This is a genomic window from Dongia sp. P2_B8, from assembly GCF_056404715.1.
Genome location: NZ_JBFUDM010000004.1, coordinates 1 through 112,527 on the forward strand (window position 1 = coordinate 1; position 112,527 = coordinate 112,527).

Below are 112,527 nucleotides of genomic sequence, written 5' to 3' on the forward strand. Positions count from 1 at the left end.
ACGGCTTCGACAACCGCGAGGGCGTCAACCCCACGGTCAATGTCGGCGACATCCTCAAGGAACTCGGCTTCTCCTACACCGTCGAAGACGGCGACCACACCCAGGCCAGCGGCGGCCTCACCGTCAAAGTCGTCGATGACGGGCCGATCCTGTGCCTCGACACCAGCCATCATGGCTCTGTCGAGATCGACGAATCGCCCAGCAACCAGCGTGACGATCAGAACAACAACAGCGCTCCCGCTGCTCTCGTCAACGTGGTCGGCGCCGGTGCGATCATCGAGTATGCCAAGGATGGTGACTCGGTCATTGATGTCGGTGTCGACTTCGGCGCCGATGGTGCCGCACCGGGCGGCGGTCTCGTGGTGGCGCTCAGCGCGTCGGGCGAAGGCGTCGACTCCGGTCTCGATTTCAAGGACAGCGGCGGTGCCACCCGTGACATCGTCCTGACCACGGAAAATGGCGTTGTCGTCGGCCGCGTCTCCGGCGGCCCGGACGATGGCAAGCCGGTCTTCGCGGTGACCATCGACCAGAATGGTGAATTGTCGGTCGCGCAGTATCTGCCGATCAAGCACGCCAACCCGAACAATCCGGACGATTCCGACAGCATCGACACCTCAGCGCTGGTCGTCACCGTGACGGCGACCGATGCCGATGGCGACGGCGTTGCCAAGTCCGTCAACGTCGGCAACAAGGTCACCTTCTATGATGACGGGCCGAGCGCCAGTGGCAACAACATCGTCCTCAAGGATGATGATGCGCTGCCTGGCGGCAATCCGAATGGCAATGGCGACGATGCCAACTCTGCCAATTCCGTGGGTACGCTTTCGCACGGCTACGGTACGGACGGTGCTGGTTCGACACTGCTGACGAGTGCCAACCTGCCGGGCGGCATGGGCTTCACCCAGGCCCTCACGGACGGCGGCAAGACGTTGACGATCTCGCAGAACGGTACGCCGGTTCTCAAGATCGCTCTCGCGGACGACACCAGCGGCAACTACACAGTGACCCAGCTGGCAGCCATCAAGCACGCTGACGGCAACAACGAAAACAACGTCGAATTCACCGTCAACTATCAGGTGAAGGATAACGATGGCGATACCGTCAACAGCACGGTCAAGATCAACGTCGACGACGATACGCCGACCCTCTCGCTCAACGACTATGTCGACCAGCATACCGGCCAGGGTGAGGGCACGGCTCATCACGGTGGTGAGTACGGTTATCTCGACGAAGATTGGCTGTCGCCGGAAGGCAACAACGATCTGGGCAACAGCTCGGGCGATGCTATCGGTGGCGTGAAGTCGATCGCGCTGCTCAATGTCTCGCCGGGTGCGGATGGCGGCAAGTCGCCGTTCCCGCTCACGCTCAACGCAAACGATGTTGACGTCCATGGCGACATCGACAGCGGCTTGCGCCGTTCGAGCGATGGCGCGCCGATCACCATGGTGACCTCGGCCGATGGTCAGACCATCACCGGCTATGCCAACAACATCCACGATGCCGCCCATACGGTCTTCACGATCAAGATCGTCGGCAACACGGTGGAATATGAGTTGCTCCAGCCCCTGATGCAGGACAGCACCAACGCCAACCCGGATTACAACAGCGGCGACAACAACACCGAAGGCCAGGTGAAGTTCGATGTTACGGTCACCTTGACCGACGGTGACAACGACAAGACCACGACGATCGTCAAGTTCCTGGTCGATGACGACCAGGTGGATGCGGTCAATGACGGTACGCTGAGCATCGGCAGCTTCGGCTCGGCGATCGCCGGCACCAACCTTCTGTTGAACGATTACACCGGTGCCGACGCGGTGACTAAGCTCACCCAGGTCAACATCGGCGGTAGCTGGCAGAATGTGGCTGGCGGCGGCTCCGACTTCTACGTGAAGGCGGACGGCACGCTCGGCAACGCCGGCAACAGCGTCGGTATCCTGCATATCGAGCAGGATGGCGATTGGTCGTTCAAGCAGACCACCAGCTCGAACGCCCCCAACCTCAACTTCACCTACAAGATCGTCGATGCCGATAACGACAGCGACACGGCGACCTTCAGCGTCGATCTGAAGAATGCCCCGCCGCCCTCCCTTGGCACGCAGGGCCAGGTTCTGGTCGATGAAGACGGTCTCGCCGGTGGCATCGTCAACGACCCGACTGCGCCGAACAGCGACACGGCCCCCGGCGACGATATCGGTGGCAAGAACTCGCAGTCCGAAGCGATCTGGAACGACACCCTTGCGGGTCTCAACTGGAACGGCAATGTCGGTACGCTGACTTTGTCGACCACCCTGGCGGACGTCAGCGCGTTCAAGAACCTGAGCGGGCAGTCCATCGACAACATCACCGGCAACGGTACCGGGACCTTGATCCTCTCGGCTGGCGGTACCCAGCTGGTGAAGATCGAGATTACCAACAGCACCACGGGCGCCTACACGGTGACGCTGCTCAACCCGGTCCAGCACAGCAACAGCGCCAGCGAGGACAATGTCCTCGGCGGCGTCAAAGTGACGGCGACCAATATTGGCGGCTCGATCGATACGAGTCTGCCGATCAACATCGATGACGACCGTCCGTCGCTGTCGCTCTCGACGCAGCCTGCGCCAAGCCTGACCGTCGACGAAACCGGCATCTATGGTCCGCCGGCTGTGGCGGGCGTTGCCGGCCTCTTCACCGGCGTCAACTTCGGTGCCGACGGCGCCGCGGCTGGCGGTGGCCTGACCTATAAGCTGACCGGCGCTGGCGGTGTTGCCGTCGCCGACGGCACGGGCACGGGCTTGACCGACCTTAATGGCAACGCGATCCAGCTGTTCAATGTTGGCGGCGCGATCCAGGGCAAGGTCGTCGGTGGTCCGAACAACGGTGTCATCGTCTTCCAGGTCTCGATCTCCGGCAGCAATGTCACGCTGCAGCAGGTCTGGCCGATCAAGCACGTGGCCGGCAACCCGGACGACGCGCTCTCGGCGACTGCGAACCTGATCTATGTAACTGCGACCGCGACCGACAAGGATGGCGACACCCAGTCGCTCACCTCGTCGAGCGCGCTCACCCTGACCTTCAAGGATGACGGTCCGGATGCGGTGGATGACAACAATGCTGTGGTGACCATCGGTACGCCGATCACCGGCAATGTGACGAATAACGACAGCTCGGGCGCCGACGTGAAGACCGGCTTCGCGAAGGGCGAAGTGACCAAGTTCACCATCGACGGCAACGACTACAACGCTGACGGCGTGCCCCATAATATCCCGGGCCACGGCACGATGACCATGGACAGCCACGGCAACTACTCCTTCACCCAGACAGATGGCGCTGCGGGCACGATGAACGTGACCTACACGCTGCAAGATGGTGACGGCGATACGGATACCGCGGTGCTGCACATTGCAACCGTGGCCGACATCGCGCCGATCAACTTCAACGACGCCAATGCGGGCAATGAGAACGTGACTCAGGACACCAACATCATGGTGATCCTCGACATCTCGGGCTCGATGGGTGACGACGCAGATGCCAACACGGCGGGGACGCAGTCGCGTCTCAACTTCTGCAAGGCGGCGCTCATTCAGCTGCTCAATGCCTATGACGCCCTGGGCGAGGTCAAGGTCACCATCGTGTCGTTCACGACCGGCGCCGAGATCCAGCTCGCCTGGAGCAGCGTCGCGGCGGCGATCGCCGAGATCAACACCTTCACCCCGCAGGATCTCACCAACTATCAGGCGGCAGTGGAAACGGCGGATGACGCCTGGGTCGCAGCCGGCAAGATCCCGGGTGCCCAGAATGTCGTCTACTTCCTCTCGGATGGTGATCCCACCACCGGTGGCGGCAGCGGCAACCATCTCACCCAGAGCCAGAAGGATACCTGGGACGCGTTCCTCGAGAACCCGGCCAACGATATCGATCATGTCTATGCGGTTGCGGTCGGTGACGGGATCAACGGCGACAACAACAACCCGGACAGCGACCTCAAGGACGTTGCCGATCCCGATGGCAATGACTCGCCGGACGGCCAGGTGATCTATGTCCATAACGCTTCCGACCTCGCCACCCAGTTGGTCGGCACCATCGCCAATCAGCCGATCGCCGGCAACGTGTTGACCGGTGTCGATACATCGGGTGTTGGTGATACGGGTGTACTGCACACCACGCCGGATGTGGCTGGCAACGGCACGACCTTCGTCGACAGCTTCGTCTACGACAGCGCCAACAACGCTTTCGACGTCACCTTCTCGTGGGATGGCGTGGCGGCGAATGTTACGGCGATCGGTGGTACCAATGTGGTCGTCAACGGCCATCTGGTGAGCTTCGATACCGGCTTCGGCAAGATGACCTTCAACTTCGACACCGGCGCCTACAGCCTGGCACCGGGGTCGGTCGCTGCCGACACCGATGTGAAGTTCCACTACACGACCAAGGACGCCGATGGCGACCATGACGCCGCGGGTGGCACCGATAGCGACAATGCCAACACCATTCCGGGCGGTGCGGATCTGGTCATCACGATCCACAATGTTGTAGCACCGCCTGCCATCACCTCGATCGACGACAATGTCGGCTCGATCCAGGGCGTGGTGCCGGATAACGGTTCGACCGACGACACGGTCCTCGTGCTGCATGGCACGTCTGATGCCGGGTCGCTGGTTAAAGTCTATGACGGCGCCTCCTATCTCGGCGATGCCATCTCGGACGGTCTCGGCAACTGGACCTTCACCACGGCGGCACTGCCGAACGGGTCGGATCATCACTTCAACGCCACGGCGACCTTGGGCACCACCTCGGCACCGTCGTCCAACTACGACGTCTCGATCGACACGACAGCCCCCACGGTTGCCGTCAATATCGTCGACGCCTCGCAGAGCGACAGCAACAACAGCTCGGTCGTGACCTTCATCTTCTCTGAAGTCCCGGTTGGCTTCTCTGCGGTGGATGTCGCGGCGGTTGGCGGCACGGTGACGGGCCTCACCCAGGATCTGGGCAGCGATCCCAGCGGCAAGACCTGGACCGCAACCTTCAACGCTGCCGACAATTTCGAAGGCAACGCCACGGTATCGGTGCTCAACGGCAGCTATACCGATGCCGTTGGCAATGCCGGCAACTTCAACTTTGATGCGGTCCCGGTGGACCGCGTCAATCCGACGGTCGCGGTCAACATCGTCGATGCGTCGCTCAACGATGCCGACACTAGCTCGGTCGTGAAATTCGTCTTCAGCGAAGTCCCGAGTGGCTTCGCGGCGGGTGATATCACCACTGTGGGTGGCAGCATCTCTGGACTCGCCGTCGACGTGGGCGATCCCAGCGGCAAGACCTACACGGCGACCTTCACTAAGACCGCCGGGTTTAACGGCGTGGGTTCTGCGTCGATCACCGCTGGCAGCTACACCGACGCAGCCGGCAATACCGGCGGCAGCGGCAGCGACTCTGTGAACCTTGCCAGCAACCATGCGCCGGCGATTGGCCAGGATTACATCATCACCAATCAAACTGGCGTGGTGACGGTGCATGACTCCTGGCTGCTGAAGAATGACACCGACGCTGATGGCAACCCCCTGACCATCACCGGGGCAAGCACCAGTGACTCGGCCAACTTCGATGTCAGCCCGAACCACAGTGGATCGTCGATCACATTCACACTCGACACCTCACAGGGCCAAGGTACGGAACTGAGCGACGGTGAGTCGACGGTCATGACTTACACCTTGTCGGATGGGTCGCTGACCGATACGACACCGGATGTAACCATCACCTACGAATCGTCGAGCACCCTGACAGGTGGCAACAACCATGAGATCCTTATCGGGACCTCCGGGATTGAAACACTGCTCGGCAACGGCGGCGACGACATGCTCGTCGGTGGTGGTGGCGATGACACCTTCAACGGTGGGACCGGTACCGACACGGTTGTGTTGCGTTCCAGCGTGACCACCATCGGCACGAACTTCGATGATGCCCATTTCGAGAACATCGAAGTGATCGACCTCGGTGTTGGCCATGACAACGTCCAGTTGGGCAACAGCGGCAACAGTGGTAATAATCGCCTCAATGCTGACGACGTGCTCAACATCACTGACTCGAACGCCGTTCCGCTGTTCATCAAGGGCGATGCGAGCGACAGCGTGTTTATCGACAATAACGGCGGAAACGCGTTGACGGTTTCTGGTACGCAGGATCAGGCGGGTTATACCCACTATACCGGCACCAGCGGCGGGAACACGGTTCACCTCTATGTCGATAGCGATATCATCGTGAATGCCGGTAGCAACTAAGCTGCTTGGCCAAACTGAATGATGGGGGCGGCCTTCGGGCCGCCCTTTTCTTTTGGGTCGGGCGCTGGATTGAACTTTTTCTTACCCTGGAGACACTAAGCCTATAATCTGGCGCCGAAACAGTCGGGTAGGGGGCTCAGCTATCGATGTCTATCGGCGCGATTTCGGCGAACTGGTCGGAGGGTTATGTCACCGACACGCTCTATACCGACAATGTCTATCGGGAGCAGTCGCCGGTATGGATCAATTATGTGGCGGGGCTGCAGGGCTGCGTGCCGCGGCCGCTCGACCAGCCATTCTCCTATCTTGAGCTCGGTTGTGGGCTCGGCCATTCCATCACGGTCTTTGCCGCCGCCTTTCCCAACGGGCGTTTTGTCGGCGTTGATTTCAACCCGGCCCATATCGACTTCGCCCGGCGCCGGGCCCAGGCGCTGGGGCTCGACAATCTAAGCTTCGTCGAGGCGAGCTTTCAGGACCTCGCCGCAGATGCAGCAGGACAGGGCATTGCGCGTTCGTTCGGCATGTTCGATTTCGCGGCACTGCACGGCATCTACAGCTGGATATCGGCCGATGCGCGCGTGGCGGTCCAGCATATTCTCTTTGATCGCATGCAACCGGGCGGCCTGGTTTACAACAGCTATAATTGCCAACCCGGCTGGTCGATGGAGGCGCCGCTGCAGCGCCTGCTGAAGGAATTCTCGGCGACGGGTACGGGCGACACTTTGAAGCGATTGCGGTCGGCGCTGGATCGCATGAAGAGCCTGGGTGCGATCAAAGCCGGCTATTTCGGGGCCACGCCACAGGCTGTCGCTGCGCTCAACGCCCTGGCGCAAAAGCCGGACAGGTATCTGGCGCACGAATTTCTGAATGGCGACTGGAACGCCTTCTATGGCGCCGACGTGGCGGACGAGATGGCGGCTGCCAAGCTCGAATTCGTTGGCTCGGCGACGCTGATGGAAAATCACACCGACTGGCTGCTGACGGAGGAAGGTCAAGCCCAGTACAGCCAGCAGCCGGACCAGCGGCGCGCCCAATTGGTCCAGGATTTTCTCATCAGCCAGAAGTTTCGCCGCGACGTCTTCGTGCGCGGCCATGGTCGCCTGGCACCGGCCGAGATCGCGGCGCAACGCGCGCGCCAATGCCTGGTGGCGTCAAAATCGCTCGACAAGATCAGCCCGACGATCAAGGTACGTCGTGGCACCATCACAATCGATCCCGCAAGGTTCAAGCCTCTCATCGAGGCGGTCAACGGTTGGGCAGGCACCGAAGGTGATTTCGTTGCAGCCATCACCAAAGCAAGTGGTTCTGCCGGAGACATTTCCCGCCTTCTGGCTCTCTTGACGGCAGCTCAGCATCTGACGCCCGCAGCAACAGTGCCGCCGCGGCCGCAGGAACTGGCGACCATCACCGATGGCAAAGTGGGTCGGTACACAATTCCGCTCAAGGCCAATATTATTGAACTTGCCATGGCGCTCGCCGGTAGACGCAGTGCACTCATGGTCAGTCCCGTCACCGGCAGCACCGTCGCCTGTGGCTTGAATGGCGTTCTTTTCCTGAACGAGTTCCAGACTGCGGGGGGCAGCATCGGCGATTTCGCGGCGCGCGTTCAAGCGCAGATGGATGCTCGTGGCCTGCGACCGGCCAAGAATGGCAAGTCGATCACGGATCCGGCGGAAATTCGCAACCATCTCCTTGAGCAGCTCACGCAATTTGCCAGCGAAGACCTGTCGGCCTTGGTGAGGATGGGAGTTTTGCGCCCCGCCTGAAGGTCGCGCGTCCGATGGACCGGTGATTTTGGTCAAATCGCCCGAAGAATCGGATGGATCGCAACCGCAGCTGAAACCTCCGGTTAACCAAATCGGCCTAAGCTCTTGACCGTGCGTCCAGGCGGCGAGGGGAGAGGCTTGGTTTGTCGGTCAATGGAAATGGCGGAAATGCTCGCTTTGGTGCGCTGCAGCATGCGCACCGTCGGGCCATGTCACGCTGCTTTCACTTTTCCTCAGATACGTATCATCGATCACACTACACGGCCTTACGGACACCCGAAAATATGATAAAAGGCGCCCGGAACGGCCTGAAAGAATTGGACTTCACCTGATGTCATCAAGCCCCACCGCCGGTCAGCCCGGTGCGACCCCCTCCAGCAATACCGCCTCTTCCACCGCTCCCGGTGTGAAGCCTACGACCGTCAGTGCGGCAAATACGAGCGCCCCGAATACGGGTCCTGCCAATGCCAGCCCAACGGGTGCAGGCCCAGTGAATGCGGGCGCGCCTGCCGGCAGCGCAGCGCAGCCGGGTGCGGCTGGCCCCGGCGGCCCCAAAGGCCCCGTTCCGCCCACTGGTGGCATTCCAGCTGGCGCGATACCGCCGGGTGGCCTGCCCGCGGGCATGAAGATGAATATGAATCAGGTGGCACCTGCTGTGCCCGCGGGACCGCCGGTGGAATATTCCGGCCCGGCAATGCGCGATGATCCATTGCTCTCCTGCCTGGTCATCCTGACGCGTATCTTTTCCAATCCGCGCTCGCCGGCGGCCATTGCCCATGGCTTGCCGATCTCGGATGAAGGCCTGACGCCTGACCTGTTCCTGCGTGCGGCCGACCGCGTGGGCCTCTCTGCCAACAAGGTCCGGAAGAAGCTCGATAAGGTCGACGCCATGACCTTGCCTGCGGTTCTGCTGCTGAAGGATCGCAAAGCCTGTGTGATGTTGTCCGTGCCGCGTGATGGCAAGGTCGAGGTGGCAACACCCGACACGATGGATGGATCGCACACGGTCGCTCTGACGACGTTGACCGAACTTTATACCGGCCAGATGCTGGTGGTGCGGCCGAAGATCCGCCTCGACAACCGCAGCGCCGATATGACCGAAGCCAAGGGCCGCAATTGGTTCTGGGCCAATGTCATGCGCTATACCCCGGTCTATATCGAGGTCGTCATCGCGGCATTGCTGATCAATTTCTTCACCATCGGTACTTCGCTCTTCTCGATGCAGGTCTATGACCGCGTCGTCCCCAACAAGGCCGAAGAAACGCTGATGATGCTGGCGGCCGGCGTGCTGCTGGTGTTCGGCTTTGACTTCATTCTGCGCACGCTGCGGGCCTATTTCCTCGACATGGCTGGCAAGTCGCTCGACCGCAAAGTGTCCTCAGCATTGTTCCAGCAGATGCTGTCGATCCGCATGGCGGCTGGACCGCAATCGGCCGGCGCCTTTGCCAGCAACATCCAATCTTATGAAAGCCTGCGCGACTTCTTCACCTCGGCAACGCTGTCGGCGATCATCGATCTGCCGTTTGTCTTCATCTTCCTGATCATCGTCTATGTGATCGCGGGTGAAGTGGCGATCGTGCCGGCAGTGCTGATCCCGATCGTGATCGCAGTCAGCGTCCTGGTGCAGATCCCGATGAAGCGGGCGGTCGAGCGGTCGTACCGCGAAAGTGCCCAGAAGCATGCGACGCTGGTCGAGGCGATCAACGGCCTCGATATGATCAAGGCGAGCTCGGCCGAAGGGCAGATGCAGCGCGATTGGGACGGCTATGTCGCAGCGTCATCCGAATCCGCCAAGACCTCGCGCTTCTGGTCGACGATCGCGGTCAATTTCGTGATGATGTCTTCGAACCTGGCGTTTGCCGGCGTCATCATCGTCGCCTGCTACAAGATCTTCACCCACGATCCAGCCTCGAATACGCCGGCACTCACAACCGGTGCGATGGTGGCTGCCTCGATGCTGACCAGCCGTGCCATGGCGCCGTTGGGCCAGATCGCCGGCCTGATCGTGCGTTTCCATCAGTCCTGGACATCGCTCAAGGGCCTCAACCGGATGATGGCTTTGCCGGTCGAACGGCCGCAAGGCAAGGTCTTCCTGCGCCGGCCGATCATCGAAGGCGCCATTGAATTCCGCAATGTGCAGTTCAAATATCCGAACTCGCAGGTGGCGGCGCTGGATGGTGTCTCGTTCCGCATCCAGCCGGGCGAACGCGTCGGCATTGTCGGGCGCATCGGATCCGGCAAAACCACGATCGAACGTCTTGTGCTGGGCCTCTTTGAGCCTTCCGAAGGCGCCGTGCTAGTCGACGGCGTCGACATTCGGCAGCTCGACCCCACCGATCTGCGCCAGAGCGTTGGTTGCGTGCTGCAGGACCCGCATCTCTTCTTCGGTTCCGTGAAAGATAACATCACGCTGGGTGCGCCCTACGTGGACGAGGATTCGGTCATTCGCGCTGCGACCTTGGCCGGTGTCGATCAGTTCGTGCGCCAGCATCCGTCGGGCTACGACATGCCGGTCGGCGAGAATGGCCGCTATCTGTCCGGCGGTCAGCGGCAGTCGGTGGCGGTGGCGCGCGCGATGCTGCTCAATCCGCCAATCCTGTTGCTCGACGAGCCGACCAGCTCGATGGACAACTCGACCGAGAACTCTTTCAAGAGTCGCCTGGGCGAGATCGCGCACGGGAAGACCATGATGCTGGTGACACATCGCAATTCGATGCTGTCACTGGTTGATCGCCTCATCGTGCTCGACCGCGGCAAAGTCGTGGCGGACGGCCCGAAGGCCGGTGTGCTCGATGCGCTCATGAAAGGGCGCATCCGCGCCAATGAAGGCTGACGCCGAATATTCCAGATGGCCAAATAACTGCATGGGCCGACCCCAGTAGGAACTAAATATGTCGATTACCAACAAAGATCTCTGGATCGATCCGGCTGCCTCTGAAAAGGAAGGCACCCGCCTGTTCGGCCATTTGCTGCTGGGCGCCATCTTCATCATCGCAGTCGTTTTCCTCGTCTGGTCGAATTACGCCGTCCTCGACGTCATCACCCGCGGTGAAGCCAAGGTCGTGCCGTCGAGCCAAACCCAGGTCATCCAGAGCCTTGACGGTGGTATCCTGGAGGAAATGAAGGTTCGGGACGGCCAGACGGTCGAAAAGGGGCAGCCGATCCTCATCATCCGCAATGATACGGCGGTGGCGAGCCTTGCCGAGCTCACCCAGCGTTTCTACATCGCGACGGCGGCCATCGCCCGCCTGCAGGCAGAAATCGATGGTGTCAAAACCGCTGACGACATCAAGTTTCCACAGGATCTGGTCGACAAATATCCGGACAAGGTTAACGCCGAGAAGGGCCAGTTCACAGTGCGCGCGGCCCAGCTCCGGTCACAGCAGGCGACCCTTAACGACGAAGTGGCGCAACGGCAGCAGGAAGTGCGTGCTATCGATACGAAGATCAAATCGGCCCGCAGCCTGATCGGCACCGCGCAGAAGCGCCTCGACAATCTGATCAAGCTGCGTGCCGCTGGCGGCGCCGGTGAAAACGAAGTGCTGGAAGGCCAGCAACAAGTCCAGCAATTCCAAGCAGATATCGAAAACGCCCAGGCCGAACGGCCAGCTGCGACCGCCGCCTTGCAGGCGGCGCAATCGAAGATGGCCGAAGCCGTCCAGACCTATCGTGCCCAGGCTGCGCAGGAAATTTCGAAGCACCAGACAGATCTATCAACGGTTACGGAATCGATGAAGGATGCCGGCGCAAAAGTCCGCCGGACTGAAGTCCTATCTCCGGTCAAGGGTACCGTTAAGGACATCAAGATTCGGACCATCGGGGGTGTCATTCAGCCCGCCCAGGACATCATGGAAATCGTCCCGATCGAGGACAATCTGCTGATCGAGGCAAATATCCGCCCCCAGGATCGCGGCTTCATCGCCCCTGGTCAGCCGGCCAAAGTGAAGATCACAGCTTATGATTTTTCGATCTATGGCGGGCTTGACGGACAGGTCGAAGACATCAGCGCCGATGCCATTGAGAATGAGAAGAAAGAGTTGTATTTCCGGGTGCGGCTGCGTACCGATAGAAACTTCCTGATCGGCAAAGAAGGCCAGGATCTGCCTATCATTCCGGGTATGACTGCCTCGGTGGATATCCTGACAGGCAAGAAAACAGTCCTAGAGTATTTGCTGAAGCCAATCCTGAAAGCACGCGAGCAAGCGCTGACGGAAAGATGAGAAAAAGTTGCTGCATCAAAAGGCTAAATCAGGTAGAAGCTTTGAGTGGAATTGCCTTAAAATATGATTAACGGGTAAACATGTTGTCTTCCTGGACGCGAATCGGCAAGATTCGTAAACCGGGGTCAGCTTTGGGGGTAGCGAACATGAGTGAAGTAACGCGGACGCGCATCACGAAAGCGCTTCTGTTGGGCGCCGTAGTCGGAACAACTTTCGGTGTCGGCCTGAATGGCGCGCAAGCCATGTCGCTCAAGGAAGCGATTCAGCTGGTGGTCACAACCAACCCGACGGTGGGCGAGCAGGTGAAGAACCGCCGTTCCATCGATCATGAATTGCGCCAGGCGCGCGGCCTCTATTTGCCGCAGATCGATGCCCAGTTCAACATGGGCCCGGAATTCTCGGAAAATGGTGGCGTCGACCATCCGGATGCAACCTTGAACCAGGGGCCGCATGACCATGGCCGCGTGCTGTTTAAGCAGGACGCCCAGATCAGCTTGCAGCAGCGCATCTTTGATGGCGGCTTCACGGATAGTGAAGTCGAACGTCAGATCGGCCGCATCAAGTCGCAGGCCGAGCGCATTCAGGATGAAGCTCAGGTTCAGTCGCTCGACGCTACGGAAGTTTACCTCGACGTGATGCGTCACACTGAGCGCGTGACCAATGCGGAAGACAATGTCCGCGCCCACGAAGAAATCCTTGGCCTGGTCCAGAAGCGTGCCGAACTTGGTGGTGGCAACATCGCCGACGTCCGTCAGGCGGAAGCCCGCCTTGCCACGGCTCGTTCGAGCCTGATCCAGGTGCAGGGCGATCTGCGTAACTCGCAGGCGACCTTCCTGCGCGTGATCGGCCAGCCGGCCCAGGATCTCGAGCCGGTCGCCACCGCCACCGAGTTGCCGATCCCGGCAGATGTCGAACAGTCGGTTGCGCGCGGCATGCAGGTCAATCCGAAGATCCTGCTTGAGAAGCACGACGTCGAAGTCGCCGAGTCCGAATTGGACAAGGAAGATTCGGTGTTCTGGCCGCAGGTCAATCTCGAGCTGACCGGCAACACCAACCAGCATGACAACGGCCGCGAAGACAACACCTACAACGCCGCTGCCCAGCTGTTCGTGCGCTACAATCTCTATCGCGGCGGCGCCGATATTGCCCGCTCGAAGGAGTTCAAGGAGCACATCAACGAGCAGCTCGAACAGCTCCGCCAGCGCGAGCGTTCGGTTGAAGAAGATGTCCGTACCTCCTGGGCCGATCGTCAGACCCAGCAGGAAAGCATCGCCAACCTTGAAAAGCAGGTTGATGCCAACCAGCAGACCAAGGACGTCTATCAGCAGCAGTTCGATATCGGCCAGCGCGGCCTGCTCGATCTGCTCGACGCCGCCAATGATCTCTTCCTCTCGAAGGACGATCTGATTTCGGCGCGTGTGTTCGAGACCTTTGCCAACTACCGCATCATTGCCGCCCAGGGCGAACTGGTGCAGTTCGTCGGCGCCACGATGCCGGTTGAAGCGACCCCGGACGAGGTTTCTTACGCCGAGTAACGATCAGCGCTGAGGCGCTTGATGAGAAAACCCCGCAGCGCAAGCTGCGGGGTTTTTGTTTGCCTGCGGGCATCAGCTCCAGAATCAGCCGCCGCCGCACAGAGACGTTTCGAATGAGGAGGGGCGGGTTATTGAGGCAAAAGCCTTTAAGACCTTAGGGGCAATTGGAGGCCCGGGCCGGAATCGAACCGACGTACGAGGATTTGCAGTCCTCTGCATGGCCACTCTGCCACCGGGCCTGCGGGCGCAGTCGCGGTCCCAGAGGGCCCGGCGCGCCGAAAGGCGAGCGCACGTATAGAGCCTCGACCGGGGCAGGGTCAAGAGCGCGAAATGCCGTCAATATGGTTAGTCATCCCGATGATTTAAGGAGAATTTCGGGGTGGGTGCGCGCCCGGACATCTCCCCGGCCGCATCCATCGCCGGAGGCGGCTTGGCTTGTCGCAATGCGGCAATGCGGCTATAAAATTGACCATATGGTCGGCGGCAAGAGTCGGCCAACAGATATGCTTGCTCTGGACCGATCGCGGCGGGTCGTCGGTGCAATAACTGGCAAGCGAGTGCAGCAAACGCCAAGAGGGTGCAAATGGTGACGGCAGCAACGATGAATGCGGGAACGGGCCAAGGCGGAGGCAGCAAGGATTACGCAGCCGCTCGGCGCTTCATGGTCGACGGCCAGATCCGGACCAACAAAGTCACCGACGAGCGCCTGATCGAGGCCTTGGCCGATCTGCCGCGCGAAAAATTCGCCCGTGGTGCCGCGCAAGCGCGTGCCTATATCGATGATGATTTGCCGCTCGGTGGCGGTCGCTACATGATGGAACCGATGGTGCTGGCGCGTCTCGTGCAGACGGCGCATCTGCAGGACGGTGATAAGGTCCTTGTGGTGGGCGCCAACACCGGCTACGGCGCTGCGCTCGCTGCCCGCATGGGCGGCGTGGTGACGGCGCTGGAAAGCGATGCCGCCCTCGCCGAGGGTGCTCGCGCGGCGCTGGCCGGCCTTTCGTTGCCGGTGCAGGTGGTGGTTGGCGCCTTGGGCGAAGGCCACAGCGCCAGTGGCCCGTTCAAGGTGATCATCGTCGAAGGGGCTGTTGAAGAAATTCCATCGCGGCTCATTCAACAGCTGGCCGAGGGTGGCAGGCTGGTGACCGTATTGCGCGATGTCGAGGGTGGGGTTGGGCGCGCGGTATTGCTGACCCGCGCTGGTTCCGGGGACACAGTTGCCGCGCAGCGCGTCCTCTTTGATGCCAATACCGCCATGCTGCCGGGCTTTGAGCGTGCGCGGACTTTCGCGTTCTGACGGTAGGTCATGGCTGAGTTCGAGGAAGTTCAGATCGGCGTAGGCAAGCTGCGCGATCTCATCGCACAAGGTGCTACGGTCGACATGCTCGACGTGCGCGAACCTTGGGAACATAAGATTTGCCTGATTGCCGAGAGCCAGACGATCCCAATGGGGGAGCTGCAACAGCGGACCAAAGAATTGACGAATGAGAAGCCCCTGGTGGTGATCTGTCATCATGGCATGCGGAGTTTCCATGCTACCCTTTGGTTGCGCAGCCAAGGGTTCGACAATGCGGTCAATCTCGAAGGCGGCATCGACGCCTGGGCGCGCGAGATCGATCCAAGCATGCAGCGCTATTAAGACGGACTATTTGCCAGGCTTCCTGGTGGGATTTTCGAGTTGAGAAGGGACGGTTGACGATCATGAAGCGGCGATATCTGGGGAATACGGCGACGGCAGTTTTTGCAGTCATGCTGTGCAGCGCGTTCGTGACGCCGGCACTGGCGGTCGATCTCAATGAAGCCCTGGCACAGGCCTATGCCGGCAACCCGACATTGGAGGCTGCGCGCGCACAATTGCGGGCGACGGATGAAAAGGTACCGGAAGCGTTGAGCGGCTGGCGCCCGACCGTGGTGGGAAATGTTCAGGGTGGCAAGACTTGGATCGAACAGAACACACCGTTGCTGCTGGATCAAAATCTCAACTCGCGCAGCTTCGGCGTCACAGTTTCGCAACCGGTCTTCAGCGGCTTTGAAACCGTGTCGGCGACCTCGGCTGCCGAGAACCGCGTGCTGTCGGGTCGTGCCAACCTTCTGAACTCCGAACAGCAGGTGCTGTTGCAGGCGGTGCAGGCCTATATGCAGGTCGTCCGTGACCGCGCGGTTCTCGACCTCAACCGCAACAACGAAAATGTCATTGCCCAGCAGTTGCAGGCGACCCGCGACCGGTTCGATGCTGGTGAAGTCACCCGGACCGACGTGGCGCAGGCGGAATCGCGCCTCCAAGGCGCCATTGCCGACCGCATTGCCGCGGAAGGCAATGTCACCGCTTCGATGGCCGTCTATCGCCAAGTCATCGGCGAAGAGCCGACCGACCTCAAGATGCCGGAAAGCCAACTGGATCTGCCGGCCAACAAGGATGAAGCGGTAGCGCAGTCGATGAACGCGCCCAGCATCATCTTTGCGAAGTATCAGGCTGATGCAGCCAAGGACGATATTGACACCGCTTTCTCCGAATTGTTGCCGACGGTTTCGATCGAAGGCTCATGGCAGCGGGTCGAAGAGCAGAGCTCGAAGGAGCAGTCGCAGGATGAAGGGCAGATCCTCGGCGTGCTGCGTGTGCCGCTCTATCAGGGTGGTGCGCCAGATGCGCGCGTGCGCCAGTCCAAGCAACTCTACCAGCAGAGCCGCAGGCAGATTGACGAAGCTGTCCGTGCAGGCGAACAGACGGCGGTCGATTCCTGGCAATCCTATGAGACTGCATTGGCCCAGATCGATTCCTTCAAAGAGCAGGTCCGTGCCACTGAGGTAGCATTGGATGGCGTGAAGCAGGAACAGCAGGTTGGTGCCCGTACCGTGCTCGATGTGCTCGATGCCGAACTCGAAGCACTCAATGCCAAGGTCAGCCTGGTGCAGGCGCAGACCGACCTCGTCGTAGCCCGCTATCAGGTTCTGGCGTCGGTTGGTCGGCTCACGGCTGGCAGTCTGGCCCTTAATGTGGGCGTCTATGACCCCCAGAAGCACTATGACGACGTGCGGAACAAGTTCATCGGCACCGGTCCGTCGGTCGAATAGGGATGGAACCCGCCCCAGGGATGGGGCGGGTTCCCCTGGCTCCCCGCAATGGTCATATCTGCGGCCATATCTGCGGCCATATCTAGTGCAGCGTGCGTGGCAATTTCCCATTTCTTGAGAAATGCCAATAAAGACGTTACGATAGCCGACATAGCTGGGAGCGACTCGGTTCGGCATGGAGATTGCTTAAAGGCAGTGTCATATGCAGCGCCGGGCAAGAGTGACCCGGTCAGGGATTGGTGAATGTCGGACGCCAAGGGCAATCAAGAACCGTCGATGGAGGAGATTCTCGCCTCCATCAGGCGCATCATCTCCGAGGACGGCGAGCCGAAGGAAGAAACCGCGGCTCCCGCAGTCAATGGTCATGCGGCCGCGGAGGAAGAGGATGACGACGCGCTTGTCCTCACCGACATGGTGGTTGGCGAAAGCAATGTTGTCGAACTAAAGGAAGAGCCAGCGCCGGTTGCGCCAGCCGCCCCGCCGCCACCGGCACCTGCAGCCACCGCAAAACCCGCACCTGCTCCGGAGCCCGTGCAGGTTGTGGCGCCAGAGCCCGCGCCGCAGGCCGATCTGCCGGAACCGGAAGCAGCGCTTCCTGATGCCATGCCCGATATCGAGCTTGACGAGGGAGCCAGCGACAGCGCCTCCGCCGATGACGGCATGCCAGTGGAGCCGCTTCAAGTTGATCCGGCTGCGGCCGCTGCCGCCGACATCCCGATGGATAGCGAGCTGATATCGCCCGACGTGGCAGCCGCCAGTGCTGCGACCATGGCGCAGCTTATGGCTCGGAAACCCCAGGTGAACTCCGGTCGGGCCACCTCGCTTGACGGGCTATTGGTCGAAACCTTGGTTCGGCAGGCGATTGAGCCCATGCTCAAGGACTGGCTCGACGAGCACCTTCAGGAAATCGTCGAGCGGCTGGTCCGCCGCGAGGTCGAGCGGCTCTCGCGCAAGGCAGAGCTGAGCTAAATCGCTGATTTCCTGCCCGTTTCCCTAGATCAGACCCCGGTTTGACGCCTGTTCGCCCCCCGTTTGACTGGGGCGTCGGGATCGTTATAACTCCCGGCAACGCTTACCATATTCCTTAAATGAAGGTGTCCCAGCGATGCTGGAAAAGACGTTTCAACCCGCCGAGGTTGAGAAGAAGCATTACGATGCCTGGGAGCAGGTCGGGGCCTTTGCCGCCAATCCGACCTCCAACAAGGCGCCCTATACGATCATGATGCCGCCGCCCAACGTGACGGGCAGCTTGCATATGGGGCACGCGCTGACCTTCACGCTGCAGGACATCCTCATCCGCTACCAGCGCATGAAGGGCCGGGACGCGTTATGGCAGCCGGGCACTGATCATGCCGGTATCGCGACACAGATGGTGGTCGAGCGGCAATTGAGCGAACAGGGCATCAAGCGCACCGATCTGGGGCGTGAAAAGTTCCTGGAAAAGGTCTGGCAGTGGAAGGCCGAATCCGGCGGCACGATCACGCGCCAGCTGCGTCGCCTCGGCGCGAGCCCGGACTGGCCGCGAGAGCGCTTCACCATGGATGAAGGGCTCAGCGACGCCGTCCGCAAAGTGTTTGTCGAGCTTTATCGGCAGGGCCTTATCTATCGCGATAAGCGACTGGTGAATTGGGACCCGAAGCTGCACACCGCCATCTCGGATCTTGAGGTGGTGCAGAAGGAGCATAAGGGCCATCTCTGGCACTTCAAATATCCGGTCGAGGGTGAGGAAGGGCGCTTTCTCACCGTGGCGACGACGCGTCCGGAAACCATGCTGGGCGACACCGCCGTTGCGGTAAATCCGGAAGATGAGCGCTACAAAGACCTGATCGGCAAATTCCTGATCCTACCGCTGGTGGGCCGCCGCATCCCGGTCGTGGCTGACGACTATGCCGATCCGGAAACCGGCAGCGGGGCCGTGAAGATCACGCCAGCCCACGATTTCAACGATTTTGAAGTGGGCAAGCGGCACAAGCTTGAGATGATCAACATTCTCGACCGCGATGCCAAGCTGAACGAGAATGTGCCAGAGGCCTATCGCGGCCTCGACCGCGACGTCGCCCGCAAGAAGGTGGTGGCTGATATCGAGGCCTTGGGCCTTCTCGAGAAGATCGACGATCACCTCATGATGCGCCCGGAAGGTGACCGTTCCGGCGTCGTCATTGAGCCGTGGCTGACCGACCAATGGTACTGCGATGCGCACACGATGGCGCAGCCGGCCATCAAGGCGGTGGAAGAGGGCAGGACCGTCTTCGTGCCGAAGCAATGGGAAAACACCTATTTCGAATGGATGCGCAACATTCAGCCTTGGTGCATTTCGCGCCAGCTGTGGTGGGGGCATCAGATTCCGGCCTGGTTCGGGCCCGACGGTGAAATCTTCGTGGCCTATGATGAAGCGGAGGCCAAAGCCGCCGCGCATAAGCATTACGGCAAGGATGCCGAACTGACCCGCGATCCGGACGTGCTCGACACCTGGTTCTCGTCGGCTTTGTGGCCATTCTCGACGCTCGGTTGGCCGGAACAGACGCCGGAACTTGCGCGCTATTATCCAGGTGACGTGCTGGTCACCGGCTTTGACATCATCTTCTTCTGGGTCGCCCGCATGATGATGATGGGCCTCCACTTCATGGGCGATGTGCCGTTCAGGACGGTCTACATCCATGCCCTGGTGCGTGACGAGCATGGACAGAAAATGTCGAAGTCGAAGGGGAATGTCATCGACCCGCTCGACCTCATCGACAAATATGGCTGCGATGCTTTGCGCTTTACCCTGACGGCGTTGGCTGCACAGGGCCGCGATATCAAGATGTCGGAGCAGCGTGTCGAAGGTTATCGCAATTTCGCGACCAAGCTGTGGAACGCGACGCGCTTCTGTCTGATGAATGAGTGCAAGGCCGATCCCAGTTTCGATCCCGCCAAAGTCTCGGCTGCCGTCAACCGCTGGATGATCGGGCAGCTGGCTGCCTGCGCCCAAGCGATCGATCAGGCAATGGCGCAATATCGCTATAACGATGCCGCCTCTGCGCTCTATCGATGCATCTGGAATGAATTTTGCGATTGGTATGTCGAGTTCACGAAGCCGATCATCCAGGGCGATGATGAGAAGCTGAAGGCCGAGACGCGCGCCTGCACCGCCTGGGTGCTGGGGCAATTGCTGCACCTGTTGCATCCCTTCATGCCCTTCATTACCGAGGAATTGTGGCCGCAGCTGGGAGAGGGCAACACCCGCCAGCTGATCGGCGAAGCTTGGCCGGATTTTTCCAACCTGCCGGTCGATCACGAGGCCGGTGCTGATTTTGATTGGGTGATCCGGCTTGTCTCCGAAATCCGCACCCTGCGTGCCGAGATGAATGTGCCGCCGGGTGCCCAGGTACCAATCCTGCTGCGTGACGCCAACGCGCGCACCCAGGCACGGCTCCAGAATTACGGCGATCTCATCCGGCGGCTTGCCCGGATCGACCGGATGGACCTTCTGACAGGCGATGGCCCCAAGGGGGCTGCGCAGATCGTCCTCGACGAGGCCACCGTGCTGCTGCCTCTGGCAGGCGTCATCGACGTCGAAAAGGAGCGGGCGCGGCTCAAAAAAGACCTGGATAAGGCCGCATCGGAGGCCGAAAAGATCAGTCGTAAGCTTGGCAATGAGCAATTCGTGGCCAAGGCCGATCCGGAAGTTGTTGCAGAGCAGCGCGAAAAGTTGGCGGAAATCCAGCAAACACGGGATAAACTGGCCCAGGCCATGGAGCGCCTGGCCGCCATCTGAGGGGCAAGACCGGGGACTTGCGGGGAGATAGCGACCCGCCATAATGGGGTCATGCGTCGCTGTCGTCTCGTCCTGGGCCTTGCGGCCCTTGCCGGTCAGTTGCTGGGCGTTCCGGCAATGAGCGTGGCTGCGCCGATTTCTCATCAGGGCCTGGTCTTCTCGGACGAGTTGGGCGGGTTCGACTTGGTATCCGTCAGCGGGACCGGGACGCTCGAAGACCCGATCACGGTGGTTGAACGAGTGACCGGTGATCGCGCGATAATGCTTACCATTCGCAATTTCGGACGCGACTTCGGGAACCGTATCGGCTCGCAGCATGTTGCCGCTTTTGCGATGCGGAAGATCGTCATCAATCAAACCGACCGGGTCTGGCGCAATTACCAGATGGAGCTGCGCGAAGTGACGACGCGCCATTCGCCCTATGGCGATGGGCTGAGCTTCGGGCAGAACTCATATATCGGCACGCATTACACCAAAAGTAACTTCACCAACGTGCAGCGTTTTGATGAGCCTGAAGACACGCTGGGATTCAGCGGTGCCGAGATTGCGCCGGGCGGGCAGGCCGAATTCAACTTCATCATCAGCGACATGTCGCCGGTCTCGGTTTTCTATCTGGTTCAGATACCCTTGCAACCGCTGTCGCAGATCGATCCAGCAGCTGCGACACCTATTGAATGGGCATCGTCAATTCCATGACTGACATTCCCGCAAGCTGTCTCGACACGCTGCAGGATCAGCGCCTGATCCGGTTGCTGGAATATTGGCGCGGCAAGATCACAGATGGCGCCATGCCAGCGCCGTCCGCCATCGAGCCCACGGAGTTCAAGTTCATCCTAGGCTACGTCACGCTGGTCGATGTCGAAGCAACTCCACGGCGCTACCTGTTCCGGCTGGATGGGTCTATCCTCGCAGCTCTCTCAGGCATGGATTATACTGGTAAGTATCTCGACCAATTGGGCATGCCGGAATATTGCGACTTTGTCGCCGCCACCTATGACCGGGTGGTGGATGGGCTGGCGCCCTATGCTTATCGCAAGCGCGGTGCCTTCGACAAATTGAGCTTTTCCGAGGAGACCGTGATCCTGCCGCTGGGGCAGGGCACCGTCGTGCAACGGCTGATGGTGGCCGTTATTCCCGGGGGTCGCCCTGGTGCCGACAACAAGATGCTGATCTGACGAATTACTCTGGCGCCGGCCGACTGGGCTCCTGCGCAAAAAGGGATGGCCGAAGCGGGCTCACGCCACTATCTTGACGGCGATTGCAGCCATACAGCCAGCCTGATCACGAGGATTCCATGACTGCCGCCCGCTTCGACAAATCGAAACTGCCCAGCCGCTATGTCTCCATCGGAGCCCAATCCGCCCCGCATCGCTCCTATTACTATGCCATGGGCATGACGGAGAAGGAGATCGGCCAGCCCTTCGTTGGCGTGGCGACAACCTGGAACGAGGCCGCTCCCTGCAACATCTCACTGATGCGCCAGGCGCAGGCGGTGAAAAAAGGAGTGAAAGCCGCGGGCGGAACACCGCGTGAGTTCTGCACCATCACGGTCACGGATGGCATCGCCATGGGCCATGCCGGCATGAAGTCATCGCTGGTCAGCCGCGAGGTCATCGCCGATTCCGTCGAGCTTACGATGCGTGGTCATTGCTATGACGCGATCGTTGGCCTTGCTGGTTGCGACAAATCGCTGCCGGGCCTGATGATGGCGATGGTGCGGCTCAACGTGCCATCCGTATTCATGTATGGCGGATCGATCCTGCCTGGTCGCTACAAAGGCAAAGACATCACAGTGCAGGATGTGTTCGAGGCGGTGGGCAAGCATTCTGCCGGCACCATGTCCGACGAAGATCTGCACGATATCGAATGCGTCGCGTGTCCGTCGGCTGGTTCCTGTGGTGGCCAGTTTACCGCCAATACGATGGCCTGCGTCTCTGAAGCAATCGGCCTTGCCATTCCAGGATCGGCCGGGGCGCCAGCCCCCTATGAAAGCCGCGATGCCTATGCCGAAGCCTCCGGCCAGCAAGTGATGGACCTCATTGCCAACAATATTCGCCCGCGCGATATCGTGACACGGAAGTCGCTCGAAAATGCGGCGCGCGTGGTGGCGGCATCGGGTGGCTCGACCAACGCCGGCCTGCATCTGCCGGCCATCGCCCATGAGGCCGGGATCGAGTTCGACCTTCACGACGTCTGCAAGATCTTCCGTGAGACGCCCTATATCGCGGACCTCAAGCCGGGCGGTCGTTATGTCGCCAAGGACATGTTCGATATCGGGGGCGTACCGGTGTTGCTGAAAGCACTGCTCGACGGCGGCTACCTGCACGGTGATTGCCTGACCGTCACCGGCAAGACCATGGCGGAGAATCTCGCGCACTATAAGCTGCCGACCGATCAGGACGTCATCCGCCCGGTCAGCAATCCGCTCTCCACCACCGGCGGCGTTGTCGGCTTGCGCGGCAACCTGGCGCCGGAGGGTGCCATTGTGAAGATCGCCGGCATGAAGAATCTGGTCTTCACTGGCAAGGCTCTCTGTTTCGATTGTGAGGAAGATGCCTTCAAGGCTGTCGACCAGCGCAAATACAAGGATGGCGACGTCTTCGTCATTCGCTATGAAGGGCCGCGTGGCGGTCCCGGCATGCGCGAAATGCTGTCCACGACAGCCGCCATCTATGGCCAGGGCATGGGTGACAAGGTGGCGCTCATCACAGACGGGCGCTTTTCCGGCGCCACGCGTGGTTTCTGCATTGGCCATGTCGGTCCGGAAGCAGCGGTCGGCGGCCCGATTGCCTTGGTTCGCGATGGTGACAGCATCACAATTGATGCGGAGAAGGGCACGATCACGGTCGACCTGTCCGACGCCGAACTGACCGAGCGCAGGAAGAACTGGAAGCCGCGCACGACCAATTATCAATCTGGTGCCTTGTGGCGCTATGCCCAGACCGTGGGCACGGCCGAGAAGGGTGCTGTCACCCATCCTGGCGGCGCCGCCGAGACGCACATGTTTGCCGATATCTAGGGGAAATCATCATGTCGCTGACATTCTATTTCGGCTCGGGCTCGCCTTATGCCTGGAAGGTATGGCTGGCTCTTGAGCATAAGGGCCTAACCTTCGAGGCCAAGCGGTTGAGTTTCGACAACAACGACACCAAGACACCGGAATTTCTGGCAATCAACCCGCGCGGCCGGGTTCCGGCGCTCGTCGATGACGGCTTTGCCTTGTGGGAATCCTCGGCGATCATTGAGTATCTTGAGGAGCGCTATCCGGAAAAGCCGCTACTGCCCAAGGATATCAAGGCACGGGCGACGGTGCGGCGCATGATCAACGAGGCCGACAACTATCTGCAGGCTGCAAGCAGTGAATTGATGGAGCAGGCGGTCTATCTGACTCCGGCTGAGCGCACCGCTGAGCGGACGGCACAGGCCAAGAAACAGATGATGGATGAGCTCACGCGCTTGGAAAAATGCCTGAAGGGCGATTTCCTAGCCGGCGACCTCGGTCTTGCCGATTATGCCGCCTATCCCTATGTGCGTCTTGCGCAGCGGGCGGAAGAGAGGTCACCGGGCCTTGGGGTTGCGCGCGGGGACATGCCCAAGGCGATCGCGGCCTGGATGGGCCGGATTGAAGCCTTGCCCTATTTCGATCGCACCACGCCGCCGCATTGGAAAGCTTAACCCGTCTTTAGTGGAGTTCTTGATGCGCATTGCTGGTCTTGTCATCCTTGGCCTGATTGTCGCCCTCCTGGTCTGGGGCTTTTCCGGCATCAACGCGATTCCGACAAAGGAAGAAAGTGCCAGGGCATCCTGGGCCCAGGTACTCAACCAGTATCAGCGGCGTGCCGATCTGATACCGAACCTCGTGGCGACGGTGAAGGGGGCTGCTGATTTCGAAAAGTCGACCTTGGAGGCCGTAGTGCAGGCACGAGCCAAAGTCGGCACCATGCAATTGCCGGCCGATGTGCTGACCAACCCTGAGGCGATGCGTGCCTTCGAAGCCAATCAGGGAGCGCTGACCTCGGCCCTTTCGAGGCTCATGGTGGTGGCCGAGCAGTATCCGAATCTCAAGGCGACCGAGGGCTTCCAGACGCTGCAGGCGCAGCTCGAGGGGACTGAGAACCGCATTGCCGTCGCCCGCAAGGATTACATCGATACGGTGCGGATCTATAACACCGAACTGAAGACCTTCCCTGGCGTATTGTGGAAGACCTTCCTCTATGCCGATCGGGAGCCAATGCAGCAGCTGCAGGTTGATCCCGCCAAGCAGGAGGTGCCCACGGTTGATTTTGGAACGACAGGCAGTTCCGGCAACTGAGCCCCGTCGCGTGAACTTGACACAGGCCCTCGGCGACTATAGCGGCATTGTCGTCGTCGGCCTGCTCGCTGCTTGCACGGCATTGACTCTTTTCATCTCTTTGCGCCGTCGACGGGAAATCTATCCGGCTAGCGCCGATGAAAAATCTCGATCTGTCTTTGATGATCCACCGGAACGCGCCATGCTTACCCATGACGCAACGAAGGTTGATCTCGGGTCGCTGGATGCATGGCAGCCAGATAGAGATGGTTGGAATGACAGCAGCCAGTCTGGTGGTGGTGGCTCTTTTGGCGGCGGTGGCGCGAGCGGGAAATGGTGATGATCATGCAACGGAGTCTGGCGGTATTTTTGCTATCTATTGCTTTTCTAGCTCCCGTGCATGCCGAAGACCCACCGCTGCCCGCATTGACCGGCCGGATCGTCGACAAGGCCGACATCCTCTCTGCCGGAACCGAAGCCGCTCTTGCTGCCAAGATCGAGGCACATGAAAAGGCGACGACTGATCAGATCGTGATCGTAACGCTGCCGGACCTGATGGACCGTCCGATCGAGGATTGGGGATTGATGCTCGGCCGCAGCTGGGGGATCGGGCAGAAGGGCAAGGATAACGGTATCGTTTTCCTGATAGCGCCGAAGGATCGGGAGCTGCGCATCGAGGTGGGCTACGGCCTTGAAGGCAGTTTGCCCGACGCAACAGCCAACAAGATCATCCAGGCCGATGTCATTCCGCACTTCAAGCAAGGCGATCTGGAGGGTGGGGTCACCGCTGGCCTTGATGCCATCCTGGCTGCATTGGGCGGGACCTATCAGCCAACAACGCAACTGCTGGCGGCGAATGACAATATCAACCTGTCCGGCGTTGCTGACACGTTGGTTCCATTTGCCTTCTTCGGCGTCTTCATGCTGGTCGGATTGCTGATGAGTTTGCGGCGGCGCTGGGACAAGAAGCGCAATCGCTACATGTGGTATATCGCTGCCAATACCGGATCGTCGTCCGGATCCAGTTCGTTTGGCAGCTCGAGCGGTGGCGGCTTCTCAGGTGGTGGCGGATCGTTTGGCGGCGGCGGCGCGAGTGGCAAATGGTAAGGCAGGAAACACGATGATCGGTGATCAGGCGCGGCAACGGATCGAAGCGGCGATTACGGCGGCAGAGAAATCGTCCCGTGCCGAGTTGGTTGCTGTCATTGCCCGGCGCGCAGGTGAGTACCGGGCGACGGGCATCGCCTTGGCGACACTCGGTGCTTTTCTTGCCGGCCTTATTGTCTGGTGGCTTGTCCCCTGGTCCGGCACCGGTGAAGTCCTAATTGGAGAGTTTTCAGTCTTCCTGGCACTACTGGCCTTGCTGGAGCTGACACCCTTGGGCGACCGGTTGACGCCACGTCACATCAAAATGCATGCGGCACAGTGCCTGGCACGAGCAACGTTCCTGGAACAGGGGCTCGCCGCCACGACCGAGCACAACGCGATCTTGTTTTTTGTGAGTGCGGCCGAGCATCATGTCGAGATTATTGCTGGCCGCGGAATCGATGGCAAAGTGACGCCAGCCCAGTGGCAGACTATCGTCGATGCCTTCACGACAAGGGTGCGGGCTGGGCAGGTCGAAGAAGGTTATCTCGGCGCCATTGCCTCGCTTGGAGAGATTCTCACCACATACTTTCCGGCAACCGGGGACCGGCCGAACGAGCTTGCCAATCGTCTCATTGAACTATGACGCGGCTTCGGCAACGACACGATTGCGGCCGTCATTCTTGGCGCGGAAGAGTGCCTGGTCTGCCCGCGTGATAAATGCCTCAAGCGGTTCGCCCAGACGATAGCGTGCGACACCGATGGATACGGTGACGGCACCATAGACCTGTCCAGTGGTTCGGTTCTTCAAGGCGTGCGCCCCGAGGCCGGTACGGAACTTGTCGGCTCGATCGATCGCATCAAACATCTTGGTCTGCGGCAACAACAAAGCGAATTCCTCGCCGCCATAGCGGGCAGCACTGTCGTTTCCGGTCGCTGCCTGCTTCAGCTTGGCGCCAACGATCTTCAACACCTGATCGCCGACCCGATGGCCGAAACTGTCGTTGAATTTCTTGAAGTGATCGATGTCGATCATCATCAGACAAAGATCCGTCCGCTGCTCGCTCGCCTGCTGGGCACGGAACTGAACGGAGAGGTCGAAGCTCTTGCGGTTGCCAACACCGGTGAGCGCGTCGGTCAGTGCATCGCGCCGCGCGGCATCCAATCGCGTCTGTAGCCCCGTGATCTTCGCAGAGCTTTGCTTCAGCTGCGCCTCCAGGGCCTGGTTGCGCTGGCCGATCAGCTTGGTGGCGTTGATAAGTTCGCTAACCAGATCCGCCATTGCTGCAGCTTCGAGCCGGCCGGTGCCGAGCGATCCGCTGGCTTTGGTTAGGGTCTTGCCGAATTCGTTGGCATCCAGTCCGGCCTGCGTCACCTGGCGGATAACGTCAGCCAGAGTGGTCTGCAATTCATCGCCGGTCTGCTGCAACCGCTCCTCGGCGCTCGGTTCCCGGAAATATTTGTCAAACAGGTCCTGGATGGCGCTCGACGAAATGGTTTTGCCGCTCAACAGCATGGCATCGAGGTCACGCCGCAGCTCGGGCACCGACCCGGCGAGGTAATTGTACCAAACGCAGAAATTTCCCGGCGTTGGCGAGATCTCCCGCATCGCCATTTCAGCGATCGCCGTTGCGGCATGTTGCGTCGCGGTATCAACATCCTCGATCATGAAGATTGGTGCTTGAGCCATGGCGAGTCGTTACCCCTAATATCCCGACGGCAGGTGAGGATTTCACAAAGCCCTTGCCGCGCCAAGAGTTGATTACCTTCCCAAAATCGTTTTGGGTGGGGCCTCTACTGAGGTAAGCGTTGAAGGGTTCGAGGAATGGCGCGGATCGCGATTGGCGGGTTTCAGCACGAAACCAACACCTTTGCCCCAGTGCGGGCGAGCTTTGAGGATTTCGAGCAGGCCGATGGCTGGCCGGGCCTGACCAGGGGCGATGCTATTTTCGAAACCTTTCGCGGCATCAATTTGCCATTGCCGGGTTTCGTCGATCAAGCCAAGGCACAGGGGCATGACCTCATTCCCTTGCTATGGTGTTCGGCGTCGCCCTCTGCCCATGTCGAACGCGATGCCTTCGAGCGCATCGCCAGCGATCTTTTGCAGCTGATCAAGGCGCAAGCGAAGCTCGATGCGCTCTATCTCGATCTTCACGGGGCGATGGTAACAGAGCATCATGAAGATGGGGAAGGTGAGCTGCTGGAGCGCATCCGCGCCATCGTCGGACCGGATCTGCCGATCGTCGTCAGCCTTGATCTTCATGCCAATCTCACGGAGCGCATGCTGCGCCATGCCTCAGCCCTGGTCGTGTGCCGCACCTATCCGCATGTCGATCTGGCAGAGACGGGTGCCCGGGCGGCGGATCTGCTCGATCGTCTGCTGCGGCGCGGTAAACTCGCCAAAGCCATGCGGCGTGCCGACTTCCTTGTCCCGTTGCCTTGGCAATGCACGCTCATCAATCCAGCGGCAGCGCTTTATCGCGTGGTGGAGGAGGCAGAAGGATCCGGCCGTGCCGCCAGCGCATCTTTTGCCTTTGGCTTTCCGCCGGCGGACATCGCGGAATGCGGACCGGCCGTGGTCGCCTATGCCGAAACAGCGGCGCAGGCAGAGCTGGAGGCCGATCGTTTGATCACCATGGTGAACGCCGCCGAGAAGGATTTCGCCGGCAAGATATGGCAGAAGGACGAAGCCGTGCGTTATGCGATAGCCAAGAGCCATACCGCTGCGCGACCGATCATTCTAGCCGATACCCAGGACAATCCCGGCGCCGGCGGCAATTCGGATTCTGTGGACCTGCTGGAAGCCCTGGTCAGTTTGAAGGCGGAGGGCGCTGTCTTCGCCAATCTCTATGACCCTGAGACCGCGCGCATTGCCCATGAGACCGGCCTGCATGGCAGCTTCGAGCGCGGCATCGGCGCCTGGTGCGGCTCGCCAGGGCTGGAGAAGTTCCGCGGACGCTTCAAGGTCCTCGCACTCGGTGATGGCAGCTTCAAGGCGACCGGCCCGTTCTATCGCGGTAATCACATGCAGCTGGGGCCAATGGCCTTGCTTGGCATCGGCGGGACCAGGATCGTCGTTACCAGCCGGAAGCAGCAGGCGGCCGACCAGGCGATGCTGCGCCATGTCAATGTCGAGCCAACCGAAGCCAAGATCCTGGCGTTAAAGAGCTCGGTGCATTTTCGCGCGGATTTTCAGCCGATTGCGTCGGAGATCCTGGTTGTGGCGGCGGCGGGGGATAACCCAGTCGACAATCGGGCGCTGCCCTACAAGCATCTGCGCAAGGGGCTGCGCATCATGCCGCTCGGAGAAGCGTTCTAGCTTTTTTCGGCGACCATCAGGACGTAGTCGCCCTGAGCATGGCTGAATCCCGCTGCCACTTCGGCAAAACGCCCGGTGCTGATATCTTCGTCGAGCCGCGCCAGGCCCTGGCCTACTTCCTGCGCCAGATCGAGTGCCGTGAAGGCGAAGATGTTGCCGCGCACCTTGGCGTCGAAATAAACCTCCGGCCGATGTCTGCCGCAATAGAGCACAAAGTCGACCGGGTTCTCCGGCACGTTGAAGGGCACAAGCTCCGCAAGCTTCAAACCGGCGATCGCCAGCGAGGATTCGATACGGGCCTGGCTCGGCATGCGTTCAACGGCACGGCGCATCAGTTCCGGAAAATAGGCGTTGAGCCAGAATTGCTCAGCCTGTTCCGGCAAGGCAGTGAATGCCACAAAACGGCCACCGGGCTTGAGTACGCGGGCGATTTCCGAAAACACCGCGTCGAAATCCTGGAGATGGTGCAGTGTCATGGTGCAGAAGGCGCCGGCAAAACTTCCGTTGGCAAAGGGCAGGGCTTCTGCGTGGCCAGCTACCCATTCCAGCCGCGGTTCCTTGGCACGCGCCCGGCGCAACATCAGGGTCGATTGATCGAGGCCGATCGTCACCACGTTCCGGTCGGCAACGGCGATAGTGTAGTTGCCGGTGCCGCAGCCGATATCGAGCACGGGAGCGGGAAACTCGACCAGCAGCAATTTCGCGATGGCGGCGGCAAGCGTTGGATCGGCCCGACGGGTGCGGTCATAGCCGCTGCCGATGCGGTCATAGATGGCGGCTGGCGTTCGGGTATAGTCGGTCATGAATCCAGCAGGCCAATGACAGCTTGAGCAAGGGGCGTCGTGGCATCGGCCAGATCTCGCGTGATCGAAAAATGATGCCGGTCGGGCACGATCATGAGGTCGCTCGCGACCCCAGCAGCCAGCAGCTTGGCATGATAGTCGCGCGACTGGCCGATCCACATGTCCGGCTCATCGCCGCCGACGGCTACCAGGCAGCGCGCCGTCGACCGGATGGGCAGGCGCAGGGGTGACAGGCGCTCCACGTCRTCTGCTGTCAATTGGACTTCCTGCTGCACAGGGATGCGCGGAACTGGGCTGAGGTCGTAAATGCCGGTGATCAGGGCTGCGGCACGGATAGCATCTGCAGTTCCGCTCTCATCCGGCCAATCATGCTGAAGGGCCATGGCACAAATATGGGCGCCAACGGAATTGCCGGCAAGGACGAGCCGGTCTGGGTCGCCCCCCATTTCCGCCGCATGGCCCCGCACCCAATGCAATGCATCCCGTGTCTGCGCCAATAATTCCGAGAGGGTGACCGCCGGGCACAGATCGTAGCCGACCAGCACGACCGCAGCGCCCGCTGCCCGCAGGGGCGGTACGATCGTCGTGTAATGTTCCTTGGACAAAGCCCGCCAGTATCCGCCATGGATCCACACGAGAATCGGCGCATCGGGCTTGGCTGCTGGGAAGATGTCGAGCATCTGCCGGGGACCAGCCCCATAACGTATATCGAGTTGCCCCAGCCCTCTGGCCCGGATGGTGGCGGATGCAGCAAGGTCCTCCGCCAGCCATTTTTCATGGCTGGGGACCGCGATTCTGGGCATGAACTGCTGGCTCAGCGTCTCATCCGAGAGCGCTGCGAGGGTCACTTTGGGCACCGTCCCTACCTTAAGTGATTGATTTTCAGCATAATTGACGGGCGTCCTGAAAAAGTCCAGAACTCCATAAGGATGTATAGTGGTATCTAGATACCGTTTATATAACTAATTGATATTATTGATTTACTGCTTCTCTAGATTCAACAAAGACGTTGACACCCGCCGTCGCACCCTTTATCACCCGCTGCGAGAGCGAAGGGGCGGTCCCTTCGACGGCAATAACGCTTGAGTGAAGTGTCATGAAGACCTTTTCCGCGAAGCCTGCCGAGGTAGTGAAGAAGTGGGTCCTGATCGATGCCGAAGGCGTTGTTCTTGGCCGACTGGCGTCGATCGTCGCCAACCACCTCCGCGGCAAGCACAAAGTCACCTATACGCCGCATGTCGATTGCGGTGACAACATCATCATCATCAATGCGGAGAAGGTCCGTGTCACCGGCAACAAGCTGGAAGACAAGATCTTCTATTACCACACCGGTCATCCGGGCGGTATCAAGGAGCGTGCCTGGGGCAAGATCCTCAGCAGCAAGCACCCCGAGCGCCTGATCATCAAGGCCGTTGAGCGCATGGTCCCCCGTGGCCCGCTTGGCCGCGCCCAGATGAAAAACCTGCGCGTGTATGCCGGTACGGCACACCCGCATGAGGGCCAGACGCCCGTGACGCTCGACGTCGCCGGCATGAACCCGAAGAACAAGAGGATTGCGTAATCATGGCGCAAGAACCGCAGAAGATTACTGACCTGAAGGATCTCCGCACCGCCGCCCGTGGCGTGGTTGCCGAGACCGTCGCCGCGCCGAAGTATGAGCGCAAGGTCGATGCCCAGGGCCGCTCCTATGCGACCGGCAAGCGTAAGGACGCCATTGCCCGCGTCTGGATCAAGCCGGGTTCCGGCAAGATCGTCGTCAATGGCCGCGACGTGACGGTCTATTTCGCCCGTCCCGTGCTGCGCATGATGATCAACCAGCCGTTCGGTGTCGTGAACCGCGCTGGCCAGTTCGATGTCACTGTCACCGTCGTCGGTGGTGGTCTCTCGGGCCAGGCTGGTGCTGTCCGTCACGGTATCAGCAAGGCGCTGACCTACTTCGAGCCCGATCTGCGTGGCGCGTTGAAGGCTGAGGGCTTCCTGACCCGCGATAGCCGTACCGTCGAGCGTAAGAAGTACGGCCGTGCCAAGGCACGCCGCAGCTTCCAGTTCTCGAAGCGCTAAGCGCACAGACCAAAAAAGCCACGTTTGGCAAAAGGGGTGCGCATTGCGCACCCCTTTTTCTTTGGGCACAATCCACCGCCAAATATCAGAGGGCGACATGGCGAAGACGGCTAAGGTTTTCATTGACGGCGAAGCTGGCACCACGGGCCTTGGCATTCGCGAGCGGCTGCAGGATGTGGCTGGCATCGAGTTGAAGAGCCTCACAGGCGACAAGCGCAAGGATCCGGAAGCGCGCCGTGCTGTCATGGCCGAGGTCGATCTGGTTGTTCTTTGCCTGCCCGACGACGCTGCCAAGGAATCTGTGGTACTTGCCGACAGCCTCGGCGCCCGGGCGCCGAAGATCCTCGATGCCAGCACGGCCTACCGGGTTGCGCCGGGCTGGGTCTATGGTTTCCCGGAACTGGTCAAAGGCCATGCAGCTACCATTGCCTCGGCAAAGAAGGTGAGCAATCCCGGCTGCTATCCGACGGGTGCCATCGCGCTGCTGCGGCCATTGATCGATGCGGGCCTGCTCGAGGCCGATCATCCGGTGACGGTCAATGCGGTCAGCGGTTATTCCGGTGGCGGCAAGTCGATGATCGAGGCCCATGACCGCGATGGTGGTCCGGCCTTCGAACTATATGCACTTGGCTTGACGCACAAGCATGTCCCCGAGCTGATCGCGTATGCGAAACTTTCGCGGCGGCCGATTTTCGTGCCGTCGGTCGGGCATTTTCGCCAGGGCATGCTGGTCTCGATCCCGCTCCATCTCGACACCTTGCCGGGCAAACCCAAAGCGGCCGACTTGAAGGCCGCGCTGAGTGTGCATTTTGCCGGCGCCGATCTGGTTCAAGTGCTGGATGCCGACGCCAATGGCAAGCTGGAGCCTGAAGCTCTCAACAATACCGACAAGCTGGAACTGCGCGTCTTTGCCAATGAAGCCGAACGCCAGGCTGTCCTGGTGGCACGGCTGGATAATCTCGGCAAGGGCGCCTCGGGTGCCGCCGTGCAGAACATCCGCCTGATGCTGGGATTGTGAAGATGAGCCCCGTGATCCTCCCATACCAAGGTGTTCTGCCAAGGATTGCCGCCGATGCCTTCATCGCCTCGACCGCCGTCGTGATCGGTGCGGTAGAGATCGGGGCGGAAGCATCGATCTGGTTCGGCTGCGTGCTGCGCGGCGATTCAAACTCGATCAGTGTTGGTGCACGCACCAATATCCAGGACGGCACGATCATCCATGTCAATCACGAGCGGGAAGGGGCCGCTGGCACCAAGACCACCATCGGTGCCGATGTGACCGTGGGGCATATGGCCCTGCTGCATGCCTGCACGGTCGAAGACGGCGCCTTCATTGGCATGAAGGCCTGCCTGATGGATGGTGTCGTGGTGGAAAGTGGCGGTATGGTAGCCGCCGGCGCCCTGGTCACGCCGGGGAAGCGCGTGCGCAGAGGCGAGCTGTGGGCTGGCTCACCTGCCAAGCTCATGCGGCCTCTGAGCGACAAGGAAATGGCCTACTTCGCCTATTCCGCCAAGCATTACTGCGAAGTCGCTGCGAGCTATCGCAAGGCCTGACCCATCTATATCGCCCGGATCGTCGCCAGGAATTGCTCGACTTCCTGCCGCAAGGCCTTGGCCTCGCTAGAGAGGGCGCTGCTGCTGCCCAGCATCTGGCCGGCGGCATTGCCAGTCTGACTGGCGGCATCAGTGACCGTCTGGATACTGCTGGACATATCGCGCGTGCCACTGGCTGCCTGCTCGACGCTGCGGGCGATCTCCTTCGTGGCAGAGCTTTGTTCTTCGACGGCGGCTGCAACGCCGGACGTGATCTGGTTGATTTCATCAATGGTGCCCGCGATGCTTTCGATGGCCTGCACCGCATGACTGGTCTCGTTCTGAATGCTGTTGATCTGCAGCGAGATATCCTCGGTCGCTTTGCCGGTCTGGGTCGCCAGGTTTTTGACCTCTGACGCGACCACCGCAAAACCCTTGCCGGCCTCGCCGGCACGTGCGGCCTCAATGGTGGCATTGAGGGCCAGAAGGTTGGTTTGGCTGGCAATATCGGTAATGAGTTGCACGACGGCGCCGATCTTTTGCGCGGCGTCAGCTAGCTGCTTGATCTGTGCATTCGTGGCGACCGCTTGATCAGCCGCTTGCCCGGCGATCTGGCGCGAGCGGGACATCTGCGATCCGATCTCGGCAATCGATGCAGCGAGTTCTTCGGTGGCGGCAGCGACCGCGTTGACGCTGCTCGACGCCGTTTCCGAGGTCGTGCTGACATGCGTCGCTTCAGCGGCGGTCTGTTCCGCTACACGGGACATGGACTGCGCTGTGCTTTCCATATCGGCCACAGCACCGATCACGGTTTCCAGACGCTTTGTCACCAGGCTGTCGAAATCGCGGCATAGGCTTTCAATGCTGGCAGCGCGTTTTTCGCGGCGTTCACGAGATTCGGCCTGCTGCCGGCCAAAATCCTGTGTCTTGATGGCATTGGCCTTGAAGACGTCGAGTGCACTGGCCATAGCCCCCAATTCATCGCGGCGGTTGAGAGCTGGAATCTCGATATCGGTTTCGCCATCGGCCAGGCGCGCCATGGTGCCGCGCATCTCAGCAAGCGGCTTCACGATCGATCGTGCGGTCAGCAGCAAGCAGACACCCAGAACCAGGGCTGCGATCGCCGAGACGCCGCCAGCCAGCCATAATTGCCCGTGATAGGCCTTGTCGACAGTGGCATCGGTGGTGCGCGCCGCCTCGTCCAGCTTGTTGGTCAGGGCCGTCATCTGGATCGCGATCGTATCCGAGAGTTTCAAGAATGGCGCCAGCAGGTCGTTGGCCTTGTAGTTCTCGGTAAAGCTTTGTGTGACCAGCGCCTTGGCCTGCGTGCCGTAGTCGGTGAGGGCGGCAACCGCGGCCTGGGCTTCGCTCTGGATGTCTGCCGGCAGATGGGTGTTGCCGGCCAACTCCTGCAGACGCGTGGTGAGGCGCGTGAGGTGTTCGTTGGCGGCCGTCTCAAGCTTGGGTTGCGCGTCCTTGTGGCCGGCGCGGCCTTCACGCAAGGCGGCAAGCACATCACCACTGAGAGCGGCACGCATCAAATCCGATTCCAACTGGCTGCGGAGTGCACTGGCTACGGCCGACACATCGGTGGCGCCATCCCGGGTCCGGGTCATGCCGACAATGCCGACAGCACTGGCAACGACCACGAGAATGAGGGCGATAAGTCCGGACCAGATCAGTTTCTGCTTAATTGACATAGGTGTGGCCTCTGCTCCCAATCTCTTCTTGTGAGGGCTTTTCTGTGACGGCGATTGGATCTCAGTCCGTCGGCACAGTCCAGGGTTTGCTGCCAAATCGCAGCCGGTGACACATGTTGCCGGCCTACAGCGCCCGGATGGTGGATAGGAATTGTTCGACTTCCTGGCGGAGTGCCTTGGCTTCGCCGGACAGGGCGTTGCTGGAGCCCAGCATCTGGCCAGCGGCGCTGCCGGTCTCGCTGGCGGCGTCAGTCACTGTCTGGATGCTGGTCGACATATCACGCGTGCCGCTGGCGGCCTGCTCGACGCTGCGGGCGATTTCCTTGGTGGCAGAGCTTTGTTCTTCGACTGCTGCCGCCACGCCGGACGTGATCTGGTTGATTTCATCAATGGTGCCGGCAATGCTCTCGATCGCTTGCACTGCTTGCCCGGTCTCATTTTGGATGCTGTTGATCTGCAGCGAGATGTCCTCAGTCGCCTTGCCTGTCTGCGTCGCCAGATTCTTGACCTCAGAGGCAACGACGGCGAAACCTTTCCCGGCCTCGCCGGCACGTGCGGCCTCAATGGTGGCATTGAGGGCGAGGAGGTTGGTCTGGCTGGCGATATCTGTGATGAGCTGGACGACCGCGCCGATCTTTTGCGCGGCGTCCGCCAGTTGCTTGATTTGGGTATTTGTCGCCACCGCCTGACTGGCGGCCTGCCCCGCAATCTGACGGGACCGGGACATCTGAGACCCAATTTCGGCGATTGAGGCAGCGAGCTCTTCAGTCGCCGCGGCAACGGCGTTGACGCTGCCCGATGCGCTTTCCGATGTCGTACTGACATGGGTGGCTTCGGCGGCGGCTCGCTCCGCGACGCGTGACATGGATTGTGCGGTCGTTTCCATTTCGGAGACGGCACCGATCACGGTTTCCAATCGCTTGGTCACCAGCCGGTCGAAATCGTGGCACAAGGTTTCGATTTGTCGCGTGCGCTCTTCCCGCCGCTGTTGATCCTGTGCCTGTTTCTCTGCCAGGCCATCGGCCTGAACGGCGTTGTCTTTGAAGACCTGAACCGCTTGCGCCATCTGGCCGACTTCGTCGCCGCGCTCCAGTCCGGGAATATTCGTGTTCCGGTCACCGCCGGCCAGCCGCTCCATGGCATGGATCATACCCAAGACAGGCTTGGTGATACTGCCCGCGACGAGCCAGTTGATGACGATGAGGCCAATGGTGGCCAGCACCGCAACGATGATGAGCGCGATGATGAGATTGTGATTGGTGTCTTGCGCTGCCGAGCCCGCGGTGTTGCCAAACTCAACCATTAACTCGCCAAGCGTTTCCATCCGCCCTTCAAGGTCGGTAAAGACCACCATGAACTGTGGAAAATCTGCGCGCGCCTTGGCGGTATCTGCCAAACCAACGGCAACGCTTTTCTGAGCCGCGTCGAGATATGCGGTAAGGGCCGGCGCCACTTCCTCGACCGCTTTGCGGGCTTCGGGCGGCAAGTCTAAGGCTTGCAGGGCGGCAATCGATTCTTTGAAGGAGGCCGTGTGATCGGCGAGGTTCGCGTTGACAGTTTCCTTCTCAGTCGCAGTACCGTCCGGGCCGATGACGATGGAGTAAAGGACGTCGGCGCGCAGCGCGTCATGCATCATGTCAGCTTGTTTTTCGTTGATGACGGCGCTGGTCGAGGTGATGGATACGTTCAGGCCATCATTGCTGCTCAGCATGCCGAATACGCCGAAGCCTGCCGTGACCACGATTGCGATGACAGCTGCAATGCTGGCGATCAATAACCGGGCGCGTAGTGACATTTTGCTCGTCATGCGATTCCCCTAAGCCTCTCGTGCCGTTGGCGCTACACGGGATTGCCGCAATCTTGGGCGATTTTAGTGAATTGTTTCTTAAAACGACCATGGGGAAGCCTAGGTAAGGGAACCTAATTCCCTGTCACGCCGCCTGCCACCAAGACGATAAGGACCGTGAGGCGCGGATTACGCTGTGCCCGCCCTTTGCAGCGAGCAACGAGCATTTGGGACACAGACTTCCAAAAGCGGAGATTTTTCGCTTCCCCGCAGCTAGCTATTGATGGGCGATCTTGCCGGCCGGTTGGCAGGCGCAATCTGATTGGTCAGACAAATCAAGAGGCCGCGAGCCTACCAGAACGACGCGCTGGGTCGACGGCCTCCACCAACTGCGTCGTGGCGCTTGCTGTGGAAATCGGCACAAAAAAAGGCGGCTGGGTTACCCCAGCCGCTCAGTTGGTACTGCCGCAAGGATTCTTTAGGATGAGTAATACATCTGGAACTCGATCGGATGCGGGGTGTGCTCGAGGGCGTAGACCTCTTCCCACTTCAGTTCGAGATACGAGTCGATGAAGTCCTTCGTGAAGACATCGCCCTTCAGCAAGAAGCCGTTATCTGCGCTGAGCGATTCAAGCGCTTCGCGCAAGCTGCCGCACACGGTCGGCACCTGCTTCAACTCTTCCGGCGGAAGGTCATAGAGGTTCTTGTCCATCGGATCGCCCGGATGGATCTTGTTGGCGATACCGTCGAGGCCAGCCATCACCATCGCCGAGAAGGCGAGGTAGACGTTAGCGGTCGGATCCGGGAAGCGTACTTCAACGCGCTTGCCCTTGGGGCTCGCGGTGTAGGGAATGCGGCAGGATGCCGAGCGGTTGCGCGACGAATAGGCCAACAGCACCGGCGCTTCGAAGCCCGGGATCAGGCGCTTGTAGCTGTTGGTCGACGGGTTGGTGAAGGCGTTCAAGGCCTTCGCGTGCTTGATGATACCGCCAATGTAATAGAGGCAGGTTTCGGAAAGATCGGCATAGCCGTTGCCGGCAAACAGCGGCTGGCCGTTCTTCCAGATCGACTGGTGCACATGCATGCCCGAACCGTTGTCACCTTTGACCGGCTTCGGCATGAAGGTCGCGGTCTTGCCATAGGCATGGGCCACGTTCTTCACGACATACTTGTACTTCTGCATCGCGTCGGCGCAGGCAACGAGCGTACCGAACTTCACGCCCAGTTCATGCTGGGCGGGAGCCACTTCGTGATGATGCTTTTCCACTTCGACGCCCATGGCGGCGAGGGTGGTCAGCATTTCGGCGCGAAGGTCGCCAGCAGAATCGAGCGGGGCCACGGGAAAGTAGCCGCCCTTTACCTTCATGCGATGGCCGTGATTGCCTTCGTCGAACTTCTTGTCGCTGACATAGGAAGCTTCTTCCGACGTGAATTCGACCGAGGTCTTCTGCATCGAGACGGTGTAACGCACATCATCGAACACGAAGAACTCGGCTTCCGGACCAACATAGATGGTATCGCCGACACCCGAGCTCTTCACGAAAGCTTCGGCACGCTTGGCGATCGAACGCGGGTCACGGCCATAGTTCTGGCCGGTGAGGGGCTCAAGCACGTCGCAATAGATGATCAGCGAGGTCTGGGCCGCAAACGGGTCAAGCACGGCGGTCGCGAGATCCGGGGCAAGAGTCATGTCGCTCTCGTTGATCGCCTTCCAGCCGGCGATCGACGAACCGTCGAACATGACGCCTTCGGTCAGCAGATCCTCGTTCACCGTCGAGACGTGATGTGCCAGATGGTGCCACTGGCCCAACGGATCGGTGAAGCGGAAGTCGACATATTTAATGTCTTGTTCCTTGATCATGTTGAGGATCGTCTTGATGTCAGACATGGGATGTTTCCTTGCGTATCGTTTTTTGGAGTGTGTTTCTGATGGGCTTTACTAGATGGCGTCGAGGCCGCGCTCGCCGGTACGGATGCGGACAACTTCTTCGATATTGATGACGAAGATCTTGCCGTCGCCGATACGGCCCGTTGCCGCCGCCTGGCGGATGGCTTCGATGGCGCGTTCGACCAAGGCATCGTCCAGCACGACTTCGATCTTCATCTTGGGGAGGAAATCGACGACGTATTCAGCACCGCGATAAAGTTCGGTGTGACCCTTCTGGCGACCAAAACCCTTGGCTTCGGTTACGGTAATACCTTGGATGCCAACCTCGTGGAGGGCGTCTTTCACTTCATCCAGCTTGAACGGCTTGATGATGGCTTCAATTTTCTTCATGGGATTCCCCAATGTTGTTGCCGGTGCTTCTACTGCGCCACGACGAGGCTGCCCGCGCGATAGAGCAAGGCTCATGCCAGCGGCCAAGTCACTGAAATCGTGAAGGAAAATTTGACGGGTCGAAGAGCTGTGCCTGATCTTTAAGCGAGCTTGATTAAAAAATAGGCAACACAAAATCAGGCCCTTGAGCCCCTGGCAGCATGCGGGCAGGATCGCGTCCATGCAAAGCGAAATTCTCATCGTCGGGGCAGGCCTTGCCGGCGCGTGCGCCGCAGAAAAACTGGCGGAAGACGGTCATTCCACTCTCATTGTCGAGGCTAATACGCGTATTGGCGGACGCGGCTTTACGCGCGGCTTCGGTGGCCAGGCGCCGGCGCTGGAGTTCGGCGGCTCATGGATCACGCCCTGGCACAAACGGATGCAAGCGGCCTGCCGGCGCCACGGCATCGGTCTGGTACCCACGGTACCGGTCAGCCAGCGTTACTGGCATGACGGCAGGCTCCTGCGCAGTGATGGTCCGGTCGCGGCCGGCGAACAGGCCGCCTATGCGCGCGTCATCGCCCATATTGTCGAGGACGCCAAACGCCTGAAGGAGGGCTTCGATCATGACCGGACGGGCCGGCCGTTGTTGGGGGTCAGCTTGGACGAATACCTCGCGCGCCACGATGTGCCGGAAAGTGCCAAAGCCCAGGTAATGGCCTGGTGGGTCATCTCTGGCGCGGGCGATCCGGCCAGTGTCTCGGCGGGCGAGTTGCTGGCCTCCTGCGGCTATATCGATGGCACGCCCGAAGGCATGATGCAGGCGCTGACCCACACGCTCTCTCCAGGTGTCTCCACTCTGGTCGACCGCATGATCACGGCGTCCGGGGCCAAGTTGCAGCTCGGTTTCCCGGTGGTGCGCATCACCAGTGGGGTTGACGGCGTCACGGTGACGTCGCGCGATGGCCGCGTCTTGCGGGCCAGGGCTGCGATCGTAGCCGTCCCCGCCAACATTCTAAAAGACATCGATTTCGGCGACGCACTATCGCCTCAGCAGCAGGCAGGGGCGGCACGTGGCCATGATGGTCGCGCGGTCAAACTATGGCTGCGGTTGACGGGCGTTGCCCACGGCACGCTTGCCACTGGCGGCCTTGGCGGCCTGCAATGGCTGTTTGCACCCTATCCGGCAGAGGAGGGTGTTTCGCTGGTGGTGGGGTTTGGCCTCGATGACGGCAGTTGGTCTCCCGCGCGCCGCGCCGATGTTGCCGCTGCAGTTGCACGGCTGTTGCCTCATGCTGAACTGCTGGGGTGGGATTGGCACGACTGGTGCACGGATTCCTACGCCCGCGGCACCTGGTTGTCGACGCCGGCAACGGGTGCCGATCTTAGCCCCGAGACCTGGCGCTGCGCCGGGCGCCTGGCCTTCGCGACGTCGGACCTTGCCTCTGAAGGCGCCGGCTGGTTCGAAGGTGCCATGTCGAGCGGCGAAGCCGCTGCCGAGACCGTCGCCAGCCTGCTCTGATTCTGAAATCGAGATTGCGTGACGGGAAAGCCGCTTTGGCGGTGATCGGATCAATACTTCGTCGTGGAGCGGCCGACTTTTCCTTCGGCGAAGCGGCTGAAGCGGAATGCGTGAAGATCGAGGCTGGCTTTGCCATCAAGTGCCACCTCACTGCTGAGCTTGCCGACGATCGGCCCCATCCCGAAACCATGTCCGGTGAGGCCCGTGGCCAGGATCAGGCCCGGAATTTCGGCGACCGGGCCCAGGACTGGGATGCCGTCCGGCATCAGGTCGACATTGCCGGCCCAGCTTTCGATGGCCTGCACCCCGACGGCGGCCGGGAACAGCTTGCTCAGATTGGCAACGGCGTTGCGGACACGCGTGAGGTTGGGCGGCACAGCGGGATCACGGTCGTGGATCCAGGGTTGCAAGGCTTCCTGCCGCCAGGGTAGCCGGTGCAGCAGATCGCGGCCCGTCACCTCGTTGACATGGAACGAGGTTGCATGGCGGTTGTCCCACAGCGAGGGCAGGAACCATTGCAATGCCCGCAGCCGGTCGAGCGTGACATCGACATCGACCTTCAACTCGTCAGCGAGGTTGAGGCTGCCGTCGCCACGCTGGCGAAAGCCGATATGATGGCCGTAAAAGGCGATGTTGCTAAGGGGCGGCAGGGGATTGGTACGCGAACAGGTGAAACGTGCCACTTGCTGCGGCAGGATCAGGCCCAATCCTTTCATCACGCGAAAGGAGGATGCGCCAGCTGCCAGGATCGCGATCTTGGTCCGGATGGTGCCGGCCTCCGAGACCACGGCTGACACCGCGCCAGCCTGCCGGTCGATGCCGGTGGCACCACAGCCTTCAAAGAACAGCGCCCCTAAAGCGGTCGCCTTGCGGGCGAAGGCCGGCGACACTTTGCGTGGCTCGGCCTGGCCTTCCTTGGGACCCCATAGACCGCCGGGACCGGCATCAACCAGACCAGGGATCAGCGCGGAGATTTCCTTGGCCGTGATGACCTTCGTGTCGACGCCGTGGACCCGGTCGCGGGCGGCGCCGATTTCATAGCGCGCGATCTCCGTTTCATCGCGTGCCAGGAATAGATTGCCTTCCTGGCGCCATTCGAGATCAGCTTCCAGCTCTGTCTCCAGCCCTTGCCAAAGTTTGAGGCAGGCCAGCATCAAGGGTGTTTCGGCGGGATCCCGATCCATGGCGCGGACGAAGCCCCAGGCGCGTCCCGACTGCTGGCCGGCAATGCGGGCTTTTTCCAGCACCACCACCTTGGCGCCGCGCTTGGCCAGGTAATAAGCGGCAGCACACCCCTGAATACCGGCGCCGATGACCACGGCATCGGCTTCCATCGGCATTGTTTTCTGGTTGAACGATGACAGCACGGACATGCGCCAAGTCATAGCGAAGGTTGCCGCTGCTGTGAAGCCGTTGCCACCGGACCCTGCCGAACCTGTCGCAGCCAATCCTGACGGAGATTGCATTACCATGTCCGATGCGGCACGGTCGTGGGCAGGGGTGCGGGGAAACACATGCGCTGGAAAATCGGCCGTCAGGTGCGCGCTTGGTGCTGGCTGTGGCTCGGGCTGGCTCTGGCGGGCAGCCATGCTCTGGCCCAAGAGACGGCGCCGGATGCAGTTGCAATTTATGCGCAGGCGGACCGTGCCATGATGGCGGGCGATCCAGACTCAGCGCAGCGCGACATCATAGGCATCATGTCGCAGCAGACGGCGCCTTCCATTATCGGCGCGGGCGCCTTGCGCCTGTCACAGATAGCCCAGCTCGCCAGCAATCTGCCCGCTGCCGAACAGCCCTTGCAGGACGCACTTAAGCTGCTGCCGCCGGCAGATGGCACGGCGCAGCCGGTTCTGGCCGCCATCTATCTGCAACTGGGCGCGCTGGCCATGGCGCGCGGTGACATGGGCCGCGCGCAGCTGGCGCTGCTCAAGGGTCTCGCCATCGGCAAACGTGTCGCGACGCCGGACGACCCGCAGCTCCTGGAAGCGGAACTATCCCTGGCGATCGCCGAAATCCGGGCCATTCGCTGGGATGCGGCGGCGGCGCGCCTGGCGCAGCTGGAGCCGCGGGCCGCATCGTCGACGCCGCGGGTGGTGGCGCTCTATCAGGCGGCGGTGGGTGAGCTCAATTTCCGGCAGTACCGATACCTGCCGGCGCTGGCGGCGCAGCGGAAAGCGCGTGATCTCTTTCGCACCCTCTACGGCCCCAACCATGCCGAACTTGCGCGGGCGGAAACCTCGCTCGGCAGCAGCCTGTTCAGCGCGGGGCAGTATCAGGACGCCGAGCGCAGCTTGCAGGATGCCGTGGCGATCTATGACCGTCACCCAGACTTCTACGCGCCGGCATTGGCGACGACCCTCGTCAATCTGGGGCAGCTGTTCTATACGACCGGCCGGTCGGCCCTGGCCATGACGGCACTGACCCGGGCGGTTGAACTGGCGCGCCGCAGCGTTGGCCCGGGCAGCCAGTTGGAGGCGGCGGCGCGGCTGCATCGCGGCTTTGCCGGCTTGCGGCAGAACGATCTTGTTGCTGCGGCGGACGATCTTGCTGCCGCCATTGCCATCTGGTCGGCGCCCGCGACCCAGAACCAGCGTGCCGCCGCCGGGACGGGCGTCTGGCTGGCCGAAGTGAAACGCCGCGCTGGTGATTTCCCGGCGGCGAAAATCGCGCTCGATCAATCCGGCACGGTACTGGCGAAGATCTTTGGTGCCGACAGTTATGCCATGACCGATGTCCTGGTCGGACAGGCCGAATTGGCCATGGCGCACGCGGCCCCGGCGGACGCCGTGGCAATTCTCAAGCGTGCCTTGACGATCCGCGCCCACTGGGTCGGCAACGATCACGTCGCCACGCTGGAGGTACGCAGCCAGCTTGCCCAGGCCCTGGCAACAAGTGGCGATGTGGCCGCCGGGCGCAGCATGGCCGTGGCGGTCACAGATGTGCTGAGGCGGCGCATCGCGCTCCTGCAAGCCGCACAATCCGGGTCGATGATCGAGGAGGTGGCAGCACTCCGCCGTCTGCTTGGGCGCCATGTGCAGGTGATTGCCTTGGCGCTGCAGGGCGACCCGCCGGCGGCGGAGAAAGCAGCCCTGCTGGCGGAATCGTTTGCGGTGGCGCAGCTTGCCCGTGCGTCCGCCGCCGGAACGGCGATTGCCGGCCTGGGCCAGCGGCAGGCCCAGGCCAACCCCGCCACGGTGGCTGCTCTGCGCGACGTGCAGGAGAGTGTGCTGCGCTGGCAGATGGCGGAGCGCAGTCTCGCTGCAAGGGTGGCCGCCGCGGACGCCGGCGACAATCTTGCTGCCGCGCAGGCGGAGATTGAGCATCTCGGCCAGTCAGCGGGTGCGTTGCAGGCAGATCTGATGGCCGCGCATCCCGATCTGGCCGGCCTCGGCGTTCTGCCCTCGGTGACGCCCAGCATGATCCAGGCATCGCTGCTGCCAGGGGAGGCGTTGCTGGCCTATCTCACCCTTGAGGATCAATCCTATCTTTGGACGATATCGCAGGATCGGGTCGCGATGATTCCGATCGACCATAACGATGCCTGGCTCGCCGACCGGATCCGGGCTTTGCGCGCGACAGTCGACCCCCGCGAGGTGCAAAGCGTTTCCGACATTCGGCCGTTCGATGTAGCTGCGGCCGCTGATCTCTACGATACCCTGGTCGCGCCGGCCGCATTGCCGTCCGCGATCGCTCATCTCGTCATTGTGCCGGATGGCACGCTGCAGAGCCTACCGTTTGCGACCTTGTTGAGCCGGCATGTGGCCGAACCCAGCGACTTTGCTGAATACCGGCAACTGCCTTGGCTGATCACGGCGCGTGACCTGACATTCTTGCCGGAGATCGGGGCATTTGCGGCCTTGCGCAAATTGGTGAAACCATCAGCAGCCAAGCTGCCGTTTCTCGGCCTGGGCGACCCGGTGCTGGGCGGAGCAGCCGCGCCAGCGGATGCCAACACCCCAATCGCCGATCTCCTGCGCGGCTTGCCATCCCTACCAGAATCGGCCGATGAACTGGCTGGCTTGGCCGTCGCCCTCAAAGCTGATCCGGCGTCGGTTGTGACTGGTGCTGCCGCCACCGAGATGGCCCTGAAAGCTCTGCCGCTGCAGGATTATCGGGTCATCGCCTTTGCCACACATGGCCTGATGGCGGGCGATTTCGGCCGTCTGCGCGAACCTGGGCTGGTGCTGACACCACCGGCCGAAGGCAATGGAGAGGATGATGGCCTGCTGACGGTAGGCGAGATCGCCCAATTGAAGCTCGATGCCGACTGGGTGGTGCTGTCGGCCTGCAATACGGCTGCGGCTGACGGCTCACCCGGTGCAGAAGGCCTCTCCGGGCTGGCGCGTGCCTTCTTCTTTGCCGGGTCACGTGCGTTGCTGGTCTCGCAATGGGAGGTGCTGTCGGTGGCTGCCGTGCAATTGACCACGGGTGCCTTCGAACATTTGGCGGCAAACCCATCCATTGGGCGCGCCGCGACCTTGCGCCTCTCGATGCTCGCGCTGCTGGCCGAGGACCAGCCAGACTATCTCGCCCACCCGATCTTCTGGGCACCGTTTGAGCTGGTGGGGGAGGGTGGAGCACAGCCGTAACGCCTGCCGTCAGGGTAGCGGCGCGCCGATCGGCTGTCCCAGATCACCTTCAACCGCAAGGGTTAGATGCATCGTCGTTGCGTTGATGACGGCATCGGTCTCATAACGCACAAAATCCGGCGCACCATTGCCTCCGGACAAAACGCCGGTACGCGTCCAGTTGCCCACGTCCTGCAGGAAGACACGGTCGAGACCGTCCGCCGCATCGTCGCCCATGACGTAGAGCACGTCATCGCCGGACAAGCGCGCAACAGCTTCGGTATCCAGGATCAGATTGTTGTCGCCACCATTGCGCAGATCGAGCAGCTCGATGTTGCGCGGGCCCTGACCGTCCATCGCGGCGAGGTCGAGTTGGCCGGCCATCTGATTGTTCTCACCGAGGATTTGGAGTGCATCGAAGCCGCCCTGGCCATCCAGATTGATTGGCACGGCCTCGGCAACGCGCAACAGGTCGCTGCCACCGGTGGCGTGCAAATTGGCCGCTGGTTCAATGAGGTCGGTTTCCAGTCGCAATGTGACATCCGACCCAGCAGCGTCATGCCCAAGATAGACATAGAAATCGGGTGAGCCACTTTGCCCGCGCTCGACACCGGTCAATTGCCAATGATTAGGATCGGCGAAGGTCACGACATCATTGGGAGAATCCGTGATGATCTTGATCTGACCGTCATCGCCGGCAAGATCCCGCACATCCGCCAGGGAAAGATTGAAAGAATTGTCCTGGATGCCGCCACCAAAATCGATCGTGTCAAGGTCGGTGGCAAAGCCAGGCGGTGGCAAGGCCACAACACCATCATACCAGATGGACAAGGTGTCGAGATTTTCTGTGCTGAGGGCGGCAGGTAGTTCGATGCCGGCGGAGACGAACATCTGCACGGTTTCGCCATTCACTTGGGCCGCAAAAAGTGCTCCCGTTCGATGGACCGAGACGGACTGTGTTGTTTCGGTGATCAGCGATACATAACCAAGGGACTGCCAGGTATCGGCATCGGTCACGACCAGTTTGCCGGCGGCTGGATTTTGCTCGGTGGCAAAATCGGATGTCACCCAAAGGGTGTTGCGCGCATCCGTCACCATGGCAACGTCCGCGGCGGAAAGGATCAGCTGATCGCCAGCGACGAGATCGATGATCTCAATATTGTGGAGAGTCGGCGTCGTCGGCCCAACGAGATCGAGGATGCCGAACCCCGCAGGTGCGGCAATATAGGGTGTCAGTTGCGTGGTGATCGTATCGTCGCCCGCACCGGCGTCATAGTCGGTGAAACTGCGCCAGACCCAGGCCAACTTGTCATTACCGGACGTGCCCGTAATAGCCCCGTCAATCGGTTGCGCCAATGTATCGACGATAGCCAGGCTGACCGCAGTGCCGTCGTGTTCGGCAGTGTAAAGCGCGTAGCCGGGCCGCGCTGGATCGTCCGGTAATCTGGTCCATACAGGCAGATCGGTGAGATGAACGCTGCCGAACGCGGCGTTGACGGTCAAGGTGCCACCCCATTTCGCTACAACCGCGGCGTCAAGCAGGATCACGGGCGGGTAGCCTTCAAGAGCGAAACCGTGTGTATCGGTCACAATGAACTGCGGTACTGCCGGCACGTAGATTGAAATGCCGAGCTCTTCGATACTGGTGATCTTTTCGGGATAAAGCCGGGTGTCGATTACATATCCGCCGTCCATCAACTGCAGGACAAGCGTGTCATAGCCATCGCCACCGCTGATGTTCTGAAGGGGTGGATAGGCGCCGCCACCGACCGCCGCTGCCGTCACCGGCTGCGTCACGATGAGGATATCGTTGCCTGCACCGCCATCGAGGTCGTTCTGCCCATCATAAGCGATGATGATGTCGTTGCCGGCGTAGCCACGAAGTGTGTCGGTGTTGTTTGGATTCTCGGTGACCGTTGTGCCGATGATGATGTCGTCGCCGCTGAAATATTGCTGCAGTTCGGCGCCGGTCTGATTGCTATGCGGGCCATTTGTGGACGCATCCGCCATCCAGACGCTGCGGCCGTCGACGTAGTTCAGGAATACGTCGTGCAGAGAAACATAATAATTATAAACGTTCTGGCCGTGGTCAGGGTCATCGGCCGCCGGAAACAAGGCTTTGAGCGTTGCGAAGTCAAGCGTTGCAAAATTACCGGTGCTGTCGAGGGGCAGCAAATGCGTCATGCCGGTAAACCAGTCATCATAGGCCGGGTCCTTCAACTGGTGAACGGCGACGAGATCGGCCAGATTCAGGTTAAAGCCAAAAGATGGCGAGGAGAGGGCACTTGCAGACATCGAGACGGCACCACTCTGCGGCAGACCAGCGCCTGAGAAACCAGAACTACCGAGAAAGCCGCTACCGAATTGGCTAAAGAGAGAGGAGTGGCTGGTGGCAACATTTCCGTCTGCCGTGCCTACATCGGAAGTGTCGCGCAAGCGGCTGACCAATCTGTCGCGGCGCTCCGAATCGTCTTCGAGATTTTGGTCTGCGGTCGGAGAGGCATCACCGATTGTTGGGGTCCCTGCGGACGATGCATCAAAAGGAATGAAGCCAGCGCCACCGCTGGGCGGGGGCGGTGGTATCTCGCCGCCGGCTGCCGTCGAGAAATCCTGTGCCCCCAGCAGCAAGGCGGCGATGTCGGCCGCCAATGGGATGGCACCTTGTTCCGGCGGTTGCCCATCGCCGATTTCTGCGGCGGCAAAGAATCCGTCGATATAAAAAACCCGGCCATCGGCCAGGCGTAACACCAGATCGTCGCCCACCTGTTCGGGGGCGGCCGCCTTCAGCGCCGCCAGCAAGGCAGGATCGATAGTCGCCGCGGAAATGATCTCCTGGACCGTCGCCATTGCTGGCCTTCCGTTTCTCGCCCCTCAGCTACTAAGCACGATAACGCTAAAATTCGAGGTTCATTCCACAGAAAATCGGAGATTCCGCCAAAAGCTCACACGAAAGTAGACGTCTGGTGTGAACCATCTCATGAGGTCGCGCGACGGATACCTGACCCGGTTGTCCGGCTCCGGCCCTCTCCAATGAAGGAATTCCCATGGATCTCCGCCAAATCTACCTCAGCAAGGAGGGCCGCATCGCGCGCCTCCCATACTTCGGCTTCAGCCTGGTGCTCACCATTCCCTACATGCTGCTGGCCTACCTGCTGGCCAGCCTGTTCGGCGCGCTGGGCTCGATCCTGGTCCTCGCCAGCTACGCGCTTGTCGCCTATCCCTATTATTGCCTGATGGCCAAGCGGCTGCAGGATTTCAACCAGCCGGGCAAATGGGCAGCTGCCATCATTGGCCTTGGCCTGTTGGCAAGCTTGTTGCAGTTCGTTGCTGCTCTGCAGAGCGTGGGATACGGCGTCAGCCTGGTCCAACTTGTCATTGGCCTTGCCGTCCTGCTGATACCCGGCACGACCGGTGCCAATGAATATGGTGATCAGCCTGGCAAGCTCGTAACTGCCTGATCAGACCGAACGGTCGCCCGCTGTCGCAGACGCGCGGGCGACCCTTGCCGCCCTGGAACGGGCCCGCCATTGCATTCACCCCGGCCTTCCGGCATCGTTGCCGCGGGGACGTTCATCAGGGGGAATATGATGTCGAATTGGCAAAGCATTTATCTCAGCAGCCAGGGCCAGCTCGCGCGGCTGCCTTACTTTGGCTATTCGGTGCTGCTGGCTGTAATCTATCTCGTGGTCGCCATGCTGCTGACCATGATCTTGGGCGGGGCCGGCGTCATCGCCGCCATCATTCTCTATCTTCTGCTGGTTTTCCCGTTCTTCAATCTGATGGCCAAGCGCCTGCAGGATTTCAACAAGCCCGGGAAATGAGCCTGGGGTGTCATGGCCATTGGCGTGCTTGGCTCGCTGATGCAGCTGAGCCCGTCGCTGAGCTCGCTGGGCAGCCTGTTGAGCCTGCTGCAACTGCTCCTGGCGCTGCTCATCCTCTTCCTGCCCGGCACTGTGGGCGACAATGATTACGGCCCGCGGCCGGCCTGACGTAAAAGAAAAAGCGGCGCCATCCGAGATGGCGCCGCTTTCAAATCAGCTGCAGCAAGGATACTGACGTTTAAGCCGCCTTGCGCTTCTCGAGGAAACCGCCGATGCGTTTGATCGCCTCGCCGATATTCTCGATCGAGTTGGCGTAGGAGATGCGCAGATATCCTTCGCCAAACGAGCCGAAGCTGGTCCCGGCGATGCTGGCGACACCGGCCTCATCAAGCAGTGCCACTTCCAGCGCCTTTGACTTGAAGCCGGTCCCCTTGATGTTGGGGAAGGCGTAGAAGGCGCCATAGGGCACGATGCACGAGACGCCCGGCAGCTTGTTGAGTTCGGAGACGGTGAAGCGGCGGCGCTCGTCGAATGCCACCATCATCTTGGCAACTTCGTCCTTGGGGCCGGTGAGGGCGGCGACACCAGCCCACTGGGCCGCAGCATTGACGCAGGAATGCACGTTGATGCACAGGCGTGTCGCATGTTCGATCAGCTGCTTCGGCCAGACCGAATAGCCCATGCGCCAGCCGGTCATGGCATAGGTCTTCGACCAGCCATCCAGCATGATCAGCCGGTCGGCGATTTCCGGATATTTCAGGAAGCTGGTGTGAACCTTGCCGTCATAGAGCATCTCGGAATAGATCTCGTCCGACATGATGGCGACGTTCGGGTGCTTCTCCAGCCCCTTCACCAGCTTGTCGATCTCGTCCTTCTCGACGATGCCGCCGGTGGGATTGGCCGGCGAATTGACGATGATGAGGCGCGTCTTCGGCGTGATGCGCGAGAGCACATCCTCGGCCTTGAAGCCAAAGCCGTTCTCTTCGAGGAGCGGCAGCGGCACCGGCGTGGCGCCGGAGAACTTGATGGTCGATTCATAGATCGGGAAGCCCGGGTTCGGGTAGATGATCTCAGCACCCGGTTCGCCGAACATCATGATGGCGAAATACATGGTGACCTTGCCGCCCGGCACGATCAGCACGTTGGCGGGATCCACGGTGGTGATGCCATGGCGCTTGTTGAGGTCGTCGGCCACCGCCTGGCGCACTTCGGGAATGCCGTTGGCGGGCGTGTAGCCATGATGACCGTCGCGCAGCGCCTTGATGCCGGCTTCGACGATATGTCCCGGGGTCTGGAAATCGGGCTGGCCGATCGAGAGGGCGACGATGCTGCGCCCCTGGGCCCGGAGCGCGTTGGCGCGGGCGAGGACCTCGAAGGCGGATTCGGTCCCGAGGCGGCTCATGCCGCTGGCAAGCTGAAGCATTGGTCTGATCCCTGATAAATGAATTGCCGGCCCAGCGTCACGCGGCGACCTTGTCAGGCCGGAATGAACCGCAGTTTAGGTCCGGCGGCGGCCTCTGACAGGCTCTACGCGACGAATAGTTATACCAGGGCGACAGCAAGGGTTTTAGCCGGTTTCGGCGACGCGGCCCTGTAATCCTTGACGGGAGGGTGGGGGTCGGTTACATCGCTGCCCGCATGACCCGGACGTGATGGCGGTCGTGCCCCGGTGGCGGGTGTAGCTCAATTGGTTAGAGCGCTAGATTGTGATTCTAGAGGTTGCGGGTTCAATTCCCGTCACTCGCCCCAATCTTTTCAATAGGTTAGATTAGGATTGCCACGTGCTCGATCGAGCGCGGCTATTGGCGCAGGAACGACAGCAGCGTGAATCGCCGCCCCTTGGTCACCGGCAGGGCTTCGTGCAGCAGCGAGCATGAAAACAAGATGGCGCCGCCGGCGGGCGGGCTGTAGCGCTGCGGGCCATATTCCGGAAAGACCAGCTCGCCGCCCTCATAGTCCGGCGTATTGAGATTGAGCGTCAGGGCAAAGCGGCGGTCCGCGGTGCTGGGGCTCTGATTGTCGCGATGGCGGCGGAAATAATCGCCGCGCTCTGCCTCGTAGCAGGTGACGATGAAACGGTCGAACTTGAACTTGGTGAAGGCAAACGCCTTATCGAGTTCGGGCGCCAGGCGCCGGCCAACGACCGCCATCAGCGGCTTCAGGACCGCCTCGTCCTCGATCCTGTGATCGCGACGCCGTTTCATGGAATCGTAGGTGCGCGTAACCTCGATACCCTCGACGATCGAATGCACGGTGCCTTCTTCATGGCCCAACTGCTCCCAGCGATCCATGAGGCCGCGGCACAGTTCCGGTGAGAGAACATTGGGCACGATCAGCACGGGCGCCATCTGGTCGACGCGCGGTCCGATGGCAGCTGGCGCTGCAGCAGGCAGGTGAGAGATCGCCCAGTCAGCGATATCCGTTTGTTGCGCGACGTGCAGGACACGCTGATTGGCGTCGAGCGCCAGGGCAAAGGGGGCTGGACCTGTCACGCCAGCCATCCGGCGAAGTGCTTCTCGAATCTTGCCGTTGGTGTCGGCGAGGAGTGGAAAGTCGGTGCGGAGCCGGCGCGCTTTGGCAGCAATCTCAGCATTCGACCCGCTGGCGATCGCCAGGCGGTCCGTCCCTGCGGCGGTGAAACGGTCGCCAACGAGGCTCAGGGCTGTAATGTCGGTGTCGGACAGGTCGACAAAGACCAGCATCGGATTGCCCTTTGCGCGCTCGAGGAACCAGCGCGCCTTGCCGTCCTGGTCGGTCAGCAGGAAGTTGGGAAAGCGGTCACCTGCAGCCAGTTCCACATTTGGCAGCGGCAGAGGTAGCGTTTCCCCGGCATGCACTTCTTTCCCGACGCTCATCTAGCTTGTCACTCCTTGTCGGTGGTCTCTTTATGCCGCGCAGCCCGCGCGACGATAATCCTGCTGCTGGTGTAGGTCTGCCCCGCAGCAGCGCGCCATGCAAGGTCCACCAGCTGAGTCGGACGCACCCGACGAACCTCCGCACGCACGCGCTGCAGTGCAGCATAGAGCAATGTTCGTTTCGGGAGGTTGATGCCGGTGCGCCATGCTTTTTCGAAAATGATTGATGTCCTTGAAGTATCGACAGAAATTGTCGTGCGGGTGCGACGCTCACGGCATGTGCCAGGCCTTTCGGTTGGTTTCGCCGCGCACGTCAAAAATGGCATTTCCTTGAAAAGCCGCCGTGACTTCCGGGAAAATTTTAGCTAGGGTTCTGTCCGCTGGCTGGGGAGCCGGCGGGTTACAAGATAAGTAAGAGACCGCACGGTCCAAGTTCTGGGACGACACGAGAAGAATAAATTCGGTGGGGGAGGGACCATTTCTACGGTCCGTAAAGAGGCAGGCCTTCATTGGTCTGCCTCTTTCCATTTGGGGGTCAATAACGCATCCCGCCCTTTTGGGCCCGCAGCCAGGGCGGCTGCAGTCTGGCGATCTTCTTGTAGACCGGACAATCCTCGGCATGGGTGCCAGGCAAATAGCCGATCGACATCAGAAACTCGCCCACGATCTCGCCGCCGGTGAACACGAACTCGCGCTTGAACAGCTTCACCCATTCCACCTTGGTCAGCGGATGATGTGCGGCGAGCCAGGCCGCGAACGAGCCATGCGCCTTCTGCAGAGCCTGAATACGCTTCGCATTCTCAATGGCGGCGTCGACCTTTAACCGGTTGCGGATGATGCCGGCGTCAGCGAGCAGGCGGGCGCGCTGCTTCTCGCCATAGCGCGCCACCTTGGCAATGGCAAAGTCGCTGTAGGCAGCGCGGAACGCTGCCTGCTTCTTCAGAATGGTGAGCCACGACAGCCCGGCCTGGTTGATCTCCAGCACCAGCCGTTCGAACAGCTGGTCGTCATCGGCGATGGGGAAGCCGTAATGATGCTCATGGTAGGGGCCATGAAATTCATGACCCGGCGCGATCTGGCAATAGCTGCTCATGCCGACAGCCCCTCTTTAAGAACCAGTGACGCCGGCAAGCTGCAGGAACGAGAAACCGAACACATGAAAGGCGAGATAGGCGGCTCCCCAGATCAGGAAAGCAATCAGCGTCGTGATCAAGGCCTTCTTCAGCAACATGGGATTGCCGGGTGCGCCCGGATCGTGACCCGCATCAGGATTTTCTGAACGGCGAACGCCCCAGGGCAGCACCACGAACAGGGTCAGCCACCAGATGACCAGAAACATAAAGATTTGCGACATGATCCCTGACATATTCGGGCTCAAGCCTGCTCTAATTCAATGAGCGTCCCCAGGAAATCCTTGGGGTGCAGGAACAGGACCGGCTTGTCATGGGCGCCGATCTTCGGTTCCCCGTCGCCCAGCACCCGAGCGCCGCTTGCCTTCAACTGGTCGCGCGCAGCCAGGATATCGTCGACCTCGTAGCAGATATGATGGATGCCGCCCGCTGGATTGCGGCTGAGAAAAGCTGCAATCGGCGAGTTTTCGCCCAGCGGGTGCAGCAGTTCGATCTTGGTATTGCCCAGCTCAACGAAAACGACGCTGACACCATGCTTTGGCTGCGGCGACGGCGCCGACACCTTGGCGCCGAGGGTCGTCCGATACAGGGCGGTAGCCTGGTCAAGATCGGGCACGGCAATGGCAACATGGTTGAGGCGGCCGATCATCGAGGGTCCTTCCCAGGAAATGAGGGGGCATGATTCGGCCTGGATGGTGCGGCGCAGCGTCTTTTGGGTCAAGACAAGCTGTCAAGTGGGCGTTGGGCGCATTGCCGCAGCGCCGCCAATCTGAAAAGGTTGCTAAATTGTCGCAGAAAGCATGGCCAACCACAAATAAGTGTGGGGCCAGGGGGTGGTGGCCACTGGCGTTATTCCGAGCCATTAGCTAAAATTCGTTATCAATTCGTTAAAAATTGGAACGCGCCGGCGGGGCAGTTACAGCCCGTCTTGCTGTGGCTGCCACGAATGGAAGGTATGTAATGACCCGCAATACGGGAACCAAGCGTTATATCCACCGCCTGACTGCAACTCAGATCCTGCGGCCAGGCGCCGTCGCCTTGGCGTTTGCCTCTTTTGCCACCTTGTTGGCATCGAGCGCCTCGGCGGACGTGATCGGCAACGTCATCCTTCAGGATTATCGCGGCGCGACGGCGACGCCTGACGGCGCCCAGGATGCCAAGGCGATCTACTATCAGGATCAGGTCTCGGCCCTCGACACCGTGGCGACCGGTGAGGGTGGGGCCACCTCGATGCGCTTCCTCGACGAAACGCGTTTCGATGTCGGGCCTAACGCGATGGTGAAGCTCGACGATTTCGTGTTCGACCCGGTGAGCACGGTTGGCGCCGGCAAGATTTCGATGGCCGTTGGTGCCTTCCGCTATGTCGGCGGCAAGATGAAGAGCGATGAGAACGTCAAGCTCAGCACGCCGACCGCGACGATGACCATCCGCGGCACCGAACTGGTGATCTTCGTCGGTATCGACGGCACCACGGAAATCAACATTGTGAGCGGCGCTGTCGATGTGCAGCCCTGCGACAAGCCAGACGCCATTGCTGCCACAGCTGGTCAGCGCGTTGTCGTGCCGACGACCTGCGCGGTCAGCGTATTGGCAATCCGTCCGGTCTTCGAAGATCTCGCAGCTCTCGACGTACCCGCAGATCTTGGCGATTTCCAGACGGCCGCTGGCGGCGAAGAAGGCGGTCCGGATGGCGACGGCGGTTCCGAGCCGCCCGATCGCGATAAGGAAAAGAAAGAGCCAGCCCCGAAGAAGGATCCGCCGGCCGCTGAGCCGGGACCAGCACCGGACCCCGATGATGACGGTGAAGGCTGTGGCGGATACGCCTGTAACTGATGAACCCAGTCACGCCACAGTCACGCTATTCGTGCGGTAAGATATAGGTAGGCGATCGTTGAGCTGAATTCTAAGCGCCCCACGGATGGCGCCTTAACTGGAGGTTGTGTGATGATTTACCATCCAAAGACCAAACGTTATGGACTTGCCAGTGGTTGGCGCTCAGGGACGATGGTCTTGGCTTTCGCCTCCTTTGCCACACTTTTGGCATCGAGTGCGTCGGCCGACGTGATCGGCAATGTCATCCTGCAAGATTATCGCGGCGCAACGGCGACGCCGGATGGCGCTCAGGATGCGAAGCCCATCCACTATCAGGATCAGGTTTCCGCACTCGATACCGTGGAGACAGGAGAGGGTGGTGCCACCTCGATGCGCTTCCTCGACGAGACACGTTTTGACGTCGGTCCCAACGCGATGGTGAAACTCGACGATTTCGTGTTCGACCCGCTGAGCGCTATCGGATCCGGCAAGATCTCCATGGCTGTCGGCGCTTTCCGCTATGTCGGCGGCAAGATGAAGAGCGACGAAAACGTCAAGCTCAGCACGCCGACCGCGACGATGACCATTCGCGGTACAGAGTTGGTTATTTTTGTTGGCCTTGATGGCACGACAGAGATCAACATTGTCAGCGGTGCCGTCGACGTGCAGCCTTGTGACAAGCCGGATGCCGTCGCGGCCACGGCCGGCCAGCGCATCGTCGTGCCGACGACCTGTGCAGTCAGCGTGTTGGCAATTCGCCCAGTCATCGAAGATCTCGCAGCTCTCGACGTGCCGGCCGACCTTGGCGATTTTGCGACGGCGGCGGGCGGTGACGAAGGTGATCCGGGCGACGGCCCAGGACCCGATACGCGCGATCGCGACAAGGAAAAGAAAGAGGCAGCTCCACCGGAGCCCCCGAAAGCTGATCCGCCCGAGCCGACTGATCCGACAGGAGGAGAAGAAGGTGAAGAAGGTGAGGAAGGCGAGCAGGGCGAAGAAGGCGATGATCCCGGTGACCCTGAAGGCGACAACGAGTAAGCTTAGCGCTGATGTACGCATTGTGGATATAAGCGCTCCTGACGTTGCGTCCTAGCCACACTGCAAGGCAGATCGTGTTTGCACATGCGATAGCAGCTTGACGCTGCACCGCAGTGCACATTAAGTTTTACTAAATCAAAAATTGCTGCACGTTAGATGACCTGAGACTCTCGCGCATTGGCCAAGGGGGCTTCGATGAAGGTTGGGACCTGGTTTCGGGATGCGGTCATCGTCGGTGGCTGCTTCATTTCCCTGTCTGCGCTGACACAATCGGCTGTCGCATCGACCCTGGATTTTGAAAGCGTGGGAGTCGCCGGGTCTCAGGCGGCAATTTCTGACGGCTATGGCGGACTTACCTGGGACAATTTCTTTGTTCTCAACGGCGAGGACAAATACAGCGACAAGCCCGGCAACGGCTTTATCAACGGAACGGCATCCGGTGACTATGTCGCCTTCAATGGATTTGCCAAGCCGGCAGCGGTGGAACTCGCTGGCGGCTATTTCGATTTTGTTGGTGCCGCTTTTACCGCAGCGTGGAACGATGGTTTGAAGGTCGACATCGCGGGCTTCAGGGACGGCACCGAGGTCTATAGCCAGACCGTGACGCTCGACACCGAGTTTTATGCCAACCTGTTCTTCAATTGGCTGAAGATCGATCAACTGACCTTCAAGACTTATGGTGGTACGCAGATCGGATACGGTAGCGGGCACCAGATGGTGATCGACAATTTCCAGTACAATGTGGTCACGACGCCGATACCGCCTGCCTTCCTGCTGATGGCAACCGCCCTGGTTGGTCTTGGTGTGGCTGGCTGGCGGCGCCGTAAGCTGCCGGCTCTCACTAGCGCTTAGTTCCGCCACGCTGCTGCGGCCCACGCAGCAGGGCTCGCCTGCTGTGGTGAGAATTTTAACGATTACAATCGATAATAACACTTACCCCCACCTGGGAGGTAAGCGGTCGACGCTGTTTTCGCGTCAGCGATTTTTTCTATTACCTGTGAACTGGATCACAGCGGCGCGCGGCAAGTGATCCTAGGTTGATAGTCGTTATCGCGCGCTTCGGCGCTTCAGGAAAACGGTTCATCATCATGGCACGCAAGTCCAGCCGCCCCTTTGCCTATCCCCTCGCGTTTCTGGCGCTGGTGTTGGGGTTGTTGGTGGTCGAGAACCTGCCCGGCGACGCCAAGGCTGCTGCTGCGACGAGCCAGACTGTGGGCGTTCGGGCCGCAGATCTTGCCGATCTTCCGCTGATGTACGAATAGGCGCAGTCCTCCAACTCATTGCACGGGCTCTTAATTCGCGGCGTTTAGGCGCGTGCTCGAACTCTATGAACCTGTTCCTGCCTCACCGCGACGAACCACCCAGGACGGTCGGAGTTACAAAGATCATGAACAGAACGATTTTCACCCTTCAGCTGGGTGCTGCCCTCGTGCTGCTGGCGAGCGGTACCGCAATGGCGGAGCCGCGTATCGGCGCGGTGGTGCAGCGCGAGTATCTCGGCGCGGTCGCGGCCCCCAACGGGTCGACGGCCAGCCACGCCATCCTTTACAGCGATGCGGTTTTCGCCCTGGACACGGTGCAAACCGGTGCCCATGGCAGAACGGCGCTGGAATTTCTCGATCAAACCACCGTCGAAGTCGGCGCTGGTGCAGAGCTGCGCCTTGATGATTTCGTCTACGACCCGGCAAGCACCGAGGGTGCCGGCAAGATTTCCTTTGCCGTTGGCGCCTTCCGCTATGTCGGCGGCAAGATGACGACCGAGCAGAACATCCGCCTGTATACGCCGACAGCGACCATGGTCATCCGCGGCACCGAGCTGGTGATCTATGTCTGGCCGGATGGCAGGACTGAAGTAAATGTCATCTCCGGCGCGGTGGAAGTCTCGGCCTGCGGTGCCGGGGGGACTGGCAAATTGGCCATGACCGGTATGCAGGTCACCGTGATGCCGACCTGCGCGGTCCAGGTTGCAGCTGCCCCGGCGTTGCCCGAGGGCATGGCGGCACTTGAGCTACCCAGCCGCAAGCCGGAAGACCAGCCGAAGAATAAGGAAGACGGCGACGACGATCGCCCGGACCGCAAGAAGAGTGAGCAGGGTGGCAAATCACGGTCCCACGGTTCTCCTCCCGATACCAACGGCTTTGGCGGCTGATCGCGTGATCGACGGCGCGCCACACATCGACTATGAAATGGGCCACGCTGCAGCAGGGCCACAAGATGACCGTTCGGAACGCCTTCGAATCCGCCAACACCGCCTTTTACCGGGCCTTCGCCACGGCCGATTTCGCCGCCATGAGCCAGCTTTGGGCGGAAACCCTGGCCGTCTCCTGCTGCCATCCAGGCTCCGAACCGTTGCTCGGCCGGGCTGAAATCCTCAACTCCTGGCGCCAGATTTTCCTCCATGGGCAGCCGGCGGACATCAAATTCGTCTCCCAGCAGATGAGCGTCGTCGGCGACATCGGCATCGCCTGCGGGCTGGAGGTGATCGGCAACGGCCGCTTTGCCTGCACCAACCTTTACGCCCTGGAAGCCGGCGTCTGGCGCATGATCCATCATCAAGGCGGACCGGTCATACCCGCCACCCTGCGATCGGGGCCGCGGTCGCCCGATTCCGGTCAGCCAACCCGCCATTAGCTGCCAAAGCCGGGGGTAATAGCTTGGAACTGCAACGAGGTTTCGTTGCGCGGGCTGCCGCCGACCGGCATATTAACGTCCATGAAGCTGAGTCGGATCATTCTGCGGTGCCCCGGCACCGCTTCCCTTGCCGTGGCCGCCCTGTTCGCTGCCGCCCTATCTCTCGCGGCGCCGCTGCCGGCCCGTGCCGATTACGGTACCGGACTTGATGCCTTCAATGCAGGGGCCTTCGACCAGGCCTTTGCCGAATGGCAGAAGGCGGCACTCGGCGGTGATAAGCGGGCCCAGCATGCCCTTGGCCTGTTGCTGGAGAGCGGCCGCGGCACCAAGGCCGATCTTGCCCAGGCGGTGAAATGGTACGAGGCCTCAGCCGAGCAGGGCTTTGCGCCGGCCATGAACAATCTCGCCATGCTCTATGCCGAGGGCCGCGGCGTGAAGAAGGATCAGAACAAGGCCATCGCCTATTGGAGCAAGGCTGCGGAAGGGGGCAATGCCACCGCAGAATTCAATCTCGGTGTGCAGTACATGCTGGGCGAGGGTGTCCCGCATGACCAGAAGCAGACGGTGACGCTGTGGACCAAGGCGGCCGATGCCGGCAACGTGCAGGCGCAATACAATCTCGGCCTGCTTTATGATCGTGGCGACGGCGTCGATGCCAATGAAAAGCAGGCCGCCCATTGGATCGCCAAGGCAGCTGAATCCGGCTTGGCCGAGGCGCAGATCGATCTTGCCGAATTCTATCGCACCGGCCGTGGCGTCAACAAGGATCCGGACCAAGCCTATCAGTGGCTGGAAAAGGCGGCATCTACCGGCAGTCTCAAAGCAAAGCAGAAACTGACCGAACTGCCGAAGCCCAGCGCCAAGCCAGTTGCAGCGGCAGCTGCTGCCGAAGCTGCAGCACCAGCACCTGAGGCGCCGGCACCAGAAGCGCCAGCGACAAGCACACCGGCGGCCGAAACTGGCCATGCCGACACCGCCGCCGCTGAAGCACCCGCAGCGCCAGCGGCCCACGGTGCCCCGACGACCGGGAACGAGACGGCGACCGAGGCGGCTGCAACCCAAGAACCTGAAACGCACAGCACGGAAGGCGAGACGACACCAGCCGCCGAAGCGGATCAGCACGCGGCCGAGCCAGAACCGGCGGCTACAACAAATGCCCAGGTGACGGACTCCCAGGCTGCGATGGCGACCGCAGCCTTGCCGGCTACCGACGGCGATCATGCGCCGGAAGCGCACCAGCCTGTGGTGGAGGAATCTGCAGCTGGCGAAGAGCCGGCCGAGGTTGCGGAAGGTGAAGCGCCTGCAGCGGAACATGCTGCCGAGGACGAAGCGCCAGTTGCAGAAGAACCGGCTGCCGAAGGCGAGACTGAAGCAGAAGAAGTGCCACCTGCAGAAGAAGGTGCTGCGGCCGACGCAGCCGAAGAGCCCATTGAAGGCGAGGGCATCAAACAAGCCTTGCCACTGGCAGAGACACTGTCACCGCGTGAAAAAGTCTATCACATCTGGATGGACACGCGCGGAACGAAAGACTCTGCCACCAATGTGTTTTCGAAATTGCAGCTGGCCTTCAGGCCCGTGCTCGACAAGATACAGTTCGAAGTCAGGCCTTTCTTGAGCGCAAATGCGCCATCTTACCGGGTGTATGTGGGGCCGTTTAAGACCCTGAAGGATGCGCAGGCGATGTGCGACAATATTCATTCCCGCGTCAGCGGACAGTTCTGCCGCACCGTCATCAACTGACCCCGTGTCGGATACGCGACCTCTACCGATGTCAGATGCCCAGCCCGTGGTGACCGGCGCTGAAATGCGTGCGGCCGAGCAGGCAGCATTTGCGCGCGGGCAGGATAGCTTCGCCCTGATGCAGGCAGCGGGTGCTGCCGTTGCACAGGCGATCAAAAATGCATATCCCGCTGGCAACGTCTCAGCATTGATTCTGTGCGGGCCCGGCAACAATGGCGGTGACGGGTTCGTTGTTGCCGATCACTTGGCCCGCGCCGGCTGGCGAGTCTGCGTTGCATCAATGCGCCCGCGCACGGACTACAAGGGGGATGCCGGCAAGGCAGCCGCGGCATGGCAGGGCGATGTCGTCACCTGCGATCCCGCGCATCTGGCCTCCTTGCTAGCTGCTTCAACAGTTCTGGTTGATGCCTTGTTTGGCATCGGCCTTGATCGACCACTGCAAGGTGATACCGCCACGGTGATCGATCTCGTCAATCGATCCGGGGCGGACGTCTGGGCCGTCGATGTCGCCAGCGGGATTTCCGCCGACACCGGCCATGTCATGGGTGCCGCCATCCGCGCCGGCCATACCGTCACCTTTGGCTGGCCAAAGCCTGGCCATCTGCTGTTGCCGGGCCGCGCCCATGCCGGCGCATTGCAGGTGGCAACCCTTGGCCTCGACACTGAACCGGTACCGGCGGGTGTGTCGACCTTCGTCAACGAGCCGGGACTCTGGCTATCCGTTTTGCCACAGCCCGGATTGCAGGATCACAAATACAGCCGCGGCCATGCCTTGGTCATTGGCAGCAGCGACATGCCGGGGGCAGGGCGCCTCGCTTCACTCGCGGCACGGCGCATAGGTGCCGGCATGCTGAGCGTCGCCGCCCCAACGGCGACCTTGCCGCTCTATATGGCGGACCAGCCCGGCATCATCGCCCGCCCGGCGGCGCGGCCCGAGGATTATGTCGAGATCCTGATGGACCGGCGCATCTCCGGCGTGCTGGTGGGTTCCGGGCTGGTGCCGGACGCGGCGGCGCGGGAAGCCGTGCTGACATCGCTTGCCGCCGGTCGCCCGTCGGTGGTGGACGGCGGTGGGCTGACCGCCTTCGCCGACCGGCCGGAGGATCTCTTCACCCTGGGCCGTCCGGACGTCGTGCTGACCCCGCATGAGGGCGAGTTCGCCCGTCTTTTTCCGGATCTTGGCGCCGATATGGGCAAACTGGACCGCGTCCGTCAGGCCGCGCGCCGGGCCCGTTCCGTGGTGCTCCTCAAGGGCGCCGACACCGTCGTAGCGGCACCCGACGGCCAAGCCGCCATCGCCGGTGAGGCCAGTCCATATCTTGCGACCGCCGGATCGGGCGACGTCCTTGCCGGACTGATTCTGGGGCTGCTGGCACAAGGAATGCCGGCCTATCGTACCGCCGCTGCCGGCATCTGGTTCCATGCCCAGGCTGGCCTGTCTGTTGGCCCGGGGCTCATCGCCGAGGATCTGGCAGGGCAGATTCCAGCCTTGCTACGCCGGCTGGGGCGCTGACCGTGCATCCTGGGGATCGGTGGGATATTCGGCGTGCTGGCCCCAGTGACCAGGCCGCCTGCGCCACGATCTTCATTGCGACCGTTACGGCCACCTTTCCGAACGAACCGGCAGAGGGCCGGACGGCCGCCGCCTATGCCGCCAGCGTGGTTGGCGAAGAACAGTGGGTTGCTCGCCTGGATGGCAAGATAATCGGCTATATATCAGTATATTGGCCGACAAATTTCATCCATAGTCTTTACATTCTACCAGCGTTCCAGGGCCGCGGGGCGGGGCAGGCCTTGTTGGAGACCGTCCGCCAATGCGCCCTTGGCGATCTCGAACTGAAAACGGACAAAGGCAACCTGCGAGCCTATGCTTTCTACCTGCGCCAAGGCTGGCGGGTGGTGGGCGAGGGCATGGCTGCGACCGGTCCCTGGTGGCGCCTGCGGACGTATGGTGGTGTTCTCTGAGCGATACGCCCATCTAACCGCGGCCTTTTTCGCTTGTCGCTGGGGGCGGGGTGGGATACATCCCCGGCCCGGAACCGGTGCGATACCGGGGCTACGAGCTATTGCTTTGGCGCGGCTCGGAACGACCTTTGCGGGCGTGGCGAAATTGGTAGACGCGCAGGATTTAGGTTCCTGTGACGCAAGTCGTGTGGGTTCAAGTCCCTCCGCCCGCACCAATTGCCCCGAAATTGGTCGTTTCGCTGGTGCCGCGAGGCTCGTGACCCGATGTCGAACCTAGGATTTTGCTGAACCCTTTAGTCTGAAAGAGTGCTGCCATGCAGATCACCGAAACCCTGAACCAGGGCCTCAAGCGGGAATACAAGATCGCCGTCCCCGCCGCGCAGTTGCGTGAAAAGGTCGATGGCAAGCTGCTCGAGCTGAGCCACAAGCTGAAGATCCCCGGCTTCCGCCCGGGCAAAGTGCCGATGACGCTCCTCAAGCAGCGCTATGAGCAGTCGGTCATGGGCGAGGTGCTCGAAGAGAGCGTGCAGCAGAGCTCGCAGCAGCTCCTCACGGAGCGCAACCTGCGCCCGGCCGGCCAGCCCAAGGTCGAACTGGTTGGCGAATTCAAGGATGGTGCCGATCTCGAATTCTCGATGGCGATGGAAGTCATCCCCGACGTGACGCCGATGGATTTCACCACCGTGTCGCTCGAGCGCGTCGGCGTCGAGGTTCCGGATTCGGAAGTCGAAGACAGCCTGAAGCGTATCGCCAAGCGCCAGCGCGCCTCTGAGCCGGTGGCCGACGATGTCGCTGCAGCCAATGGCGACATCGCCGTCATCGACTTCGTCGGGTCCATCGACGGTGTCGAATTCGAAGGTGGCAAGGCCGACGGCCATTATCTCGAGCTGGGCTCGGGCACGTTCATCCCCGGCTTCGAAGAGCAGCTGGTTGGCGTGAAGAAGGGCGACAAGAAGACCGTGAAGGTCACCTTCCCGGCTGAATACGGCAATGCCGAGCTTGCTGGCAAGGAAGCGAGCTTTGCCGTGACAGCGCAGGAAGTGCGCCGCCTGAAGGATGTGCCGGTCGATGACGAGCTGGCGAAATCGCTGGGTCTTTCCGACCTCAATGAACTGAAGACCCAGGCGCGCGAGCGCATCGAAAAGGAATACGGCGCCGTGGCGCGTGCCCGCGTGAAGCGCAAGCTCCTTGACATCCTGGCCGACAATCACAACTTCACATTGCCTGAGAGCCTTGTCGAAGCCGAGTTTGGCGCCATCTGGCAGCAGATCGAAGCCGATCTGAAGGCCGATCGCCTGGACGAGGAAGACAAGGGCAAGTCGGAAGACGAGTTGAAGAAGGAATATCGCGAAATCGCCGAGCGCCGCGTGAAATTGGGTCTGCTGCTCTCTGAAGTCGGGCGCCAGAACAATATCCAGGTCCCGAACGAGGAATTGAGCCGCGCTCTCATTCAGGAAGCGCAGCGTTATCCGGGGCAGCAGCAGCAGGTGATCGAGTACTACCAGCGTTCGCCGGAAGCCCTGAACCAGCTGCGCGCGCCGCTCTACGAGGAAAAGGTCGTCGACTACATCCTCGAACGTGCCAAGGTTTCCGAACGCAAGATTTCGCCCGAGGCATTCGCTGCCGAAGGCGAGGCGGAACTCAAAGGCCGCCGCGACTAAGCTTTGGGTTTGCGATTCGGCAAATCGTTTCAGGTCCGAAAATTGATCGGTGCGCTGGAACGATTTGCCAGAATCCTTCCGCTCGCTAAGATCGCGCTTTAAGCACTTGGGTGAGTCGCCATTCGCGCCGCGGATGGCCGCCTACCCCATCTTGAGAGTGGATGATGAGAGACAGAGATCCCGTCGAGATCTACAACAATTACCTCGTGCCGATGGTGGTCGAGCAGACCAATCGCGGCGAGCGCTCCTACGACATTTATTCGCGACTCTTGAAAGAGCGCATCATCTTCCTGGTCGGTCCGGTCAATGACGGCATGGCGAGCGTTGTGTGTGCGCAGCTGCTGTTCCTGGAATCGGAAAACCCGAAGAAGGAAATCTCGATCTACATCAACTCGCCGGGCGGCGTCGTGTCGTCGGGCCTCGCGATGTACGACACCATGCAGTACATCCGGCCGGAAGTGTCGACGGTGTGCATCGGCTTGGCTGCCTCCGCGGGCTCGCTGCTGCTGACCGCAGGCGCCAAGGACAAGCGCTTCAGCCTGCCGCATTCGAACATCATGATCCACCAGCCCTCAGGCGGCTATCAGGGCCAGGCGACGGACATCGAGATCCACGCCAAGGAAATCCTGCGCACCCGCGACCGGCTGAACAAGATCTATGTCCGCCACACCGGTCAGGAACTGTCGGTGATTGAAAGTGCGATGGAACGCGACCGCTACATGACCCCGGAAGAGGCCAAGGAGTTCGGCCTCATCGACGTGGTGGTCAGCGAGCGGCCGATCCCGGACGATCTCAAGGACAAGATCTGATTCAGATCAGTTCGCAAGTCCGTGTTCCTGTTATGGTCATGGCCCGGGTTGGCGATTTGCGCCGTCCTGGGCCTTAACCTTTTGTGGACAAAACCTATCTAAAGTAGGTACGAGGCGGCATCGGGGGGATTTGTTTTGTTCTCCTGCACCCGCAGAAAGCCCAACGGCACCGCAGAAACACGTTGTGTCGTGTCGAACCGGGGGGCTAAATTGACCAAGAACGGGGCGATTCAGCCAACTGAATCAAGGCCGCCCGAAGCTCGAATGGATCGGAAATGAACAAATCCGCCAGCGGTGATTCCAAAAATACCCTCTACTGCTCCTTCTGCGGCAAGTCGCAGCACGAGGTGCGCAAGCTCATCGCCGGTCCGACGGTGTTCATCTGCGACGAATGCGTCGAGCTGTGCATGGACATCATCCGCGAGGAGCACAAGACCACCCTGGTCAAGTCCCGCGATGGTGTGCCGAGCCCCAAGGACATCTGCAAGGTCCTCGACGATTACGTGATCGGCCAGATGCATGCCAAGCGCATCCTGTCGGTGGCGGTCCATAACCATTACAAGCGCCTGGCGCATCTCGGCAAAAACAACGACGTCGAATTGGCGAAGTCGAACATCCTGCTGGTCGGCCCCACGGGTTGCGGCAAGACGCTGCTCGCCCAGACATTGGCGCGCATCATCGACGTGCCGTTCACGATGGCTGATGCGACGACGCTGACCGAAGCCGGCTATGTCGGCGAGGATGTCGAGAACATCATCCTGAAGCTCCTGCAATCGGCCGACTACAATGTCGAACGCGCCCAGCGCGGCATCGTCTATATCGACGAAGTCGACAAGATCAGCCGCAAGTCGGACAACCCCTCGATCACCCGCGATGTATCGGGCGAGGGCGTCCAGCAGGCGCTGCTGAAGATCATGGAAGGCACGGTTGCCTCGGTTCCGCCGCAGGGCGGCCGCAAGCATCCGCAGCAGGAATTCCTGCAGGTCGACACGACCAACATCCTGTTCATCTGCGGTGGCGCCTTTGCCGGGCTTGAGCGCATCATTGGCGCGCGCGGCCGGTCGGGTTCCGCGATCGGCTTTGGTGCCGACGTGCGTGGCCCGGACGAACGTGGCACGGGCGAGATCCTGAAAGAGGTCGAGCCCGAAGATCTGCTGAAGTTCGGCCTCATCCCCGAATTCGTCGGCCGTCTGCCCGTCGTGGCGACGCTCGAGGATCTCGACGAGCCGGCCTTGATCAAGATCCTGACCGAGCCGAAGAACGCGCTCGTGAAGCAGTATCAGCGTCTCTTTGAAATGGAAGATGTGCGCTTGGAGTTTGCCGAGGATGCACTTGGTGCCATCGCGCGCCGTGCCATCGCCCGCAAGACCGGTGCGCGCGGCCTGCGCTCGATCATGGAATCGATCCTGCTTGAATCCATGTTCGAACTGCCGGGCCTCGATGGCGTCGAAGCCATCGTCATCAGCCGTGAAGTGGTCGAAGGCAAGGCGAAGCCGCTCTACATCTACACCGACCGCCGCAGCGAAAGCTCGACTGGCGCGTAAGTTTCGTCAGTATGGAATTATGTGAAGGCCGGGCAGAAATGTCCGGCCTTTTCGTTTTTGCGCCTTTTCATCGCCTCCCCAGGCTTAACCCGGGGATCTGGTTTGACGGGGCTCTGTTCTCGCAATGGGAGACCGATGCCCGGGTCAAGCCCGGGCAAGACGATCCAGGTTGGCGATATCCGCCATCGTCAGACTTCGCTCACCCACCACATGTTCGAACCAGTCCGGCACCACGCGTGGGGCGCGGCCGTCGACATTGGGGGCGCTCAAGCCGGCGCGGACATGCGAGAGGCTCACCGTGCGGCTCTCGGTGCTGAACCTTGCCGCCGACCTGTCGGTGGCGACGCTGCCGTGGAGATGCTGGCCGGAGAAGGCGAGCATGTCGCCGGGCTCGATCACCACCGGCATCGCTTCAGACGCGGGCAGTTCTTCGCGCAGCACCGGCAGGACCGGATAGCTGTCGGCCTTGCCTTCGGCCATCAACCGCTTCAGCACCTCGAAATCCCACTCGGCGCTGGAGTTCGCAATGGGTTCGGCGAAATAGCGGGGATAGAACACGATCGTGCGGCCAGGCCCCACGGGGTAAAGCGGCGTCCACCAATTGATCTGCTGGCCAATGTTGGAGCCCCAATTGTCGCGGTGGGCGGGCAGGGGCATGATGCGCCGGCCGTGATGGCTGTCTTGCGCCGGCACCACGCGCAGCTGCAGCGGGTCCCAATAACAATCCTCCGAGGCAAGGCCCAGCTCGACCAGCGCACGCTTGAAGGCGGCGTTGATCCCGGCATCGGCCTTGAACGCTGCCCTGAGGCTTCGCACGCGCTTCAAATAATCGTCGGGGGCCAAGCGGGCTTCGGCATTCAAGGGATCGCCTTCGAACCCATCCCACAACACCACGTTGGCGAGCCGCGTGAGTTCGACCAACGCCGGCACGCGGCGCCAGACCAGGAGCGCGCCAGCCAGCACCTGGGCGCCGATCTCTGCCGTGTCGAGCTTGCCGTCGATGAAAGTGAGCCTGTCCATGACCACATCATCCCCGACCTGGGCCGGCGTGAATCCTCCGTCTCCGTCACCGATCCGCGCCAAAGCGGCAGGCCTTCTGCGGCAAAATCTCCGAAAATGCGGCATGTAGTCACAGCTTTTGCGTTGTACCAGTGACCGGTACGAGTCCTAGCCTTACTCGACGCAATAGTCGGAGGTCCGGGACACGACAGATGCCAGCCAAGATCCTCCCCTTCGCCCGGCCCGGCAGGTTGCTCACGCAAGCCGCATGGGATGACGATGATGCCATTGCCGGCACCATCGCCCATCCGGCCCTGGCCCAGCTTTACCGGCAATGGCGCCGCTGGACGGGGACGGAGAGTGGTGTTCCCGATCGCAACGAGATCACGCCGGAAGCCCTGCGCCCCTGGCTCGGCAACCTCGCCATCACCGACATCGAGCGCAATCCGATGCGCATCCGCTACCGCCTGGTCGGCACCACGCTGACCGAGCTGGTCGGCCACGAACTCACGGGCCGCTATGTCGACGAGCTTTACTCCCGCAAGGTGCGGCGCGAGGTGATGGAGGCCTATCGCGGCGTGGTCGAGGCAGGCCTGCCGCATTACCGTCACGCCCGGTTCTGGCTGGTGCTGAAGGCGCTGGGCTATCACCGCCTGATCCTGCCCTTCAGCGGCGACGGGCAGACGGTCGATACCTGCCTGCTTGCGATCTATCCCGACCGGCCGGAAGTGACCCGCGCCGCCGACTGGCAGAGCGGCATCGACCGGGCCGAGATCGCCGCCTGGTTCGGCCGGCCGAAACTCGTGAAAGAGCCCGACGAGCGCGAATCCGCACCGCGCCGCTGATCCCCCTCTGGTTGATTCCCGTCCAGGCAACTTGCCGTGTGTCACCCCGGGCCGCTATAAGCCCGGTAGTTCACGCATTTCTAGGGAAGCCGCCGCATGGAAGACGTCAAGGACAGCAACGGGACCATCCTCGCCGATGGCGATTCCGTGACCCTCATCAAGGACCTCAAGGTGAAGGGCAGCTCGATCACCCTGAAGCGCGGCACACGCGTCAAGAACATCCGCCTTACCAACGACCCGGCCGAAATCGAATGCAACGTCGAGAAGGTGAAGGGCCTGGTGCTGCGTACCGAGTTCCTGAAGAAGGCGTGACGCCCGCTACCCAGGCCTCACGGCGTCTGCACCATCTCTTCGCTGACACCGTATAGGCCATCGAGCCAGCCGACGATCTCGCGAGCGGCCGGATGCGTGAGTGCTGCATAGCGTGACCGCAATACGGCGCACGCCGTGCCGAAATAGCCTTCGACCAGCCCCAAGACAATTTGGCCCAACGTCATTTATCCAGAAACGGCGCCACGACATCCCGTGTCTCGGCGCTGCTGACCACCGGCACGATCTCGAAGGTGACGCCGAAACCGCGCCAGCCCAGTACCCACGCCTGCAGCAGCTTGAGATCGTCACATTCCATCACCTGGAAACAGCGCGCGAAATTGGGCTCGACCCAGCTGTCGACATAGCGCAACCCGTCGGGCAGCGACCGCCCCGCATCGCGCACGCGGGCGTAGACCGGCACCATGTCATTGTCCTTGAAGCGTTCAATCACCATGAACAGCATGAAGCCCCCTTGAACTGCCTTGCCAACGGCCATCGCTCCCGATATCTCCCGGGGTGTCCCAGGGAGTGGAGCCTAGCAGAAACAGGATGGCTGAGGCACACCCCCGCGACACGCCCCTGCGGCCAAATATGCCTTGATAAGGCCGGGAAATGGCTGCAGTTTGTGCGTGCAATTAAGCATGATGAAGCAGTTAGGCATAGTGGTGGGGATGCAAGATCACGCCGACGTTCCCAATATTCGAAATCTCCATGCCTATTGGCAAAGTCTTGCGGGCGGTGCCGTGCCGGACCGGAGCCAGTTCGACCCGGCGGCCATCAAGCCGCTACTGCCATACATCTGTATCGTCGATTTCGAGGAAGACCCGTTCCGCGTCTATTACCGGCTGACCGGCACCAAGGTCGACGAGTTCAACGGCTTCAACCTCACCGGCACCTATCTCGACCAGCTGATGAAGGACGACCCCAGCGGCGGGGCCGACCATATCCACGCCGCCTATCAGCGCTGCTGGGAAACCGGCTCGCCATGTTTCAGTTCTTATCCATGGCCAACCCGCTCCGGCGGCCACCTTGCCGTCAAATTCGCCATGTTCCCGTTCATGGTAGCGGGTGCCGTCCGGCAAGCCGTCGGCATCGAAGAATGGGAATACTCCTTCGAACCCATCGTCACCGAAGCGGTGCCGCTGGCGGCGGATAAGATCAAGACGAGCGAGTGAGGGGGCAGGCGGTTAATGTGCGCCTCGATAGAGTGCGCGCGGCCAACAGATTTCATCTGCAAGCTTTAACGTAACCATCTGGGCTCTTCATTCCCAGCCTTGCCCCGGCATCTGTATGTTTCACGTCGTGCCACCGAGTCCAATCACACTAGATCCCGAGGGCAAGCCTGAGGATAACGGCAGAGGAAGAAGCACGAAAGGCGTTCCAAACTCGCTGAACCCGCCCCCAACGTGGGGAGAGTGGGAGTAGCTGAAGGTCATTGGTGCTCAGAACTCACGCTCGAAATTATATGACCCATGGCCACCGTGTCAGTGCGAAAACGAACTCGACCACTGCTCTTGCCCAAGGCGCAAGAGAGGGATGTCTCGTGAGACTAGTGCCCGCCCAAAGCCGCTCGCTCACCAATAGGGGAGGTGACACCTAAAGCGCGATTAGCAACGTAGTGCCGCTGCTACAGCACCGAGTGATCAGGAGTGTTTGCTTGCGACTAGGGCGGCCTTTTCAAGTCCCGGGCGAGTTAGCACGTAACCATCTTTCGAATTGCCCTCAATCAACTTCTTTTTGTAAAGATCTCTTACAGCGTTGGATACCGCCTTCGAGTTTCGCCGATTCAAGGAATGCGTAATGCTGGAGAGTGGTAGCGGATCAGGAAAATGACTTTGTAGCAGTAGAGAAATTTCATCTGGCGCGGAGACGTTCGCATGAACCACCCGCCTTCCGGCAATATCTTCTACTATAGTTCCGATCGGTGAATTAATAAGGCTAATGGCTTTTCCCGCTTCCTCCATTGAAATATTGCTTGCGACGCGCACCAATTCAGCAAGAACCCATTGAGAACCACTATGGAGAAACTGCAGATCATAAGAATTTGGATCAACCTCTCCTTTGTGAACGATATTCCTCTTGCTTCTCAGCGCATACATTGCTCGTGCTATACGTGCTGCGCAAATTCTCAGGTCATCGCGCATATTCGCTGAGCGAGACTCTAGTGCCACAAGAAATTTATCTACGTCAGGCCTTTTAGCGTAGGTACCTGAGTCGAGATATTGCAGGCATTGAACGATCGTCTCGACAAATTTTCCAGGCGCCCCACGACCCAGGGTGCGAGTGGAGACATCATGCCGAATTTGCAGATAGTCTGCGATGAGATCTTTGCATAGCTCGGGCGGTAGCGAGCGGCCTAAAGCAGCAACGATAGCGGATAGATTCAAGCTACTCCCTTTCTTCTACCATGCCTCCAGATAGCATTCCGGCAACCGTCTTAACTCCGGCGGCAGTCAATCGGTAATCTTTCCGAGCTTGTTGAGCTTTTCCACTTTTACCAACCTGCTGAATTAGGGCCGGTTTTCGATCCTTAAGATTCGTCATGTCGCTTGTTATATTTTTTGACTGATGACCCAATGCTTTAAGTTCATCGTTGACTATTTGACCTGTAAAATTTTGCTGCTTCTGGCAAATCTGAAACCAGTATCCAACGACAAGCGCGCGCATAACTCCGGTGCTTGGTTGCGCTGCCTCAAGCAGTTGCCCCACATCGGCATACTCTGTTTGGCCTGCCGCGGCAGCACCTAGCACAGCAATCGGCGAAGACTGAGCCGTCAGTGAAATTAAATTAGTGGTTTTGAATCGATCAGCCGCATAGCGCAGGATGCGTTGCTGAGCTTCAGATTGAAGTGTTCCCAAAATACTTATGACTTTGGAAAGAGCAACAGCTTCTGCGTCGAGCGCATCATCACTATTCATTGACATTTCATTCCTCTGCCGTCGGTCAGCTCATTACCTATGCGCACTTGGAGCTGATCATGCTGTCTTTTTGATATCATGATTCAGGTGATTGATACCGCGCATTGAAATCGTTATGTCAGTTGGCGACGTGAAGTTGATGTAGCCATAGTCGTCACCGCGAGTGTTGATGAAGACCTGTCCAAACGCAGTGGGAATCTTTGTCTTGGTGTGTATGAAACACGTATAAATTTGATCCACATTGCAAGGAGAAATGCCAAGTTCTTCGTCCATAAATTTTGTAAACAATAGAATTCTCTCAGCCGTATTTTTTGGTTCATAAGCCGACATGAATTCATTGAGTTTTGCTGTATCAAGCTGCTTATCTAGTGACGGCTTGTGCGATGATACGCTTGCAGTTTCTCCCCCTTCCAGCGAACTACTTTTCCTAACGGAAGAAACACGCTTTCCTTTCTTCCTAGTTCTTGTCGTATCGTCTGTCTTAACTTCTCCTGCAGCTACTCGGCCGCCATCATCCGCATTGCCGCGACTATGTTCTGCTAGCGCTGACCTAAAATCTGAATAGATCTTGAGTACAAAGTCAGCCTCTCCTTCGACATCCAGCACGCCTTCTCGAAGGTCGATGTGCAATTTTGCCTGGGTCATAGTGGAAACTCACATAAAGGTGTATATATCTAATAATAGTGAATAAATCATATGTTGCAACATTTTAGTTGCTGTCGATTTGATGGGTGAACAGACCGCTCACCCCTTCCTTGCCTTCACCGAAAAACTCAGCGGCAAGCTCGGCTCTCCCGCCGGCATCCTAAACATCCGATCAACCCCCTCGACCATCTTCGGCCACATGGCCCAGGCGAGACTGTCGTGCTCGGTGAAGTAGGTGAGGGTGAGGCCGGCCTCTAACAGTGCGCCCAGGATCTCACCGATGCCATGGACGAATTCGTGGGTGCGGGTGTTGGCGATTTTAATGCCGTCGCCGGTATAGGTCTCGTCGGTCTCGAACTGCAGCGGCGTGCCGTCGCTGAAATAGGGGAAGGTCGGGCGGAGCGGGGCACTCGCATCCTGTGCGCCGCTCTTGACGGCATCTGCAGCCGAGACGCCATCCGCCACCTGATCGAGGGTAAAGGCGAAGGGATGGCCTTCAAGGAGATAAAGCTCGCCGCCCGGTTTCAGCATCGCCGCCACGACCTTGGCCCAGCCTTTGATGTCAGGCAGCCAGTTGATGGCGCCCCAGGTGACGTAAGCGCGGTCAAACCGGTCTCCGATGAGCGACGGTGCGTCATAGAGATTGCCCTCGACGAAGCGCGCATTGATACCAGCCTCACGCGCCAGTTCCCGCGCCGTGGCGATGGCATTGGGCGCAAAATCGAGCCCGGTCACCTGCGCACCGCGCCGCGCGAGGCACAAGGTGTCGAGGCCGAAATGGCATTGCAAATGGACGAGCGACTTGCCGCGGAGATCGCCCACCTCCCGCGCCTCGATCGGCAACAGGATGTCTTCACCGGCCAGGAACTCGCGGACACGGTAGAAGGGGGAGGCGGCATGGATCGGCACTACCTCGTCCCAGCGCGCCTGGTTGATCGCAAATGTCTCCTGATGGCTCATCGCCTGCCCCCCAAACTCCCTGGACCATTCCTAACACGGCGCGTAAATCTGGCAAAAGCGCTGGGGGATGCATGACGCCAAATCTGAAATCAGCTGGCCTGAAAACAACTGGCCTGAAAACAACTGGCCCGAAAACATGCACAGGGTCCTGCCTGTGCGGGCAGGTGGCTTACGAGATCGATCTGCCGTTCCAGATGTTCGTGAACTGCCATTGCAGCCGCTGCCAGAAAACGAGCGGCAGTAGCCATGCCGCCAACGCCCTGGTGCTGCCCACGGCATTCCGCTGGCTGCGCGGCGCCGAGCAGGTGGCGCGCTTTGATTTGCCGGAGGCACGGAGCTTCGCTGTTGCCTTCTGCCGGCACTGCGGGACTCGGCTGCCGCACAAGACGCGCGGCGGCAGCGGGATCATCGTGCCGACCGGCACCCTCGACGCCGATCCTGGCGAGCGGCCGAGCAAAAATCTGCATTGGGCGTCGCGTGCGGTCTGGCTTCAGACGGACGCGGATCTCCCCAACGAGAATTGAACCCGCTCAATTGTTTGGCGTGAGCGCTGGCAGCTCGCATGCGCGGCATTTTCGTGTGCATCGCAACAATATACTCTTAATAATAGTATTGCACATCAATTGCACAAAAAATAGGCATTGCTTAAGGTTTAGACAAATGATTAGATGTGTCATCTCCCGGTCACGTTGCACATCAGTCATACGGTGGAAATGCAAATCAACCCGCGCACTGGCATCAAGGCAAACCACGACCTGCCGATCACCTATGGCCAGCCCACGGCGTATGACCTGAAGACGACACGCGACCTTCCCGTGTGGAGACATCTGAACGAACTTTATGAGCGGCACCTCTCTGACCGGGGCGGGACGCTCGCCAGCTATATCCCGGAGCTCGCGACCGTCGAATCCGACCGGTTCGGCATCGCCTTCGCGACGACGGATGGCTTTGTCTATGAGGTCGGCGACGCCGCCGCCCAGTTCACCATCCAGTCGATTTCCAAACCGATCGTCTATGGCTTGGCCCTGCAGGATCATGGCCAGGAGGAGATGCTGCGCCGGATCGGTGTCGAACCCTCCGGCGATGCCTTCAACTCCATCAATTTCGACGAGCAGCACAACCGGCCGTTCAATCCGATGATCAATTCCGGTGCGATTGCGATCTGCGCCTCGATCATTGGATCGGGTCACCAGGAGCGCTACGCCCGAATCCTCGACATGTTTCGCCGCTTCACCGGCCGCTCGTTGGCGATCGACGAGGCCGTCTATCGTTCCGAAGCCCGCACCGGCAACCGCAACCGGGCGATCGCCTATCTGGAACTCAATGCCGGCATGATCGGCGGCGATGTCGACGAACATCTCGATCTCTATTTCCGGCAATGCTCGCTGCTGGTGACGCCGCGGGATCTCGCGGTCATCGGTGCGACACTTGCCAATGGCGGCCTCAACCCGGTCACCGGCGAGCGGGCGCTGGACGCCGAATATGTGCGCTCGGTGCTGTCGGTGATGAACAGCTGTGGCATGTACGACTATGCGGGCGGTTGGCAGTTCGATATCGGGTTGCCGGCCAAAAGCGGGGTAGGCGGGGGCATCACCGCCGTTGTGCCAGGCCATCTCGGCATCGGTGTCTTCTCACCGCGGGTCGATGCGGTCGGCAACAGTGTCCGTGGCGTCAAGGTTTGCGAAGATATCTCGCGCTATTTCAGGCTGCATCTCTTCGAGGAGCGGGGCAGCAGCCTGGTGCCGTTCCGGCGCATCTATCGCGGCGGCGAGATCCGGAGCAAGCGTATCCGGCGCCGGGATGACGCACGCCGGCTGGATCGCCAAGGGCACCTTATCGTCGTCTATGAATTGCAGGCGGAGCTGTCCTTCATCGAGGCCGAGCGTGTAACCCGCCGGATCATCGGCGACCAGGAAACGGCCACCCATTTCATCCTCGATCTCACGCGCGTCGTGCGCATCGATGCCATTGCACTTGAGCTGCTCAATACCGCCCGCGAGACATTGGAAGCGGCTGGCAAGACATTTGCCATCGTCACGGTATCGAGCGAAGTGCCGAGTGCCTTTGCACAGGACATGCATTTTCCCGATGCGGATATCGCCCTGGAATTCTTCGAGGACCGGCTGCTCGACATGCCGGAATCGAGCATGACAGCATCGAGCCTGACGGAGATCGCCGGCGACGCAGTCGCATTGCCGCTCGAACAGTTCGACCTGCTGTCGAGCATGTCGGATTCTGCCGTCGCGGCACTCCGGGCGCTTCTGCAGCTGCGTCCTTTCGCGGCCGGCGAGAAGCTGATCGCCCAGAACAGCGAGGCCGCCGAGCTGTTCTTCCTGACCCGCGGCCGGGTGGATGTCGCTGTCCCGGTCCGCTCGGGGCTCAGCCATCGCGTGAGTACGATTGATGCCGGCAATATGTTCGGCGAGCTGGCGCTGTTCGGGCGTGCACAGCGCACGGCGGATGTCATCCCGGCAACCGATGGCGAAGCGCTGGTGCTTAGTGCCGACGGCATGGCGCGGCTACGGGACGAACATGCCGAAGCCTATACCGGCTTGCTGCTCGCCGTCGGCAGCAGCCTCACGGACCGGCTGCGCCGCGCCAACGCCGAAATCCGCGCCCTCAGCAAATAGCCGGTCGTGTGCCGGGCCAAATGGTCGTCCAGGCGATCACAGCGGCCGCTCGTACATGACCTCAAAGGGTTTGAAGCCGGATTTCGCATAGGCGTTGCAGGCGACGCCATTGTCGGCGAGCGCGTTGATGCGCAGGCGCGTGAGGCCGAGGCCGATCCTCGTGAAATGCGCCGCCATCTGGTCGATAAGCTGGGCGGCAAGGCCGGTGCCCCTTTGTTCCGGAACGATGAAGATGTCCGAGATATAGGCGTAGCGGGTTGAATCCGGCGTCTCCATCGGCCAGGGCTCGTCGACGACATGGCCGGCCACAAGGCCGATAGGCAGGCCGGCGTGTTCGGCGATCAGCATCAGGCCATGCTGTCTGGCGAGGATGTCGAACAGCATCTCGAGATAGGCGTGGGTATGCGGCAGACCCGGCAACCGGGTTTCACTCAGCACACGCTCATGCTCCTGGAGCGCCACTTCGCAGCGGAATACCCAATCGTAATCGGCAGGTTGATAGGGCCGGAACTGAAAGGTCATCGGACACCTGGACAGTCGATATATTGGGATCGGCGATCTCGGCAGAGATACTCCCGGCGGCCCGCCGCGCCAACCATCCAATATTTTCCATAATATATATTATGCGACTAACGGATATAGGAAAACCCAGCCGTATCGAGCTTTCTCCGCAACGTCGGCCACGCACACCCGGATCGTCAGCCCTCATCCCAGACGCAAGGAATTGTTAAACCTGTCGCCATAGATTGGCGCCATGCGAAACGGCAGCGACGCCACGGCACAGCGACGGGATCCGGTACCGGCCAAAGTCAGCACCTTGCTGGCCATGGCCGCGGCCGCCAAAAGCTCTGGCGACTATCTCTCTGGCGCGCAGCATGCCCGGGCTGCCGCCGACCTCGCCCATGCCCAGCATGACCCGGCGAGCGAAGCCGTAGCCTTGCGGCTCCTTGCCGAACAGCAGATCTGCCTCGGCGATCATGAAGCAGCGGTCAATGAGGCCGAGGCCAGCCTCCTCATCTGCGGCGAGCTTGGCGACGATGCCGGCACCTCACGCACGCTCAATGTGAAGGCGTTTGCGCTGATGGAGCTCGGGCTCCATGAAGAAGCCCTCACCGCCATGGCAGCCAGCCTCGAACTCGCCACCAAGCTCAAGGACAACGAACTCCTTTATTGGGTCTATAACCGGACCGGGACGATCCATGCGAGCTTTGGCAATTACCGCCAGGCCGACACGTTCCTGCTCCATGCCAAGGCTTTTTCCAAGAATCTGGATGCGCAGGAGCAATTCTGCATCCTCAACAACCTCTCCGACAATGCCGTGGGCCTGGTCTCGCTGCTGCGCGAGCGCAAGGACGAGGATGGCGCCCAAAAGGCACTGTTGCCGGGTTTGCAGAATGCCTGGGATGCCCTGGCCCTGGCACAGGAAGCCCGCCATCCCTATCGCCAAGCGATCTCGCTCGCCAATCTCGGGCGCCTGCTGACGCTGAACGGCGAGTTCGACCGCGCCCTGGGTTGCCTCAACGACGCCAAGGACATTGCGCTCAAGCACGGCTACCGGTCGCTGGAGCTCGACGCCATCCTCGGTGTCGCCCTGGTCCAGGAAGCGCTGGGTAATTTCGATGCGGCGATTGCGGAACTCTCCACCATCCTGGGTGCTGCCGCCGATGTCGGCGAAAAGCCAGTCATCCTGCGTACGCTGATGGCGCTCTCCAAGGCCTATCAGGGGACCGGCAACTTCCGCGCAGCCCTTGATCATTTCAAGCAATATCACGAGCTTGAGGCGGAGATTAAATCCACCATCGCCGACACCCGCGCCCGCCTCCTCGCAAGCCATCTGGACCTGGAAAAGGCCCGGCTGGAAATCGAGCAGCACCGCCAGCGCAGCAGCGAGCTGGAGGTTGAAAAGCTGGCCCTGCAGCGCCGCGCCAGCGATCTCGACCGCCAGGCGCATCAGGACAAGCTCACCGGCCTGTGGAACCGCCGGCATGTCGAAGCGCAGTTCCCAGCCATGCTCGCCGATGCTGCGGCCGGCACGCCGGTCAGCGTCGCCCTCGCCGATATCGATTTCTTCAAGAGGGTCAACGATACCCACGGCCATCCACTCGGTGACCGGGTGCTGCAGCAAGTGGCCACCATCCTGCGCAAGAACAGCAGGCCGACCGACCTTGTCGCCCGCTGGGGTGGCGAGGAGTTCATGCTGGTCTTTACCGGTGCTACCCTGGCGACCGCCCGGGAAGCCTGCGAACGGATGCGGCTGGCCGTGGCGCGGCACAACTGGTCGCAACTGGCCATCGGCCTTGGCGTGACTCTCAGCTTTGGCCTCAGCCATCTAGGCGACGGCGTCACACCCGAGGCATTGATCGCTGCCGCCGATGCAAGGCTCTACACCGCCAAGCTGAACGGCCGCGACCGGGTCGAGCCACAGATTCTGGGCCAGCGAAACGATTAGCTAATCGATTAGCTAATCGATTAGCTGGCGGAAATCGGCCGTTTCTGCCGCAGGTGGTCGAGGCCTTCAAACTCAACAAATTTCATCATCGCCTCCCACACCAGATCGCCATAGAGGAATGGCTGGAAGCCAGTCCCCATGCCGGGGATCGGGGCGATCCTGGCATCGACATGGGGCTCGTAGAAGAACGGCACCGAATAGCGGCCACGTCCTGTCCCGCTGCCGATCACCCGGTGCGTGGTGGCCTTGATGCGCCCGCCGGTCCAGCGTTCCAGGAGCTTGCCGAAATTGACCACCAGGCTGTCGGTATGTGGCGGTACGTCGAGCCACTCGCCTTTATTTCCAAGCGCTTGCAGGCCGGGGATTCCATGCTGGCACAACAGCGTCACGAAGCCTGAATCGATATGCGGCTTGCCGACCAGATCGACCCGCCTTCCGTCATGATCCGTCCAGATCTCATGGGCATTCACGCCGACAAAGGATTGCGGCGGGCGCACCGGGTAATGCAGCAGGCGGAGGGTCGAGACACCTTCGTCGAACGCCGGCACGAAGAAACCTTCCGGCAGATCGAGGCCGCGGGCGATGGCGCGGAGCAGCGCTGCCCCCACCTGCTCCATCGCCTTGTAATAACGCGCCATCTCGTCCTGCCAGCCGGGCAGCAAGTCGGCAGGCAGCAATGGTGTGGCTTCCTTCAGCGGGTCGCCGGCCGCGATGCGCGACGGACCATAGGCGATGTCGGGGCCAAGGTCGTAGCCCTCCTTATAGGTCGGATGGCCATCCTGGAGCGGAAACCAGCCGCGATAGACATTGGGCTGTTCGGGAGCAAACTTCTGGCGCCAAAGACGCCGCGTAACCTCTTGTGGCAGGCCGAAGATGCGGAGCAATCGGTCGATCTCCGGTGCCGTGATCGGTACGTCGCGCGGCAGATTGCCAAGCGTCATGAAGCCGCTCTCACGGGCAGCAGCCATGATGGAGGCATCAGCCGCCGCGCGGGCCGCACTGGCCGGACCGAACAAGGGGGCAGCATCGATCAGCGGAATCATGGTGCCAAGGCTAGTGAAAGTGCTGGCGGGGACAAATGCCTTTTGTCGATTGCCGCATCCGATTTTGGCTATAGTGCCGCCCTCCTCGTCTGTTCTGGAATCCGCCATGTCCGATGCCGCCCATTCTGACGCCGCCCATTCTGACGCCGCTCTGGCTCTCGACCGTCTGCTCGGTATCATGGCGCGGCTGCGCGATCCCAAATCCGGCTGCCCGTGGGACCTGGAGCAGAATTTCACCAGCATCGTCCCGCATACCATTGAAGAAGCTTACGAAGTTGCCGACGCCATCGAGGCCGGCGACATGCCCGCACTGGTCAGCGAGCTGGGCGATCTGATGTTCCAGGTCGTGTTCTACGCCCAGATGGCGTCGGAAGCTGGCGATTTCGCCATGGTCGACGTGCTGGATGCCATCAATAACAAGATGATAGAGCGGCATCCTCATGTGTTTTCCAATGTGGAAATCAACTCTGCCGCCGCCCAGACCGTGGCCTGGGAGACCCAGAAGGCGTCTGAGCGGGCGAAGCTCGCTGCCGCTGCCGGCCGCGCGCCATCGGCTCTCGACGGTGTCACGACCGCGCTCCCCGCGCTCACCCGCGCCGACAAATTGCAAAAGCGTGCGGCACGGATCGGTTTCGACTGGCGCAACGCAGCCGAGGTGACAGCGAAGGTCGAGGAAGAACTGACCGAGATCCGCGACGAGCTTGCCGGCGACGCACGCAAGGTGGCCATCGACGAGGAGATCGGCGACCTGCTGTTCTCGGTCACCAACCTCGCCCGTCATCTCCATGTCGAACCGGAAAGTGCGCTCCGTCGCGCGAACGCCAAATTCGAACGCCGCTTCCGGCGGGTCGAGGCGATCCTGCGCGCGCAAGGCATTGATCCGGCTGATGCCGGCATCGACCGCATGGAAGATGCCTGGAACCAGGTGAAGGCCGAGGAACGTGCCTAGCGGGCCAGGCGGTCTGCCGGGATGAGCACGATCGCCAGCGTACCTCGGCTGTAGTCGCTCTCCAGCCAGACTTGGCCGCCATAGGCCTCCATGATCCGCCTGGTGTTCACCAGGCCGAGACCGATCCCGCCATGCTGGCGACTGAGGCTCTTTTCCACCTGGACGAAGGGCTTGAACAATTCGCCCAGATGTTCCGCCCGGATGCCGATCCCATGGTCGCGCACGGTGATGCGCAGGCTGCCATCCGCGCCGATCTCGGTGCCGATCTCGACACGGCCATCGTCGTGGGAAAATTTGATCGCGTTGCTGATCAAATTCAGCAGCACCTGTCGGAGATGCACGGGATCCATGCGGAGGGCAGGTAGCCCCACTGCCGGGCAGAACAGGATCGCGACCTTCTTTTCCGCGCTTTTCTCTTCCAGGAGACGGATGCAAGCCATGACGGTTTCGTCGAGATAAGCGATGGCATCGCTCTCGGCGATCTTGCCGGATTCAATCTTGGCCATGTCGAGGATTTGCGAAATGATGCCCAGCAGGTGCCGACCTGCTCCCTCGATATCCTTGGCATAGGTCTTGTAATTTCTGTCACCCAGCGGCCCGAACAATTCGCCTACCATGATTTCCGCAAAACCGATGATGGCATTCAAGGGCGTACGCAGTTCGTGGCTCATATTGGCCAGAAAATGGCTCTTGGACTCGTTGGCCGCTTCGGCCTTGACCAGGGCGGCTGCGAGCTTCCGCGCCTCGGCAGCATTGCGGCGCATCATATGGCCTAGCCAGTAGCCAAGAATGGCCACCACGATCGTCGACAGGATCGCCAACATGATCGGTATGGAGATCGTGTGGCGCCAAAGCTGATCGAGATCGTCTTTCTTGATGGCGGCGAAAACCGCCAGCGGGTCGTTGCTGAGGCGGGCGAAGCCGACCAGTGACGTGCCGACGCCGTCGATCGACGGCAAGGTCAGCACGCCGGACGAGCCTGCCGGCTGGCCCGCGATGACATCCGTGAAATGGGGGATGATCCGGCCTTTCTGATCCTCGTCGATCGGCCAGACGAACAGAACGGTCCCATCCGACCGCAGCAAACCGATTTTTGAGGGCACGATATCGGTCAGCTGGCTGTAGGCCGAGCTGAAATTCGCCTCTGTCACGATGGCGGAGATGTATTTGATGCCAAGTGCGTTGGGATGCGCACGGAAGCCCACCGGCAGGACCTTTTTGCCGCTGGCCCGTCCGGTGACTGGGGTCCCGAGATAGATGGCGCCCGGCTGCGCATCGCGCAGCTGGCTCACATAGTCGCGGTCCCCTAGATAATTCGTTGCTTGAAGTGCAGGCTTGGGCAGCCGCCAGACGCCGGTGTCGGCCGCGTTGATCAATCGGATTGCAAAGGGATCGGTATCGGATTGCTGCAGCCGTCCGAGAAGATCGGCCAGCCGGTCCAAAGACCCATAGCTGGCACCAGTTGGTTGATTGGCCAGCCAATCGTCGACCATGGCGAGCAGGCTCTTTGCGGATTGATAGGTGCGGCTGGTATGCGCGCGCATGACATTCTGCGCACCCTCCAGCTCGAGCTGCGTCTCCTCATAGATGTTGTTGCGGGCCTGCAGGCAATAGGCACCGACCGCAAGCCAAATGGCCGCCAGAACGACGATCGTAAAGATCAACGCCGGCGCCGAGGCACCGCGCAGGCTGAGAATCCGCAGGGCGCGCCTGCGGATTCTCCGTGCCCGGTTCGACTTGGTCGCCAGTTCCATAACCCCTATTCCGCAACGATGTTCATCCGTGACAGGATCACAGAAAACCCCATTCGAATTGCGGACGAAGTTAAAGGAGAGGCCTTAAGCAGTTATTACCGAATGACAAATGTCGCGCTAGCGGCCACGCCGACAAGTCCGCAGTATCAAGACTCTAATCAGTGCTTCGATGGCTGTCGCGAAGGCAAGATGTCCCATGGCAGATTCTCCTCTGCGCAAAAGCGGGTGAATGATGAGGCGCGGTCCGAACGCGGATTACTTGGCGAGACTTGCCAATCCGCCGACGGCGCTTGTTCCGTGGCTGCCTTGCAGCCCCCTCTTACGCTGCTTTGTTGCAGCCTGGGGTCAGCGGGCAACTCTCCTCTGGGCAGGCCTGCTCATCGCAGAGCCTGCAAGCGGTATTTGCGGCTTCTTCATCGGTCGAGAGACCGCGCAGCATCTTTTCCATGAGGCGGCCCAGGGTCTGCCTCTCCTCGGAATCGAGCGTTTCCATGGCCTGGGACAGCACCTTCTCGCGGCCGAGCAGCATGGCGCGGACCATGCGCTGACCGGCCGGCGTCAGGGCCAGCGGACGGGCGCGGCGGTCGGCGCCCTGCTGGCGTTCGACGCGCCCCTCTTCCACCAGGCGGTTGATCATGCGCACGGCACCCGGCTGCGACAGGCGCACAATGCGCGCCAGACGATCGACCGTGATGCCGGGCATCTGTTCCAGGACGATGAGGGCGGCCCAATCGGTGTCGCAGATGTCGGTCAGTGCCTCCAGCTCCCGGCTCATGGCATCGACCATCACCAGCGACAGGGCACCGAGCATATTGGTGGTGCGGGCCTCGGTTTTTTTCATGCGCGCGGTTCCTGCAAGGACGAGATCACCAGTTCGGCCAGACGGCCGCCATCATGGCCGGATGGGTCTTTCTCCGGATTATAGCAGGCGAGCGAGATTCCCAAGAGATGAGGCGATTGTGCCAAACCCCTGAAAAGACTCGCAAACGCGTCCCAGCTGAGACCTCCCGGCATGAGATAGTCGGTGGCCGGAAAGGCAGCCTGGTCGATGATGTCGACATCGACCGCCAGCCAGAAGGGCCGGCCCGCGCCTTCGAACTTGGCGCGCACGTCGGCTGCCACCTGGGCGGCACCTTCGGCGGCGATATCCTCATTGGTCCAGAGCGGTATGGCGGGGGTGAAGTTTTCCGGCAGGATTGAGCCGCGGCTGGCAGCATCTTCGATGTCGCGCGGGCCCAGCAAGGCAACATCTTCGGGCCGCAGGCTGGCGCCACCGGCGGCGTCGATGAACGGTTTTGCGCCATGGCCGAGCGCAGCCGCCAGCGGCATGTCCGCGGCCTCGCCCGTGGGTGAGGTGACACCGTCGTAAAGATCGAGATGGCCGTCGAGATAGGCGACCCCTGCCCGGCCAATTGCATCCCGCACACCGGCAAGCGCCCCCACGATCTGCGTGCAGCAGCCACCGAGCAGGATCGGCCGGTAACCGTCGCGCAGGCAGTGCGCCACTTCGCGGCGGAGCGTTTCTGTCACGTGAAGGACGTCGTTCGAGCCGATGATGCCTGTAGCGCCATCGCGCTTCCGGTCACGGATGTTGATCGGCAGGTCACCGCGGTCTGTTGCCGTGGCACGGCGCCAATCGCCAAGGGCGCGCAGCCGCGCCGGGCTGAGTTCCGTGCCACCGGCACCGCCGACGGAATCAATCGGCACGCCGATCAGGGCAAAGGGTAGATTGGCTGTTATCGTCTGCGTCATGGCACGACTCACGCGCTGGATCTGATGCATTCATTTATATGCATCGCGCATGCATTAGTCAAGTCGCTATGTGCTCATGATATTTATCTGTGTATATCTTTTATTATAAGTATGTTACTTGTCGTTCTTAATCTAACTTATTAAATAATCATCTATTTCCATGATTAAAGAATGTAATTGACTCAGATTCTTCAGTTCCCGGAAACGCGGTGCGGCCGTCGGCACATCACCGTGTTCCAGGGCCCAGGTCAGCTGATGCGGGATGTAGGCGGCCCAACTCCCCGCCTCGATCGCCGGCACAATATCTGATTTCAGAGAATTGCCGACCATCATGCTATGAGCGGCGCCGTCGCCATGACGCTTGAAGATTGTCTGATAGGTAGCCGCGGTTTTCTCGGAGACGATCTCGACAGCGTCGAACAGATCGCCCAATCCGGACTGCGCCAGCTTGCGCTCCTGATCGAAGAGATCGCCCTTGGTGATCAGCACCAGCCGAAAGTTGCCGGCCAGCAGTTCCAGTGTTGCGCGCGCATGGGGCAAGGTTTCGACCGGGTGGGTCAGCATCTCGCGGCCAGCTGACAGAATTTCGGCAATGACCGCAGCAGGCACCCTGCCCCCGGTTAGTGTGATGGCGGTCTCGACCATGGACAAAGTGAAGCCCTTGATGCCGTAGCCATAGAACTGCAGGTTGCGCCGCTCGACCTCCAGCAGATGGCCGGAAATGGCATCCGGCGGCGCATGCTGGGACAGCAGCTCTGCAAAACGGGCTTCTGTCAGACGGAAGAAATGCTCGTTCTGCCAGAGCGTGTCGTCCGCATCGAAACCGATCGTGGAGAGCTGTCGTGCCATGTCCGTTGCGGCCCGCCCCAGATGCCCGTCCTGTGCCTCAGCCCTGCTTCGCCCCGATATGCCCGCCCAGGAACCGGGTCAGCGCCTCGACGACCAAGGCATGGTCCTCTGCCTGGGGCAGGCCGGAGATCGTGACGGTGCCGACCACGCCCGTGCCCGCAACGATGATGGGAAACGAGCCGCCCTGGGGGGCATAGCGCATGGGGTCGAGGAGGTAGCGCTCGGTGAAGACGACACCCTTTGCTGCCGACGATTGGCCCATATAGAAGGATGAATGGCCAAAGCGCATAACGGTCGCCACTTTGCGCTTGATCCATTCGTCATTGTCGGCGGAGGTGCCCGGCAGCGCCGCATGGAAGAGCTGGTGGCCGGCACGGGTGATATCGATGGCGACCGGCAGCGACCGCTCTCGCGCCATTTCCAGCAGCAGCGTGCCGAGGGCGATGGCGGTGTCATTGTCGAAATGCGGGAAAACCAGCCGCTTTTCCTGCGCCAGCAGATCGTCAAGGAGCTGCTGGCTGGCGTCTTTGTCCATGATGCTTCCCCGGAACGTCGCGGACCCCTGATGAGTCCATTTGCCCGTGACCGATGCCATTGCGGCCCCGATCGATTAGTCTGATGCTCGACGGTAATGACAGGATCGGGGATTCGCCATGGATTTTACCACCCTGCTCGCCTTTGCCGCCGCGTTCTTCGTTTTCGCGGCCAGCCCAGGGCCAGACAATATGACAATCATTGCCCGCACCCTGTCCCATGGCGCGTGGTCGGGCATCGCCTATGGTGCCGGAACGGTTGCTGGAGTTCTCATCTTTCTCGCCCTGGCGGCCTTCGGCCTCTCGATCCTGGCTGCCGAGATGGGGTTGTTGATGACGATCTTCCGCTATGCGGGCGCCGCCTATCTCATCTGGATGGGGATCAAGCTATGGACGGCGGCACCCGTCGTTCCTGAGATGCAACCCGTCCTCGGCCGTGGCGGCTTGCCGGCGATCTTCGCTACGGGCGTCACGCTCAACCTGGGGAATCCGAAAATGCCACTTTTCTATGTGGCACTGCTGCCCAATGTCGTGGGCACGGATCTCACCCCCCGGGATGTCGGGCTTCTGGCGCTGGTGATCCTGGCGGTCGAGATTGTGGTCGTCGGCGGGCATGTCCTGGTTGCGAGCCGGGCGCGGCAGCTGCTGCGCACGCCGCGCATCGTTCGCCGCGTCAACCGTACGGCGGGCGGCGTCATGATCGGTGCCGGGGTGGCGGTCGTCGCCACGCGCTGACCTGGCAGGTAGGCCGGAAAATTTGGCCAGAAAATTTGGCCGGAAAATTTTGCTGGGCATGTCGAAATGCTGTTTCCTGGGACGTCATGGCTGTGAGCGCGCATCCGCCGCTCACATTCTCTCGTGAAAGGACGGTCATGCAGTACACATTGATGTTCTATCAAAGCCAGACCGAGTTCGCTGACCGGACCGACCCGGTGCGCCATGCTGCATTCTGGGGCGCTTTCGGCCCCTATATGAAGGCGCTGCAGGAGGCCGGCATCATCGTCAGTGGCGCCGGGCTGGAGCCACCGCAGACCGCCACCACAGTCAAGCTCAAGAATGGGCAGCGGGTGGTTCAGGACGGCCCCTATGCCGACACCAAGGAACAGCTTGGCGGCTTCTTCGTCATCGACGTGCCGGACCTCGACACCGCGCTGCAATGGGCGGCGCGCTATCCGGCCGGACCGGAAAGCGTGGTCGAGGTACGGCCGAACATGAAAACCGGCGGATAATGGATGCCTATGAGGCGGTCGAAGAGGCCGCGCGCAACTCCTATGGCCGGTTGGTCGCCTTCCTTGCCGCGAGGTCGCGCAATGTCGCGGCGGCAGAGGATGCACTCGGCGATGCTTTGCGCGCGGCCTTGGAAACCTGGCCGCAGGCCGGCATTCCGGATAAACCCGAAGCCTGGTTACTGACGGCCGCGCGTCGCCGGCTCATTGATCATGCGCGGCGCCAGCAGATTGAAACTGCCGCCATCCCCACCCTGCTGGCGGCCATCGATGAGGCCGTTGAGATGGCCAGCACAGATGTCCTGTTCCCTGATGAGCGATTGAAGCTGCTGTTCATCCTGGCGCATCCCGCGATCGATGAAGGTGCCCGGGCACCACTGATGCTCCAAACCGTGCTGGGCCTGGATGCTGCGCGCATCGCCTCGGCCTTCCTGGTGCAGCCTGCTGCCATGGGCCAACGCCTGAGCCGAGCCAAGGCCAAGATCCGCGATGCAGGTATCGCTTTCGAGCTGCCCGGCGTCCAGGAATTGCCGGGCAGGCTCACTTCGGTACTGGATGCTGTTTATGCCGCCTATGGGAGCGGCTGGGATGATGTCGCCGGTGCCGATCCACGGCGGCAGGGTCTGGCAGCGGAGGCTATCGGCATTGGCACTCTCATTGCCCGGCTGATGCCGGAGGAGCCTGAAGCCCTGGGCCTCCTTGCCTTGATGCAGCATTGCGAAGCGCGGCGAGATGCGAGGCGTGATGATGAGGGGCGGTACGTGCCCCTATCTAATCAGGATGTGACACGCTGGAGCCAGAAGATGATCGCAGCGGCCGAGCGGAACCTGGCGCAGGCGGCACTTGCGAACCAGATGGGCCGCTATCAGCTTGAGGCCGCCATTCAATCGGTGCATGCGCAACGGGCGCGTGCCGGCCAGACGAATTGGCGCAGGACTGATTGGGAGGCAATCGCCCTGCTCTATGAAGGGCTGGTGCAGCTGGCGCCCAGCATCGGTGCCCGCGTCGGCCGCGCTGCCGCTATGGCAGAGGCCCGCGGTGCGGACGTCGCGTTGGCGCTGCTCGAAAAATTGCCAGCCGAAGCGGTCAAGACCTACCAGCCCTATTGGGCGCTGGCGGCGCATCTGCTGGGGCAACTGGGGCGATTTGAAAAGGCAGACGAAGCCTATACCCGGGCCATTGGATTATGCGATGACGCCGCGATGCGCGCCTTCCTGATCGAGAAGGCGCGCAATATCGGCGTCAGTGGCCGGTGTTAGGGCTCTGTGCTAGTCAATTTCCTCATGCGTCAACGGGTCAAAGACGCGATCACGCCCCTGGGAGTTCCAGTCGCGGCCCGGCCGGACCATCGCGCATCCATCGATGACCAGGGTTGCCATGACAATGAGCAGCAGCAGATATGACGAAGGTCGCATCTCTACCCCCTCCTGCCAGCGCTGCGAGCAGATCAGGTCGGCGTCATGCGCCGGGGCTGGCCAATGGTCATGGAGCGCCCGGCTTCCACACCTCGTCAATAGGAAGGAAGCACCCTGTTCCTAGCATGCTGCAATGATGTGTGAGCGTTGGAGATTTCGGCCCTAGTAAACGGGATTGGCGGCCTAAGTTATGGCTTCCCCAGAGGCTGCATCAGGGACGATGTGTCCCAACGGCCGCCGCCACGTTTCTGGATGCGGGCGTAGAATTGATCGACGAGCGCCGTCACCGGCAGCTGCGCGCCGTTGCGCTTGGCCTCCGTGAGGCAAATGCCGAGATCCTTGCGCATCCAGTCGACGGCGAAGCCGAACTCGAACTTGCCGTCGAGCATGGTGAGGGCGCGGTTTTCCATCTGCCAGGATTGCGCGGCACCCTTTGAGATCACGTCGACGACCTTGGCGCCGTCGAGGCCTGCTGCCTGGGCGAAATGCATGCCTTCCGCCAAAGCCTGGACGAGGCCCGCGATGCAGATCTGGTTGACCATCTTGGCAAGCTGGCCGGAACCGGCCTCACCCAAGAGTACACAGGCACGGGCGTAGGAATCGATCACAGGCTTCGCACGGTCAAAATCGTTTTGCGTACCACCGACCATGACGGTGAGCTTGCCGTTCTCGGCACCCGCCTGCCCGCCCGAGACCGGCGCGTCGAGGAAGCCGAGGCCGGCTTTCCTGGCAGCATCGTTGATCTCGCGGGCTACCTCGGCCGAGGCCGTGGTGTGGTCGACGAACAAGGCACTCTTTGCCATGCCAGCAAAGGCGCCATTGTCGCCATAGACGATCGAGCGCAGATCGTCGTCGTTGCCGACACAGGCGAACACGATCTCGGCGCCCTTGGCAGCCAGAGCGGGTGTCGAGGCCGATGTTCCGCCATACGTCTCGACCCATTTCGCGGCCTTGGCGGCGGAGCGATTATAGACCGTGACATCGTGACCATTGCGCTTGAGATGCCCAGCCATGGGAAAGCCCATGACGCCGAGCCCGAGGAATGTGACTTTCATTTGCTGCCCCTACTTCTCGCCGAACAGTTTCTCATGGATGTCGCGCCAGATGACGTGGCTGCTGGCGGACAGGATGCCGGCCGCCGACAGTGCCTGGCTGGGGCGATAGGTTTCATCGCCGCGGATATAGGCGATGTGGCCACCCAGTTCACGGATGATCATGGCACCCGGTGCATGGTCCCATGGCATGATGCCGCTGAAGAAGGTGAAGTCGATCTCGCCTTGCGCCATGCGCACGTAGTCGATGCCGGCAGCGCGCGCGCTCTTTACCTGCGTCAGGCGGCTGCGGCGCTGGTCGACCAGTGCGGCGATGCCGGGGACGCCACGCGAACCGTAGGCCAGCACGCCTTTGGGCTCCGGGATATGTTTGAAGGGGGCAATCGTACGGCCATCGATGGTGACGCCGGCACCCTTTTCGGCGATCGTCATCTGGCCGCTGATCGGATGATAGATCCAACTGGCCAGCACGTCGTCGGCCTGGATCAATGCCAGCATGGAAACGAAACCCTCGTTGCCACTGGCGAAATTGCCGGTGCCGTCGATGGGATCGACCACCCAGACAGGAGCGGCCCCAGCGAGCGCGTTCATAACGTCGGGATTCTTGGCGGTCGCCTCCTCGCCAACCACGACGGAGCCGGGCAGGATCGCAAGCAGGCCGGGCGTGAGTGCCAATTCAGCAGATTCATCGGCGATGGTGACGAAATCACCGGGCGATTTCTGGCGTGTATCGCCTTCTTTCAGATTGCGAAAGCGTGGCAGGATTTCGACGGCAGCTACTTCGCGGATGAGGTTGGCGACAGTGTCCCTGTCGACCCTTGGGTAGGACATCGTCACTTGCTGCCTTCGATCCATTCCTTGATGTCGTTCTCGCTGTGAAGATAGGCGTCGCCCGACTTCACATCGAGGCTGGCCGCCAGGCGCAGCAGGTGCCACATCTGCGGATCGACCGCCTCCGGATCTTCGCTTTCAATATTCTCCTGCACCTCGGCCGCCCATTCGGCCGCGGCAAGGCGGCTGCTGGTGCCGTCGAGGACGGCATTCAGCACATTGACGAGCTCCTCACGGGTGGGAACCGGAATGGTGGTCATGAACGGTCTTCCTTGCTAGGTCGCTGGCGCTCGAAACGCTGCACGTCTTCTGGCGCCAAGCGCACGGTGATCTCGGTATAGTCTTCAGCGTCAACGCGCTCCAGGACCTCGCCATGGCTGTAGAGCCAAGCTTGCGCAGCCCCTTCCTGATGCCCGAGGCGATAGGTCTCGACCGTGCGCTGCAAGGCAAGACGCTTGTCAACCGACGCCAGTAAATCATCGATACCGGCACCGGTCAGGGCCGAGATCGGCATCTGGCGCTGATCGCGGCTGGCCTGCGCCAGCAAGGCTTCACGCGCAGGTTCGTCGAGGAGATCGATCTTGTTCAGAATTTCGAACATCGCGTCCGTGATTTCGTGGCCAAGGCCGAGGCCAGCCAGCACCGCCTCGACATCCGCCTTCTGGCCGTCGGTTTCCGGATGCGCCACATCCCGCACATGGAGAATGACGTCGGCTTCCAGCACTTCTTCCAAGGTCGCCCGGAAAGCAGCTACCAGCTCTGTCGGCAGATCGGAGATGAAGCCCACTGTGTCGGAGAGGATGATCTCACGGCCCGACGGCAGATGGACGCGCCGCATGGTGGGGTCGAGTGTCGCGAACAGCAGATCGGCCGCCATCACCGAAGCCTTGGTGAGACGGTTGAAGAGCGTCGATTTGCCGGCGTTGGTGTAGCCGACCAGGGCCACCACCGGATAGGGCACGCGCTTCCTGGCCTGGCGATGCAAGGCGCGGGTGCGCTTGACGTCCTCGAGGTCCTTCTTGATGCGGACGATGCGTTCGTCGATCAGCCGGCGATCCATTTCGATCTGGCTTTCGCCAGGACCGCCGATGAAGCCGAAGCCACCACGCTGACGTTCAAGATGGGTCCAGGACCGGACCAAGCGGCTGCGCTGGTAGGAAAGCGCCGCCAGTTCGACCTGCATTTGGCCTTCACGGGTGCGGGCGCGCTCGCCGAAGATTTCCAGGATGAGGCCGGTCCGGTCGATGACCTTGGCCTTCCATTCCGTCTCCAGATTGCGCTGCTGCACCGGCGTCAGGGCCGCGTCGAAAACGATGAGGTTGATTTCTTCGCTTTTGACCAGTTCGGCAATGCGTTCGACATTGCCGACGCCCATCAGGGTCGCTGGCTTAGGATCATTGATGCGCACGCATTCCGCCGACGTGACGTTGAGGTCGATGGCGCGCGCAAGACCGCAGGCTTCCTCAAGCCGGGAGTCCGGCGTGCGGCCGCCGCTATACTGGGCGCGCGGTCCGGTCTTGAAGACCGGGTGAATGACGAGTGCGCGGTCGCCATGGCGAATGCCGTCGAGGTCGAGATGCGCCCCGCCGGTCTTTTCTATAGTTGCCGTCAATTTCCAACTTTCGTGGCTAAGGAGCCTCTCAAGCTTCGTCGCCCTCTTTCACGGGCTCGAACAGCTGAATCGGCGTACCCGGCATGATGGTCGAAATCGCGTGCTTGTAGACCAGCTGGACGTGGGAGTCGCGGCGCAGCAGCACGGAGAAATTATCGAACCATGTGACGATGCCCTGCAACTTCACACCATTGACCAGGAAGATCGTGACCGGGATCTTGTTCTTGCGGATATTGTTGAGGAAGACGTCCTGGACGCTTTGTGATTTTTCGTTTGCCATCGTCCTATCCTTTTCTCATTGGGCCCATTTGGGCCATTTCGTTATTTGGCGGTAAACCGAGCAGGCGCCCCAATAGGGGCCCGGGCATGACTATCCCGGCCGCGATAATGGCCCTGACCTAGAGGTTGGTTAACACAGAACTTGACAGAATGAAATCTCTGTCCGTCCCGGGCAGTGTGCGGAATCGGCCTAGAGGGCCTGGAGTGCGGCCTGAAGTCCTGAAAGTGCAGGAAAATAGTGCTGCGGGGCGGCTTCGCCGAATTCGCCGGCACGGGGCGGTTGCGGGCGGACCAGAACGGGCACGCAACCATTATCGTGCCCGCAGATGAGATCGATATCGGTATCCCCGATGAACCAGACATGGGGCCCGGGCAGAAGCTTGCCAGGATCGAGAGCCAGTTGGACATGTTCGCGGGCGGGCTTGTCCTTGGCGGCATCGCCGGCGCCGGCCATGGCGGTGAAATATCTACCCCAGCCGAGGTGGGCGGCTTCCTTGCGCAAGTAAGGGCCGCGCTTGTTGCTGACGACGCCCATGTAAAAGCCCGCGCCCGCCGCCCAGATCAACAGGTCGGCAGCACCCGGCAGCGGTTCCAGCTGCAACAAGTGCAGGCGTTCGAACGCGTCGTAGAAGATTTTCTCGGCTTCTCGCCAGCGATCGCCGAAAAGGCCCGGGAAACTGTCCCGCAGCGATGTACGGATGCGGGTTTCAGCCTCCGAGCGCGACCAACGCGGATGACCCATGGCCTCCAACGTTGCATTCATGGCTGCATGAATGACGCCCCAGGAATCAACCAGCGTATTGTCCCAGTCGAACAGCAGGACCGTGGGGCGAGCGGTCATCGTGCGGCCCGGATCTGGCGATCAACATTCGCGACATAGATCTCGCGCAGCTTCTGCGTGACCGGACCGGGCTTGCCGGTAGCGACCGGCTTGCCGTCGATCCTCGTCACCGGGACGACAAAGGAGGAAGACGAGGTCAAGAAGGCTTCATCGGCGCTGCGGACCTCATCCATGGTGAAGCTGCGCTCGACCAGCTTGATACCCGTACTTTTGGCCAGATCAAGAAGCGACAGGCGCGTAATGCCGCCCAGGATATCGTGACTCTTGGGGTAGGTGATCACTTCCCCACCCTTTACGATCCACGCGTTGGTCGAGGAACCTTCGGTGACGGTGCCGTCGGCTTCGACCAGCCAGGCTTCGAACGCCTTGGCCTCGTATGCCGCCTGCTTGGCGAGGATATTGGGAAGCAGTGACAGCGATTTGATGTCGCGGCGCGTCCAGCGGATGTCCGGCTGGGTCGAGACGGCAACCCCGTCCTGGATCATTGCCGTTGACGGTGGCGACAAGCGTTTGGTCGTAACAACCAGAGCGCTCTTTGGTGCCACCGGGAATTTATGATCGCGCGGGGCGACACCTCGCGTCACCTGGAAATAGATGATGCCGCGGGTCAGCTGGTTCTTCGCCATCAACTCGCGCAGGATCAACTTCAACACCGTGCGCTTGACCGGCCAGTCGATGCGCAACTCGGCCAGCGAGTAGCCGAGGCGATCAAGATGCGGCTCCTCGTCGATCAGCACACCGTCGACCACCGGCACCACTTCGTAGACGCCGTCGGCGAATTGATAGCCGCGGTCCTCGATATGGACCATGGCGTTCTGATGCGGCACATAACGGCCGTTAACATAGGCAAGACGGCCCATTATCAGGAAATCCTCATTGGATGAATATCAGGCGCCGTCGGATTTGATGCCGTCGGCGCGCTCGTTGCTGTTGATGCCGAGCGAGCGCAGCTTGCGATGGAGCGCTGAGCGTTCCATGCCGACAAAATGCGCGGTCCGGGAGATATTGCCGCCGAAACGGGCGACCTGGCTTTCGAGATAGCGGCGCTCAAAGATTTCGCGTGCCTCGCGGAGCGGCAGAGACATGACCTCAGTTCCCTCGCCCGCCGCAGCCGGGGCGATCGAAACCGAGCCGATATCGGGCGGCAGCATCTCAGCGCGGATCGGTTCATCCGGCGCGCCGCCGGTCATGATCAGGATCCAGTCGATGACATTGCGTAGCTGCCGGACGTTACCGGGCCATTCATAGGCCTGGAGCACAGCCACGGCATCCTCCGCGAGCTTGCGTGCCGGCAAGCCAGTCTGTTCGGAAGCCCGCAGCATGAAGAAATCGAGAAGATCGACGATATCGTCGCGGCGTTCCTTCAGCGGCGGCAGACGCATCGGCACGACATTCAGGCGATAGAACAGATCCTGGCGGAAACGCCCGGCGGTCATTTCCGACTGCAGGTCACGGGCGGTCGCGGCGATGACGCGGACATCGACTTCGACCCTGGTCTTGCCGCCGACCCGCTCGAAAGTCTGTTCCTGCAGCACGCGCAGGATCTTGCCCTGAGTTTCCAGCGGCATGTCGGCCACTTCATCCAGCAGCAAAGTGCCGCCATGGGCCTGCTCAAGGAAGCCAATCTTGGCCGCGCCCTCGCCTTCCCCACTGCGCTCCAGGCCGAACAGCTCGGTTTCGAGCCGATCAGGATGCATGGTGGCACAGTTCAAAACGACGAACGGGCCGCCGGCGCGTTTCGAGCGGCGATGCAACAGACGCGCTGCCACTTCCTTGCCGCTGCCCGGGGGGCCCGCGAACAGCACGCGGCTGCCAGTTGGTGCCACGCGTTCGATGGCAAGGCGCAATTGCAGGATTGCCTGGGAAGAACCGATGAGATCGCCATCGCCACCCGCGCGCTGCTTCAGTTCCTCGACTTCGCGACGCAGGCGCGCCGCCTCAAGGGCGCGTTCGATGGTAAGGAGCAGCCGGTCCGACTTGAATGGCTTCTCGATGAAGTCGTAGGCGCCGTTCTTGATCGCCGTGACAGCCGTTTCGATATTGCCGTGGCCACTGATCATGATCACGGGGACTTCCGGGAATTCAATCTTGAGCACCTCCAACAGGCCCATGCCGTCGAGGGTCGAATTGTTGAGCCAGATATCGAGGATGATCAGGTTCGGACGACGCGTACGCAACTGCGCCAATGCCGCGTCGCTGTCGGCCGCTTCACGTGTCTGGAAGCCCTCATCGCCGAGAATGCCAGCGATGAGCAGGCGAATGTCTGCCTCATCATCGACGATCAGGATGTCGCGCGCCATGCTTCGCTGCCTCGCCTATCGCCCAGTATCTTGCAGAATAGTATCGTGTTGAACCGTGTTGTCACCCTCGGCGATCTCATCGTCTGCAGCCGGTCTCGTGTCGTGTCGTGGTGTCTCAAGCGGGAAAGACAAGGTAATCACGGCACCGCCACCGGGACGATCAGCCAGAGACAAACGACCACCGTGGTCCTCCATGATCTTTTTGACGATCGCAAGCCCCAATCCCGTCCCTTTAGTGCGGGTGGTGACATATGGCTCCGTCAAACGTTCGCGACCCTCGCTCGGCAATCCTTTGCCATTGTCTGCAACACTCAGCAACAGCGCATCGGGCTCAGTTCTAATCCATAAATGGATATGTCCTGGCGTCAAGAGTTCTTCGGCATTACGGCTACGCCCCTCGTCCATCCGTCCCTCGATCGCATCTGCGGCATTCTGCAGCAGATTAGTGACAGCGCGATTGAACTGGCTCGAATCGCACTCAATGGTGACCGGCTTTTCCGGCAATTCCAGAGAATATTCGATGGCGGGGTGGGCGCTTTGCTGCAGGAACACCAGTTCCTTGGTCAGTGCCACCGGACTTTCAAGATTGAGGACCGGCGCCGGCATCCGTGCAAAGGCGGAGAATTCGTCAACCATGCGGCCGATGTCGCCCACCTGCCGGATGATAGTGTCGGTGCAAACCGTAAATGTCTCCGGATCGTCGGTGATCTGTTTCAGATATTTTCGCTTCAACCGTTCAGCCGACAATTGAATCGGGGTCAACGGGTTCTTGATTTCATGGGCGATGCGGCGGGCGATATCCGACCAAGCTGCCTTGCGCTGTGCCGAGAGAAGTTCAGTGACATCATCGAAGGTGACGACCAGCCGCGTATGGTCGTCGGCGCCACGCTCGGACACGACCCGGACATGGAAGGTGCTGCTGGCACCGTTACGGCTAAGCGAAATCTGGCCGTCGGCCGTGCCGGCCGCGCGGTGTTGCGCCTGGGCGGCGATATCGGCCATTTCCGGGACAACGTCGGCCAGCGGCTGACCGATCCATTGCTCCATATCCTGCCCCAGAAATTCTGAAGCCGAGCGGTTGGCAAAATCAACGATGCCATTCTCCGTGACGCCAATGACCCCGGCCGAAACGCCGGAAAGGATCAGGCCGGTCAACCGGCTGCGATCATTCAAGTCGCGATTGGCGGAAATGAGGGCCGCCTGCTGGCTTTGCAATTGCGAAACCATGACGTTGAACGTGCGGCTCAAGGCCGCGAGCTCATCGTCCCGGCTGCCAACCTTGACCCGTGCCGACAGATCGCCGCCACCGATCTTCTGCGCCGCCAGCGCGAGACGGGTGAGCGGCTTGACCAGTTTGCTGGCGGAAACGATGGCATACCAGATAGCGCCCAACAGCATCAGCAGGGCGAGCACGGCATAAATAACACCGGACGTAATCTGCAGGGTTGATCGATCGCGTTCGACCTTGCGATAGAGCCGTGCCGCATCCTCCGTGCCGCGCACAGCACTCAGCACACGGTCGTCGATCAGGCGGCCGGTATAAAGATAGAGGCCAGCCACTGGATCCAGCGCCAAAAGGGCACGCACCCGGTCCCGGGTCGGCGAGACGATGATCGCCGTCTCGCCCCGGTCAGCCTGATCGAAGGCATCTTCCGGGATATCGAGGCTGAATTCCATCAACACACTGAAGCTGGACCGGCCGATGATCTGCAGGCGCCGGTCGATGATGACGCCCTCCGACAAATCGCGGAGGTTCAACTGGCGGTCAAAGATTGCCTGGAACTGGCTTGGGTTATTGATGTCGAGAAGGCCATTGAGGCGGAGCTCAGCGGCAATCGCTGCCGTATCGGCAACGATACGTTGCTGCGATTCCGCGAGATAGGAATTGGCGACATTCAGCGATGATTCGACCGCATTCTTGATGCGGTCCGAGAACCAGCTATTGAGACCGTAATTCAGGAACGCCACCGAGAATACCGACACAACGATCGTCGGCAATACCGCGATGATGGCGAACATCAACACCATGCGCGTATGCAGCCGGGCGCCGGCCAGCCCCTTGCGCCGGCCGAGCCACAATATCACAGCACGGCGCGCGATGATCACCGCCAGCAGCAACGCCACGATAAGATCGCCGGTCAGCAGCCAAGTCACCGTGCGAACTGGTTCTTCGGTGTCCCAGACATCGGTCAAGGCGAGATAGGTCAGCAGTCCGAAGACAGCGCCGATCAGCATCAGGACAATGGCAAATATCCGTTCGAAGCCGATTTCCTGGGCCCACCGGCCGATCGATTTGGTGAGCGACACCCGCTTCTTCGGGCGCGGGACCGCGCTGGAATCTTCCTGGGCCACGTCTCAGCGGCCCCCGCGCGTCGGTTGCAGCTCCAATTCCTTGAGTTTCTTGCGGAGCGTGTTGCGGTTGAGGCCCAGAAGATCGGCGGCCCGGATCTGATTGCCACGGGTCGCCTCCATCGATATGGCGAGCAAAGGCCGTTCGATCTCGTGCAGAATACGGTCGTAGAGACCGCGCGCCGGCAAGGCGCCTTCATGGGCGTCGAAATAGGCGCGAAGATGCCGCTCGACCGACTGACCCAGGGTTTCGTCGCTGGCGCGGCTGCCGACATTGGCCGCCTGTTCCTGTGCTTTCAACTGCTCAGTCACGATGCGCGCGTCAATGGCCGGTTCGCTGTAAAGAACGGCGATGCGGCGCATGAGGTTTTCCAACTCGCGCACATTGCCCGGCCAGCGATGGCGCTTGAGCAGGGTCTGTGCTTCCGGATCCAGCGTCTTCAGTGCCAATCCTTCGGAGGCAATGAGTTCGAGGAAGTGCCGCGCGAGATCGGGAATATCTTCCACCCGGTCACGCAAGGGCGGCAAAGTGATGGGCACGACATTGAGGCGGTAATAGAGATCCTCGCGGAAGCGACCCTGCTGGATGAGCTGGCGGAGATCCCGGTGCGTGGCCGCGACGATCCTAACGTCGGCGCGGATCGGTGTGCGGCCGCCCACGGGCGTAAATTCCCCAGATTGCAGGACACGCAGCAAGCGGGTTTGCGCTTCCAACGGCATGTCGCCAATTTCATCAAGGAACAGCGTACCGCCAGAGGCTGCTTCGAACTTGCCAATGCCGCGCTGGACGGCGCCAGTAAAGGCGCCCTTCTCATGCCCGAAGAGTTCGCTTTCAATAAGTTCCCGTGGGATCGCCGCCATGTTGACGGCGATGAACGGACGTTCGCGGCGGCGGCCGAAATCGTGCAGCGCCCGGGCCACCAGTTCCTTGCCGGTGCCGGATTCACCGTGAATCAGGGCGGTCATATCGGTGCCTACCAGGCGTGCCACGACGCGGTAGATTTCCTGCATCGCGGCAGAACGACCGATAATTGGCAGCTTCTCTTCCGCAACCGCCGTCGTTGATGGCGTGGCAGCGCTGTCACCACGGGGACGCGTCAACGCGCGTTCAACAGCAGCAGTGAGGGCGCCGAGATCGAAGGGCTTAGGTAGATACTCGAAAGCGCCCCGCTCCGTCGCCTTGATGGCGGTGAGGATCGTGTTCTGGGCACTCATGACGATGATGGGAATATCGGGCCGCTCCGCCTTGATGCGCGGAACAAGGTCGAGCCCATCGCCATCCGGCATCATGACATCGGTGACGATGACATCACCCTCGCCGCCCTTGACCCACTGCCACAAGGTAGCGGCATTGGCGGCGGTCTTGACCAGATGGCCGCGTTCGGCGAGCGCCTGGCTCAGCACCATGCGGATGGCACGGTCGTCGTCGGCGATGAGAACTGTTTTGCTCATTTTTTTATTGTTCTCCACGAGCATCCGCAATCGGCAGGATGACCGAGAAAGTGGTACGGCCAGGCTGGCTTTCGCAATCGATCAACCCGCCATGGTCAGTGACGATCTTGGCCACCAGGGCAAGACCAAGACCCTTGCCACCGGCCTTGCCGCTGACGAAGGGTTCGAACAATTGCGCCTTCAGCGCATCGGGCACACCGGCGCCATTGTCCTGCACAGTGATGACCAGGCCGAGACGGCGGCGCGAGGCAGCACCCGGTTCGCTGACAGAGAGGCCAGGGCGATAGCGCGTGTTGAGGACGATCGCCCCACCGCTGGGCGGGACAGCTTCGGCGGCGTTCTTGAAGAGATTGAGGAAGACCTGGATCAGTTGGTCGCGGTTGCCGAGCACGGGCGGCAGCGAGGGATCATACTCCTCCCGGAAGGCAACCGTGCGGCCAAAGCCGGCCTGCGCCAGGCGGCGCACATGTTCGAGCACTTCGTGGATGTTCACCGGCTGCATCTGCGCCGGGCGTGAGTCGGTGAAGACTTCCAGTCCATTCACCATGCCGACGATGCGATCGGTTTCTTCGCAGATCAGCTGGGTCAATTGCCGGTCGCTGGCAGAGACTTTCGACTCCAACAGTTGCGCGGCACCACGGATGCCGGAGAGTGGGTTTTTCACTTCATGGGCCAGCATGGCGGCAATCGCCTTTGCCGAGCGGACGGCATCGCGGCTGACTGCCTGTTGTGCCAAGCGCCATTCGAGGCCGCGATCCTGCAGCAGCAGCGCCACGTGGCCGGCCGGAGAACTCAACGTCGCTACATCGACAGCCGCATGTTCGATGGTCAGGCGCGGGCCGGACAGCGACATGTCGGACTCACCCACCGCGCTGGCACCGGCACGGGCGGCGTCAATAAGGGCAAAAAGCGGAGAGTCGGCCGCGATATGTTCGTTGAGCGGCTTTGCCACCAATTGCGAGCGGCTGAGACCCAACAGTGATTCCGCGGCCGCATTTACGCTGACCACATGATCATCGGCGTCGAGCGCCAGAATCGCAATCGGCAAGGCTTCGAGGAGCGCCAGACTGTCGGGCAGTTTGGCAAGGCCGCGGGTCCCCGGACTTAAGGCCAGTTTGGGAAGGGCCGCTGCGGGTGAGACGCGGGTCATGCGGCCTGCCGATCGAGCTGCGGTTCATAGAATTCGCGGATCGCTTCCTTGGCGCCCTGCGGCGTTTCGAGCGAGTTGATGCGGACGCGGAACTCGGCGGAGCCGGCCAGACCTTTTGAGTACCAGGCCACATGCTTGCGTGCGATCTTGAGTCCGGTGTCGGTGCCGTAATGCTCAAGCATCGCTTCATAATGCGACATCAAGAGCTGATATTGACGCCAGAGCGGCGGATCGCCCAGGCGCTCGCCGGTCTTCAGGAATTTGATGACCTGGTTGGGGAACCAGGGACGGCCATAGGCACCGCGGCCGATCATGACACCATCGGCGCCACTGAGATCGAGCGCTTCCTTGGCCTTGTCGATGGTGGTGATGTCGCCATTGACGATAACCGGAATGCCGACCGCTTCCTTGACCTTGCGCACGAAACTCCAATCGGCCTCGCCGGTATAGAGTTGCGCGCGCGTGCGGCCATGAATGGTGATCATCTTGATGCCGCTGTTCTCGGCGATCTTGGCCAGGCTCGGCGCGTTGAGATTGGTTGAATCCCATCCCATGCGCATCTTCAATGTCACCGGCAGGTCGACCGCGCTGACGGTCCCCTCCAGGATCTTGCCGGCATGCACCTCGTCACGCATCAAGGCCGAGCCGGCATGACCGTTCACGACCTTTTTCACCGGGCAGCCAAAATTGATGTCGATGATGGCAGCGCCCCGATCGGCATTGAGTTTGGCGGCCTCGCCCATCACCTTAGGTTCGCAGCCGGCCAGCTGCACCGCCATGGGTGCTTCCTCGGCGCAGTTGGTGATCATTTTCATCGTCTGGCGAGTCTGGCGAATCATTGCCTCGCTGGCGATCATCTCGGAAACGACGAGCCCCGCCCCCTCCTGCTTCACCAGGCGGCGGAATGGCATGTCTGTGACACCGGACATGGGAGCGAGGATGACGGGATCCTCGATTTTAATCGGACCGATGTTAATCGGATTGGTCTGAATGCTCATTTTTAGGGCAGCCGCGTTCTTTGCCTATTTCTTAGGCGATTTCTAACGTTATCTGTCGGGAATGCAATAGAAAAGGCGATTTGCCGTTCAGAATCAGCCGAGCAACACATCCTTGACGAACTTGACGCCAGGATAGCCCAGAGTCAGCAGCAAATAACCGGCCAGTACCCAGCGAGCGGCCCGGCGACCACGGATGCCGGTCACCCGGTGAGTTATCAGCAGCGCCGCCAGAACCACGAAAGCTAGTAATGATAACAATACCTTATGGGACAGAGTCGGCAATGAACCCGTGTCCATGAAGGTGTTGGCAAAGCCGCTTGCAAGGGCGGCCGCCATGAACAAGGCAGCCCAGAACAGCAGCCGGATCTGCAGGCTTTCGGCCTCGGAAAGTGGCGGAAGAGCCAATTCCGCCCAGCCGGTTTGACGCCTTTTGAGGGCACGTTCCTGAATGAGGACCGCGAGTCCGGCGATAGCGCCCACGGTCAGCACCCCGTAACTGGCGATGGCAAGGAGCACATGAGCCCGGAACCAGACCTCGGACACCACCTCTGGCGCCAGTTCCTCAAAGGAGGCGAACAGCAGGGCCATTAGGGCAAACAGCACGAGGTAGGGCAACAGCAGGGCACTAAGTCGGAAGGCCTCAGTATTGACGATGTTGAGGGCGCAGAAGGCCAGCAGCGAGACCGCAATGCTGGCCCACAGATTGGCGCTGAAGCCTGCCTGCCAGCCGTGCAGGAGCGATTGTCCGAAGACACCGCAACTTCCGGCCAGCGCCGATACGAGCAGCAACCAAAAAAGGCTATTGCGCTGCAGGCGTGCGCTGAGTGCTAGGGCAGCCAAAGGCAGGAGAGTAAGAAGTCCGGCGATTTGCAAGGATATGGAGCTCGACATGGCGCGCATTATGGTGAGGCATCAGGCCTTTGGCAAACCAGATTGGCTTGGCAAACCAGATTGGATGGCCTAGAGAGCGAGCATGTCAGACCATAAAGATATGCATGCCCCCAAGGTCATCGCCCTTATTGTCGCAGCCGGAAGCGGCAGCCGCATGGGCAAGGACCTGCCCAAGCAATATTTGAAGCTGGGTGGCAAAACGGTGCTGCGGCACAGTCTGGAAACATTCGGACGTCATCCGCGGATTGCCGGTGTCCGGGTCGTCATCAATGAGAGTATGCGCGATCTCTATGACGCGGCGACGGCCGGCATGGATCTGATGTCACCCGTGGCGGGCGGACAGAAGCGTCAGGATTCGGTCAGACTCGGCCTGGAAAGTCTGGTGGGTGAAAAGCCGGACCTGGTGCTGATCCACGATGCCGCGCGGCCTTTCGTCGACGCCGGCATCATCGACCGAACCATCGATACACTGTCGTCGCATCATGGCGCGCTGGTGGCGGTGCCGGTCGTCGATACGCTGAAGCGCGGTGCCGAGGCAGACGGCGTTCCGTTCAGCGGTGCTACCGTCGATCGCAGCGGTCTGTGGCGCGCGCAAACACCGCAGGGCTTTCATTTTGCACCGCTGCTGGCAGCACATCGCAAGGCGGCATCGGGGCCGGAGATGACCGACGATGCAGCTGTTGCCGAAGCCGCCGGCATCAAGGTCGCCCTCGTCATGGGGCATGAGAACAATTTCAAAATCACGGCTCCGGCCGACCTCGAACGCGCGGAGCGCCTGATGAGCCAGCAGATGGAATATAGAACCGGCAATGGATTCGACGTGCACCGCCTCATTCCTGGCGATGGCGTTATCATGTGCGGGATCACCATTCCGTATCACCAGAAGCTGGAAGGTCATTCGGACGCCGACGTCGGCATGCATGCGCTGACCGACGCCATTCTGGGCGCCATCGGCGCCGGCGATATCGGACAGCATTTCCCGCCCAGCGATCCGCAATGGCGGGGTGCTGCGTCATGGAAATTCCTGGCCCATGCGGCGAAACTGGTGGCCGACAAAGGCGGGCGTATCGCCCATTGCGACATCACCCTCATCTGCGAAAAACCAAAGGTCGGCCCCCATCGCGCGGCGATGGCAGTGAAGCTTGCAGAAATCCTGGGGCTTACCGTCGACCGCGTGAGTGTCAAAGCGACGACCACGGAACAGCTGGGATTCACCGGCCGCGGCGAGGGCATCGCCGCCCAGGCGACGGCGACCGTCGCCCTGCCCTTGGCCGACTGAGGCCGACAGCATGGACGTCGCCAGCCTCCTCGATCTCTATCGTCAGAAGGGTTTGAAGATCGCCACGGCGGAAAGCTGCACCGGCGGCCTTGTCGCAGCGAGCCTGACCGCCATCGCCGGATCATCCGATGTGGTCGAGCGCGGCTGGGTGACCTACTCCAACCAGGCAAAAAGCGAGAGCCTTGGCGTCGCTGCCGATCTCATCGCCGAAAAGGGTGCGGTCAGCGCAGAAGTGGCTGAAGCCATGGCGCGCGGCGCCCTGCGCCGCTCGCAAGCGGATGTCGCGGTCTCGATCACCGGTATCGCCGGGCCGGGCGGCGGATCTGCGGAAAAGCCGGTCGGGCTGGTCTTCATCGGCCTTGCACGCAAGGATGGCTGGTCGCAGGTCGAGCGCTGCATCTTTCCCGGCAACCGCGACGAGGTCCGAACACAATCGGTGACGCGTGCCCTGGCTCATCTTGCCACGGCAATCACTGACGCTTGACGCCGATGCCGCGATGACACGTATTTTGGGCATCGATTTTAGCGGCGCCCAAGATGCCGGCCGCAAGATCTGGGTGGCCGAGGGGCGCAGGCGGGACGGCCCGCTGACGATCGACACCTGCCAGCCAGCGATCGATTTGCCGGGTGGATCCAAACGGCCCGATCTCGCCATAGCCGCCCTCGCTCGCCACATCATTGCCGAACATGACACCGTGGCGGGTTGCGATTTTCCGTTCAGCCTTCCGCAGGATCTGATTCAAGCCAAGGATTGGCGCAGTTTCGCGCTCGACTTCACGCGGCGTTTTGTCGATCCGCTGAGCTTTCACGATCTCTGCCATCAGGCGACCGGTGGTGTCGAGATCAAACGCCGCACCGACCGTGAAGACAAGACGCCGTTCAACTCCTTCAACCTGCGCCTCTACCGACAGACCTGGTGGGGTATCGGCCATCTTCTGGCACCGCTGGTGGCGCAGAACGCCGCCACGATCTGGCCGCAGATGAACAAGCGTGTGGGCAGGCCGATCATCGTCGAAGTATGCGCGGCCTGCAGCCTCATCCGATTGGATTGCTATCCCTCTTACAAGGGGCGAATGCTTGCTCATCGCAAGGCACGGCAACGCATTCTCGATCTGTTGATTGCCTCGGAGTTTCTGGCGCCACCCAATCGCGCCCTGCGCAACATGCTGCTCGACAATCAAGGCGGCGACGCCCTGGATGCCGTCATTGGCGCTGTTGCCGTCAATCGGTCCGATTTCAACGGCAAACGGGATCGTGTCGACCGGTTGGAGGGGCGGGTTTTCTACGATCTTGGCTAGACGATTGCCACGCAATCGAGTTCGATGCGCGCACCCAAAGCGAGGCCAGCTACCGCAACGCCGGAACGCGCCGGCTGGTGAGTGCCGAAGAAGTCGGCATAGATCTTGTTGAAGGCCATGAAATCCGCCATGTCAGCAAAATAGACTGTGCATTTCGCCACCCGGTCAAGACTGGAACCGGCGGCGATCAAAGCGTCCTTCATATAGGCGAGTGCCTGGCGGGCCTCTGCCTCCAAGCCACCGGGGACCAGTTTCAATTGGCCCGGCAGATGACCGATCTGGCCAGACACATGGACGGTGTCGCCAACGCGTACCGCTGAACTGAACGGCAGAATGGCTGGCAGCGCGTCGAGGCGGAAGGTTTCGATTCTGGCCGGCATGCTCAACACCTCATCAAACGAGACTTGGACGTTACATTATAACGATCGAGACCATGCTTGACCTGGGGGCATGATCGGTTCTGGAATCGGCCCCGTTGCATCAGTGCGCCCGCGAACGTGGCTGTGAACGCGAAGCGCCCATGCTGCGACCAACCGCGTGCCACAATAATATCCATCAATCTGACACGCATCATATTTGGGAGGAATGAGAATGGCTGTTTCGATTCATCCGGCCGTGGACAAAGGTTTCAAGCCGGCCAAGGCTGGCTTTGCAGGCGGCACGCTGCACTGCAAATGCGCCAAAGACCCGGTCGAGGTCACAATTTCAAGTCAGTCGGCATTCAATCATGTCTGCGGCTGTACCAAATGCTGGAAGCCAGCCGGCGCCCTGTTCAGCCAGATTGCCGTCGCACCGCGCGACAAGACCAACGTCACCAAGAATGCGCACAAGCTGAAGATTGTCGACGAAGGCGCTGCCTTGCATCGATATGCCTGCACCGGCTGCGGCGTGCACATGTACGCCCGCATCGAGAACAAGGACCATCCGCTTTACGGCTTCGATTTTTTCCACACCGAGCTTTCAGATCAAGATGGCTGGTCGCCACCGGAGTTCGCGGCTTTCGTGTCGTCGATCATCGAAAGTGGTGCCAATCCCGACAATATGGGGGCGATCAGATCGCGGCTCCGGGAATTAAAGCTCGAGCCTTATGATTGCCTGTCCCCGGGTCTCATGGACGTAATCGCCACCCATACCGCCAAAGCCAAGGGCGTCCTCAAATAAGTACCTCGGCGTCGCCGTACGACACGGCGACGCCAATTTCCTGGCAAGATTGCTCTAGCCATCGTCATGGAAGGGGTGCATCAATTGTAGGGGGATTAAGAGCCACACCGTAGTCGCAGCATGTTGAATCGGGAGGGGGCCATGACGTTTCAAGGCTCACGGCCGTTGAGCCGTAGTTTGAGAACCTTGTTTCTCGGATCTATCCTCTGCCTGGGTGTGGCCTGTTCGGTCGTCCCGCGCCAGGCGGAGCCACCGGGCTCGCTGGCAAAGACATCCATCACCGGCTTCTCAGATATTCGGTATTTCGTCTTTTCAGACCCCGAACCGACGCGCGTCATGCTGCGACAGGCGTTCAATGAAGAAACGTCGGAAAGTTATGAAGAGCAGCCCGACGGCAGCCGGGTCTACAGCTACCTCGCCGTATCCGGTGGCGGATCCGATGGCGCCTTTGGTGCCGGGCTTCTCAATGGTTGGACCAAGGCTGGCGGGCGGCCAAAATTCAAGGTCGTTACCGGCGTCAGTACTGGGGCACTCATTGCGCCGTTCGCCTTCCTAGGTCCCAAATATGATGAGACTTTGGAGAAGGCCTACACGACGGTCGATGCCAGCCGCGTCTTTACGATCCGGTCCTATCTTTCAATGCTTTTTGCTGAATCTCTGACCGACACGGCGCCCTTACGTGAAATGGTGGCCTCCTTCATTGATGACAAGGTCCTTGCCGATATTGCGGTGGAGCATACCAAGGGTCGCCGCTTGCTGGTGGCATCGACCAATCTCGATGCCGAAGAGCCCGTCATTTGGGACCTTGGCGCCATCGCCAGCAGCAAGAGCAAGGACAAGCTCAATCTATTCAGGTCCATACTCGTCGCGTCGGCCGCGATTCCGGCGGTATTTCCGCCGGTCATGTTCGATGTCGAGATCGATGGCAAGAAATATGACGAGATGCACGTCGATGGCGGCGTGTTTTTCCAATCCTTCTCGATCGGATCTCTGTTCGACTTGCCGACGGCAATCAAGGCAGCGCATCCCGATTATACCGGCAAGGTGGTGCAACGGCTCTATGTCATGCGCAACGGCAGAATTACACCGGACCCGAAAGAAGTACCGCGCGGCTTGCCGAACATCGCTGTGCGCGCCATCGGCTCTATGTTCAAAGTATCCGGTATCAACGACCTATGGCGGCTTTACCTGTCCACCATTCATGATGAGGTGGAGTTCCGTTTTATTGCGATACCGATCGACTATAAGGGCACGACCGAAGAGCAATTTAACAAGGACGAGATGATCAGCCAGTACAATTACGGAGAGAAGATGGCGCTCACGGGCATACCCTGGCTGACAACACCGCCCGGCTATGCGCCGAGATAAATTGATGCGTTTTCTCCGACTGGCCGGCCTCACGCTGGCCTGGGTGATCATTTTCGGTCTGTCGGCGTGGGCAATTGCCGCGCTCTACATCGACATGCCGACAAGATGGCAGATTGCGCTTGCAACGGCCTATGTGCTGGGCCTCATTGCGATACTCATATTTGCCCGGGTCCGACTGCTGCGAATGGCGCTATCGATCATTCTTTTTGTTATCGTCCTGACCTGGTGGTTGTCTCTTAAGCCATCCGATGACCGTCCCTGGCAAACGGATGTGGCTCGCACCGCCTGGGCCGAAATCAATTCCGACATCGTGACCATTCACAATGTGCGCAATTTTGATTACCGGACCGAAACTGACTACCAACCGCGCTGGGAAACGCGGACCTACGATCTGTCGCAGCTTCAGGCGGTCGACCTGTTCGTGACGTTCTGGGGATCGCCATGGATCGCGCATCCGATCCTGAGTTTTCAATTTTCCAGCGGCGACCATGTCGCCTTCTCGGTCGAGACGCGCAAGGAAATCGGCGAGGAATATTCAGCACTGCTCGGCTTCTTTCGCCAGTATGAACTGATCTACATTGTAGCAGACGAGCGCGACGTTATTCGTCTGCGCGCGAACTATCGCGTCGACGATGAGCAGGTCTATCTCTATCGCACAACGGCGGCGCCAGATGCCGCGCGGGCGGTGTTCCTGGACTATCTGCGGAGCGTGAATGCACTTCACGCGCAGCCACGGTTCTACAACGCTATAACCTCAAACTGCACGACCAATATCCGGCTGCACACAGGTGCCGCATCAACGGCATTGCCACCTTGGGATTGGCGGCTGCTGCTCAATGGCAAGGGCGACGAATTCGCCTATCAGTATGGCAAGCTGGCGGGCGATTTGCCATTCGACGAATTGAAGCAGCGCGCGCATATCAATGATGCGGCACAGGCTGCCGATCAGTCGCCGGATTTCTCGGCCCTGATCCGCATTGGCCGCCCCGGTTTTTCTGCGCCGTAAGCCGTGGCTTGGTGTGCAGATATTTGCACCTATTGCTGATCGTTGCGAGGTGCATCCGGGATTTCAATGACCAGCCCGTCATAGGCAGGTTCGACGCCCTTGGGGCAACGAGCCATGATAACGTCGTAATCGACCATATGGTTCATATGCGTCAGCACGGTGTGCTTGGGTCGTAGCATCTCGACCCAAGCCATCGCCTGGTCAAAATTTGCATGAGTCATGTGGGGCTCGAAACGCAAGCAATCCACCACAAAGAGATCAAGCCCCTCAAGCTGCTTGAGGCTCGCTTCGGGTAGTTCGACGCAATCTGTCGAATAGGCCATGTTGCCGATGCGGTAGCCCGTGGTCTTGGTGCCGAAGCCGTGCGCTTGCTCATAGGGCGTCACGTCGAGGCCGGCAATCTGGAATGCGTGATCGTGGATGAGGATCGATTCCAGGAACGGCTTGTAGAGATGACCTGACCCTTCGGTCTTTTGCGCGAAGGCATAGCCGAAACGGTGCCGCAGCGTGCCCAGCGTCTCAGCCGAGCCATAGACCGGCACCCGGTTGGCAATGGTCTTGTCCTTGCTGCGCACAAAGCGAAGATCGTCGATGCCCTGCGTGTGGTCGGCATGGTCGTGGGTATAGAGCACGGCATCGAGATGATGGATATCAGCCGCCAGGACCTGCTCGCGGAAATCCGGACTGGTGTCGCAGATGATGTTGGTGTGCTGCTGCTGCACCAGGATGGAGACGCGCCGGCGGCGATTCTTCGGGTTCTCGGGATTGCATTCGCCCCAGCCGGGGCCGATCAGCGGTACGCCACCCGAGCCACCACAGCCAAGAATCGTCACCTTCATGAAACGGCCTTTGCGAACAGCCGGTCGAAATTGGCAGTCGTCTTCTGTGCGAGGTCAGGCAGCGAGAGGCCGAGGAAGTCAGCCACGAAGCCGGCGGTGTGGCGCACGAAGGCCGGTTCGTTACGCTTGCCCCGCATCGGAATCGGCGCCAGATAGGGTGAATCCGTCTCGACCAGCAGCCGGTCGTGGGGGATCGACTTCGCCACATCGCGCAGTGCCCCTGCGCTCTTGAACGTCACGATGCCGGAGAGTGAAATATAGAAGCCCATCTCCAGCGCCGCGTCGGCCAGGTATTGCGTCGAAGTGAAGCAATGGATGACGCCAGTGAGGCCGCCTTTCTTGGCGCCCTCCTGCAGCAACCGGACGGTATCCTCATCGGCGTCACGGCTATGCACGATGATCGGCAGGCCGCTCACCCGCGAGGCTTCGATATGGGTTGCAAATACCTGCTGCTGCCGCTCGCGCGGACTCTTGTCGTAGAAGTAGTCGAGCCCCGCCTCGCCGATGCCAACCACCTTCGGATGCTTGGCAAGGTCGACCAGCTTGGCAACATCCACGTCTGGTTCCTGTTCCGCCTCATGCGGATGGATGCCGACGGTGCACCGAATATTATCATGAGCCTGTGCGATCGCCAGGACCTGATCGAACTTGGTCACACGCGTGCAGATGGTCAGCATGCGTTCGACGCCATTCTCCTTGGCACGCGCCAGGACGGCGTCCATGTCACCGCCAAAATCGTCGAAATCGAGATGGCAGTGGCTGTCGACGAGGGTGACGCTCACGATTTCGCCTCTTCCGCCTCGACATAGCGCGGGAAGATCGCGGTCGGTGCCGGCAAGGTGGTACCGCCCTTAATGCGCTTCTTGCCGCCGAGTTGCGCAAAGCTTCGCTCGTCAGCGGGGATCGCCAGGATATCGAGCAGCTTGGCCGTTGCCTCCGGCATCACCGGCTGGCTGAGAACTGCGACCTGGCGCAGCACTTCGGCGGTCACCCACAGCACCGTGCCGAAGCGTTCCGGATTACTCTTGCGCAAGGCCCAGGGCTCGTTGCCGGCAAAATAGCGGTTGGCCTCAGCAATCACTGCCCAGGTATTGGTCAGGATCTGGTGAAGTGCAAAATCCTCCATGCTGGTGCGCGCCTTTGCCAGGAGTGCGTCGACTTCAGCCAGCATCGCCTTGTCACCATCATCGAGTGGCCCCGGTTCCGGCAGCTTGCCGTCGAGATTCTTGGCGATCATCGACAGCGAACGCTGGGCGAGATTGCCAAGATCATTGGCAAGATCGGCGTTCATGCGCTGCACGATCGCTTCCGGGCTGTAGCTGCCGTCCTGGCCAAAGGGTACCTCGCGCAGGAAGAAATAGCGCATGGCATCGATGCCATAGACCTTGGCGAGGTTGAAGGGGTCGATGACGTTGCCGACCGACTTCGACATCTTCTCGCCCTTGTTGAACAGGAATCCATGGCAGAAGACGCGACCCGGCAACGGCAGGCCGGCCGACATGAGAAAGGCAGGCCAGTAAACCGTGTGGAAGCGCACGATATCCTTGCCGATGATGTGCACGTTGGCCGGCCAATATTTGGCACGGGGCGCATTTGCATCCGGCCATCCGGTGGCGGTCACATAGTTGGTCAGCGCGTCAACCCAGACATACATGATGTGCTTGAGGTTGCCCGGCACCGGGATGCCCCAATCGAAGGTGGTGCGGCTGATGGAGAGATCCTTCAAGCCGCCTTTTACGAAGCTCATTACTTCGTTGCGACGCGCATCCGGACCGATAAAGTTGGGAATACTCTCATAAAGATCGATGAGTTTCTGCTGGTAGTTGGAGAGGCGGAAGAAATAGCTCTCCTCCTCCACCCATTCGACAGGCGTGCCAGTGGGTGCCAGGCGCTTGCCATCTGCGTTCTGCGTCAGTTCGCTTTCGTCGTAATAGGCTTCGTCGCGGACCGAATACCAGCCGGCATATTTATCGAGATAGATGTCGCCGGCAGCTTCCATCTTTTGCCAGAGCGCAGCACAGGTCTTGTAGTGCCGCGCCTCGCTGGTGCGGATGTAATCGTCGTTCGACGAATTGAGAGCCGGTCCCATTTCGCGAAAGCGTGCCGTGTTGCGATCCGCCAATTCCTTGGGTGTGACCCCTTCGCGCTCGGCCGTCTGCTGCATTTTCTGCCCGTGCTCGTCGGAGCCGGTCAGGAACAGCACGTCGCGGCCATCCAAGCGCATGAAACGCGCAATCGCATCCGTCGCGATCAGCTCATAACCATGGCCGATATGCGGGGCGCCATTGGGGTAGGCAATGGCCGTGGTGATGTAGAAGCGCTCAGCGCTGGACATGCTCAAAAAACTCCAAGGAATGGATCGCCGCCAACATTGACACGGGGTGCAAAATTGGCGCGGGAACTACCGGCCTGGTGCGGCTAGGACCAGCCAGGCGGTCGCCCATGCCTGCTTGCGGTCGAGATTGGCGCTGGCGACCCTGGCAAACAATCGGCTGATCTTTTCCCATGATTGCAGCCAGTGATCAAGGCTGGCGGCCCCTTGCAGGCGGTTCATCAGGTTGGATTCACCCGGAAAAACCTCAGCAATCTGAAGGTCTTGGGTGGCTGACCAGCGAATGAAGCGGGAAAGCCACCAGTCCAGCAGGGTGACAGCGATCTCGAAATTGCCCTCGCCGCCCTTCCCCGCCAGCTTGTCGCCGACCTTATGAAGAATATTAGGGTCGTAATTCGGCCAGGAGCCGAGGAGCTGGGCGATGAACTGAAAAAGGTCGAGCCCACCACTGTCGCTGCCAAATTCCAGCGCCCGCCCGAGCGAGCCTTCGGCCAAGGAGGTGCAAAGCGCCAGTTCGCCGCTACCAAGATCGACGCCGTGCCGCTTCATCTCGGCGACGATGGTAGCTGGCGGCAACGGCTCCAGCGCCAGCTTGCGGCAGCGCGAGCGGATGGTTGGCAGCAGCCTGCCCGGCGCATGCGAGATCAGCAGGATGACCGTGCGCGGTCGCGGCTCTTCCAGGATTTTCAGGAGCGCGTTGGCAGCATTGCGGTTGAGCTCGTCGGCAGCGTCCACGACCAGCACGCGCCAATCGGACTCGCCTGGCGTCATATGCAGGAATTCGATCGCCCCGCGGACCTCGTCGATGGTGATTTCGGCGCGCAGCTTGCCGGTCTTTTCGTTCACGCTGCGGCGAAGAACGCGCAGGTCCGAATGCGAAAGCTCCCGGACCCGCCTGAAGATGGGGTGGTCGACCGGGATATCCAGGCTGGTGAGTTCGGGGACCGGGGCTGGCGCCGCTGGCGCATCACCGAACAGGCTGATCCCCTCAGGTTCGGCAGCGGCTGGAGCCACCAGGCCATGGCTCAGCAGGAAACGCGCCATGCGGAAGGCCAGGGTCGCCTTGCCGATACCGCGCGGGCCGGTGATCAGCCAGGCATGGGGCATACGGCCCGATTGGTAAGCGCGCAGGAATGATACCTCCGCCGCATCATGGCCGATGAGATGGGCGGTCGCTTCTGGCGCTGGAAAAGCTGCAGGATCTGTCATCGTTCAGAGGCTGACGCCGAAGCGCGCCTTGATCAAGCCGGATATCTCGGCCGCAATGCTGGCGCGGTCGCGGGCGGCGTTGATGATGCGGCAGCGATCCGGATCGGCCGCAGCCAACTGGCGAAAACCCTCGGCCAGGCGGCGGTGAAACTCGACACCCATGCGCTCATAGCGCTGCTCAGCTTCCGCGCGGGCCAAGCCATGCTCGACCGGCAGATCGAGCATGATCGTGAGACCCGGTTCCGTTGCGCCGACGATATGGCGCCGCAGGGTCCATAGCCAATCGAGATCGAGGCCCTGCCCGTAGCCCTGATAGGCCAACGTACTGTCTGCAAAGCGGTCGCACAGCACCCATTTGCCGGCAGCCAAGGCGGGCCGGATGACATGGGCGAGATGTTCGGCGCGGGCGGCAAAATGCAGCAATGCTTCACTTTCCGCCTGCCAGCGCCCAACAC

General features: G+C 60.8%; 105 protein-coding genes and 3 tRNA genes (1 of these 108 only partly in view). 59 read left to right on the top strand and 49 right to left on the bottom strand.

The genetic code is table 11. The features are described from left to right. The 5 genes from AC1DWZ_RS13830 to AC1DWZ_RS13850 form a co-directional block, all read left to right on the top strand. A partial coding sequence (locus AC1DWZ_RS13830; RefSeq protein ID WP_477169501.1) for a DUF5801 repeats-in-toxin domain-containing protein occupies positions 1-6,263 on the top strand: 6,263 nt, incomplete at its 5' end. 146 nt (positions 6,264-6,409) lie between these two features. Then, complete coding sequence (locus AC1DWZ_RS13835; protein WP_477169502.1) at positions 6,410-8,029, top strand: class I SAM-dependent methyltransferase; 1,620 nt, start codon at positions 6,410-6,412, stop codon at positions 8,027-8,029. Positions 8,030-8,657: 628 nt separating this feature from the next. After that, a complete protein-coding gene (locus AC1DWZ_RS13840) occupies positions 8,658-10,862 on the top strand; it encodes a type I secretion system permease/ATPase (RefSeq protein ID WP_477169503.1) in 2,205 nt (734 codons plus the stop codon). Positions 10,863-10,920: 58 nt separating this feature from the next. Beyond that, positions 10,921-12,249, top strand: a complete 1,329-nt coding sequence (locus AC1DWZ_RS13845) for an HlyD family type I secretion periplasmic adaptor subunit (protein ID WP_477169504.1) — start codon at positions 10,921-10,923, stop codon at positions 12,247-12,249. A 146-nt stretch (positions 12,250-12,395) separates the two neighbouring features. Beyond that, complete coding sequence (locus AC1DWZ_RS13850) at positions 12,396-13,784, top strand: TolC family outer membrane protein (protein WP_477169505.1); 1,389 nt, start codon at positions 12,396-12,398, stop codon at positions 13,782-13,784. A gap of 165 nt (positions 13,785-13,949) precedes the next feature. Here the strand turns inward: AC1DWZ_RS13850 and AC1DWZ_RS13855 are convergent. Next, positions 13,950-14,023 (bottom strand) — tRNA-Cys (locus tag AC1DWZ_RS13855). A gap of 344 nt (positions 14,024-14,367) precedes the next feature. On the opposite strand from AC1DWZ_RS13855, the gene AC1DWZ_RS13860 reads away from it, so the two are divergent. The 13 genes from AC1DWZ_RS13860 to AC1DWZ_RS13920 all read left to right on the top strand — a co-directional run bounded on the left by AC1DWZ_RS13860 (position 14,368) and on the right by AC1DWZ_RS13920 (position 26,636). Beyond that, positions 14,368-15,081 carry a protein-L-isoaspartate O-methyltransferase family protein gene (locus AC1DWZ_RS13860; protein WP_477169506.1) on the top strand — a complete coding sequence of 238 codons (714 nt, stop codon included), beginning with the start codon at positions 14,368-14,370 and terminating at the stop codon, positions 15,079-15,081. 9 nt (positions 15,082-15,090) lie between these two features. After that, the gene (locus AC1DWZ_RS13865; RefSeq protein ID WP_477169507.1) at positions 15,091-15,423 is read left to right on the top strand and encodes a rhodanese-like domain-containing protein; all 333 of its coding nucleotides are present in this window, start codon (positions 15,091-15,093) and stop codon (positions 15,421-15,423) included. A gap of 62 nt (positions 15,424-15,485) precedes the next feature. After that, on the top strand, positions 15,486-16,856 hold the full coding sequence (locus tag AC1DWZ_RS13870; RefSeq protein ID WP_477169508.1) for a TolC family outer membrane protein: 1,371 nt from the start codon (positions 15,486-15,488) through the stop codon (positions 16,854-16,856). A 243-nt stretch (positions 16,857-17,099) separates the two neighbouring features. After that, a complete protein-coding gene (locus tag AC1DWZ_RS13875) occupies positions 17,100-17,825 on the top strand; it encodes a DUF2497 domain-containing protein (protein WP_477169509.1) in 726 nt (241 codons plus the stop codon). Positions 17,826-17,961: 136 nt separating this feature from the next. Continuing rightward, positions 17,962-20,613, top strand: a complete 2,652-nt coding sequence (locus AC1DWZ_RS13880) for a valine--tRNA ligase (protein WP_477169510.1) — start codon at positions 17,962-17,964, stop codon at positions 20,611-20,613. A 117-nt stretch (positions 20,614-20,730) separates the two neighbouring features. After that, the gene (locus AC1DWZ_RS13885; RefSeq protein WP_477169511.1) at positions 20,731-21,309 is read left to right on the top strand and encodes a hypothetical protein; all 579 of its coding nucleotides are present in this window, start codon (positions 20,731-20,733) and stop codon (positions 21,307-21,309) included. Continuing rightward, the gene (locus tag AC1DWZ_RS13890; RefSeq protein WP_477169512.1) at positions 21,306-21,788 is read left to right on the top strand and encodes a PAS domain-containing protein; all 483 of its coding nucleotides are present in this window, start codon (positions 21,306-21,308) and stop codon (positions 21,786-21,788) included. The genes AC1DWZ_RS13885 and AC1DWZ_RS13890 overlap by 4 nt, the downstream gene beginning before the upstream one ends. A 119-nt stretch (positions 21,789-21,907) precedes the next feature. After that, on the top strand, positions 21,908-23,632 hold the full coding sequence (gene ilvD, locus AC1DWZ_RS13895) for a dihydroxy-acid dehydratase (RefSeq protein WP_477169513.1): 1,725 nt from the start codon (positions 21,908-21,910) through the stop codon (positions 23,630-23,632). 11 nt (positions 23,633-23,643) lie between these two features. Continuing rightward, on the top strand, positions 23,644-24,288 hold the full coding sequence (locus AC1DWZ_RS13900) for a glutathione S-transferase family protein (protein WP_477169514.1): 645 nt from the start codon (positions 23,644-23,646) through the stop codon (positions 24,286-24,288). Between the two features lie 22 nt (positions 24,289-24,310). Next, positions 24,311-24,925: a LemA family protein gene (locus tag AC1DWZ_RS13905; RefSeq protein ID WP_477169515.1), complete on the top strand. Its 615-nt coding sequence runs from the start codon at positions 24,311-24,313 to the stop codon at positions 24,923-24,925. Between the two features lie 10 nt (positions 24,926-24,935). Next, positions 24,936-25,244, top strand: a complete 309-nt coding sequence (locus tag AC1DWZ_RS13910; RefSeq protein WP_477169516.1) for a hypothetical protein — start codon at positions 24,936-24,938, stop codon at positions 25,242-25,244. Further along, positions 25,244-26,011: a TPM domain-containing protein gene (locus tag AC1DWZ_RS13915; RefSeq protein WP_477169517.1), complete on the top strand. Its 768-nt coding sequence runs from the start codon at positions 25,244-25,246 to the stop codon at positions 26,009-26,011. The genes AC1DWZ_RS13910 and AC1DWZ_RS13915 overlap by 1 nt, the downstream gene beginning before the upstream one ends. 13 nt (positions 26,012-26,024) lie before the next feature. After that, positions 26,025-26,636, top strand: a complete 612-nt coding sequence (locus AC1DWZ_RS13920) for a TPM domain-containing protein (protein ID WP_477169518.1) — start codon at positions 26,025-26,027, stop codon at positions 26,634-26,636. Here AC1DWZ_RS13920 and AC1DWZ_RS13925 read toward each other — a convergent pair. Beyond that, positions 26,631-27,680 (bottom strand): GGDEF domain-containing protein, encoded by a 1,050-nt coding sequence (locus AC1DWZ_RS13925; RefSeq protein WP_477169519.1) that lies wholly within the window; start codon positions 27,678-27,680, stop codon positions 26,631-26,633. The two genes, AC1DWZ_RS13920 and AC1DWZ_RS13925, sit on opposite strands and share 6 nt — an antisense overlap. Before the next feature lie 135 nt (positions 27,681-27,815). On the opposite strand from AC1DWZ_RS13925, the gene AC1DWZ_RS13930 reads away from it, so the two are divergent. Further along, entirely contained in the window at positions 27,816-29,309 is a 1,494-nt protein-coding gene (locus AC1DWZ_RS13930; RefSeq protein ID WP_477169520.1) for a M81 family metallopeptidase, read from the top strand. Here AC1DWZ_RS13930 and AC1DWZ_RS13935 read toward each other — a convergent pair. Beyond that, positions 29,306-30,112, bottom strand: a complete 807-nt coding sequence (locus tag AC1DWZ_RS13935) for a class I SAM-dependent methyltransferase (protein ID WP_477169521.1) — start codon at positions 30,110-30,112, stop codon at positions 29,306-29,308. The two genes, AC1DWZ_RS13930 and AC1DWZ_RS13935, sit on opposite strands and share 4 nt — an antisense overlap. Then, positions 30,109-30,969 carry an alpha/beta hydrolase gene (locus tag AC1DWZ_RS13940; RefSeq protein WP_477169522.1) on the bottom strand — a complete coding sequence of 287 codons (861 nt, stop codon included), beginning with the start codon at positions 30,967-30,969 and terminating at the stop codon, positions 30,109-30,111. Before AC1DWZ_RS13940 ends, AC1DWZ_RS13935 begins: the two co-directional genes overlap by 4 nt. A 239-nt stretch (positions 30,970-31,208) precedes the next feature. On the opposite strand from AC1DWZ_RS13940, the gene rplM reads away from it, so the two are divergent. The 4 genes from rplM to AC1DWZ_RS13960 all read left to right on the top strand — a co-directional run bounded on the left by rplM (position 31,209) and on the right by AC1DWZ_RS13960 (position 33,727). Further along, positions 31,209-31,673, top strand: coding sequence for a 50S ribosomal protein L13 (rplM, locus tag AC1DWZ_RS13945; RefSeq protein WP_477169523.1), 465 nt, complete (start codon positions 31,209-31,211; stop codon positions 31,671-31,673). A gap of 2 nt (positions 31,674-31,675) precedes the next feature. Then, entirely contained in the window at positions 31,676-32,173 is a 498-nt protein-coding gene (rpsI, locus tag AC1DWZ_RS13950) for a 30S ribosomal protein S9 (protein WP_477169524.1), read from the top strand. Between the two features lie 97 nt (positions 32,174-32,270). Then, positions 32,271-33,191: an N-acetyl-gamma-glutamyl-phosphate reductase gene (gene argC / locus AC1DWZ_RS13955; RefSeq protein ID WP_477169525.1), complete on the top strand. Its 921-nt coding sequence runs from the start codon at positions 32,271-32,273 to the stop codon at positions 33,189-33,191. A 2-nt stretch (positions 33,192-33,193) separates the two neighbouring features. Next, positions 33,194-33,727, top strand: coding sequence for a gamma carbonic anhydrase family protein (locus AC1DWZ_RS13960; protein WP_477169526.1), 534 nt, complete (start codon positions 33,194-33,196; stop codon positions 33,725-33,727). A gap of 5 nt (positions 33,728-33,732) precedes the next feature. Here the strand turns inward: AC1DWZ_RS13960 and AC1DWZ_RS13965 are convergent, their stop codons facing one another. The 4 genes from AC1DWZ_RS13965 to AC1DWZ_RS13980 all read right to left on the bottom strand — a co-directional run bounded on the left by AC1DWZ_RS13965 (position 33,733) and on the right by AC1DWZ_RS13980 (position 39,470). After that, positions 33,733-35,406: a methyl-accepting chemotaxis protein gene (locus AC1DWZ_RS13965; RefSeq protein ID WP_477169527.1), complete on the bottom strand. Its 1,674-nt coding sequence runs from the start codon at positions 35,404-35,406 to the stop codon at positions 33,733-33,735. A 124-nt stretch (positions 35,407-35,530) separates the two neighbouring features. Further along, positions 35,531-37,213 (bottom strand): methyl-accepting chemotaxis protein, encoded by a 1,683-nt coding sequence (locus AC1DWZ_RS13970; protein ID WP_477169528.1) that lies wholly within the window; start codon positions 37,211-37,213, stop codon positions 35,531-35,533. A gap of 457 nt (positions 37,214-37,670) precedes the next feature. Next, entirely contained in the window at positions 37,671-39,080 is a 1,410-nt protein-coding gene (gene glnA, locus AC1DWZ_RS13975) for a type I glutamate--ammonia ligase (RefSeq protein WP_477169529.1), read from the bottom strand. A 51-nt stretch (positions 39,081-39,131) separates the two neighbouring features. Further along, positions 39,132-39,470, bottom strand: a complete 339-nt coding sequence (locus AC1DWZ_RS13980; RefSeq protein WP_298684548.1) for a P-II family nitrogen regulator — start codon at positions 39,468-39,470, stop codon at positions 39,132-39,134. 220 nt (positions 39,471-39,690) lie between these two features. Here AC1DWZ_RS13980 and AC1DWZ_RS13985 point away from each other — a divergent pair, with 220 nt between their 5' ends. Continuing rightward, complete coding sequence (locus AC1DWZ_RS13985; RefSeq protein ID WP_477169530.1) at positions 39,691-40,971, top strand: flavin monoamine oxidase family protein; 1,281 nt, start codon at positions 39,691-39,693, stop codon at positions 40,969-40,971. 50 nt (positions 40,972-41,021) lie between these two features. Here AC1DWZ_RS13985 and AC1DWZ_RS13990 read toward each other — a convergent pair whose 3' ends face one another. After that, positions 41,022-42,437, bottom strand: coding sequence for an NAD(P)/FAD-dependent oxidoreductase (locus AC1DWZ_RS13990; protein ID WP_477169531.1), 1,416 nt, complete (start codon positions 42,435-42,437; stop codon positions 41,022-41,024). A 48-nt stretch (positions 42,438-42,485) separates the two neighbouring features. Between AC1DWZ_RS13990 and AC1DWZ_RS13995 the strand changes: the two genes are divergently transcribed. Beyond that, positions 42,486-45,560: a CHAT domain-containing protein gene (locus AC1DWZ_RS13995; RefSeq protein WP_477169532.1), complete on the top strand. Its 3,075-nt coding sequence runs from the start codon at positions 42,486-42,488 to the stop codon at positions 45,558-45,560. 9 nt (positions 45,561-45,569) lie between these two features. Here the strand turns inward: AC1DWZ_RS13995 and AC1DWZ_RS14000 are convergent, their stop codons facing one another. Next, on the bottom strand, positions 45,570-48,386 hold the full coding sequence (locus AC1DWZ_RS14000) for a hypothetical protein (RefSeq protein WP_477169533.1): 2,817 nt from the start codon (positions 48,384-48,386) through the stop codon (positions 45,570-45,572). Positions 48,387-48,583: 197 nt separating this feature from the next. On the opposite strand from AC1DWZ_RS14000, the gene AC1DWZ_RS14005 reads away from it, so the two are divergent. The 3 genes from AC1DWZ_RS14005 to AC1DWZ_RS14015 all read left to right on the top strand — a co-directional run bounded on the left by AC1DWZ_RS14005 (position 48,584) and on the right by AC1DWZ_RS14015 (position 49,528). Continuing rightward, the gene (locus AC1DWZ_RS14005; protein WP_477169534.1) at positions 48,584-48,997 is read left to right on the top strand and encodes a DUF805 domain-containing protein; all 414 of its coding nucleotides are present in this window, start codon (positions 48,584-48,586) and stop codon (positions 48,995-48,997) included. A 129-nt stretch (positions 48,998-49,126) separates the two neighbouring features. Next, positions 49,127-49,360, top strand: a complete 234-nt coding sequence (locus AC1DWZ_RS14010) for a DUF805 domain-containing protein (protein WP_477169535.1) — start codon at positions 49,127-49,129, stop codon at positions 49,358-49,360. Between the two features lie 12 nt (positions 49,361-49,372). Next, positions 49,373-49,528, top strand: a complete 156-nt coding sequence (locus AC1DWZ_RS14015; RefSeq protein WP_477169536.1) for a hypothetical protein — start codon at positions 49,373-49,375, stop codon at positions 49,526-49,528. Between the two features lie 70 nt (positions 49,529-49,598). Here the strand turns inward: AC1DWZ_RS14015 and AC1DWZ_RS14020 are convergent, their stop codons facing one another. Further along, positions 49,599-50,783 carry a pyridoxal phosphate-dependent aminotransferase gene (locus AC1DWZ_RS14020; RefSeq protein WP_477169537.1) on the bottom strand — a complete coding sequence of 395 codons (1,185 nt, stop codon included), beginning with the start codon at positions 50,781-50,783 and terminating at the stop codon, positions 49,599-49,601. Positions 50,784-51,032: 249 nt separating this feature from the next. Here AC1DWZ_RS14020 and AC1DWZ_RS14025 point away from each other — a divergent pair. Next, a tRNA-His gene (locus AC1DWZ_RS14025) sits at positions 51,033-51,109 on the top strand. Between the two features lie 50 nt (positions 51,110-51,159). Here AC1DWZ_RS14025 and AC1DWZ_RS14030 read toward each other — a convergent pair. Next, positions 51,160-52,215 (bottom strand): 2OG-Fe(II) oxygenase, encoded by a 1,056-nt coding sequence (locus AC1DWZ_RS14030; protein WP_477169538.1) that lies wholly within the window; start codon positions 52,213-52,215, stop codon positions 51,160-51,162. 192 nt (positions 52,216-52,407) lie between these two features. On the opposite strand from AC1DWZ_RS14030, the gene AC1DWZ_RS14035 reads away from it, so the two are divergent. Beyond that, entirely contained in the window at positions 52,408-52,584 is a 177-nt protein-coding gene (locus tag AC1DWZ_RS14035; protein WP_477169539.1) for a hypothetical protein, read from the top strand. A 166-nt stretch (positions 52,585-52,750) separates the two neighbouring features. Here AC1DWZ_RS14035 and AC1DWZ_RS14040 read toward each other — a convergent pair whose 3' ends face one another. Genes AC1DWZ_RS14040 through mce form a run of 3 tightly spaced genes read right to left on the bottom strand, consistent with a single transcriptional unit; the run spans position 52,751 to position 53,994 of the window. After that, the gene (locus tag AC1DWZ_RS14040) at positions 52,751-53,308 is read right to left on the bottom strand and encodes a DNA-3-methyladenine glycosylase I (protein ID WP_477169540.1); all 558 of its coding nucleotides are present in this window, start codon (positions 53,306-53,308) and stop codon (positions 52,751-52,753) included. A gap of 15 nt (positions 53,309-53,323) precedes the next feature. Further along, complete coding sequence (locus AC1DWZ_RS14045) at positions 53,324-53,569, bottom strand: DUF1467 family protein (protein ID WP_477169541.1); 246 nt, start codon at positions 53,567-53,569, stop codon at positions 53,324-53,326. Positions 53,570-53,589: 20 nt separating this feature from the next. After that, on the bottom strand, positions 53,590-53,994 hold the full coding sequence (gene mce, locus AC1DWZ_RS14050; RefSeq protein ID WP_477169786.1) for a methylmalonyl-CoA epimerase: 405 nt from the start codon (positions 53,992-53,994) through the stop codon (positions 53,590-53,592). Between the two features lie 311 nt (positions 53,995-54,305). Here mce and AC1DWZ_RS14055 point away from each other — a divergent pair, with 311 nt between their 5' ends. The 13 genes from AC1DWZ_RS14055 to clpX all read left to right on the top strand — a co-directional run bounded on the left by AC1DWZ_RS14055 (position 54,306) and on the right by clpX (position 66,545). Continuing rightward, positions 54,306-55,178, top strand: a complete 873-nt coding sequence (locus AC1DWZ_RS14055) for a FecR family protein (RefSeq protein WP_477169542.1) — start codon at positions 54,306-54,308, stop codon at positions 55,176-55,178. A 111-nt stretch (positions 55,179-55,289) separates the two neighbouring features. Beyond that, a complete protein-coding gene (locus tag AC1DWZ_RS14060) occupies positions 55,290-56,195 on the top strand; it encodes a FecR family protein (RefSeq protein ID WP_477169543.1) in 906 nt (301 codons plus the stop codon). Positions 56,196-56,390: 195 nt separating this feature from the next. Continuing rightward, complete coding sequence (locus AC1DWZ_RS14065) at positions 56,391-57,047, top strand: hypothetical protein (protein WP_477169544.1); 657 nt, start codon at positions 56,391-56,393, stop codon at positions 57,045-57,047. Between the two features lie 236 nt (positions 57,048-57,283). Next, positions 57,284-57,457, top strand: a complete 174-nt coding sequence (locus tag AC1DWZ_RS14070; RefSeq protein ID WP_477169545.1) for a hypothetical protein — start codon at positions 57,284-57,286, stop codon at positions 57,455-57,457. Positions 57,458-57,582: 125 nt separating this feature from the next. Continuing rightward, positions 57,583-58,344 carry a FecR family protein gene (locus AC1DWZ_RS14075; protein ID WP_477169546.1) on the top strand — a complete coding sequence of 254 codons (762 nt, stop codon included), beginning with the start codon at positions 57,583-57,585 and terminating at the stop codon, positions 58,342-58,344. A gap of 65 nt (positions 58,345-58,409) precedes the next feature. Then, complete coding sequence (locus tag AC1DWZ_RS14080) at positions 58,410-58,826, top strand: nuclear transport factor 2 family protein (protein WP_477169547.1); 417 nt, start codon at positions 58,410-58,412, stop codon at positions 58,824-58,826. A gap of 81 nt (positions 58,827-58,907) precedes the next feature. Continuing rightward, positions 58,908-60,566 carry a tetratricopeptide repeat protein gene (locus tag AC1DWZ_RS14085; RefSeq protein ID WP_477169548.1) on the top strand — a complete coding sequence of 553 codons (1,659 nt, stop codon included), beginning with the start codon at positions 58,908-58,910 and terminating at the stop codon, positions 60,564-60,566. Positions 60,567-60,594: 28 nt separating this feature from the next. Continuing rightward, entirely contained in the window at positions 60,595-62,079 is a 1,485-nt protein-coding gene (locus tag AC1DWZ_RS14090) for an NAD(P)H-hydrate dehydratase (RefSeq protein WP_477169549.1), read from the top strand. Between the two features lie 2 nt (positions 62,080-62,081). Next, positions 62,082-62,531, top strand: a complete 450-nt coding sequence (locus AC1DWZ_RS14095) for an N-acetyltransferase family protein (RefSeq protein WP_477169550.1) — start codon at positions 62,082-62,084, stop codon at positions 62,529-62,531. A gap of 130 nt (positions 62,532-62,661) precedes the next feature. Further along, positions 62,662-62,746, top strand: a tRNA-Leu gene (locus AC1DWZ_RS14100). 99 nt (positions 62,747-62,845) lie between these two features. Continuing rightward, the gene (gene tig / locus AC1DWZ_RS14105) at positions 62,846-64,192 is read left to right on the top strand and encodes a trigger factor (protein ID WP_477169551.1); all 1,347 of its coding nucleotides are present in this window, start codon (positions 62,846-62,848) and stop codon (positions 64,190-64,192) included. Between the two features lie 164 nt (positions 64,193-64,356). After that, positions 64,357-65,001, top strand: coding sequence for an ATP-dependent Clp protease proteolytic subunit (locus AC1DWZ_RS14110; protein ID WP_477169787.1), 645 nt, complete (start codon positions 64,357-64,359; stop codon positions 64,999-65,001). 275 nt (positions 65,002-65,276) lie between these two features. Further along, positions 65,277-66,545 (top strand): ATP-dependent Clp protease ATP-binding subunit ClpX, encoded by a 1,269-nt coding sequence (clpX, locus tag AC1DWZ_RS14115; protein ID WP_477169552.1) that lies wholly within the window; start codon positions 65,277-65,279, stop codon positions 66,543-66,545. 144 nt (positions 66,546-66,689) lie between these two features. Here clpX and AC1DWZ_RS14120 read toward each other — a convergent pair whose 3' ends face one another. Beyond that, positions 66,690-67,565 carry a hypothetical protein gene (locus AC1DWZ_RS14120; protein WP_477169553.1) on the bottom strand — a complete coding sequence of 292 codons (876 nt, stop codon included), beginning with the start codon at positions 67,563-67,565 and terminating at the stop codon, positions 66,690-66,692. Between the two features lie 191 nt (positions 67,566-67,756). Here AC1DWZ_RS14120 and AC1DWZ_RS14125 point away from each other — a divergent pair, with 191 nt between their 5' ends. Beyond that, a complete protein-coding gene (locus AC1DWZ_RS14125) occupies positions 67,757-68,389 on the top strand; it encodes a PAS domain-containing protein (RefSeq protein ID WP_477169554.1) in 633 nt (210 codons plus the stop codon). Between the two features lie 96 nt (positions 68,390-68,485). Then, positions 68,486-68,701: a zinc ribbon domain-containing protein YjdM gene (locus AC1DWZ_RS14130; RefSeq protein ID WP_477169555.1), complete on the top strand. Its 216-nt coding sequence runs from the start codon at positions 68,486-68,488 to the stop codon at positions 68,699-68,701. 17 nt (positions 68,702-68,718) lie between these two features. Here the strand turns inward: AC1DWZ_RS14130 and AC1DWZ_RS14135 are convergent, their stop codons facing one another. Together AC1DWZ_RS14135 and AC1DWZ_RS14140 are read right to left on the bottom strand one after the other, a co-directional pair. Next, on the bottom strand, positions 68,719-68,880 hold the full coding sequence (locus AC1DWZ_RS14135) for a hypothetical protein (RefSeq protein WP_477169556.1): 162 nt from the start codon (positions 68,878-68,880) through the stop codon (positions 68,719-68,721). 2 nt (positions 68,881-68,882) lie between these two features. Next, positions 68,883-69,197 carry a DUF3303 domain-containing protein gene (locus AC1DWZ_RS14140; RefSeq protein ID WP_477169557.1) on the bottom strand — a complete coding sequence of 105 codons (315 nt, stop codon included), beginning with the start codon at positions 69,195-69,197 and terminating at the stop codon, positions 68,883-68,885. Between the two features lie 175 nt (positions 69,198-69,372). Between AC1DWZ_RS14140 and AC1DWZ_RS14145 the strand changes: the two genes are divergently transcribed. Then, entirely contained in the window at positions 69,373-69,876 is a 504-nt protein-coding gene (locus tag AC1DWZ_RS14145; RefSeq protein WP_477169558.1) for a PAS domain-containing protein, read from the top strand. Positions 69,877-70,344: 468 nt separating this feature from the next. On the opposite strand, the gene AC1DWZ_RS14150 is transcribed toward AC1DWZ_RS14145, so the two are convergent. The 4 genes from AC1DWZ_RS14150 to AC1DWZ_RS14165 form a co-directional block, all read right to left on the bottom strand. After that, positions 70,345-71,088, bottom strand: coding sequence for a hypothetical protein (locus tag AC1DWZ_RS14150; RefSeq protein ID WP_477169559.1), 744 nt, complete (start codon positions 71,086-71,088; stop codon positions 70,345-70,347). Between the two features lies 1 nt (position 71,089). After that, the gene (locus AC1DWZ_RS14155) at positions 71,090-71,626 is read right to left on the bottom strand and encodes a hypothetical protein (RefSeq protein ID WP_477169560.1); all 537 of its coding nucleotides are present in this window, start codon (positions 71,624-71,626) and stop codon (positions 71,090-71,092) included. Between the two features lie 51 nt (positions 71,627-71,677). Continuing rightward, positions 71,678-72,265 (bottom strand): hypothetical protein, encoded by a 588-nt coding sequence (locus AC1DWZ_RS14160; protein ID WP_477169561.1) that lies wholly within the window; start codon positions 72,263-72,265, stop codon positions 71,678-71,680. Between the two features lie 99 nt (positions 72,266-72,364). Next, positions 72,365-73,225 (bottom strand): class I SAM-dependent methyltransferase, encoded by an 861-nt coding sequence (locus tag AC1DWZ_RS14165; protein ID WP_477169562.1) that lies wholly within the window; start codon positions 73,223-73,225, stop codon positions 72,365-72,367. A 71-nt stretch (positions 73,226-73,296) separates the two neighbouring features. On the opposite strand from AC1DWZ_RS14165, the gene AC1DWZ_RS14170 reads away from it, so the two are divergent. Beyond that, a complete protein-coding gene (locus AC1DWZ_RS14170) occupies positions 73,297-73,749 on the top strand; it encodes a GFA family protein (protein WP_477169563.1) in 453 nt (150 codons plus the stop codon). 189 nt (positions 73,750-73,938) lie between these two features. Beyond that, complete coding sequence (glsA, locus tag AC1DWZ_RS14175) at positions 73,939-75,855, top strand: glutaminase A (RefSeq protein ID WP_477169788.1); 1,917 nt, start codon at positions 73,939-73,941, stop codon at positions 75,853-75,855. Between the two features lie 36 nt (positions 75,856-75,891). Here glsA and AC1DWZ_RS14180 read toward each other — a convergent pair whose 3' ends face one another. Continuing rightward, positions 75,892-76,377 (bottom strand): N-acetyltransferase family protein, encoded by a 486-nt coding sequence (locus AC1DWZ_RS14180; protein ID WP_477169564.1) that lies wholly within the window; start codon positions 76,375-76,377, stop codon positions 75,892-75,894. Between the two features lie 232 nt (positions 76,378-76,609). Between AC1DWZ_RS14180 and AC1DWZ_RS14185 the strand changes: the two genes are divergently transcribed. Continuing rightward, positions 76,610-78,304: a diguanylate cyclase domain-containing protein gene (locus tag AC1DWZ_RS14185; RefSeq protein WP_477169565.1), complete on the top strand. Its 1,695-nt coding sequence runs from the start codon at positions 76,610-76,612 to the stop codon at positions 78,302-78,304. Between the two features lie 20 nt (positions 78,305-78,324). Here the strand turns inward: AC1DWZ_RS14185 and AC1DWZ_RS14190 are convergent, their stop codons facing one another. Continuing rightward, entirely contained in the window at positions 78,325-79,347 is a 1,023-nt protein-coding gene (locus AC1DWZ_RS14190) for an isopenicillin N synthase family dioxygenase (RefSeq protein WP_477169566.1), read from the bottom strand. 106 nt (positions 79,348-79,453) lie between these two features. Here AC1DWZ_RS14190 and mazG point away from each other — a divergent pair, with 106 nt between their 5' ends. After that, positions 79,454-80,296 carry a nucleoside triphosphate pyrophosphohydrolase gene (gene mazG / locus AC1DWZ_RS14195; RefSeq protein ID WP_477169567.1) on the top strand — a complete coding sequence of 281 codons (843 nt, stop codon included), beginning with the start codon at positions 79,454-79,456 and terminating at the stop codon, positions 80,294-80,296. Here mazG and AC1DWZ_RS14200 read toward each other — a convergent pair. The 5 genes from AC1DWZ_RS14200 to AC1DWZ_RS14220 all read right to left on the bottom strand — a co-directional run bounded on the left by AC1DWZ_RS14200 (position 80,293) and on the right by AC1DWZ_RS14220 (position 85,186). Continuing rightward, positions 80,293-82,050 (bottom strand): sensor histidine kinase, encoded by a 1,758-nt coding sequence (locus AC1DWZ_RS14200; protein WP_477169568.1) that lies wholly within the window; start codon positions 82,048-82,050, stop codon positions 80,293-80,295. The two genes, mazG and AC1DWZ_RS14200, sit on opposite strands and share 4 nt — an antisense overlap. 319 nt (positions 82,051-82,369) lie before the next feature. Next, positions 82,370-82,891 carry a MarR family winged helix-turn-helix transcriptional regulator gene (locus AC1DWZ_RS14205; RefSeq protein WP_477169569.1) on the bottom strand — a complete coding sequence of 174 codons (522 nt, stop codon included), beginning with the start codon at positions 82,889-82,891 and terminating at the stop codon, positions 82,370-82,372. Further along, complete coding sequence (locus AC1DWZ_RS14210) at positions 82,888-83,802, bottom strand: arginase family protein (RefSeq protein ID WP_477169570.1); 915 nt, start codon at positions 83,800-83,802, stop codon at positions 82,888-82,890. The genes AC1DWZ_RS14205 and AC1DWZ_RS14210 overlap by 4 nt, the downstream gene beginning before the upstream one ends. Before the next feature lie 132 nt (positions 83,803-83,934). After that, positions 83,935-84,651, bottom strand: coding sequence for an HAD family hydrolase (locus AC1DWZ_RS14215; RefSeq protein ID WP_477169571.1), 717 nt, complete (start codon positions 84,649-84,651; stop codon positions 83,935-83,937). A 37-nt stretch (positions 84,652-84,688) separates the two neighbouring features. Further along, complete coding sequence (locus AC1DWZ_RS14220) at positions 84,689-85,186, bottom strand: heme-degrading domain-containing protein (protein ID WP_477169572.1); 498 nt, start codon at positions 85,184-85,186, stop codon at positions 84,689-84,691. Between the two features lie 118 nt (positions 85,187-85,304). On the opposite strand from AC1DWZ_RS14220, the gene AC1DWZ_RS14225 reads away from it, so the two are divergent. The 3 genes from AC1DWZ_RS14225 (at position 85,305) to AC1DWZ_RS14235 (ending at position 87,669) form a co-directional block, all read left to right on the top strand. After that, on the top strand, positions 85,305-85,919 hold the full coding sequence (locus AC1DWZ_RS14225) for a LysE family translocator (protein ID WP_477169573.1): 615 nt from the start codon (positions 85,305-85,307) through the stop codon (positions 85,917-85,919). A gap of 137 nt (positions 85,920-86,056) precedes the next feature. Beyond that, positions 86,057-86,413: a YciI family protein gene (locus AC1DWZ_RS14230; RefSeq protein WP_477169574.1), complete on the top strand. Its 357-nt coding sequence runs from the start codon at positions 86,057-86,059 to the stop codon at positions 86,411-86,413. Continuing rightward, positions 86,413-87,669 (top strand): RNA polymerase sigma factor, encoded by a 1,257-nt coding sequence (locus tag AC1DWZ_RS14235; RefSeq protein WP_477169575.1) that lies wholly within the window; start codon positions 86,413-86,415, stop codon positions 87,667-87,669. The genes AC1DWZ_RS14230 and AC1DWZ_RS14235 overlap by 1 nt, the downstream gene beginning before the upstream one ends. Before the next feature lie 9 nt (positions 87,670-87,678). Here the strand turns inward: AC1DWZ_RS14235 and AC1DWZ_RS14240 are convergent, their stop codons facing one another. The 14 genes from AC1DWZ_RS14240 to AC1DWZ_RS14305 all read right to left on the bottom strand — a co-directional run bounded on the left by AC1DWZ_RS14240 (position 87,679) and on the right by AC1DWZ_RS14305 (position 101,589). Then, on the bottom strand, positions 87,679-87,825 hold the full coding sequence (locus tag AC1DWZ_RS14240; protein WP_477169576.1) for a hypothetical protein: 147 nt from the start codon (positions 87,823-87,825) through the stop codon (positions 87,679-87,681). 188 nt (positions 87,826-88,013) lie between these two features. Further along, on the bottom strand, positions 88,014-88,880 hold the full coding sequence (locus tag AC1DWZ_RS14245; protein ID WP_477169577.1) for an NAD(P)-dependent oxidoreductase: 867 nt from the start codon (positions 88,878-88,880) through the stop codon (positions 88,014-88,016). Positions 88,881-88,889: 9 nt separating this feature from the next. Continuing rightward, the gene (locus tag AC1DWZ_RS14250; RefSeq protein WP_477169578.1) at positions 88,890-89,708 is read right to left on the bottom strand and encodes an inositol monophosphatase family protein; all 819 of its coding nucleotides are present in this window, start codon (positions 89,706-89,708) and stop codon (positions 88,890-88,892) included. 2 nt (positions 89,709-89,710) lie between these two features. Then, a complete protein-coding gene (locus AC1DWZ_RS14255; protein WP_477169579.1) occupies positions 89,711-89,968 on the bottom strand; it encodes a hypothetical protein in 258 nt (85 codons plus the stop codon). Continuing rightward, positions 89,965-91,269, bottom strand: coding sequence for a GTPase HflX (gene hflX / locus AC1DWZ_RS14260; RefSeq protein ID WP_477169789.1), 1,305 nt, complete (start codon positions 91,267-91,269; stop codon positions 89,965-89,967). Before hflX ends, AC1DWZ_RS14255 begins: the two co-directional genes overlap by 4 nt. A 79-nt stretch (positions 91,270-91,348) precedes the next feature. Beyond that, complete coding sequence (gene hfq, locus AC1DWZ_RS14265; protein WP_298684627.1) at positions 91,349-91,600, bottom strand: RNA chaperone Hfq; 252 nt, start codon at positions 91,598-91,600, stop codon at positions 91,349-91,351. Positions 91,601-91,789: 189 nt separating this feature from the next. Then, positions 91,790-92,440 carry an HAD family hydrolase gene (locus AC1DWZ_RS14270; protein ID WP_477169580.1) on the bottom strand — a complete coding sequence of 217 codons (651 nt, stop codon included), beginning with the start codon at positions 92,438-92,440 and terminating at the stop codon, positions 91,790-91,792. Beyond that, on the bottom strand, positions 92,437-93,300 hold the full coding sequence (locus AC1DWZ_RS14275) for a D-amino-acid transaminase (protein WP_477169581.1): 864 nt from the start codon (positions 93,298-93,300) through the stop codon (positions 92,437-92,439). Before AC1DWZ_RS14275 ends, AC1DWZ_RS14270 begins: the two co-directional genes overlap by 4 nt. A 27-nt stretch (positions 93,301-93,327) precedes the next feature. Further along, positions 93,328-94,740 carry a nitrogen assimilation response regulator NtrX gene (gene ntrX, locus AC1DWZ_RS14280; protein WP_477169582.1) on the bottom strand — a complete coding sequence of 471 codons (1,413 nt, stop codon included), beginning with the start codon at positions 94,738-94,740 and terminating at the stop codon, positions 93,328-93,330. Positions 94,741-94,755: 15 nt separating this feature from the next. After that, on the bottom strand, positions 94,756-97,092 hold the full coding sequence (locus AC1DWZ_RS14285) for a sensor histidine kinase NtrY-like (protein WP_477169583.1): 2,337 nt from the start codon (positions 97,090-97,092) through the stop codon (positions 94,756-94,758). A 3-nt stretch (positions 97,093-97,095) separates the two neighbouring features. Further along, positions 97,096-98,541: a nitrogen regulation protein NR(I) gene (gene ntrC, locus AC1DWZ_RS14290; RefSeq protein ID WP_477169584.1), complete on the bottom strand. Its 1,446-nt coding sequence runs from the start codon at positions 98,539-98,541 to the stop codon at positions 97,096-97,098. 4 nt (positions 98,542-98,545) lie between these two features. Then, positions 98,546-99,691, bottom strand: coding sequence for a two-component system sensor histidine kinase NtrB (locus tag AC1DWZ_RS14295; protein ID WP_477169585.1), 1,146 nt, complete (start codon positions 99,689-99,691; stop codon positions 98,546-98,548). Beyond that, entirely contained in the window at positions 99,688-100,689 is a 1,002-nt protein-coding gene (dusB, locus tag AC1DWZ_RS14300; RefSeq protein WP_477169586.1) for a tRNA dihydrouridine synthase DusB, read from the bottom strand. Before dusB ends, AC1DWZ_RS14295 begins: the two co-directional genes overlap by 4 nt. Positions 100,690-100,782: 93 nt before the next feature. Then, positions 100,783-101,589: a cytochrome C assembly family protein gene (locus AC1DWZ_RS14305; RefSeq protein WP_477169587.1), complete on the bottom strand. Its 807-nt coding sequence runs from the start codon at positions 101,587-101,589 to the stop codon at positions 100,783-100,785. A 73-nt stretch (positions 101,590-101,662) separates the two neighbouring features. On the opposite strand from AC1DWZ_RS14305, the gene AC1DWZ_RS14310 reads away from it, so the two are divergent. Genes AC1DWZ_RS14310 through AC1DWZ_RS14320 form a run of 3 tightly spaced genes read left to right on the top strand, consistent with a single transcriptional unit; the run spans position 101,663 to position 104,157 of the window. Then, positions 101,663-102,859, top strand: coding sequence for a bifunctional 2-C-methyl-D-erythritol 4-phosphate cytidylyltransferase/2-C-methyl-D-erythritol 2,4-cyclodiphosphate synthase (locus AC1DWZ_RS14310; protein ID WP_477169588.1), 1,197 nt, complete (start codon positions 101,663-101,665; stop codon positions 102,857-102,859). A gap of 10 nt (positions 102,860-102,869) precedes the next feature. Then, positions 102,870-103,343, top strand: a complete 474-nt coding sequence (locus tag AC1DWZ_RS14315; protein ID WP_477169589.1) for a CinA family protein — start codon at positions 102,870-102,872, stop codon at positions 103,341-103,343. Positions 103,344-103,356: 13 nt separating this feature from the next. After that, positions 103,357-104,157: a hypothetical protein gene (locus AC1DWZ_RS14320; protein ID WP_477169590.1), complete on the top strand. Its 801-nt coding sequence runs from the start codon at positions 103,357-103,359 to the stop codon at positions 104,155-104,157. Here AC1DWZ_RS14320 and AC1DWZ_RS14325 read toward each other — a convergent pair. Beyond that, positions 104,154-104,537 (bottom strand): Rid family detoxifying hydrolase, encoded by a 384-nt coding sequence (locus AC1DWZ_RS14325; protein WP_477169591.1) that lies wholly within the window; start codon positions 104,535-104,537, stop codon positions 104,154-104,156. The two genes, AC1DWZ_RS14320 and AC1DWZ_RS14325, sit on opposite strands and share 4 nt — an antisense overlap. Before the next feature lie 211 nt (positions 104,538-104,748). On the opposite strand from AC1DWZ_RS14325, the gene gfa reads away from it, so the two are divergent. From gfa to AC1DWZ_RS14340, 3 genes are all read left to right on the top strand, one after another. Continuing rightward, positions 104,749-105,318, top strand: a complete 570-nt coding sequence (gene gfa, locus AC1DWZ_RS14330; RefSeq protein ID WP_477169592.1) for an S-(hydroxymethyl)glutathione synthase — start codon at positions 104,749-104,751, stop codon at positions 105,316-105,318. A gap of 186 nt (positions 105,319-105,504) precedes the next feature. Continuing rightward, positions 105,505-106,686, top strand: a complete 1,182-nt coding sequence (locus AC1DWZ_RS14335; protein ID WP_477169593.1) for a patatin-like phospholipase family protein — start codon at positions 105,505-105,507, stop codon at positions 106,684-106,686. Positions 106,687-106,690: 4 nt separating this feature from the next. Next, positions 106,691-107,692: an Lnb N-terminal periplasmic domain-containing protein gene (locus AC1DWZ_RS14340; protein WP_477169594.1), complete on the top strand. Its 1,002-nt coding sequence runs from the start codon at positions 106,691-106,693 to the stop codon at positions 107,690-107,692. Between the two features lie 29 nt (positions 107,693-107,721). On the opposite strand, the gene AC1DWZ_RS14345 is transcribed toward AC1DWZ_RS14340, so the two are convergent. The 5 genes from AC1DWZ_RS14345 to tmk all read right to left on the bottom strand — a co-directional run. Then, the gene (locus AC1DWZ_RS14345; RefSeq protein ID WP_477169595.1) at positions 107,722-108,531 is read right to left on the bottom strand and encodes an MBL fold metallo-hydrolase; all 810 of its coding nucleotides are present in this window, start codon (positions 108,529-108,531) and stop codon (positions 107,722-107,724) included. Continuing rightward, on the bottom strand, positions 108,528-109,313 hold the full coding sequence (locus tag AC1DWZ_RS14350) for a TatD family hydrolase (RefSeq protein ID WP_477169596.1): 786 nt from the start codon (positions 109,311-109,313) through the stop codon (positions 108,528-108,530). Before AC1DWZ_RS14350 ends, AC1DWZ_RS14345 begins: the two co-directional genes overlap by 4 nt. Then, entirely contained in the window at positions 109,310-110,866 is a 1,557-nt protein-coding gene (gene metG, locus AC1DWZ_RS14355; protein ID WP_477169597.1) for a methionine--tRNA ligase, read from the bottom strand. Before metG ends, AC1DWZ_RS14350 begins: the two co-directional genes overlap by 4 nt. A gap of 66 nt (positions 110,867-110,932) precedes the next feature. Continuing rightward, entirely contained in the window at positions 110,933-112,072 is a 1,140-nt protein-coding gene (locus AC1DWZ_RS14360; protein ID WP_477169598.1) for a DNA polymerase III subunit delta', read from the bottom strand. Between the two features lie 3 nt (positions 112,073-112,075). Next, positions 112,076-112,527, bottom strand: partial view of a dTMP kinase gene (gene tmk, locus AC1DWZ_RS14365; protein ID WP_477169599.1) — the 3' portion only. The gene runs 178 nt beyond the window's last position; 452 of the gene's 630 nt are visible here — the last part of the coding sequence; the start codon falls outside the window, past its right edge — the gene reads right to left on this strand; the stop codon is at positions 112,076-112,078.

What these genes read in the sequence shown, in the direction of transcription:
- AC1DWZ_RS13835 (WP_477169502.1), top strand. Translation starts at nt 6,410, where the DNA reads ATGTCTATCGGCGCGATTTCGGCGAACTGGTCGGAGGGTTATGTCACC.
- AC1DWZ_RS13840 (WP_477169503.1), top strand. Translation starts at nt 8,658, where the DNA reads ATGAATATGAATCAGGTGGCACCTGCTGTGCCCGCGGGACCGCCGGTG.
- AC1DWZ_RS13845 (WP_477169504.1), top strand. Translation starts at nt 10,921, where the DNA reads ATGTCGATTACCAACAAAGATCTCTGGATCGATCCGGCTGCCTCTGAA.
- AC1DWZ_RS13850 (WP_477169505.1), top strand. Translation starts at nt 12,396, where the DNA reads ATGAGTGAAGTAACGCGGACGCGCATCACGAAAGCGCTTCTGTTGGGC.
- AC1DWZ_RS13860 (WP_477169506.1), top strand. Translation starts at nt 14,368, where the DNA reads ATGGTGACGGCAGCAACGATGAATGCGGGAACGGGCCAAGGCGGAGGC.
- AC1DWZ_RS13865 (WP_477169507.1), top strand. Translation starts at nt 15,091, where the DNA reads ATGGCTGAGTTCGAGGAAGTTCAGATCGGCGTAGGCAAGCTGCGCGAT.
- AC1DWZ_RS13870 (WP_477169508.1), top strand. Translation starts at nt 15,486, where the DNA reads ATGAAGCGGCGATATCTGGGGAATACGGCGACGGCAGTTTTTGCAGTC.
- AC1DWZ_RS13875 (WP_477169509.1), top strand. Translation starts at nt 17,100, where the DNA reads ATGTCGGACGCCAAGGGCAATCAAGAACCGTCGATGGAGGAGATTCTC.
- AC1DWZ_RS13880 (WP_477169510.1), top strand. Translation starts at nt 17,962, where the DNA reads ATGCTGGAAAAGACGTTTCAACCCGCCGAGGTTGAGAAGAAGCATTAC.
- AC1DWZ_RS13885 (WP_477169511.1), top strand. Translation starts at nt 20,731, where the DNA reads ATGAGCGTGGCTGCGCCGATTTCTCATCAGGGCCTGGTCTTCTCGGAC.
- AC1DWZ_RS13890 (WP_477169512.1), top strand. Translation starts at nt 21,306, where the DNA reads ATGACTGACATTCCCGCAAGCTGTCTCGACACGCTGCAGGATCAGCGC.
- ilvD (WP_477169513.1), top strand. Translation starts at nt 21,908, where the DNA reads ATGACTGCCGCCCGCTTCGACAAATCGAAACTGCCCAGCCGCTATGTC.
- AC1DWZ_RS13900 (WP_477169514.1), top strand. Translation starts at nt 23,644, where the DNA reads ATGTCGCTGACATTCTATTTCGGCTCGGGCTCGCCTTATGCCTGGAAG.
- AC1DWZ_RS13905 (WP_477169515.1), top strand. Translation starts at nt 24,311, where the DNA reads ATGCGCATTGCTGGTCTTGTCATCCTTGGCCTGATTGTCGCCCTCCTG.
- AC1DWZ_RS13915 (WP_477169517.1), top strand. Translation starts at nt 25,244, where the DNA reads ATGATCATGCAACGGAGTCTGGCGGTATTTTTGCTATCTATTGCTTTT.
- AC1DWZ_RS13920 (WP_477169518.1), top strand. Translation starts at nt 26,025, where the DNA reads ATGATCGGTGATCAGGCGCGGCAACGGATCGAAGCGGCGATTACGGCG.
- AC1DWZ_RS13925 (WP_477169519.1), bottom strand. Translation starts at nt 27,680, where the DNA reads ATGGCTCAAGCACCAATCTTCATGATCGAGGATGTTGATACCGCGACG.
- AC1DWZ_RS13930 (WP_477169520.1), top strand. Translation starts at nt 27,816, where the DNA reads ATGGCGCGGATCGCGATTGGCGGGTTTCAGCACGAAACCAACACCTTT.
- AC1DWZ_RS13935 (WP_477169521.1), bottom strand. Translation starts at nt 30,112, where the DNA reads ATGACCGACTATACCCGAACGCCAGCCGCCATCTATGACCGCATCGGC.
- rplM (WP_477169523.1), top strand. Translation starts at nt 31,209, where the DNA reads ATGAAGACCTTTTCCGCGAAGCCTGCCGAGGTAGTGAAGAAGTGGGTC.
- rpsI (WP_477169524.1), top strand. Translation starts at nt 31,676, where the DNA reads ATGGCGCAAGAACCGCAGAAGATTACTGACCTGAAGGATCTCCGCACC.
- argC (WP_477169525.1), top strand. Translation starts at nt 32,271, where the DNA reads ATGGCGAAGACGGCTAAGGTTTTCATTGACGGCGAAGCTGGCACCACG.
- AC1DWZ_RS13960 (WP_477169526.1), top strand. Translation starts at nt 33,194, where the DNA reads ATGAGCCCCGTGATCCTCCCATACCAAGGTGTTCTGCCAAGGATTGCC.
- AC1DWZ_RS13965 (WP_477169527.1), bottom strand. Translation starts at nt 35,406, where the DNA reads ATGTCAATTAAGCAGAAACTGATCTGGTCCGGACTTATCGCCCTCATT.
- AC1DWZ_RS13970 (WP_477169528.1), bottom strand. Translation starts at nt 37,213, where the DNA reads ATGACGAGCAAAATGTCACTACGCGCCCGGTTATTGATCGCCAGCATT.
- glnA (WP_477169529.1), bottom strand. Translation starts at nt 39,080, where the DNA reads ATGTCTGACATCAAGACGATCCTCAACATGATCAAGGAACAAGACATT.
- AC1DWZ_RS13980 (WP_298684548.1), bottom strand. Translation starts at nt 39,470, where the DNA reads ATGAAGAAAATTGAAGCCATCATCAAGCCGTTCAAGCTGGATGAAGTG.
- AC1DWZ_RS13985 (WP_477169530.1), top strand. Translation starts at nt 39,691, where the DNA reads ATGCAAAGCGAAATTCTCATCGTCGGGGCAGGCCTTGCCGGCGCGTGC.
- AC1DWZ_RS13990 (WP_477169531.1), bottom strand. Translation starts at nt 42,437, where the DNA reads ATGCAATCTCCGTCAGGATTGGCTGCGACAGGTTCGGCAGGGTCCGGT.
- AC1DWZ_RS13995 (WP_477169532.1), top strand. Translation starts at nt 42,486, where the DNA reads ATGCGCTGGAAAATCGGCCGTCAGGTGCGCGCTTGGTGCTGGCTGTGG.
- AC1DWZ_RS14000 (WP_477169533.1), bottom strand. Translation starts at nt 48,386, where the DNA reads ATGGCGACGGTCCAGGAGATCATTTCCGCGGCGACTATCGATCCTGCC.
- AC1DWZ_RS14005 (WP_477169534.1), top strand. Translation starts at nt 48,584, where the DNA reads ATGGATCTCCGCCAAATCTACCTCAGCAAGGAGGGCCGCATCGCGCGC.
- AC1DWZ_RS14010 (WP_477169535.1), top strand. Translation starts at nt 49,127, where the DNA reads ATGTCGAATTGGCAAAGCATTTATCTCAGCAGCCAGGGCCAGCTCGCG.
- AC1DWZ_RS14015 (WP_477169536.1), top strand. Translation starts at nt 49,373, where the DNA reads ATGGCCATTGGCGTGCTTGGCTCGCTGATGCAGCTGAGCCCGTCGCTG.
- AC1DWZ_RS14020 (WP_477169537.1), bottom strand. Translation starts at nt 50,783, where the DNA reads ATGCTTCAGCTTGCCAGCGGCATGAGCCGCCTCGGGACCGAATCCGCC.
- AC1DWZ_RS14030 (WP_477169538.1), bottom strand. Translation starts at nt 52,215, where the DNA reads ATGAGCGTCGGGAAAGAAGTGCATGCCGGGGAAACGCTACCTCTGCCG.
- AC1DWZ_RS14035 (WP_477169539.1), top strand. Translation starts at nt 52,408, where the DNA reads ATGCCGGTGCGCCATGCTTTTTCGAAAATGATTGATGTCCTTGAAGTA.
- AC1DWZ_RS14040 (WP_477169540.1), bottom strand. Translation starts at nt 53,308, where the DNA reads ATGAGCAGCTATTGCCAGATCGCGCCGGGTCATGAATTTCATGGCCCC.
- AC1DWZ_RS14045 (WP_477169541.1), bottom strand. Translation starts at nt 53,569, where the DNA reads ATGTCGCAAATCTTTATGTTTCTGGTCATCTGGTGGCTGACCCTGTTC.
- mce (WP_477169786.1), bottom strand. Translation starts at nt 53,994, where the DNA reads ATGATCGGCCGCCTCAACCATGTTGCCATTGCCGTGCCCGATCTTGAC.
- AC1DWZ_RS14055 (WP_477169542.1), top strand. Translation starts at nt 54,306, where the DNA reads ATGACCCGCAATACGGGAACCAAGCGTTATATCCACCGCCTGACTGCA.
- AC1DWZ_RS14060 (WP_477169543.1), top strand. Translation starts at nt 55,290, where the DNA reads ATGATTTACCATCCAAAGACCAAACGTTATGGACTTGCCAGTGGTTGG.
- AC1DWZ_RS14065 (WP_477169544.1), top strand. Translation starts at nt 56,391, where the DNA reads ATGAAGGTTGGGACCTGGTTTCGGGATGCGGTCATCGTCGGTGGCTGC.
- AC1DWZ_RS14070 (WP_477169545.1), top strand. Translation starts at nt 57,284, where the DNA reads ATGGCACGCAAGTCCAGCCGCCCCTTTGCCTATCCCCTCGCGTTTCTG.
- AC1DWZ_RS14075 (WP_477169546.1), top strand. Translation starts at nt 57,583, where the DNA reads ATGAACAGAACGATTTTCACCCTTCAGCTGGGTGCTGCCCTCGTGCTG.
- AC1DWZ_RS14080 (WP_477169547.1), top strand. Translation starts at nt 58,410, where the DNA reads ATGACCGTTCGGAACGCCTTCGAATCCGCCAACACCGCCTTTTACCGG.
- AC1DWZ_RS14085 (WP_477169548.1), top strand. Translation starts at nt 58,908, where the DNA reads ATGAAGCTGAGTCGGATCATTCTGCGGTGCCCCGGCACCGCTTCCCTT.
- AC1DWZ_RS14090 (WP_477169549.1), top strand. Translation starts at nt 60,595, where the DNA reads ATGTCAGATGCCCAGCCCGTGGTGACCGGCGCTGAAATGCGTGCGGCC.
- tig (WP_477169551.1), top strand. Translation starts at nt 62,846, where the DNA reads ATGCAGATCACCGAAACCCTGAACCAGGGCCTCAAGCGGGAATACAAG.
- AC1DWZ_RS14110 (WP_477169787.1), top strand. Translation starts at nt 64,357, where the DNA reads ATGAGAGACAGAGATCCCGTCGAGATCTACAACAATTACCTCGTGCCG.
- clpX (WP_477169552.1), top strand. Translation starts at nt 65,277, where the DNA reads ATGAACAAATCCGCCAGCGGTGATTCCAAAAATACCCTCTACTGCTCC.
- AC1DWZ_RS14120 (WP_477169553.1), bottom strand. Translation starts at nt 67,565, where the DNA reads ATGGACAGGCTCACTTTCATCGACGGCAAGCTCGACACGGCAGAGATC.
- AC1DWZ_RS14125 (WP_477169554.1), top strand. Translation starts at nt 67,757, where the DNA reads ATGCCAGCCAAGATCCTCCCCTTCGCCCGGCCCGGCAGGTTGCTCACG.
- AC1DWZ_RS14130 (WP_477169555.1), top strand. Translation starts at nt 68,486, where the DNA reads ATGGAAGACGTCAAGGACAGCAACGGGACCATCCTCGCCGATGGCGAT.
- AC1DWZ_RS14140 (WP_477169557.1), bottom strand. Translation starts at nt 69,197, where the DNA reads ATGGCCGTTGGCAAGGCAGTTCAAGGGGGCTTCATGCTGTTCATGGTG.
- AC1DWZ_RS14145 (WP_477169558.1), top strand. Translation starts at nt 69,373, where the DNA reads ATGCAAGATCACGCCGACGTTCCCAATATTCGAAATCTCCATGCCTAT.
- AC1DWZ_RS14155 (WP_477169560.1), bottom strand. Translation starts at nt 71,626, where the DNA reads ATGTCAATGAATAGTGATGATGCGCTCGACGCAGAAGCTGTTGCTCTT.
- AC1DWZ_RS14160 (WP_477169561.1), bottom strand. Translation starts at nt 72,265, where the DNA reads ATGACCCAGGCAAAATTGCACATCGACCTTCGAGAAGGCGTGCTGGAT.
- AC1DWZ_RS14165 (WP_477169562.1), bottom strand. Translation starts at nt 73,225, where the DNA reads ATGAGCCATCAGGAGACATTTGCGATCAACCAGGCGCGCTGGGACGAG.
- AC1DWZ_RS14170 (WP_477169563.1), top strand. Translation starts at nt 73,297, where the DNA reads ATGACGCCAAATCTGAAATCAGCTGGCCTGAAAACAACTGGCCTGAAA.
- glsA (WP_477169788.1), top strand. Translation starts at nt 73,939, where the DNA reads ATGCAAATCAACCCGCGCACTGGCATCAAGGCAAACCACGACCTGCCG.
- AC1DWZ_RS14180 (WP_477169564.1), bottom strand. Translation starts at nt 76,377, where the DNA reads ATGACCTTTCAGTTCCGGCCCTATCAACCTGCCGATTACGATTGGGTA.
- AC1DWZ_RS14185 (WP_477169565.1), top strand. Translation starts at nt 76,610, where the DNA reads ATGCGAAACGGCAGCGACGCCACGGCACAGCGACGGGATCCGGTACCG.
- AC1DWZ_RS14190 (WP_477169566.1), bottom strand. Translation starts at nt 79,347, where the DNA reads ATGATTCCGCTGATCGATGCTGCCCCCTTGTTCGGTCCGGCCAGTGCG.
- mazG (WP_477169567.1), top strand. Translation starts at nt 79,454, where the DNA reads ATGTCCGATGCCGCCCATTCTGACGCCGCCCATTCTGACGCCGCTCTG.
- AC1DWZ_RS14200 (WP_477169568.1), bottom strand. Translation starts at nt 82,050, where the DNA reads ATGGAACTGGCGACCAAGTCGAACCGGGCACGGAGAATCCGCAGGCGC.
- AC1DWZ_RS14205 (WP_477169569.1), bottom strand. Translation starts at nt 82,891, where the DNA reads ATGAAAAAAACCGAGGCCCGCACCACCAATATGCTCGGTGCCCTGTCG.
- AC1DWZ_RS14210 (WP_477169570.1), bottom strand. Translation starts at nt 83,802, where the DNA reads ATGACGCAGACGATAACAGCCAATCTACCCTTTGCCCTGATCGGCGTG.
- AC1DWZ_RS14215 (WP_477169571.1), bottom strand. Translation starts at nt 84,651, where the DNA reads ATGGCACGACAGCTCTCCACGATCGGTTTCGATGCGGACGACACGCTC.
- AC1DWZ_RS14220 (WP_477169572.1), bottom strand. Translation starts at nt 85,186, where the DNA reads ATGGACAAAGACGCCAGCCAGCAGCTCCTTGACGATCTGCTGGCGCAG.
- AC1DWZ_RS14225 (WP_477169573.1), top strand. Translation starts at nt 85,305, where the DNA reads ATGGATTTTACCACCCTGCTCGCCTTTGCCGCCGCGTTCTTCGTTTTC.
- AC1DWZ_RS14230 (WP_477169574.1), top strand. Translation starts at nt 86,057, where the DNA reads ATGCAGTACACATTGATGTTCTATCAAAGCCAGACCGAGTTCGCTGAC.
- AC1DWZ_RS14235 (WP_477169575.1), top strand. Translation starts at nt 86,413, where the DNA reads ATGGATGCCTATGAGGCGGTCGAAGAGGCCGCGCGCAACTCCTATGGC.
- AC1DWZ_RS14240 (WP_477169576.1), bottom strand. Translation starts at nt 87,825, where the DNA reads ATGCGACCTTCGTCATATCTGCTGCTGCTCATTGTCATGGCAACCCTG.
- AC1DWZ_RS14245 (WP_477169577.1), bottom strand. Translation starts at nt 88,880, where the DNA reads ATGAAAGTCACATTCCTCGGGCTCGGCGTCATGGGCTTTCCCATGGCT.
- AC1DWZ_RS14250 (WP_477169578.1), bottom strand. Translation starts at nt 89,708, where the DNA reads ATGTCCTACCCAAGGGTCGACAGGGACACTGTCGCCAACCTCATCCGC.
- AC1DWZ_RS14255 (WP_477169579.1), bottom strand. Translation starts at nt 89,968, where the DNA reads ATGACCACCATTCCGGTTCCCACCCGTGAGGAGCTCGTCAATGTGCTG.
- hfq (WP_298684627.1), bottom strand. Translation starts at nt 91,600, where the DNA reads ATGGCAAACGAAAAATCACAAAGCGTCCAGGACGTCTTCCTCAACAAT.
- AC1DWZ_RS14270 (WP_477169580.1), bottom strand. Translation starts at nt 92,440, where the DNA reads ATGACCGCTCGCCCCACGGTCCTGCTGTTCGACTGGGACAATACGCTG.
- AC1DWZ_RS14275 (WP_477169581.1), bottom strand. Translation starts at nt 93,300, where the DNA reads ATGGGCCGTCTTGCCTATGTTAACGGCCGTTATGTGCCGCATCAGAAC.
- ntrX (WP_477169582.1), bottom strand. Translation starts at nt 94,740, where the DNA reads ATGGCGCGCGACATCCTGATCGTCGATGATGAGGCAGACATTCGCCTG.
- ntrC (WP_477169584.1), bottom strand. Translation starts at nt 98,541, where the DNA reads ATGAGCAAAACAGTTCTCATCGCCGACGACGACCGTGCCATCCGCATG.
- AC1DWZ_RS14295 (WP_477169585.1), bottom strand. Translation starts at nt 99,691, where the DNA reads ATGACCCGCGTCTCACCCGCAGCGGCCCTTCCCAAACTGGCCTTAAGT.
- dusB (WP_477169586.1), bottom strand. Translation starts at nt 100,689, where the DNA reads ATGAGCATTCAGACCAATCCGATTAACATCGGTCCGATTAAAATCGAG.
- AC1DWZ_RS14305 (WP_477169587.1), bottom strand. Translation starts at nt 101,589, where the DNA reads ATGCGCGCCATGTCGAGCTCCATATCCTTGCAAATCGCCGGACTTCTT.
- AC1DWZ_RS14310 (WP_477169588.1), top strand. Translation starts at nt 101,663, where the DNA reads ATGTCAGACCATAAAGATATGCATGCCCCCAAGGTCATCGCCCTTATT.
- AC1DWZ_RS14315 (WP_477169589.1), top strand. Translation starts at nt 102,870, where the DNA reads ATGGACGTCGCCAGCCTCCTCGATCTCTATCGTCAGAAGGGTTTGAAG.
- AC1DWZ_RS14320 (WP_477169590.1), top strand. Translation starts at nt 103,357, where the DNA reads ATGACACGTATTTTGGGCATCGATTTTAGCGGCGCCCAAGATGCCGGC.
- AC1DWZ_RS14325 (WP_477169591.1), bottom strand. Translation starts at nt 104,537, where the DNA reads ATGCCGGCCAGAATCGAAACCTTCCGCCTCGACGCGCTGCCAGCCATT.
- gfa (WP_477169592.1), top strand. Translation starts at nt 104,749, where the DNA reads ATGGCTGTTTCGATTCATCCGGCCGTGGACAAAGGTTTCAAGCCGGCC.
- AC1DWZ_RS14340 (WP_477169594.1), top strand. Translation starts at nt 106,691, where the DNA reads ATGCGTTTTCTCCGACTGGCCGGCCTCACGCTGGCCTGGGTGATCATT.
- AC1DWZ_RS14345 (WP_477169595.1), bottom strand. Translation starts at nt 108,531, where the DNA reads ATGAAGGTGACGATTCTTGGCTGTGGTGGCTCGGGTGGCGTACCGCTG.
- metG (WP_477169597.1), bottom strand. Translation starts at nt 110,866, where the DNA reads ATGTCCAGCGCTGAGCGCTTCTACATCACCACGGCCATTGCCTACCCC.
- AC1DWZ_RS14360 (WP_477169598.1), bottom strand. Translation starts at nt 112,072, where the DNA reads ATGACAGATCCTGCAGCTTTTCCAGCGCCAGAAGCGACCGCCCATCTC.